This is a genomic window from Pseudomonas sp. ML2-2023-3 (assembly GCF_037055275.1).
GTDB lineage: Bacteria > Pseudomonadota > Gammaproteobacteria > Pseudomonadales > Pseudomonadaceae > Aquipseudomonas.
Genome location: NZ_CP146343.1, coordinates 3461239 through 3576267, shown reverse-complemented (window position 1 = coordinate 3576267; position 115029 = coordinate 3461239). Strand labels below are relative to the sequence as shown.

Annotated in this window: 107 protein-coding genes, 1 tRNA gene and 3 pseudogenes (2 of these 111 cut by a window edge); 52 read left to right on the top strand and 59 right to left on the bottom strand. The window is 57.7% G+C overall.

The genetic code is table 11. From position 1 onward, the window contains the following. A protein-coding gene (locus V6P94_RS16405; protein ID WP_326426950.1) for a glyoxalase superfamily protein crosses the window boundary here: on the bottom strand, window positions 1–461 show its 5' portion. It extends 70 nt beyond the left edge of the window; only the first 461 of its 531 coding nucleotides appear in the window; the start codon lies at window positions 459–461; its stop codon lies off the left edge, out of view. A gap of 172 nt (window positions 462–633) precedes the next feature. After that, window positions 634–1695 carry an SDR family oxidoreductase gene (locus V6P94_RS16400; protein ID WP_326397852.1) on the bottom strand — a complete coding sequence of 354 codons (1062 nt, stop codon included), beginning with the start codon at window positions 1693–1695 and terminating at the stop codon, window positions 634–636. Window positions 1696–1811: 116 nt separating this feature from the next. Here V6P94_RS16400 and V6P94_RS16395 point away from each other — a divergent pair, with 116 nt between their 5' ends. The 5 genes from V6P94_RS16395 to V6P94_RS16375 all read left to right on the top strand — a co-directional run bounded on the left by V6P94_RS16395 (window position 1812) and on the right by V6P94_RS16375 (window position 6554). After that, window positions 1812–2735 carry a LysR family transcriptional regulator gene (locus tag V6P94_RS16395; protein ID WP_219261802.1) on the top strand — a complete coding sequence of 308 codons (924 nt, stop codon included), beginning with the start codon at window positions 1812–1814 and terminating at the stop codon, window positions 2733–2735. Between the two features lie 173 nt (window positions 2736–2908). Next, a complete protein-coding gene (locus V6P94_RS16390; RefSeq protein ID WP_326399066.1) occupies window positions 2909–4411 on the top strand; it encodes a diguanylate cyclase in 1503 nt (500 codons plus the stop codon). Window positions 4412–4523: 112 nt separating this feature from the next. Next, window positions 4524–4952, top strand: a complete 429-nt coding sequence (locus V6P94_RS16385; RefSeq protein ID WP_326397853.1) for a S24 family peptidase — start codon at window positions 4524–4526, stop codon at window positions 4950–4952. A 126-nt stretch (window positions 4953–5078) separates the two neighbouring features. Beyond that, entirely contained in the window at window positions 5079–5612 is a 534-nt protein-coding gene (locus tag V6P94_RS16380; RefSeq protein ID WP_326397854.1) for an AAA family ATPase, read from the top strand. A 120-nt stretch (window positions 5613–5732) separates the two neighbouring features. Next, on the top strand, window positions 5733–6554 hold the full coding sequence (locus tag V6P94_RS16375; RefSeq protein ID WP_219261805.1) for a MinD/ParA family protein: 822 nt from the start codon (window positions 5733–5735) through the stop codon (window positions 6552–6554). A gap of 218 nt (window positions 6555–6772) precedes the next feature. On the opposite strand, the gene V6P94_RS16370 is transcribed toward V6P94_RS16375, so the two are convergent. Continuing rightward, the gene (locus V6P94_RS16370) at window positions 6773–7129 is read right to left on the bottom strand and encodes a hypothetical protein (RefSeq protein ID WP_326397856.1); all 357 of its coding nucleotides are present in this window, start codon (window positions 7127–7129) and stop codon (window positions 6773–6775) included. An 18-nt stretch (window positions 7130–7147) separates the two neighbouring features. After that, complete coding sequence (locus tag V6P94_RS16365; RefSeq protein ID WP_326426948.1) at window positions 7148–7912, bottom strand: hypothetical protein; 765 nt, start codon at window positions 7910–7912, stop codon at window positions 7148–7150. Window positions 7913–8760: 848 nt separating this feature from the next. Between V6P94_RS16365 and V6P94_RS16360 the strand changes: the two genes are divergently transcribed. Together V6P94_RS16360 and V6P94_RS16355 are read left to right on the top strand one after the other, a co-directional pair. Then, window positions 8761–8961 carry a hypothetical protein gene (locus V6P94_RS16360; RefSeq protein WP_326397857.1) on the top strand — a complete coding sequence of 67 codons (201 nt, stop codon included), beginning with the start codon at window positions 8761–8763 and terminating at the stop codon, window positions 8959–8961. 54 nt (window positions 8962–9015) lie between these two features. Beyond that, window positions 9016–9816 carry an NYN domain-containing protein gene (locus V6P94_RS16355; RefSeq protein ID WP_219261808.1) on the top strand — a complete coding sequence of 267 codons (801 nt, stop codon included), beginning with the start codon at window positions 9016–9018 and terminating at the stop codon, window positions 9814–9816. A 248-nt stretch (window positions 9817–10064) separates the two neighbouring features. Here the strand turns inward: V6P94_RS16355 and V6P94_RS16350 are convergent, their stop codons facing one another. From V6P94_RS16350 to V6P94_RS16340, 3 genes are all read right to left on the bottom strand, one after another. Continuing rightward, window positions 10065–11252, bottom strand: coding sequence for a DUF4236 domain-containing protein (locus V6P94_RS16350; RefSeq protein WP_326397858.1), 1188 nt, complete (start codon window positions 11250–11252; stop codon window positions 10065–10067). A 57-nt stretch (window positions 11253–11309) separates the two neighbouring features. After that, a complete protein-coding gene (locus tag V6P94_RS16345) occupies window positions 11310–12293 on the bottom strand; it encodes a lysozyme inhibitor LprI family protein (RefSeq protein ID WP_326397859.1) in 984 nt (327 codons plus the stop codon). Window positions 12294–12659: 366 nt separating this feature from the next. After that, window positions 12660–12746: transfer RNA gene (locus V6P94_RS16340), tRNA-Leu, on the bottom strand. A 269-nt stretch (window positions 12747–13015) separates the two neighbouring features. On the opposite strand from V6P94_RS16340, the gene V6P94_RS16335 reads away from it, so the two are divergent. Continuing rightward, the gene (locus tag V6P94_RS16335) at window positions 13016–14062 is read left to right on the top strand and encodes a DMT family transporter (protein ID WP_219261823.1); all 1047 of its coding nucleotides are present in this window, start codon (window positions 13016–13018) and stop codon (window positions 14060–14062) included. Between the two features lie 71 nt (window positions 14063–14133). Beyond that, on the top strand, window positions 14134–14718 hold the full coding sequence (locus V6P94_RS16330; protein WP_219261824.1) for a DedA family protein: 585 nt from the start codon (window positions 14134–14136) through the stop codon (window positions 14716–14718). Here V6P94_RS16330 and V6P94_RS16325 read toward each other — a convergent pair. The 3 genes from V6P94_RS16325 to V6P94_RS16315 form a co-directional block, all read right to left on the bottom strand. Next, entirely contained in the window at window positions 14705–15427 is a 723-nt protein-coding gene (locus V6P94_RS16325) for an anti-sigma factor domain-containing protein (RefSeq protein WP_338647707.1), read from the bottom strand. The two genes, V6P94_RS16330 and V6P94_RS16325, sit on opposite strands and share 14 nt — an antisense overlap. Beyond that, a complete protein-coding gene (locus V6P94_RS16320) occupies window positions 15424–15987 on the bottom strand; it encodes a sigma-70 family RNA polymerase sigma factor (RefSeq protein ID WP_219261826.1) in 564 nt (187 codons plus the stop codon). The genes V6P94_RS16325 and V6P94_RS16320 overlap by 4 nt, the downstream gene beginning before the upstream one ends. 92 nt (window positions 15988–16079) lie before the next feature. Then, entirely contained in the window at window positions 16080–16619 is a 540-nt protein-coding gene (locus V6P94_RS16315) for a DUF3455 domain-containing protein (protein ID WP_219261827.1), read from the bottom strand. Between the two features lie 226 nt (window positions 16620–16845). Here V6P94_RS16315 and V6P94_RS16310 point away from each other — a divergent pair, with 226 nt between their 5' ends. Continuing rightward, window positions 16846–17373 carry a DUF4174 domain-containing protein gene (locus V6P94_RS16310; RefSeq protein ID WP_219261828.1) on the top strand — a complete coding sequence of 176 codons (528 nt, stop codon included), beginning with the start codon at window positions 16846–16848 and terminating at the stop codon, window positions 17371–17373. Between the two features lie 238 nt (window positions 17374–17611). Next, window positions 17612–18223, top strand: a complete 612-nt coding sequence (locus tag V6P94_RS16305; RefSeq protein WP_133078010.1) for a LysE family translocator — start codon at window positions 17612–17614, stop codon at window positions 18221–18223. Here V6P94_RS16305 and punR read toward each other — a convergent pair. After that, window positions 18159–19118, bottom strand: coding sequence for a DNA-binding transcriptional activator PunR (punR, locus tag V6P94_RS16300; RefSeq protein WP_219261829.1), 960 nt, complete (start codon window positions 19116–19118; stop codon window positions 18159–18161). The genes V6P94_RS16305 and punR overlap by 65 nt on opposite strands. Before the next feature lie 119 nt (window positions 19119–19237). On the opposite strand from punR, the gene punC reads away from it, so the two are divergent. After that, window positions 19238–20419 (top strand): purine nucleoside transporter PunC, encoded by a 1182-nt coding sequence (punC, locus tag V6P94_RS16295; RefSeq protein WP_326397863.1) that lies wholly within the window; start codon window positions 19238–19240, stop codon window positions 20417–20419. A 324-nt stretch (window positions 20420–20743) separates the two neighbouring features. Here punC and V6P94_RS16290 read toward each other — a convergent pair whose 3' ends face one another. Then, the gene (locus V6P94_RS16290; RefSeq protein ID WP_326397864.1) at window positions 20744–21439 is read right to left on the bottom strand and encodes a pirin family protein; all 696 of its coding nucleotides are present in this window, start codon (window positions 21437–21439) and stop codon (window positions 20744–20746) included. Between the two features lie 266 nt (window positions 21440–21705). Between V6P94_RS16290 and V6P94_RS16285 the strand changes: the two genes are divergently transcribed. From V6P94_RS16285 to otnI, 6 genes are all read left to right on the top strand, one after another. Continuing rightward, on the top strand, window positions 21706–24165 hold the full coding sequence (locus V6P94_RS16285) for a UvrD-helicase domain-containing protein (protein ID WP_326397865.1): 2460 nt from the start codon (window positions 21706–21708) through the stop codon (window positions 24163–24165). Window positions 24166–24642: 477 nt separating this feature from the next. Then, window positions 24643–25560, top strand: coding sequence for an L-threonate dehydrogenase (gene ltnD, locus V6P94_RS16280; protein WP_326399070.1), 918 nt, complete (start codon window positions 24643–24645; stop codon window positions 25558–25560). Between the two features lie 10 nt (window positions 25561–25570). Then, window positions 25571–26863 (top strand): 3-oxo-tetronate kinase, encoded by a 1293-nt coding sequence (gene otnK / locus V6P94_RS16275; protein ID WP_338647700.1) that lies wholly within the window; start codon window positions 25571–25573, stop codon window positions 26861–26863. Beyond that, the gene (locus tag V6P94_RS16270; protein WP_219261833.1) at window positions 26860–27498 is read left to right on the top strand and encodes an aldolase; all 639 of its coding nucleotides are present in this window, start codon (window positions 26860–26862) and stop codon (window positions 27496–27498) included. The genes otnK and V6P94_RS16270 overlap by 4 nt, the downstream gene beginning before the upstream one ends. A gap of 174 nt (window positions 27499–27672) precedes the next feature. Further along, window positions 27673–29133 carry an SLC13 family permease gene (locus tag V6P94_RS16265; RefSeq protein ID WP_219261834.1) on the top strand — a complete coding sequence of 487 codons (1461 nt, stop codon included), beginning with the start codon at window positions 27673–27675 and terminating at the stop codon, window positions 29131–29133. 21 nt (window positions 29134–29154) lie between these two features. Further along, window positions 29155–29937 carry a 2-oxo-tetronate isomerase gene (gene otnI, locus V6P94_RS16260; protein WP_326397867.1) on the top strand — a complete coding sequence of 261 codons (783 nt, stop codon included), beginning with the start codon at window positions 29155–29157 and terminating at the stop codon, window positions 29935–29937. 162 nt (window positions 29938–30099) lie between these two features. On the opposite strand, the gene V6P94_RS16255 is transcribed toward otnI, so the two are convergent. Then, complete coding sequence (locus V6P94_RS16255) at window positions 30100–30921, bottom strand: DeoR/GlpR family DNA-binding transcription regulator (protein WP_133078020.1); 822 nt, start codon at window positions 30919–30921, stop codon at window positions 30100–30102. Between the two features lie 330 nt (window positions 30922–31251). On the opposite strand from V6P94_RS16255, the gene ggt reads away from it, so the two are divergent. Then, window positions 31252–33084 (top strand): gamma-glutamyltransferase, encoded by a 1833-nt coding sequence (gene ggt / locus V6P94_RS16250; RefSeq protein ID WP_405046690.1) that lies wholly within the window; start codon window positions 31252–31254, stop codon window positions 33082–33084. 85 nt (window positions 33085–33169) lie between these two features. Here the strand turns inward: ggt and V6P94_RS16245 are convergent, their stop codons facing one another. After that, on the bottom strand, window positions 33170–33448 hold the full coding sequence (locus tag V6P94_RS16245; RefSeq protein WP_219261837.1) for a DUF1652 domain-containing protein: 279 nt from the start codon (window positions 33446–33448) through the stop codon (window positions 33170–33172). Between the two features lie 242 nt (window positions 33449–33690). Here V6P94_RS16245 and V6P94_RS16240 point away from each other — a divergent pair, with 242 nt between their 5' ends. Genes V6P94_RS16240 through V6P94_RS16225 form a run of 4 tightly spaced genes read left to right on the top strand, consistent with a single transcriptional unit; the run spans window position 33691 to window position 37469 of the window. Further along, entirely contained in the window at window positions 33691–34521 is an 831-nt protein-coding gene (locus V6P94_RS16240; protein ID WP_326397868.1) for a helix-turn-helix domain-containing protein, read from the top strand. Between the two features lie 35 nt (window positions 34522–34556). Further along, window positions 34557–35963 (top strand): FAD-dependent oxidoreductase, encoded by a 1407-nt coding sequence (locus tag V6P94_RS16235; protein WP_326397869.1) that lies wholly within the window; start codon window positions 34557–34559, stop codon window positions 35961–35963. A 30-nt stretch (window positions 35964–35993) separates the two neighbouring features. Continuing rightward, the gene (locus tag V6P94_RS16230; protein WP_133078025.1) at window positions 35994–36335 is read left to right on the top strand and encodes a cupin domain-containing protein; all 342 of its coding nucleotides are present in this window, start codon (window positions 35994–35996) and stop codon (window positions 36333–36335) included. 54 nt (window positions 36336–36389) lie between these two features. Next, the gene (locus tag V6P94_RS16225) at window positions 36390–37469 is read left to right on the top strand and encodes a polyamine ABC transporter substrate-binding protein (protein ID WP_133078026.1); all 1080 of its coding nucleotides are present in this window, start codon (window positions 36390–36392) and stop codon (window positions 37467–37469) included. Here the strand turns inward: V6P94_RS16225 and V6P94_RS16220 are convergent, their stop codons facing one another. The 7 genes and pseudogenes from V6P94_RS16220 to V6P94_RS25080 form a co-directional block, all read right to left on the bottom strand. Beyond that, complete coding sequence (locus tag V6P94_RS16220; RefSeq protein WP_133078027.1) at window positions 37470–38444, bottom strand: NAD(P)-dependent oxidoreductase; 975 nt, start codon at window positions 38442–38444, stop codon at window positions 37470–37472. It lies immediately after the preceding gene. A gap of 20 nt (window positions 38445–38464) precedes the next feature. Further along, complete coding sequence (locus tag V6P94_RS16215) at window positions 38465–39760, bottom strand: MFS transporter (protein ID WP_219261840.1); 1296 nt, start codon at window positions 39758–39760, stop codon at window positions 38465–38467. Between the two features lie 66 nt (window positions 39761–39826). Then, window positions 39827–40780 (bottom strand): sugar kinase, encoded by a 954-nt coding sequence (locus V6P94_RS16210; protein ID WP_338647694.1) that lies wholly within the window; start codon window positions 40778–40780, stop codon window positions 39827–39829. Continuing rightward, window positions 40773–41555: a sugar phosphate isomerase/epimerase gene (locus V6P94_RS16205; RefSeq protein WP_219261841.1), complete on the bottom strand. Its 783-nt coding sequence runs from the start codon at window positions 41553–41555 to the stop codon at window positions 40773–40775. Before V6P94_RS16205 ends, V6P94_RS16210 begins: the two co-directional genes overlap by 8 nt. Window positions 41556–41639: 84 nt before the next feature. After that, window positions 41640–42665, bottom strand: coding sequence for a LacI family DNA-binding transcriptional regulator (locus V6P94_RS16200; RefSeq protein WP_133078031.1), 1026 nt, complete (start codon window positions 42663–42665; stop codon window positions 41640–41642). Between the two features lie 129 nt (window positions 42666–42794). Beyond that, window positions 42795–43529: a methyl-accepting chemotaxis protein gene (locus V6P94_RS25085; RefSeq protein WP_374105703.1), complete on the bottom strand. Its 735-nt coding sequence runs from the start codon at window positions 43527–43529 to the stop codon at window positions 42795–42797. Window positions 43530–43652: 123 nt separating this feature from the next. Further along, a pseudogene (locus V6P94_RS25080) lies at window positions 43653–44339 on the bottom strand (cache domain-containing protein); the annotation flags it as partial. A 372-nt stretch (window positions 44340–44711) separates the two neighbouring features. Here V6P94_RS25080 and V6P94_RS16190 point away from each other — a divergent pair. Together V6P94_RS16190 and V6P94_RS16185 are read left to right on the top strand one after the other, a co-directional pair. Further along, window positions 44712–45542 (top strand): undecaprenyl-diphosphate phosphatase, encoded by an 831-nt coding sequence (locus V6P94_RS16190; RefSeq protein WP_133078033.1) that lies wholly within the window; start codon window positions 44712–44714, stop codon window positions 45540–45542. A 35-nt stretch (window positions 45543–45577) separates the two neighbouring features. Continuing rightward, window positions 45578–45976: a DUF1294 domain-containing protein gene (locus V6P94_RS16185; RefSeq protein WP_219261946.1), complete on the top strand. Its 399-nt coding sequence runs from the start codon at window positions 45578–45580 to the stop codon at window positions 45974–45976. Window positions 45977–45979: 3 nt separating this feature from the next. Here V6P94_RS16185 and V6P94_RS16180 read toward each other — a convergent pair whose 3' ends face one another. Together V6P94_RS16180 and V6P94_RS16175 are read right to left on the bottom strand one after the other, a co-directional pair. Beyond that, a complete protein-coding gene (locus tag V6P94_RS16180) occupies window positions 45980–46324 on the bottom strand; it encodes an MmcQ/YjbR family DNA-binding protein (protein WP_338649453.1) in 345 nt (114 codons plus the stop codon). A 5-nt stretch (window positions 46325–46329) separates the two neighbouring features. Then, window positions 46330–47238, bottom strand: coding sequence for a LysR substrate-binding domain-containing protein (locus V6P94_RS16175; RefSeq protein ID WP_133078034.1), 909 nt, complete (start codon window positions 47236–47238; stop codon window positions 46330–46332). Between the two features lie 126 nt (window positions 47239–47364). Between V6P94_RS16175 and V6P94_RS16170 the strand changes: the two genes are divergently transcribed. Both V6P94_RS16170 and V6P94_RS16165 read left to right on the top strand, forming a co-directional pair. Then, on the top strand, window positions 47365–47976 hold the full coding sequence (locus V6P94_RS16170) for an FMN-dependent NADH-azoreductase (protein ID WP_326397872.1): 612 nt from the start codon (window positions 47365–47367) through the stop codon (window positions 47974–47976). Between the two features lie 158 nt (window positions 47977–48134). After that, window positions 48135–49166 carry a dienelactone hydrolase family protein gene (locus V6P94_RS16165; protein WP_219261844.1) on the top strand — a complete coding sequence of 344 codons (1032 nt, stop codon included), beginning with the start codon at window positions 48135–48137 and terminating at the stop codon, window positions 49164–49166. 8 nt (window positions 49167–49174) lie between these two features. Here V6P94_RS16165 and V6P94_RS16160 read toward each other — a convergent pair whose 3' ends face one another. From V6P94_RS16160 to V6P94_RS16150, 3 genes are all read right to left on the bottom strand, one after another. Further along, complete coding sequence (locus V6P94_RS16160; protein ID WP_219261947.1) at window positions 49175–50362, bottom strand: MFS transporter; 1188 nt, start codon at window positions 50360–50362, stop codon at window positions 49175–49177. A gap of 160 nt (window positions 50363–50522) precedes the next feature. Next, window positions 50523–51758, bottom strand: coding sequence for a saccharopine dehydrogenase family protein (locus tag V6P94_RS16155; protein WP_133078037.1), 1236 nt, complete (start codon window positions 51756–51758; stop codon window positions 50523–50525). Window positions 51759–51784: 26 nt separating this feature from the next. Then, the gene (locus V6P94_RS16150) at window positions 51785–52882 is read right to left on the bottom strand and encodes a carboxynorspermidine decarboxylase (RefSeq protein ID WP_133078038.1); all 1098 of its coding nucleotides are present in this window, start codon (window positions 52880–52882) and stop codon (window positions 51785–51787) included. Between the two features lie 545 nt (window positions 52883–53427). On the opposite strand from V6P94_RS16150, the gene nirB reads away from it, so the two are divergent. Next, entirely contained in the window at window positions 53428–55989 is a 2562-nt protein-coding gene (nirB, locus tag V6P94_RS16145; protein WP_326397873.1) for a nitrite reductase large subunit NirB, read from the top strand. Beyond that, window positions 55989–56351 carry a nitrite reductase small subunit NirD gene (gene nirD, locus V6P94_RS16140; RefSeq protein WP_133078040.1) on the top strand — a complete coding sequence of 121 codons (363 nt, stop codon included), beginning with the start codon at window positions 55989–55991 and terminating at the stop codon, window positions 56349–56351. The genes nirB and nirD overlap by 1 nt, the downstream gene beginning before the upstream one ends. A gap of 163 nt (window positions 56352–56514) precedes the next feature. On the opposite strand, the gene V6P94_RS16135 is transcribed toward nirD, so the two are convergent. The 5 genes and pseudogenes from V6P94_RS16135 to V6P94_RS16115 form a co-directional block, all read right to left on the bottom strand. Further along, a complete protein-coding gene (locus V6P94_RS16135; protein ID WP_133078041.1) occupies window positions 56515–58101 on the bottom strand; it encodes an ABC-F family ATPase in 1587 nt (528 codons plus the stop codon). A 12-nt stretch (window positions 58102–58113) separates the two neighbouring features. Next, window positions 58114–58362: pseudogene (locus V6P94_RS16130) on the bottom strand (site-specific integrase); the annotation flags it as partial. 203 nt (window positions 58363–58565) lie between these two features. Next, window positions 58566–58889: a helix-turn-helix domain-containing protein gene (locus V6P94_RS16125; protein ID WP_219261846.1), complete on the bottom strand. Its 324-nt coding sequence runs from the start codon at window positions 58887–58889 to the stop codon at window positions 58566–58568. After that, window positions 58873–59128 (bottom strand): annotated as a pseudogene (locus V6P94_RS16120) (type II toxin-antitoxin system RelE/ParE family toxin). The gene V6P94_RS16125 and the pseudogene V6P94_RS16120 overlap by 17 nt, the downstream one beginning before the upstream one ends. Window positions 59129–59676: 548 nt before the next feature. Next, window positions 59677–60306 (bottom strand): flagellar biosynthesis protein, encoded by a 630-nt coding sequence (locus V6P94_RS16115; protein WP_326397874.1) that lies wholly within the window; start codon window positions 60304–60306, stop codon window positions 59677–59679. A gap of 190 nt (window positions 60307–60496) precedes the next feature. Between V6P94_RS16115 and V6P94_RS16110 the strand changes: the two genes are divergently transcribed. Beyond that, on the top strand, window positions 60497–60796 hold the full coding sequence (locus V6P94_RS16110; protein WP_133078044.1) for a hypothetical protein: 300 nt from the start codon (window positions 60497–60499) through the stop codon (window positions 60794–60796). Between the two features lie 108 nt (window positions 60797–60904). Here V6P94_RS16110 and dapA read toward each other — a convergent pair whose 3' ends face one another. Then, on the bottom strand, window positions 60905–61780 hold the full coding sequence (gene dapA / locus V6P94_RS16105; RefSeq protein WP_326397875.1) for a 4-hydroxy-tetrahydrodipicolinate synthase: 876 nt from the start codon (window positions 61778–61780) through the stop codon (window positions 60905–60907). Window positions 61781–62216: 436 nt separating this feature from the next. Here dapA and V6P94_RS16100 point away from each other — a divergent pair, with 436 nt between their 5' ends. The 5 genes from V6P94_RS16100 to msrA all read left to right on the top strand — a co-directional run bounded on the left by V6P94_RS16100 (window position 62217) and on the right by msrA (window position 67586). Further along, on the top strand, window positions 62217–62801 hold the full coding sequence (locus V6P94_RS16100; RefSeq protein WP_326397876.1) for a hypothetical protein: 585 nt from the start codon (window positions 62217–62219) through the stop codon (window positions 62799–62801). A 242-nt stretch (window positions 62802–63043) separates the two neighbouring features. Then, window positions 63044–65140 (top strand): ATP-binding cassette domain-containing protein, encoded by a 2097-nt coding sequence (locus V6P94_RS16095; protein ID WP_338647683.1) that lies wholly within the window; start codon window positions 63044–63046, stop codon window positions 65138–65140. 15 nt (window positions 65141–65155) lie between these two features. Then, a complete protein-coding gene (locus V6P94_RS16090; protein WP_326397878.1) occupies window positions 65156–66205 on the top strand; it encodes a glycine betaine ABC transporter substrate-binding protein in 1050 nt (349 codons plus the stop codon). Beyond that, the gene (locus tag V6P94_RS16085; RefSeq protein ID WP_326397879.1) at window positions 66202–67122 is read left to right on the top strand and encodes a homocysteine S-methyltransferase family protein; all 921 of its coding nucleotides are present in this window, start codon (window positions 66202–66204) and stop codon (window positions 67120–67122) included. Before V6P94_RS16090 ends, V6P94_RS16085 begins: the two co-directional genes overlap by 4 nt. Continuing rightward, window positions 67119–67586: a peptide-methionine (S)-S-oxide reductase MsrA gene (msrA, locus tag V6P94_RS16080; protein WP_219261852.1), complete on the top strand. Its 468-nt coding sequence runs from the start codon at window positions 67119–67121 to the stop codon at window positions 67584–67586. The genes V6P94_RS16085 and msrA overlap by 4 nt, the downstream gene beginning before the upstream one ends. Before the next feature lie 17 nt (window positions 67587–67603). On the opposite strand, the gene V6P94_RS16075 is transcribed toward msrA, so the two are convergent. Next, the gene (locus V6P94_RS16075; RefSeq protein ID WP_133078050.1) at window positions 67604–67816 is read right to left on the bottom strand and encodes a hypothetical protein; all 213 of its coding nucleotides are present in this window, start codon (window positions 67814–67816) and stop codon (window positions 67604–67606) included. Window positions 67817–68433: 617 nt separating this feature from the next. Then, window positions 68434–69372, bottom strand: coding sequence for a LysR family transcriptional regulator (locus V6P94_RS16070; protein WP_326399076.1), 939 nt, complete (start codon window positions 69370–69372; stop codon window positions 68434–68436). A 130-nt stretch (window positions 69373–69502) separates the two neighbouring features. Between V6P94_RS16070 and V6P94_RS16065 the strand changes: the two genes are divergently transcribed. From V6P94_RS16065 to V6P94_RS16045, 5 genes are all read left to right on the top strand, one after another. Next, entirely contained in the window at window positions 69503–69778 is a 276-nt protein-coding gene (locus tag V6P94_RS16065) for a DUF2798 domain-containing protein (protein ID WP_133078052.1), read from the top strand. A 143-nt stretch (window positions 69779–69921) separates the two neighbouring features. Then, window positions 69922–70959, top strand: a complete 1038-nt coding sequence (locus V6P94_RS16060; protein WP_338647678.1) for a zinc-dependent alcohol dehydrogenase family protein — start codon at window positions 69922–69924, stop codon at window positions 70957–70959. A 251-nt stretch (window positions 70960–71210) separates the two neighbouring features. After that, window positions 71211–71525, top strand: a complete 315-nt coding sequence (hdeA, locus tag V6P94_RS16055) for an acid-activated periplasmic chaperone HdeA (RefSeq protein WP_133078054.1) — start codon at window positions 71211–71213, stop codon at window positions 71523–71525. A gap of 246 nt (window positions 71526–71771) precedes the next feature. Then, window positions 71772–72230 carry a hypothetical protein gene (locus tag V6P94_RS16050; protein ID WP_257622878.1) on the top strand — a complete coding sequence of 153 codons (459 nt, stop codon included), beginning with the start codon at window positions 71772–71774 and terminating at the stop codon, window positions 72228–72230. Window positions 72231–72699: 469 nt separating this feature from the next. Beyond that, window positions 72700–73848, top strand: coding sequence for a PQQ-dependent sugar dehydrogenase (locus tag V6P94_RS16045; protein ID WP_326397915.1), 1149 nt, complete (start codon window positions 72700–72702; stop codon window positions 73846–73848). A gap of 46 nt (window positions 73849–73894) precedes the next feature. Here V6P94_RS16045 and eco read toward each other — a convergent pair whose 3' ends face one another. After that, complete coding sequence (eco, locus tag V6P94_RS16040) at window positions 73895–74377, bottom strand: serine protease inhibitor ecotin (RefSeq protein ID WP_133078057.1); 483 nt, start codon at window positions 74375–74377, stop codon at window positions 73895–73897. Between the two features lie 195 nt (window positions 74378–74572). Here eco and pgm point away from each other — a divergent pair, with 195 nt between their 5' ends. Beyond that, complete coding sequence (gene pgm, locus V6P94_RS16035; RefSeq protein WP_219261855.1) at window positions 74573–76213, top strand: phosphoglucomutase (alpha-D-glucose-1,6-bisphosphate-dependent); 1641 nt, start codon at window positions 74573–74575, stop codon at window positions 76211–76213. A 66-nt stretch (window positions 76214–76279) separates the two neighbouring features. Here the strand turns inward: pgm and V6P94_RS16030 are convergent, their stop codons facing one another. From V6P94_RS16030 to V6P94_RS16015, 4 genes are all read right to left on the bottom strand, one after another. Next, window positions 76280–78151 (bottom strand): DUF3857 domain-containing transglutaminase family protein, encoded by a 1872-nt coding sequence (locus tag V6P94_RS16030; protein ID WP_326397914.1) that lies wholly within the window; start codon window positions 78149–78151, stop codon window positions 76280–76282. 174 nt (window positions 78152–78325) lie between these two features. Further along, entirely contained in the window at window positions 78326–78799 is a 474-nt protein-coding gene (locus tag V6P94_RS16025; RefSeq protein ID WP_219261857.1) for a YbaK/EbsC family protein, read from the bottom strand. A gap of 80 nt (window positions 78800–78879) precedes the next feature. After that, complete coding sequence (locus tag V6P94_RS16020) at window positions 78880–79890, bottom strand: NAD(P)-dependent alcohol dehydrogenase (protein WP_219261858.1); 1011 nt, start codon at window positions 79888–79890, stop codon at window positions 78880–78882. A gap of 54 nt (window positions 79891–79944) precedes the next feature. Then, the gene (locus tag V6P94_RS16015) at window positions 79945–80241 is read right to left on the bottom strand and encodes a helix-turn-helix transcriptional regulator (protein WP_133078106.1); all 297 of its coding nucleotides are present in this window, start codon (window positions 80239–80241) and stop codon (window positions 79945–79947) included. Between the two features lie 307 nt (window positions 80242–80548). Here V6P94_RS16015 and hemB point away from each other — a divergent pair, with 307 nt between their 5' ends. Both hemB and surE read left to right on the top strand, forming a co-directional pair. Continuing rightward, complete coding sequence (gene hemB / locus V6P94_RS16010; RefSeq protein ID WP_133078062.1) at window positions 80549–81523, top strand: porphobilinogen synthase; 975 nt, start codon at window positions 80549–80551, stop codon at window positions 81521–81523. Between the two features lie 71 nt (window positions 81524–81594). Further along, window positions 81595–82371 (top strand): 5'/3'-nucleotidase SurE, encoded by a 777-nt coding sequence (gene surE / locus V6P94_RS16005; protein ID WP_133078063.1) that lies wholly within the window; start codon window positions 81595–81597, stop codon window positions 82369–82371. On the opposite strand, the gene V6P94_RS16000 is transcribed toward surE, so the two are convergent. After that, complete coding sequence (locus tag V6P94_RS16000) at window positions 82368–83303, bottom strand: LysR family transcriptional regulator (protein WP_133078064.1); 936 nt, start codon at window positions 83301–83303, stop codon at window positions 82368–82370. The genes surE and V6P94_RS16000 overlap by 4 nt on opposite strands. 347 nt (window positions 83304–83650) lie before the next feature. Here V6P94_RS16000 and V6P94_RS15995 point away from each other — a divergent pair, with 347 nt between their 5' ends. After that, window positions 83651–84928: a GNVR domain-containing protein gene (locus tag V6P94_RS15995; protein ID WP_338647671.1), complete on the top strand. Its 1278-nt coding sequence runs from the start codon at window positions 83651–83653 to the stop codon at window positions 84926–84928. On the opposite strand, the gene modC is transcribed toward V6P94_RS15995, so the two are convergent. From modC to V6P94_RS15965, 6 genes are all read right to left on the bottom strand, one after another. Beyond that, complete coding sequence (gene modC, locus V6P94_RS15990; protein WP_326397912.1) at window positions 84925–86010, bottom strand: molybdenum ABC transporter ATP-binding protein; 1086 nt, start codon at window positions 86008–86010, stop codon at window positions 84925–84927. The two genes, V6P94_RS15995 and modC, sit on opposite strands and share 4 nt — an antisense overlap. Window positions 86011–86012: 2 nt before the next feature. Then, entirely contained in the window at window positions 86013–86693 is a 681-nt protein-coding gene (gene modB, locus V6P94_RS15985; RefSeq protein WP_019822781.1) for a molybdate ABC transporter permease subunit, read from the bottom strand. Then, window positions 86694–87461: a molybdate ABC transporter substrate-binding protein gene (gene modA, locus V6P94_RS15980; protein ID WP_326397911.1), complete on the bottom strand. Its 768-nt coding sequence runs from the start codon at window positions 87459–87461 to the stop codon at window positions 86694–86696. 144 nt (window positions 87462–87605) lie between these two features. Next, window positions 87606–88256 (bottom strand): DNA oxidative demethylase AlkB, encoded by a 651-nt coding sequence (gene alkB / locus V6P94_RS15975; protein ID WP_338647667.1) that lies wholly within the window; start codon window positions 88254–88256, stop codon window positions 87606–87608. 5 nt (window positions 88257–88261) lie between these two features. Further along, window positions 88262–88429 carry a hypothetical protein gene (locus V6P94_RS15970; RefSeq protein WP_219261862.1) on the bottom strand — a complete coding sequence of 56 codons (168 nt, stop codon included), beginning with the start codon at window positions 88427–88429 and terminating at the stop codon, window positions 88262–88264. Between the two features lie 18 nt (window positions 88430–88447). Next, entirely contained in the window at window positions 88448–88750 is a 303-nt protein-coding gene (locus tag V6P94_RS15965) for a DUF1883 domain-containing protein (protein WP_003445729.1), read from the bottom strand. 208 nt (window positions 88751–88958) lie between these two features. On the opposite strand from V6P94_RS15965, the gene V6P94_RS15960 reads away from it, so the two are divergent. From V6P94_RS15960 to V6P94_RS15950, 3 genes are all read left to right on the top strand, one after another. After that, window positions 88959–89312 (top strand): hypothetical protein, encoded by a 354-nt coding sequence (locus V6P94_RS15960; RefSeq protein WP_133078068.1) that lies wholly within the window; start codon window positions 88959–88961, stop codon window positions 89310–89312. A 184-nt stretch (window positions 89313–89496) separates the two neighbouring features. Then, entirely contained in the window at window positions 89497–90150 is a 654-nt protein-coding gene (locus V6P94_RS15955; protein ID WP_338647660.1) for a c-type cytochrome, read from the top strand. After that, complete coding sequence (locus V6P94_RS15950; protein ID WP_326397908.1) at window positions 90147–91073, top strand: c-type cytochrome; 927 nt, start codon at window positions 90147–90149, stop codon at window positions 91071–91073. Before V6P94_RS15955 ends, V6P94_RS15950 begins: the two co-directional genes overlap by 4 nt. A 59-nt stretch (window positions 91074–91132) precedes the next feature. Here the strand turns inward: V6P94_RS15950 and V6P94_RS15945 are convergent, their stop codons facing one another. Next, a complete protein-coding gene (locus tag V6P94_RS15945) occupies window positions 91133–91414 on the bottom strand; it encodes a hypothetical protein (protein WP_133078071.1) in 282 nt (93 codons plus the stop codon). 27 nt (window positions 91415–91441) lie between these two features. Beyond that, window positions 91442–91630: a hypothetical protein gene (locus V6P94_RS15940; RefSeq protein WP_133078072.1), complete on the bottom strand. Its 189-nt coding sequence runs from the start codon at window positions 91628–91630 to the stop codon at window positions 91442–91444. Between the two features lie 226 nt (window positions 91631–91856). Here V6P94_RS15940 and galU point away from each other — a divergent pair, with 226 nt between their 5' ends. Further along, complete coding sequence (gene galU, locus V6P94_RS15935; protein WP_095029362.1) at window positions 91857–92696, top strand: UTP--glucose-1-phosphate uridylyltransferase GalU; 840 nt, start codon at window positions 91857–91859, stop codon at window positions 92694–92696. Between the two features lie 135 nt (window positions 92697–92831). Continuing rightward, entirely contained in the window at window positions 92832–94190 is a 1359-nt protein-coding gene (gorA, locus tag V6P94_RS15930; RefSeq protein WP_326397907.1) for a glutathione-disulfide reductase, read from the top strand. Window positions 94191–94668: 478 nt separating this feature from the next. On the opposite strand, the gene bcsC is transcribed toward gorA, so the two are convergent. Genes bcsC through bcsE form a run of 9 tightly spaced genes read right to left on the bottom strand, consistent with a single transcriptional unit; the run spans window position 94669 to window position 108530 of the window. Beyond that, window positions 94669–98199, bottom strand: a complete 3531-nt coding sequence (gene bcsC, locus V6P94_RS15925) for a cellulose synthase complex outer membrane protein BcsC (RefSeq protein ID WP_326397906.1) — start codon at window positions 98197–98199, stop codon at window positions 94669–94671. Further along, complete coding sequence (gene bcsZ, locus V6P94_RS15920; RefSeq protein ID WP_326397905.1) at window positions 98187–99299, bottom strand: cellulose synthase complex periplasmic endoglucanase BcsZ; 1113 nt, start codon at window positions 99297–99299, stop codon at window positions 98187–98189. Before bcsZ ends, bcsC begins: the two co-directional genes overlap by 13 nt. Window positions 99300–99303: 4 nt before the next feature. Then, window positions 99304–101631 (bottom strand): cellulose biosynthesis cyclic di-GMP-binding regulatory protein BcsB, encoded by a 2328-nt coding sequence (gene bcsB, locus V6P94_RS15915; protein WP_326397904.1) that lies wholly within the window; start codon window positions 101629–101631, stop codon window positions 99304–99306. Further along, window positions 101628–104231, bottom strand: coding sequence for a UDP-forming cellulose synthase catalytic subunit (gene bcsA / locus V6P94_RS15910; RefSeq protein ID WP_326397903.1), 2604 nt, complete (start codon window positions 104229–104231; stop codon window positions 101628–101630). Before bcsA ends, bcsB begins: the two co-directional genes overlap by 4 nt. After that, a complete protein-coding gene (gene bcsQ, locus V6P94_RS15905) occupies window positions 104228–104950 on the bottom strand; it encodes a cellulose biosynthesis protein BcsQ (RefSeq protein WP_326397902.1) in 723 nt (240 codons plus the stop codon). Before bcsQ ends, bcsA begins: the two co-directional genes overlap by 4 nt. Further along, window positions 104947–105183 (bottom strand): cellulose biosynthesis protein BcsR, encoded by a 237-nt coding sequence (gene bcsR / locus V6P94_RS15900; RefSeq protein WP_133078079.1) that lies wholly within the window; start codon window positions 105181–105183, stop codon window positions 104947–104949. Before bcsR ends, bcsQ begins: the two co-directional genes overlap by 4 nt. Continuing rightward, complete coding sequence (bcsG, locus tag V6P94_RS15895) at window positions 105153–106799, bottom strand: cellulose biosynthesis protein BcsG (protein ID WP_338647650.1); 1647 nt, start codon at window positions 106797–106799, stop codon at window positions 105153–105155. Before bcsG ends, bcsR begins: the two co-directional genes overlap by 31 nt. After that, window positions 106786–106986 (bottom strand): cellulose biosynthesis protein BcsF, encoded by a 201-nt coding sequence (gene bcsF, locus V6P94_RS15890; protein ID WP_133078081.1) that lies wholly within the window; start codon window positions 106984–106986, stop codon window positions 106786–106788. The genes bcsG and bcsF overlap by 14 nt, the downstream gene beginning before the upstream one ends. Continuing rightward, a complete protein-coding gene (gene bcsE / locus V6P94_RS15885; protein WP_338647647.1) occupies window positions 106983–108530 on the bottom strand; it encodes a cellulose biosynthesis protein BcsE in 1548 nt (515 codons plus the stop codon). The genes bcsF and bcsE overlap by 4 nt, the downstream gene beginning before the upstream one ends. A gap of 541 nt (window positions 108531–109071) precedes the next feature. Here bcsE and V6P94_RS15880 point away from each other — a divergent pair. After that, window positions 109072–109308 (top strand): DUF465 domain-containing protein, encoded by a 237-nt coding sequence (locus V6P94_RS15880; protein ID WP_133078083.1) that lies wholly within the window; start codon window positions 109072–109074, stop codon window positions 109306–109308. A gap of 26 nt (window positions 109309–109334) precedes the next feature. Beyond that, window positions 109335–109631 carry an antibiotic biosynthesis monooxygenase gene (locus tag V6P94_RS15875; RefSeq protein WP_133078084.1) on the top strand — a complete coding sequence of 99 codons (297 nt, stop codon included), beginning with the start codon at window positions 109335–109337 and terminating at the stop codon, window positions 109629–109631. A gap of 65 nt (window positions 109632–109696) precedes the next feature. Here V6P94_RS15875 and V6P94_RS15870 read toward each other — a convergent pair whose 3' ends face one another. Both V6P94_RS15870 and V6P94_RS15865 read right to left on the bottom strand, forming a co-directional pair. Next, window positions 109697–111469 (bottom strand): acyl-CoA dehydrogenase C-terminal domain-containing protein, encoded by a 1773-nt coding sequence (locus V6P94_RS15870; protein WP_326397899.1) that lies wholly within the window; start codon window positions 111467–111469, stop codon window positions 109697–109699. A gap of 78 nt (window positions 111470–111547) precedes the next feature. Then, on the bottom strand, window positions 111548–113170 hold the full coding sequence (locus V6P94_RS15865; protein ID WP_338647642.1) for an acyl-CoA synthetase: 1623 nt from the start codon (window positions 113168–113170) through the stop codon (window positions 111548–111550). 180 nt (window positions 113171–113350) lie between these two features. Between V6P94_RS15865 and V6P94_RS15860 the strand changes: the two genes are divergently transcribed. Further along, window positions 113351–115029, top strand: the 5' portion of a protein-coding gene (locus tag V6P94_RS15860; RefSeq protein ID WP_133078087.1) for a PAS domain S-box protein. It continues 133 nt past the right edge of the window; only the first 1679 of its 1812 coding nucleotides appear in the window; the start codon lies at window positions 113351–113353; its stop codon lies off the right edge, out of view.

Below are 115029 nucleotides of genomic sequence, written 5' to 3'. Positions count from 1 at the left end.
TGGACAATTTCGGGACGGCCGTACCCGTATTGCCTGGACAGTAATTCATCGCGAAGCAGCTCGATATTATGCATGGGCACAAATACCGTGGTCCCGGGGCTCGCATCACCGTGATGTTCAGAAAGGTGGATGCGCAAGCCGTTGCGAATGATCCCCAGATAGAGAGGCAGGCCAGCCTCGAAGCGGTGCTCGAACTCGACGTGAAAGCCCAGGAAACCAAGGTAAAACTCACGTGCCTTGGCTTCGTCGAACATGCGCAACAGGGGGATGGGGCTTTCGAACGTTATCGCTGGCGAGGCAGTTTGCGGGTGCAGCAGCGCTGACGCTGTGTTCCAGTTCTGATAGCCCAGTTGCTGGGCTATCAACTCCAGCGCGGTCGAGTGGGTGATCTCTTGCCCGCGGGTTTTCAGCACTGCCCGCAGTCGTTTGGCCATCTGCTTGGCGTGTTCAATGGAAATCATCGTTCCTCCTGGAGTCGAGTCAGTCAGGTGCTCGCGTTGCCAAACCTCGACTGCAAGAAAATCGACAGGGTTCGGGTGTTGCCTGAATACTTTCACCAGTCCCTGGAGGGCGCGAGCGGCAGGCAGTATCAGCCGGCGCCCAGCATACCCAGTTTGATGAGCCCTAAACAGATCAAGCCCCCTGGCTTTCAAACCAGCCGTGGTCACGGTACCACGCCACGGTGTCCATGATTGTCAGGTCCGGTGACCGGAAACTCAGGCCCAGTTCTTGTTCACTCTTGTGGTGATTGAAGTGGGTGCGATGTTCTTCTCGTATCAACAGGCGCAGGGTGGCCATGCTCAACTGAACGGGTTTGCCGGTCAGGCGCCCATAGATCTCCTGCACCGCCGCCAGGGCATACAGAACAGGCGTCGGCACTTGACGCGCAGGTGTCTTGACCCCCGCGATGCGTCCCAGAGCCGGTACCAGCTGACGCATCGTCATGTGCCGCCCCGCCGCCAGATAGCGCTCACCTCGTCGTCCATACCTGGCGGCAGCAATCAGGGCGGCTGCCACATCACGGGCATCGACAACGGAGAAACTGCCGGGGATCAGCCCGGGCATCTTGCCGTTGACCACATCATTGACCAGTTGCCCCGAGGACGTGGGGCCCATGTCGGCAGGCCCCCACATCCAGCCGGGCAACACCATGCAGGCATGCATCTGTGGATGGGTTTCCAGGAACGACAACACCACCCGGTCGCTGAGGATTTTGCTGCGGTAATAGTCATCGGCATCCGCCTCGGCCCGCAGGCATGTCTCATCGATGGAGGTGCCCGGTGCGCCATTAAGCACGGCAATGGAAGAGGTGTGGATGAATCGCCGGATTCCGGCACGGTAGGCCTCTTGAAGCAGATCCCGCGTACCGGTGACATTGATCTTTTCGAGCGCCTTCCAGTGGCTGCCGCCCTTGTAGTTGTCGCGAAAAAAAGCCGCCGTGTGAAACACCGTATCGCAGCCTTGCAGTGATGCGGCGAATGAGTCGACCCGGGCCATGTCGCCGATGACCAGTTGCACATTGGCCAGGCCTTTGAACTGCTGTTCACCTTTGGCCATCGAGCGCACCAGTGCTTTGACGGTATAGCCGCGAGCGAGCAGCTCTCGCACCAGGTTGTTGCCCAGCAAGCCGGTTGCGCCGGTCACGAATACGTTGCGCGGGGCGTGTTGTGCAGAGTCCTTTGGCGCGCTAGTCATACATTCCAGTCCAGTGGTTTCGAAGGGCTGTAGATATACCGTCCAGAGCGCTTCTGAAAAACAGCGACTGCTGCATAATGGCTTTGCACAGATGCACATCAGGGAGGACATGACGCATGGCGTTGCAAGCAAATTGGGACGATCTTCGACTGCTGCTGGCGGTTTCTCGGCATGGCAGCTTTCTGCGGGCGGGCCAGTTGCTGGGGATTGCGGCGTCTACGGTGTCCCGGCGCCTGACCCAGTTGGAGGCTGCCCTGGGCGAGCCCCTTGTCGAACGGGGCGTTGAGGGATGCCGGCTGACCTCGCGAGGCCAATCCCTGGTGGACGTTGCCATCGCGGCTGAAGCGGGGTTGAGGCGTCAAGTTGTTGCTGACATCCCGGGATCAGGCGCAGAGCTGTCCGGCAATGTGCTGGTCAGTGCAGGGGAGGGGTTCTCTTCCGGGGTGCTGGAGGCGGTGGGTCGCTTTACCTCCCTGCACCCGCGTTGCTCGGTGGAGTTGCAAGTAACCGCCGACTTTCACAAGATCGCCCGCGGCGTGGCCGACATTGCGATACGCACGATCCATCTCGGTGAGCCTTCGTTGATTTATCGACCCATTGGCCGGTTCGCCTACGGTGTGTTCGCGGCTCCCGAATACCTCAAGCGATGTCCAGGGGTCACGGTGGCCACCGCAGTCAATGTAGCGCTGCTTCCTCCGCTCGACATGCTGGCGCAAATGCGTGCAGCAAAAGCAGCCGGTCTTGACCGGGCCCACATCAGCGTGAACTCGTTTACCGTGCAACTCGAGTCGGTGAGGCGAGGCCTGGGGGTTGGTGTACTGCCCCGTATTCTGGCGAAGGATCTGATCGAGTTGTTCGAGGGTATTGAGCTTCCAGATCTGGACGTCTATCTGGTGACCCGGCCTCAGGCACTGAAGCAGGCCCACATAAAGTGTTTTTTTGCCATTCTGGAGCAGGTGCTGCTCGAAGCCCTGTGCACAGAAGCGGTCGAACGTAGCCATGATTCTGGTCGCTTGCCGCCGGTGCAGCCTTTTGAGTGATCGTTGCTCTGTTCAAGAGCTCAAGGGCATCTGCCCGCTGACGGGATAATCTGTTGCTGCAGCAACATGTAACTGCTTGTATCCTTGCCCCAGGTGAAGGCACACGGCTGCCGTTATTGCCTTTCTCCCACAGTGGCTGGAACGGAAAAATGGATTTTCCATCAGGTAATGACGTGAAGCGTGATACCCATCTGGTTGTTCTTTTGCTGTTTGTTATCGGCTGCTCCCTGGCCTCGCTGACTGTCTGGAAAGTGCTGGCCTCACGTGAGCGGGCGCTGGCGGATGTGAACGTCCACGGGTTGAACCTTACCCAGGCGCTCGCGACTTACTCCGAAGGCATTGTCCGGCAAAGTTCGCTGCTGTTGCTCGGGCTCGTCGAGCGCCTGGAGACTGAAGGCAGCGGCCCCATCCAGATCCAGCGGCTGGGTGCGCTGGTCGACCGCCAGCAGCCCCTGATGCCACAGCTCAGCGGGATCACGATCTACGACAACCAGGGGCGCTGGTTGATGTCCTCCAACCGGATCCCGGCCGGGGCCAACAGCAGTGATCGTACCTATTTCATTCATCACCGCGACGATCCATCCCGCGAGACCTTTATCGGCCCGCCAATCCAGAGCCGTGCCAATCATGAGTGGGTGGTGACCGTCAGCCGGCGCTTCGATGATGCTCGCGGAGCGTTTGCCGGGGTGGTGGCGGTAACTCTGGGGGTTGAGAACTTCCTGCGGCTGTTTGGCAAGATCGATGTGGGGCAGGAGGGTGCAATCGGGTTGTCCTATACCGATGGTACGTTGCTGGTTCGCTATCCTTTTCGCGAGCAGGACATGGGCCGCAACTTTTCGAAGTCGCCGATCTATGCCAAATACCTGGTAGATCGATCCGTCGGTACCGCCTCGTTCACCTCCAGCCTGGATGGTGTGGAGCGGCTCTACGCCTTCCGAAAAAGCAGCCAGTTGCCGCTGATCACGACCGTAGCCCTTGGAAAACGCGAAGCCCTTGCCGCGTGGCGCATGGAGGCATTGCTGTCAGCCGTGGTGGTGACTGCGCTGCTGGGGCTTACCGGCCTGATCGGCTGGTTTTTGATCCTGGATATCCGCCGTCGAACCCAGATAGAAGATCAGTTGCGAGGGGCTCAGCAGCAATTGCTTTCGTCGAACCGCCAGCTTGAGTTGCTGGCGATGAAGGACGCCCTGACCGGCCTGGCCAACCGGCGCTGCTTTGATGTGACATTAGACATAGAGGCGCGACGGGCAAAGCGGGAAGGGACGTCTTTGGCCCTGCTGATGATCGATCTCGATCATTTCAAGCTGTACAACGATTCCCTTGGGCATGTGGCCGGAGACGCCTGTCTGCAGGCGGTTGGCAAAATTATCGAGGAGTGCGTGCGTCGACCGTCGGATGTGGTCGCCCGTTATGGCGGAGAAGAGATGAGTGTCATCATGCCCAACACCGACATTGAGGGGGCGGCGGCGGTGGCGCAACTTATCCTCGATCGCCTGAAGCAAGCCAGCATCCCCCACACCGCCAGCCCGTTGGGACGAGTCAGTGTGAGCATCGGGATGAGTTGTGCCGCAGGTGCACAGCTGGATCACGTGCAGGGTTTGATCGAAGCGGCAGACCAGGCGCTGTACAGCGCCAAGATACTGGGTCGAAACCAGTTCGTGAAGCACTGCGGATGAAGCCCGGGGGGGGGGGTGTGTTCCTCTCGTCGAAATCCCTGACAGAAATATTGACCAGAATCGTCCTACGGCGTTAACTGTATATTTATACAGTCAAATAAAGGCGCGGGTCATGAGCTTCACATTTTTGGGACCTCTTGCGCAGGGCGGGATTGGTTTGCCGCTGTGTTCGTTCAAGATTCCGGCGGGATTCCCATCACCCGCTGCAGACCACATCGAGAAAGTCATCTCCCTTGATCAGGTACTCAATGTGCGTGCGCCCCATGTCTATCTGGCGTCGATTGATGGCGACAGCATGCAGGGGGTCGGGATTTTCTCAGGGGATCTGGCGGTCATCGATCGTTCCATTGAGCCTGCCCACGGCCATATTGTGGTGGCGCTGCTGAACAATGATCCCATCTGCAAGCGCCTGTGCTTGCGCGGCAAGGAAGTGATCCTCCGGTCTGAAAACCCTGGATACCCGGACCGGTACGTCATGGAAGGTGACGATCTGTCGATCTGGGGGGTGATCACCCACAGCGTGCGCAGTCATGGTCATTAACGTTGCTCATTGGCGGTGAGAGGGCCAATGAGCTTCAGGAAATGAGCATCAAGTCACTGTCTTTCAGCTTTTAACGGACCATACCAATCGGTAGAATTTTCTGTTTTTTTTCAACAGGAAGTCGGCATGCAACGGATTGTGATACTGGGTAATGGCGGCAGCGGAAAATCGACCCTCGGCCGAGCCATCGGCAAGCGCCTGAACCTGCCCGTGGTGCATCTGGACCCTTTGTTCTGGGAGCCCGGCTGGATCGAACCGGACGCTGAACAGTTCCGCCAGCGGGTCAGCCAGGCAATCGCCCCGGATGCCTGGGTGTGTGAAGGCAATTATGCCCGGCGTACCTTCGACCTTCGCCTGCCCCGTGCCGACGTGATCATTTGGCTGGATACGCCGCGTCTCACGTGTTTCACCCGGGTGATCATGCGCAGCCTCACAAACCGCTCCCGCTCTGACCTTGCAGCAGGTTGCAGGGAGAAGTTCGACTGGGTGTTCCTGAAGTTCGTATGGAATTTCGACCAAGGCACACGCCCGGGTATCGAGACGGTGCGCAAAAAAGTGGGGCCGCAGGTGCCTGTCATCCGCTTGAGGACGACCCGCCAGATTGCCGATTTTCTCGATGCCTTGCCCGTAACTGCCTTGGCGCGCAAGTCGCCTACCTGAAAGTCCTCGTTCTCTATCCAGGATATGCAGTCATTTACTAATGCTATGTGAGTATTGTCTGCGCTAACTATTAATGGGGTAATCAATGATTTAAGACATGACATCTGCGGGATAACTGACATGGGACTTGCGCACTCTGTACAAGTTGTCGCTGTGACGAGTGGTAAGGGGGGCGTCGGAAAGACGACTGTGGCAGTGAACCTTTCTTTGGCGTTGGCGAGTCGCGGAAGGCGAGTCGTCTTGCTCGATGGTGATCTTGGATTGGCGGGTGTTGATGTTGCAGTGGGCGTTATCCCCCGATACACGATTGCTGACTTGATGGAAGGTCGTTGTGCGTTATCGGATGTACTGGTGCAGGGGCCGGGAGGTGTGCGTATCGTCCCGGCTTCTGCCGGTGTCGAGAGCATGGTGAACCTGTCATCCACTCAGCACGCAGGCCTGATCCAGGCCTTCAACGACATCGCCGACAGTCTGGATGTGCTGGTGATTGATACTGCGACAGGTATCGGTAAATCGGTGATCAGTTTCGCTCGGGCCTCTCAAGAGGTCTTGCTGGTGGTCTGTGACGAGCCAGCGTCTATCGCCGATGCCTACGCACTGATCAGGCTGCTAAATCGTGACTACGGGATAAACCGCTTTAGAGTTTTGGCAAACATGGTGCCTGAGTACCAGGGTGGACGCAGCGTGTTCGCCAAGTTGGCGAAGATTACCGATCAATTCCTGGATGTCTCTTTGCAGTACGTGGGAGCGATTCCGTATGACGAATGCGTGCGTAAATCCGTGCAGACTCAACGCGCCGTTTATCAAAGTTTTCCGCGCTCTCAGATCGCCAAGGCATTTCAGAACGTTGCCCTGAGGGTCGACGCCTGGCCATTGCCGGGCAGCCCCAGAGGGGGGCTGGAGTTTTTCATTGAGCAGCTCATTTCTAACTCGAGAGGGTGAGAAGACGCTGTAAGCAGGAGGCTGGAGAAGAGAGTGAATTTTTCACGCACCTGAAAAATCAAGGGCCTGCACGAAGAATCTCATACAAGCCCTTGATTTGTCTGGTGCCTGGACCCGGAGTCGAACACTAAGCCTAACTCAATGATTTCGCTCAGTTGATGGAACGCTTATATATAATATAGGCCTTCGCCCAACGACCAGATAATCACGCCAACATCTTAATACTCATTAGTCAAAGTAACTCCGTTGAAGTCATCGCAACGAGTACCTTTATCATCAGCGAGTGCAACCTTTTGCCCCGTTAACTTTGACAGCGCCAAAAGGTTAAGCATCGCATACCCTGACGAATCGTTCAGGTTGCGAGCATTATTGGCGATCCACCACCGTCCCCCCGTGGTGGATAATTGAACTTCTATGATATTGCCGGCATCCTTATCATCTTTGCCCACCGAGAGTTGAGTGACGGTTCCTTTTGCACACGTATAGGCGCGTGACTGCCTGCTTGACTGATCCCATTCAGCAGAAAAAACAGGAGCGCTTGTACACAGAATTAACAAGCCAGAGACTAAACGCATAGCTATATTCCTCAGCAGTCATAGTTCATCATGATTGAGTTCATTCAAACGGTTACTCACAATAGATTCCAGCGTGAGTGTCATCGGAGAAGACACTTGGAGCTCATCGAGCTTCAAATCCGATCGTGGTAAAGCCAGGCAGGCTCCAACAATAGGTATCATGCCCACCCATGTCGACCGGCCTGTTTGTCCTGCGACGCCATTTACAAATGGTGTTGCTGCGGCATTTGTATTGCCTGTCATGTAAGCGGGGTTTGCACGGGCAGTTGAAACCTGCAACTGCCCGTCAACAACAACATAGGACTCGACATCCCTGATATTTCGAGGAGGTATAGCGCCCGGTGTTATATATTCATTCGCTGTAACGGAAGGTTGATAGTTCAAGGGGGAAACCGGCGTTTGCGGGTTATTGCCGTGCAACGCCCGAAGAGAAGCTTCGGCATTGTAAAAATTGCCGTCAGCTCTGATCCGATAAAGAAATATGTGCTGCCCGGGCCTAGCGAAGGCTCTGGCTGCTGCAACAGTGCGGATATACTGAAAGTCGGCGGCTGTTGACACGAACCCGGAGTTTCTTTGCGACCCTGGCCTGTTCACGCAGGACTCGCCTGAGACATGCGCATGAACATTCACGTTATTCCCCCAGGCCTGAAAACCCGATGAAAATATTTCTTGCTCACCCCGTGTGTCCATTCGCCACACAGTGCTTGGCGGAATAGCAAATGAAAGAGATATATCCAGAAGCATAACGACGCTACTTAAAAACAACAGGCAAATCTTCTTCATGGCTTATTTGTCCTGGCAGCTTAATGTCTACAGCAAAACAATTCGCTGTGGTCTTGATCGGACTTAATATCGCCCTGCAAGAGAAAAAACTGCAAGTATAAAATAATACCTCGATCGTATAAAGCGTCTCAAGATATTGCTCGCCACTCGATCCGTTTGCCTTTGTAATCAAGTTATTGTGCGCACCATATAAAAGCTAAATACAAATTGTAGTAACTTGACGCGACAATCGCACTGGTGTCCAAAGATATAGGGGGTGGCTGCTGGCGATAAAGAATGTATTGGTTGCAGATTTCTATTGCTGTGGCTCCATAATTTTGGAACTCAAAATCTTTAATAAGCCACTTACTTCTTTCGGTTTAGGCTAAAGCAATTCGTCGTCACTTCTATATCTTTACTTACGGCAGCCATCGGGAAAATGCAGGCCTTCATCCCAGCACTGAGTGTGCCACTGACTGACAGAAGTGATCGCGGCACTGGTATTTACCCCCATACCTTCGGTTATCGGAAGTCTGATTAATAGCGAGGCTATCTATAAGGCTATTGAATGGGGCTTGTTCACGGTCATTGAGCAAGGCGTTGATTCGCTCCACAGGCTGCATGGCATTGACCTTCGTCGCGTCGAGTGAACATTCCATTACGCAATGACGCCAGGGCCATTGATGCGGTGGCGTTTGCCAATGTACTGTTGCTGAATGCGGGAGACAGGCCGGTGCCGCTGAATGTGTTGAGCCCGTTCATGAACGTGGGGGAGCGTGGGCGACGTATCACTGAAGGGCTAACAATGATGCCGGAGGGGCTCTTGGCTGGGAATGCAGTAGTGTCTACCTAGTCGGGATGCAGCAGAAATGGTGGCTTCGGGTGGCTGTGAGGTCGGCGCCAACGTGACCAGGTACACCACGCTGTTGGTGGTCGGAGATCAGGACATCAGCAAGTTGGCGGGTAAGGACAAGAGTTCGAAACACTTGAAAGCAGAAGAGTTGATCGCCATAGGCCAGAAAATTCGAGTTTTAGGTAAGAGTGATTTCCAGTCGCTATTGGTTCCGTGACCCACGCATCATCCAGATACGTTCACGACATATAAAAAAGCAAGGAGCTGATGTATGCCACAAATTGCCAATAACGGGGATGCGCGCGTAGCGGTGCTGGTCGATTGCGACAATGTGTCACCAGAGGTGCTGGAGCACGCATTGAAAGTTGTGGCGCAGTTTGGACGAATTGTCTTGCGCCGTGGATATGGAAATCACGGCACGCTCGCAAACAAGTGGCAGGAGGCGTTGGTCAGGCTTGCCTTTACACCTTGTCTTCAGTACCAGTATGCCTCTGGGAAAAACACGTCAGATATCGCACTTGCACTGGATGCACTGGAAGCATTGTTCGATCATCGAGCGGACATGTTCTGCCTGGTTACCAGCGACTCGGATTTCGCCTATCTGTGTCGAAAGCTTCGGGAGCGGGGTGCAGCCGTTTGCATCGTGGGTGAAGCCAAAACCCCGGACGCCCTGCGCAATGCCAGTGATCAGTTCTTCGAATGGCGCAAAGTACATGATCCTGCACTGGCTGATGCTCTGATCCCCAAGGATATTCCAGATCTGCCCAATCCCAAGAAAGAACCGGATCAGGCTGCCAAACCCAAACTCCGTCGTCCTCGTTTTATAGTGGAAGCGGTGTCATTGCTGGCTGGAAGTACCAATGAAGGCAGGGTCACGGTCAGTGGTTTAGGCTCCTATTTGAAGCGGACAGACCCCGCGTTCTCTCCCACTGAGTATGGGCACTCAGGGTTGTTGGACATGCTCAAGACATACGATTTGCTGGAAACACATAAAGAATCTGGCGGTCATTGGACGGTCGGCCTGGCAACGAGGCCTCTCACTGCAGATGAAGCGGGGGGGAGTGGAAAATGAATATTCATTTGAGGCGCTGTTTAGACTTGCGAAACGTACTTGGCTTGATCCGGAGTAAAGATCACTAACAGGTTGGTTTTCGTGCACATCAGCACTTGTTCGGTTTCAGGGTCGACATTCAGGTCTTCTCCCCGTAGACCCTGCCACTGCGCCAGATATTCAAACGATCCAAATTTCTCAAGTCTTGACCCGGCGAGGGGATGTGGTGGCGAAAAAAACAGCCCGAATATCGAATGCGACTCAATGATCTAACCCAGATCGCTCATCTCGTAGGGAGCAATTTCTTTAAACCGTGAGGAACGATCCAGGCTAACTCGTGCACCAATCGCGTTTAGCATTGATGCAGGATCAATGGACTCAAGATTATCGAAGTCCAAAGACGACCACTCTTCCCGAGTGACCAATGCTGAAATTATATAGGGTTCTTCGTCTCGGCCGGTTGCTGGGTCGTGACGTTGAACATAACCCGACACCAGGCAGTTCTCGATTGCTGGCAGTAAAGCAAAGACCTCGCCAACCACCCGAAACAATGAACCATGGCACAGCCTGACAAAATCGCGACGAACTTGAGCGTCTGATCGATTTTTGAAGGTTAGCTTGCCATTGCCTTTTGCTTCGGCCGTGCGACGTGGAATATCGCTCTCGTCAGGCAGGTCGACGTCAAGGGCAACACCAGTGACATCGTGGGAAAACTCATAGGACACTAGCGTCTGCTTTGGCCAGGCAATACCGCTGAGTACGTAGTCGAGCGCCTTCTCCATCGGCGCACTAAACCCTTTTGCCGCCAGACGAAATGCCTTCTCTATTTCAGTGCGGTCAAACTCATGAGTATCGCGAGCAACAGCCCAGTCGAGCATGTCTTGCTGGTGCTGTACCTCGGCCAGCTGACGTTCGCGCTCCAGCTTGCGGGCGCGAAACATCTTGTCAACGAGGCTCGCGGGTGGGGGAGATGGCATGCTGGGAGCATCAATTGCGAACGGGGATGGAATTATCGGTAGCGACCCCGGTCGAGGTGTTGCCATGTGCACATCGAGACAGGCATAAAGTTCTTTGTTGACAGTCTCGGCGGCCTTGACCAGTAAGGCCTGGATAGCTTCGGCTTGCTCCAGCTTTGCTCGTTTTACCAGTGATGCCGGGATTTCCGTGTCATCGGTGTCTGTGATGAGTAACGTACCATTGTCTTGCACCTTGATCTTGATTGAGCCGCTGTACTCATCCGGGTCAAAAGCAGGTGCCTTGACCGCACGGCGCGGGCTATCCAGTCGTTGCCGATACGACAAACCGGTACCCGGCAAGCCAGTGTTCAGGAAAGTGCCGTTGCGGCCCATGGTCATGCTAAGTCCGCGTGGCCCCACAGAAGCGCTGACACCCTTGGTGCTGATGTTCAAACGAACACCGGGGATGAGAGTAATGCGTTTGCTGAATCTAAAAGCCATTTGCGCCTCTTGATATCCAGGTTTCGAATCAAGGTCCTGGTTGAAACCACGATCCCATTACGAGCGTCCAGCGATGTAATCGTCGATATGTGAGAAGTTGCGCGTGCGCGTCATCCATCCCGTCAGCAAGGCAAAGAGCACACTTGTGCCCAGGGCGAGGTTACGTTGTCGGCGTTTTTGGGCCGGAGTACGTGCTCCGCTAAAGATCAGTACGACCATGCACAAGAAGTAGACGGTGAACAGGAGGAGCTTTGCATAAAGCGCCAACAGGAAAAAAATCGAGAAGCCATTGTGGCGCACAGTTTGAATCACGACCTGGAGTAGCATCAGGCCCAATATCGCTGCTGCGGCTATCTGAGCTGTCTGAGTAGGCAACTCAAGCCAGGCTGACGCGATGAAGTATGTGGCGGCAGCCATAAAGGGCGTCAACGTCGTCCATAAAGCGTCGGTATAGCAGCTGTAAATGGTCATTGAGCCTCGTGAATGAAGCCAGATACACACAACCAGCAACAGGCTCATGATCAACACAGCAATTTTTACCGTCCGCCAATCCGTCGAGTCATCCGTTGCGTTGTTGGAGGTCGTTGCTGACGGCTGTTGGTCTGACACTGCACTGGATTGTTGCCCTTGGCTCACAGTCGCTGCTGGTATGGCGGCGAGTTGAGACTGCTTTTGTATCGTTTTTGTGGCTTCTGTCGCAGCCTGAGCGACCGCTCCAGGGGCGGGTGTTGTATCCAGGACTTTTAGACGGGTTGTCATCGTCTCGTTAACGCATGCCTGAGTCACGCAGGCGTCACGATGTTTCAGCCACTTACGCTGATCGGCACGGTACTGGGTTTTGTTCTTGCTAGACGCCAAACCAGCAACGTAGGCAGAGTTAAGTTGCTCGTCTAAACGCTCAAGATGAGGGTTGCTGCATATCTGGCTTTCAGCAAAGGTGCTGGCTTTTGTGCAATCGAAACTGGTCGCGTGGGTTGAGGCGGTTATCAGGCAAATTACAAAAAACGAAATGCTCAGTAGTCCCGTACTCAGACGAGTCATGGATAATCCCTTAAATTCAAACTGAAAAAGCCGGCCGCAGGGACCGCAATCAGGTAGTCCTTGAAGCCATTGCCATCATTGAGCCATCAAAGTATGAAGCGAGCGAAGGGTAAATTGCGAGATTTAAAACATGGAAGGGAGCTCTGAGACGCTCTTGTTCGAACGTGATCGACCAAGCGCAAGAGCTACCAAGTCGGACTGACTCAAGCTTGCGTTGCGAAGCTCTCCCGTAAATCGAACTCAGGATGTACTGAAAAGGTTGGGCTGGAGTGAATATGAGAGAGAAATTCGGACAACAAAAAACCTGCACAAGGCAGGTTCTATGCGGGTTTCAGAGACCTCTTGGGAAGTCTTGAAACAGAGAAGTGGTGCCCGAACCCGGAATCGAACCGGGACGCCCTTACGAGCGGGGGATTTTAAGTCCCATGCGTCTACCAGTTTCGCCATTCGGGCGGTAGCGCTGTGAAGCGGGTCAGGAAGGAAGGTGCTTTAGAAGTCAAAGTACTCAAGAGCCTGCGTGACAGGTGGACGAATATATAGAGCCTGCGCCGATGAGGCAAGTTCGATAGCGTTCATTCTGGTACATTTTTTTGCCTGCCAGCTGAGTAAAACCTTCGGAAAATCATAGATATACCGAGCGGCTCAAGGTTTGTGCCGCTAAGACGGTCGTTTCTTGGGGGCTGGTCTAGGCTGCATGCACGACGATTAAAGAAGTGGATGTGATGAATACGAGTGTGGTTTACGCATTGGCTGCAGCGGCGCTGTTTGGGGCCAGTACGCCTCTGGCCAAGGTACTGGGGGCCGAGGTTCCACCGGTGATGCTGGCGGGTTTGCTGTATCTGGGCAGCGGGGTGGGGCTGCTGCTGGTGCGCTGTATTCGCGATCGAGGCTGGAAGGCGTCTGGCTTGAGTGCAGGCGAGTGGCCCTGGCTGGGCGGGGCGATTGTGTTTGGCGGGATTTTGGGGCCTGTGGCCTTGATGTTCGGTCTGACCCTGACCAGTGGCGCCACCGCGTCGCTGATGTTGAATCTTGAACCCGTACTGACGGCACTGTTGGCGTGGGTGGTGTTCAAGGAAAACGCCGATCGGCGGATTGTGCTGGGCATGCTGGCGATTATCGCCGGGGGTGTTGTGTTGTCCTGGCCTTCAGGCATGGCGTCAAGTGTGTCGCTCTCCTTGCTCGGGCCGCTGGCCGTCGCGTTTGCCTGTTTGTGCTGGGCGATTGACAACAATCTGACGCGCAAGGTGTCTGCCTCGGACGCGCTGTTTATTGCAGGGGCCAAAGGGTTGTTCGCAGGGCTGGTGAACTGCGCGATCGCGCTGATGATGGGCGCAAAGATTGCGCCACTTGCGGTGCTAAGCCCGACATTGCTGATCGGCTTTTTGGGCTACGGTGTCAGTTTGGTGCTTTTTGTACTGGCATTGCGTGGCCTGGGGGCTGCGCGGACCGGAGCGTATTTCTCGACAGCACCTTTCCTGGGCGCGGCGATCTCCATCCTGGTTCTGGGTGAGTCGGTGTCGGTGCTGTTCTGGGTCGCGGCGGCGTTCATGATGTTTGGCGTCTGGCTGCACCTGACCGAGCGCCATGAGCATGTCCATTTGCATCAGCCGTTGGAGCACACCCATCGGCATGCCCACGACGAACATCATCAGCATGAACATGATGAAGAAGTCACCGGGAACGCCCCCCATAGTCATGCCCATCAACATCACGTGATCAGTCATAGCCATCCGCATTTTCCGGATATTCACCATCGACATCGGCACTGAGTGGCTGCGTGATAGATTGAGTCGCAGGGACGCCGTAACACCCAGACCTTCAATGGAGCTATAAAGCACCCATGTTCGAACACATCGACTTCAATTACTTGCTGGCAACCTATGGTTATCTGGCCATTTTCATCGGGTGTCTGCTGGAGGGTGAAACCATCCTGCTGCTGGGCGGGATGGCCGCGCACCAGCATGTGCTCAAGCTCTTGCCAGTGATTGGTTACGCCAGTCTGGCGGGGATGCTGGGTGATCAGTTGCTGTTCTGGATCGGCCGGTATTTCGGCGCTCGCCTGCTGCCGCGCCTGCACAAGCAGCAGGCTGTCATCGACCGGGTCACTCAAATGATCAATCAGCATCCTGCGGTATCGATTTTTTCGGTGCGGTTTCTATATGGCATGCGGCTGGTCGGGCCGATGGTGATTGGGGCCTGCAAGGTTTCGCCTTTGAAATTCACCTGCATCAACGCGTTGGGCGCTGCCATATGGGCAACGCTGTTTGCCAGCGCCGGGTATTGGGCCGGGGAGTTTCTGGAAGGGATGCTGGGCGACCTCAAACCGTATCGTTTGCCGATTGCGCTAGGGGTCATTGCGCTGATGGTTGCCGTGGCCGTGGCACGTCATTACCGGGCGAGAAGCAAGGCCGTCAAATCACTTTGACGGCACGGCCGATGAATTGAATCGGGCCAGTAGGCTTTCCAGTCGTCGAGCCGTTGGGACCTTCAAGGGTCAGCTCAAAGAGTTGATTGGGCTCCAGCGGTGGCAAGCGATCCAGTGGCAATGACAAGGTTTGTCCAGGCTTGACCAGCCCCAGGGACACGGGGCCATCCCAGCCATCGCCCTTGGTCCAGAACTCCAGCGCCTTGTCGTTGGGCACCTGTGCGGTGCCCAACGGAATAAGCTGGATTTGTTGGCGGTTACTGGCCTGGATCACCCAGCCTGGTGCCTGATTTTGCGGTGCGACCAGTACCACCATGTAAGCAGGCGGTGAAGCTGTCGGGGCTGCGGTCAATAACACCGTGCCCAGCACCAGGGTGGCCGCCAGGCCCGCAGCTGACAGGCCGCGCCACAATGGCAGCAGGTTCCACCAGGATGTGCTGGCCTGAGTCCGGGGTACAGGGACATTCAACGCGTTGAGACTGCGTTCGATTCGAGGCCACAGCTGCCTGGATGGCGTCTGTGCGGGCACCAGGTCGTTGAGTGGCAACAGGCGCGCTTCCCAGCGCTGCACCGCTGCTTGCAGGTCGGCTTCATGGGCCAGGCGCTGCTCGACTGAACGCCGCTGTTGCGCGTCCAGGGTTCCCAGCACGTATTCGCCCGCCAAAGCATCAAGGTCGGCCGGGTCGTTGTCTTCAGGTTTGAAAGTCATCCCATGCACTCGCGCAAGGCGCTCAAGCTGCGTTTGATCCAGGCTTTGACCGTGCCCAGGGGCGTGGCCAGTTTTTCGGCAATTTCGGCGTGGGTATAACCGTCGACGTAGGCATGCACGATGCACGTACGCCTGGCGGGTTCGAGTTGTTCGAGGCAGCCGTAAATCCGCTCGGAGCCCGTTCGCCATTCAAGGGCATCCTGCGCCTGACTGCCATCGAGGTCGGCCAGGGGCTGTAGTGCCAGTTCGCTGTCTTCGCTGACTTGAAGCTCAAGGCGATTGTCGCGCATGAAGTTCAGAGCCAGATGCCGTGTCACGCTGAAAATCCAGCCCCGTGCCGACCCGCGCTGAGGGTCAAAACTGGGAGCGCGCGTCCAGATCTTGATAAAGGCGTCATGCACGATGTCCTCGGCCAGAGCGTTGTCGCGGGCAATGCGCCTGGCAACACCGAGCAGTCGTGCGCTTTCCTGGGCATACAGGGCAACCAGCGCCTGCCGTTCACCGCGGGCGCAGGCGAACAGGCAGGCTTCATAGTCAAACAATGGCTCAGGTAGCGTCACTGTATTCAGCCGTTAAAGGTGGGACATCCCCGGGGCATTACCCCAGGCTCCATCGGAGCAGCGTAGACGAGAAACGCTACAAGCCACGGATCTTAACGGCTGGCCCAGAAAATGTAGTCAGCCTGATAAGGAACCACCTGGCGCTGGCCCTTGTTGACGGCCGTGCATTCGCTGCTGGGAGCCACGCCGCCTTTGAGGGCGACACGCTGGATATAGCTCACGCCGCTCATGGCGCCTTTGCCTTCAGCCGGATTGGCCTTGACCAGTTGGTACGGCAGATTGCCTGCGCCGGCGGGAGCTACCGCGAGCTGGGTGCCCGTCACTTTGGAACCGTCCAGGGCTTGCCAGGTGGCTGGCGGGCCAAAATAGGTGCCGACTTGTTTACCATTTGTGTCGTTGAGTTGGGCTTTTGGACCGACAAAAAACCATTCCATCTGACCGGGCGCATTGGCTTTTTCTTTGCACTCGTAAGTGATTTCGCCTACGCCAACTGTCGTCATCGCCATCTTGTGTCCGTCGGGAACCCTAATGTTTTCGGGCAAATCAGCCTGGGCATAGGCGACGGGCACCCCGACAAACATCACGGCGGCAAGTGTAACGCTGGCATGGCTGATCAAGCGTTTTACGTTCATGTACCTATCTCCTGATGGGTTAACAGCGTAGTGGCTGTTACAGGTACTACCCGTAGGCGAGGGGTTTGGATGCAGTTGCAAAAAATAAACATGAAAGGCAAAGTCCGGGACCCGGTTGCGTGACTGAGCCCTTGGCCTAAGCTTTGAGTTACAGGCTCAACGCCACGGGTTTCAAGGCATTGGCAACACGCTCGCGAAGCCGGTCCGATAATAAAAGGAGATCTGGATGTTTATCCGTTTATTGATCCTTGCCAGTGTGCTGGTGAGTGGCACGGTGCAAGCTGTTGAAGTTCCAAGTCCCCTTGAACAGGATCGCGGCAAAGCTCGTCCATTGGTGATTGTTGCCCGTGCCGAGGCTGATCCAACCCTGGTAGCCCTCAAGAAAGCACTCGAAGACCCGGCCACCAAACAGGCTTTCAACGAACGCAACATGGTGCTTTATACAATTGTCGGGATCACTGGCAAACGTGATGGCAAGGACCTTGAGCCCCAGAGCACGATGTCGATGATTCGCGGACTCAAGCCGGGGATGATCATTGACAAGGCCAAAGTGATCCTGATCGGCAAGGATGGCGAAAAGAAAGTCGAGACAGTCGGCGACGTTGATCTTGGCGAGCTGTTCAAAACCATCGATGCCTTGCCTTCGACTGAAAAGGAAACCCAGGCGCCGGTTGCGGTCGAGACTCCAGTCAAGGGCGCTGCTGCGGGCAAGTCGGCCAAACCGGCAAAGCAGGTCAAGGCCCTGGAAGACTGAGAGGTCATTGAAAGACAGGCAAAAAAAGGCCCGCTGGGGGAAGCGGGCCAAATGGGATTCACTAAGGAGTGGATCCAATCTAGGCCCGGCGATGTGAAAGTGGTGTGAAAATCCCGTCGTCAAAACGAAAGTACACATTCAAATGTGTGTGGTAAAAATAGAGCCCAGCTGTAGCGCAATGCCAGCACTGTAATCCGATAGGGTGAGTCAACCGCTCCTCTGACTGCCGGATACCCTCATGCCGTTCTCCCTTGAACTGATTACTGCCTTCGCACTGTTTGCGTTTGTCTCATCCATCACGCCCGGGCCCAACAACACCATGCTGCTGGCATCGGGCGTCAACTTCGGGTTCAGGCGCACCATTCCCCACGCGCTGGGCATCAGCTTCGGCTTCATGTTTCTGGTACTGGCGGTAGGGCTGGGGCTGGGCGGTGTGTTCAAGGCCGTGCCTGTGGCCTATACCGTGTTGCGTTACCTGGGCGCGGCCTACCTGCTGTACCTGGCCTGGAAAGTCGCCACGTCAGGGCCGGTTTCGGATTCGGATTCTGCCCAGGGCAAACCTTTGGGGTTCTGGGGTGCAGCGGCGTTCCAGTGGGTCAATCCCAAGGCCTGGGTGATGGCCGTCGGTGCAATCACTACCTACACGCCGTCCCAGGGGTACATCGCCAATGTGTTCATCATCGCCCTGGTCTTTGCCGTCATCAACTTGCCCAGCGTGTGTGTCTGGGCAGGCTGTGGCAGCGCGTTACGCAGTGTTCTGACCAAGCCAAAATGGTTGTTGGCGTTCAATCTGACGATGGCAACTCTACTGGTGGTGTCGCTGTATCCGATTCTGTTTGATGTTCATTGAGCCACTCCTGACTCAGGGTTGGCGTGTCGCCCAAATACTCCAGTAACCAGCTCATGGCCGGGGAGTGATTTTTTTGCGACCAGGCAATGCATGAAGGGCTGGCCGGGAAGGGCCGTTGCAAGTGCAGCGCCACCAGCTTGCCCTGTTCAATCAAGGGCTGGGCCAGGTGGGCAGGGACCATGCCGACGCAGAGCCCGTCGCTGAGGCAGGCCAGCCCCGTTGCCCAGTCGGGCACCATCATTCTGCGCTGGTTGTCCAGCGTCCAGGTGTCCCGTTTGGGCAGGCTGCGGGAGGTGTCATCCATGCACAGTGAAGGGAAGGGGCGCAGGTGATCATCGCCCAGCAACCCCACAACCGAAGCCAGGGGGTGCTGTGGGCTGACCACGCACAGCCAGTGCAGAAAGCCCATGTCGCGAAAAGCAAAGCTGCCCGCCACCGGCACTGCTCGCGTGGCGCCGATAACAATGTCGGTGCGACCGTCCACCAGCGCGTCCCACACACCGTTGTACACCTCGTACTGGACAATCAGCTCCACGTCGGGAAAGTGCCGATAGAAATCGATCACCATTTGCCGGCAGCGCGGATGCTTGATGATGGAGTCCACGGCCACCCGCAATTGACCGCTCCAGCCATTGGCAACCTGCTGGCACAGGCGACGGGTGCCCAGCATTTTTTTCATCACGTCGCGGGCTTCTTTGACAAACATCTGCCCGGCGGGCGTCAGCTCCACATCCCTGTGGCGACGAACAAACAACGGAACGGCCAGCCACTGTTCCAACTGGCGAACGGTGTAGCTGACGGCTGAGGGGACGCGGTGCAGCTCCTGGGCCGCACCACTGAAACTGCCGTGGCGGGCTACCGCATCAATGACATCCAACGAGTATTCGGACCACATGGGTTTGCCTTCAAAAAATTCGATGCCAGTTGGCAATTATTATCGCTTCACAAGCTGATCCTCGGCTGGATAATGGGCGGCAGTCAACAAATTGTTTGATGGCAAGTTTTTGGGTGCACATGAAGAATTCTTTTGGTTTTACCTGTTATCTGGCCGGGCTCAGCATGCTCGGCTACCTGGCGATGGATATGTACCTGCCTGCATTCGGCGCTTTGCGCAGTGAATTAGGGTTGTCTGCCGGCGCTGTGGGCGCGAGTCTGAGTATCTTTTTGGCCGGTTTTGCAGTGGGACAGTTGCTCTGGGGGCCGTTGTCGGATCGCCTGGGTCGCAAGCCGGTGCTGCTGGCGGGGCTGTCGCTGTTTGCGCTGGGGTGTGGGGGCATGTTCTGGGTTGAGAACAGCGTGTTGCTCTTGAGCTTGCGGTTCATCCAGGCCATCGGTATCTGTGCGGCGGCCGTTACCTGGCAAGCACTGGTGATTGATCGCTACCCGGCCGACAAGGCCAGCCGTGTATTTGCCGGGATCATGCCGCTGATGGGGCTCTCACCGGCGTTGGCCCCTTTGCTGGGCGCCGTGGTCTTGAGTCACTTGGGCTGGCAAGCGATCTTCGCAGTGTTGCTGGGCCTGGCGGTACTGCTGATCATTCCCACGCTGATGCTCAAGGAAAAAGCGCGCACAACACCCCGGACGGTAGCGTCAGGCGTGAGCTATTGGCAGCTTCTGCGCTCGGCACCGTTTAGTGGCAACGTGATGATCTTCGCCGCTTGCTCGGCCAGCTTCTTTGCCTGGTTGACGGCATCACCTTTTATCCTGGGCGACATGGGCTACAGCCCGAGCGATATAGGCTTGAGTTACGCGCTGCCCACCCTGGCGTTTCTGGTCGGTGGCTACAGCTGTCGCAGTGCACTGCTGCGGGTCAGTGGCAGTACGCTGTTGCCCTGGTTGCTGGTCGCTTACTGCGCGAGCATGGTGGGGCTGTATCTGGTGGCCACGCAAACCGAGCCAACGCTGACCACCTTGCTGATTCCGTTTTGTTTGATGGCACTGGTTAACGGTGCGAGTTATCCCATTGTGGTTGCCAATGCCTTGATGCCGTTTTCGGAAAATTCCGGCAAAGCGGCTGCATTGCAAAACACCATGCAGCTTGGCCTGTGTTTTCTGGGCAGCCTGCTGGTTTCGGCGTTTATCAGTCAGCCACTGCAAATCACCGTTGAAGTGATGCTGGCAACTGCACCCTTGGCGGTGCTGGGTTACTTGATTCAGCGGCGCAAGGCAAATGCCAAGGCATTCGTGACTTCCTGAAGGTAGCGGCAGGTGGAAAATCTGTAGCCGCTGAGGAGTAGAACGAGGCTGCGATCGGCTGCGGAGCAGCCGTAAAACCATGGTTCGCGATTCTTCAGGTGGCACGCGATTGCCGGGTTTTGCGAGGAGTGCCTCCTCGATCGCAGCCTCGCACGGCTCGTCAGCGACTACAGGTTTCGCTACCCATCCCGTGCGTAGTCGCTGACGAGCCGTGCGAGGCTGCGATCGGTTTGGTGCGCCACTGCGACGAAGCAGTCGTAAAAACGGAGTTCATGATTTATCAGGCATACCGGGTGTTCCGGGTTTAGTGAGGTCAAAGACGGATCAGGCCACATCCACCAGCACGATTTCGCTGTCTTCAATGGCTGTCACGCGCAGTACCGACTCATTGACCACCGCCACGCCATCACGGGCGCTGGCACGCAGGCCGTTGACTTTGATCACCCCGGTGGCAGGTACCAGATAGGCGCGGCGGCCACTGTCCAGCCGATACTCGGCTGTTTCTCCGGCCTTGAGGTTGGCGGCGACCAGGCGTGCATCAGCGCGAATACCCAGGCTTTCGTGGTCCCCATCCTTGCCGCTGGCCAGTGTCACAAAGCCTTCGCGCTGGCCCTTGGGGAAGGGCCGGGCGCCCCAGGACGGTGCCTCGCCTTCCTTGTTCGGGATGATCCAGATCTGGAAGATCCTGGTCGGTGTCGACTCCATGTTGTATTCGCTGTGAGCAATGCCGGTGCCCGCACTCATGACCTGGACATCGCCCGCTTCAGTGCGGCCCTTGTTGCCCAGGTTGTCCTCGTGGGTGATTGCACCTTCACGGACATAGGTGATGATTTCCATGTCGCGGTGAGGGTGCTTCGGGAAACCGGTGCCAGGGGCGATAACGTCGTCGTTCCACACCCGCAGGTTGCCCCAGTTCATACGCTGTGGGTCGTAGTATTCGGCGAATGAAAAGTGGTGATGGGCGTCCAGCCAGCCGTGGTTGGCACCGCCCAGGGTAGTGAAGGGTCTGAGTTCAAGCATGATACGTCTCCTGTTCAGGTTGCCCGTGGGTGTGAACGGCTACCCGGTTGATAATGGTGTGATTCTCTGTCAGGAACATATCGATAAAAAGCTTAAAAAATGCGTGTAACCAATCTAATAAATAGATGTCTAGTGTTGTCTCTAAATAGGCTTTACCTTCACTGCCTGCCCTAAACGGCTGATGCTCAAGCAATTAGCTAGATCTCTGTGCGCAATGGGGCGACCATAGCCCATCCGCCCGGACAGCCTCACACCCTGGAGTCAGCGTGCCGCAACACACCCCCGAACTGCCTGAAGAACTTGCCCCCATTACCCAATTGCCATTGTTCAAGCGCCTGGCTGCGCGATTATTTGGCAGTGGTTTGAACCGTTTGCGGGCACAACATGCTGCGTCCTGGTTGCAAGGCCAGGCGGACGGGTTTCGCAGCGGGCACAGTGCCGGGGTCGATTACGGCTTTTCAGAGGGTCATGCCGAAGGCCTGGAAGAGGGCCGTCAGGTGCTGTTTATCAGTGACACGCGCCCGCAGGAGCTGCGGGCGCCCGGTATCGATGACAACCTGTTCGATGACTGGCGGCTGCCGCTGGGGCCAGAACTGAAAAAGCAGATCAAGGCGGATGTTGCCGCCATCCTGCCCGAGCACGCTCAGCCCAGTGCCGCACAGTGGAAGATGATCTTCAGCGATACACCATCCACCTCCGTGGTCGCGGGTGCCGGGGCAGGGAAGTCGACGTCGCTGGTGTTGCGGATCCTGCTGCTGACCCACTACCTGGGTTTTGAGCTCGATTCGATGACCGTCGTGACCTTTACCCGCGAATCGCGCAAGGATTTCATCAAGAAGCTGCAAGAGATTTTTGCCTTGTGGGGCCGCACCCTGTCGCTCAAGGAAGCCCGGGATGTAGTGCGCACCTTTCACTCGCGGATTTTGCCCATGGTGCGCAGCTTGCCCGGCTATTCCCGCTTGCAGGCCTTCGAGACCCTGAACACCCGTAGCCTGCTCAGCGATGAAGATGCCGACAGCAACCCGTTTGACCTGCGCATCAACGATGCCCAGCGTCAGCAGCTCAATGCCTGCTACCACGGGCTGTACACCCGCGATGAGCGCTTTCGCCAGACCCTGGCACCTCTGCGCATGCATGCCTTGCAGCTCAAGGAGCTGGAGCGCGACCATCCTGAAGTGCAAAAGCGCATGGCCGTGACCGAGCTGGCCGCCAAGCGCGATGAAGAACTCTGCGACACCCTGGAAGACTTGTGGTTTGCCGCCGGTGCGTGGCCGATCAAAGGTATCGAGCCCAATCGCGAAACCGTCGAGATCAATGGCTCGCAGTTCCATTGCCACGGTTACATTGCCGAGCTGGATGCCTGGGTAGTGCTGGGCTTCGATCCTCGGGAGAATCCGCAGATTTGCCGTCCAGGTGCCCGGCTCAGTGTGCGTGCCGAGTGGGCAGTAAAGCGCACTCTGTTTCGAGCTTTCTGCGGTAAGCCATTGATTTGGCTAGATAGCTATGACTCTGCCAAGCGTGTTATCAGTTCAATGGCGGGTGATGCCAGCGCAGGCCCGGGCTTTGATTACAAGCTCAAGGGTGAGTTGGGTTCAGCGCCGCTGCTCGACAGTTTTGTCGCGGCGGCAAGCTTTATCGAGAACCTGGGGCTCGACGTGGCGGCGGCGGTGGGCGATATGCGCTTTGCCAAGGAAGACCCGGACCGTTTCTTCTTTGAGGCCTTGAGCCTGTACTGGCGGGCGCTGGAGGATCATCTGCTGGCCCAGACGCCCCCGGTCATGACTTACAACCGCATGTTCTCCCTGTTTGGCGAAAATACCCCGCAGAATTTCAAGCTGCTGAGCCATGAGCAACTGCGCCCGCTGTCCCATCTGATGATCGATGAGTTTCAGGACGTCTCGCCGCAGATCGTGTCCTGGTTGCGCGCCAGCTTGCGCGAAATCCGCAGTCGTGGACCGGCGATGCATGTGGGGCGCGGGGCCCAGCGCTCATCGCTGCTGTGTGTCGGGGATGACTGGCAATCGATCTACGGCTGGCGAGGCAGCTCGCCCAAATACTTCATGGAGTTCAACAAGGAATTCCCGTCGCCCGCGACCACGCGGGTGATGCTCAGCGACAACTTCCGCAGTCATCAGCACATCATCGATGCGGCCGAGCATATTGTGCGCGCGGCGCCCTCCATTGCCGGCAAAAAGGCCAAGGCCAGTGGCGAGCCCAAGACGCCAGTTCCGGTCAATGTGCTGCATCGCGACGATCAGGGGTTGGCTGCGCGCCTGATCGAGCATTACAACGCCGGTGACAGCATCTTGATGTTGTATCGAAAAAGTAGCGATAAGCTATTGATAGAAAAGAATATTCAGTCTGTAGTTAATGTTGATTCAAGGTTGGCGCCTGAGGATCGCAGGCTTAAGCAACTGACCTATCACAGCTCCAAGGGATTGCAGGCGGACGCCGTTTTCTTGCTGGGTGACTGCCAGCACCTGACGTCTTCGCCCTACAAGAATCAGGTGTATCGCATGGCTGGCCTGGGCAAGGACGCAGACCCTGAGCCTTATGACAGCGCCCAGAAAGACGAAATTCTGCGGCTGGCCTATGTAGGCATCACCCGGGCGGTCAAGCACTGCTATTGGTATCTGGAAAATCAGGATGCCCAGGGACCGAATGTCCCCAAGGCCTCTGATCGTGTGCCTCAAGGCAAGGCGTTTTTTGAGGATTTGCGGGCGTAATCTTCAGCAAACGTCGAAACGGCAAGGCCGTCCATCTGCCATCCGCCCTGGATGGCATCACCGCACCCGAATGACCGCACTCGAATGAGTAGGGCTCAGCAACATCGAGCCCACGTTTCTGCGTGTCCGCCATTCCGTGTCCTTCGACCGTTGTCTTGTGTGCGATGCCATCCGAAAACATCAAGTGACTGAGTGTGCCTGGTGTGGGGCTGTGTTATTCGGCAATGTTAAAAAATGTTAGATGAAAAAATAACTTCACATAATCTGATCATTGGTGGATTATCTGCTCAATCCGCATGACAACCTGAAAACAACATAAAACAGGATTGCGACGATGTTCGAGACTACGCCCAGCCGCCTTGTCGCCACTTCTTCTGTGGCTGGCACCGCCATCACCATCGATCCAGTCTTTCCCCTCTCTGCACACGTGGACAATGCCCTGCACCTTTGCGGTCAGGCCGTGCCCGCAGCTTTTCTCTGGAGTACCCCATGAATAACAAGAATGTCGGCGTTATCGGTCTGGGCGCGATGGGACTGGGCATAGCCCGTTCGCTGTTGCGCAGCGGCTTCAACGTGCATGCCTGTGACGTGCGCGAAGCCGTCACCACGCAATTTGCCAGCGAAGGCGGTGTGGCCTGCACTTCACCGGCTCACATGGCCGGTGAGTGTGATGTGATCATCACCGTTGTGGTGAATGCCGAGCAGACCGAAACCGTGTTGTTCGGTGAAGGTGGCGCCGTGGCTGCATTGCGCCCGGGGAGTCTGGTGATTGGCTGTGCCACTGTCGCGCCGACCTACGCTGTGGAACTGGGGCAACGCCTGGATGAGAAAGGCTTGCTGTATCTGGATGCGCCGATCTCCGGTGGCGCCGCCAAGGCTGCGGCGGGCGAGATGACCATGATGACGTCCGGCCCGGCTCCGGCCTACGCCAGGGCCGATGGGATCCTGGCAGGCATGGCCGGTAAGGTCTATCGCCTGGGTGATGTTCATGGCCTGGGTTCCAAGGTCAAAATCATCAATCAATTGCTGGCCGGCGTGCACATCGCCGCTTCCGCAGAGGCGATGGCCCTGGGGTTGCGCGAAGGGGTGGATGCCGATGCGCTGTATGAAGTGATCACCCACAGCGCCGGTAATTCGTGGATGTTCGAAAACCGCGTGCCGCACATTCTCAAGGCGGACTACACGCCTTTGTCCGCCGTCGATATTTTCGTCAAGGATCTGGGCCTGGTTCTCGATACCGCGCGGGCCAGCAAGTTTCCGCTGCCGTTATCGGCAACGGCACATCAGATGTTCATGCAAGCTTCCAGCGCGGGTTTTGGCCGCGAGGATGACTCGGCCGTGATCAAGATCTTCCCGGGCATTGAGCTTCCGAAAGCCAAACCTGAATCCGTTTGAGGGCCGCGTCATGACTACTTCCATCGCCCGCCCGTTGCTGGGGTGCATCGCCGATGACTTCACTGGCGCCACGGATCTGGCCAATATGCTGGTACGCGGTGGCATGCGCACGGTGCAAAGCATTGGCATTCCCGGTAGCGAAGTCGCCGCCGGGTTCGACGCCGATGCCATTGTGATCGCACTGAAATCCCGCACCATGCCGACCCAAGACGCTGTCGCAGAATCCCTGGCGGCGTTGAACTGGTTGCGAGAGCAAGGTTGCGAGCAGATTTTCTTCAAGTATTGCTCCACGTTCGACTCCACAGCCGCCGGGAACATCGGCCAGGTCAGCGAAGCATTGCTCGAGGCGCTGGGCAGTGATTTCACCCTGGCCTGTCCGGCATTCCCGGAGAACGGGCGAACCATCTTTCGTGGCCACTTGTTTGTGCAGGATCAACTGCTCAGTGAGTCGGGGATGCAGCACCATCCGCTGACGCCCATGACCGATGCCAATCTGGTACGTGTCCTGCAATCCCAGACCACCCTGAAGGTCGGGTTGCTGCGCTACGACAGCATTGCACTGGGCGCTGAACACGTACGCGGAAAAATCGCCGAATTGCGGGCGCAAGGTATTGGCATGGCCATCGCCGATGCATTGAGCGATGAGGACCTTTACACCCTGGGCACGGCCTGTGCCGACCTGCCTCTGCTGACCGGTGGTTCGGGTCTGGCGCTGGGGCTGCCGGAAAACTTCCGTCGCGCAGGCAAGCTGAGGCAGCTGGATGCGTCGTCCTTGCCCACGGTTTCGGGAGGGGAAGTGGTCCTGGCGGGGAGTGCCTCTGTCGCGACCAATGGGCAAGTTGCTGCGTGGCTTGAGTCTGGCCGACCGGCCTTGCGCATTGACCCGTTGGCCCTGGCAGCCGGAGAGCCGGTTGTTGCCCAGGCGCTGGCTTTCGCCAGGGAACACGGGCAGACCGTATTGATCTATGCCACCAGCTCGCCGGACGAGGTCAAGTCGGTGCAACAGCAACTGGGTGTCGAGCAGGCTGGCAGCCTGGTAGAGCGCGCCTTTGGCGACATTGCCAAAGGTCTGCTGAGTACTGGCGTGCGTCGCTTCGTGATCGCAGGCGGTGAAACCTCGGGCGCGGTGGTGCAGGCGTTGGGGGTGCAACTGTTGCAGATCGGGGCGCAGATCGATCCGGGCGTGCCTGCCACGGTCAGCAGCACCGATGAGCCTTTGGCGCTTGCGCTCAAGTCAGGCAATTTTGGTTGCCGGGAATTTTTCGACAAGGCTTTGAAGCAACTGGCCGGAGGTGCGCAATGAGTCGCGAAGCCGCATTGCGCGAGGAAATTTGCGACGTGGGTCGCAGCCTGTATCAGCGCGGCTACACCGTGGGCAGCGCTGGCAATATCAGCGCCCGTCTTGACGATGGGTGGCTGATTACCCCCACCGATGCCTGCCTGGGTCGTCTTGATCCAGCGGCCATCGCCAAGGTCAACCTCGCGGGAGAGTGGGTGTCCGGTGACAAGCCGTCGAAAACCCTGGCCCTGCATCGTCAGGTCTATGACCGCAATCCAGGCGTCGGTGGTGTGGTGCATACCCATTCCACCCATCTGGTGGCATTAACCCTGGCCGGGGTATGGCAACCGGATGACATTCTGCCGCCGTTGACGCCTTACCAGGTGATGAAGGTCGGGCACATCCCATTGATCGGTTATCAACGGCCGGGCTCCCCAAAGGTGGCCGAGCAAGTCGCGCAACTCGCCAACAGCGTGCGGGGCGTGATGCTCGAACGGCTCGGCCCGGTGGTCTGGGAGAGCTCCGTATCCAAGGCCAGTTATGCCCTGGAGGAGCTCGAGGAAACGGCACGACTGTGGCTGATGAGCGACCCGCGTCCGCAGCCGCTGGATCAACTCGCCCTGGATGAATTGCGAGAAGCGTTCAACGTTCACTGGTAGGGCCGATACACCGCTAATGCAGGCTATGCCCGGGAGCAGCAGTGCTACTCCTGTGGGGAGCGGCTTGCCTGAAAACAATAACAACAGGACTGACCTCATGGCATACGATCACCGTATCACTCATGTTTTAAGTGGCATTCGCCCACCCTTCGTTCAACCTGGAGCGCGGCAGTCATGAGCCCGTTCATTCTGATGTTGACTGCCGGAGCCGGGATCGCGCTGTTGCTGTTCCTGGTGCTCAAGTACAAGTTTCAACCTTTCGTGGCCCTGATGCTGGTCAGCATTCTGGTGGCATTGGTGGCCGGGGTGAAACCGGCGGATCTGGTGGCAACCATCGAAGGCGGCATGGGCAAGACCCTTGGTCACATTGCGATCATCATCGCGCTGGGCGCAATGATCGGACGGATCATCGAGCTTTCCGGCGGTGCCGAGGCACTGGCCAAGACGTTGATGGAGCGCTTCGGCAACCGTCGCACGCCGTTGGCGCTGACGGTTGCCGGTTTTATCATTGGTGTACCGGTGTTCTTCGAGGTCGGGGTGATCATTCTGATGCCGCTGGCTTACGGAGTGGCGCGCAGAGCTCGTAAACCGCTGTTGGTGTTTGCGTTGCCGATGTGCGCGGCGCTGCTCACCGTGCATGCTTTTTTGCCACCCCATCCGGGCGCTGTCGCGGCGGCAAGCCAGCTGGGGGCTGACCTCGGTCGTGTGCTGATGTTCGGTCTGCCGATCACGGCCTTCCTGTGCTACGTCGGCTACCGGGTGGCCGGGCGCATGACGCGCCGCTTCTACCCGATGAGCGATGACATTCGCGCTGAAGTCTATGGCCCGCATGTGACCAACGAAGACTTGGCGGCATGGACCAATGGCCAGTCAACCGACACGGTAAAAGCGGCTGTCGCCGAGACCCACATGGGGCTGGAGGAATCCACCAGCAGTATCGTTTCCAGGCTGCCGCCGGCACCGCCGCCCGGCTTTGCACTGATTTCAGGCCTGATCCTGTTTCCCATCGTGCTGATCCTGCTGGGCACTCTGGCTAACTCGTTGCTGCCCCCGGAATCGACCTTGCGCGGGATCATGACCGTGCTCGGCGCACCGCTGGTGGCGCTGTTGCTGGACACCTTGCTGTGTGCCTGGCTGCTCGGCTCGCGCCGTGGCTGGAGCCGCACCCAGGTTTCTGATGTCATCGGTTCGGCCCTGCCTGGCGTGGCCATGGTCATCCTGATTGCCGGTGCAGGGGGTGTATTCGGCAAGGTGCTGGTCGACACCGGGATCGGCGCGGTGGTCTCCGACATGTTGCGTACCACAGGGTTGCCCGTGCTGGCCCTGGGGTTCCTGCTGACCATGTTGCTGCGTGCGGTACAAGGTTCGACCACTGTGGCGCTGGTGACTACCGCAGGTATCATCAGCCCGCTGATCGTCACCCTTGACCTGACGCCCAACCACATGGCGCTGCTGTGCCTGGCCATGGGCGGTGGCGGGTTGGCCATGTCGCACATCAACGACGCGGGCTACTGGATTTTCACGAAACTGGCCGGGCTCAACGTCGCGGACGGTTTGCGCACCTGGACCGTGATCACCACGTTGCTGGGCACGCTCGGCTTCTTGATCACGCTGGTGATCTGGCCATTTGTCTGACCCATTTCCCAAGGAGTTAACATGCCTCGTTTTGCTGCCAACCTCAGCATGCTGTACCCGGAGCACGCTTTTCTGGATCGTTTCGCCGCGGCGGCGGCTGATGGTTTTGAAGCGGTGGAGTATCTGTTTCCTTACGACTACAGCGCCCAGGAGCTCAAGCAGCGCCTGAGCGACAACGGCCTGGTCCAGGCCATGTTCAACGCGCCGCCCGGAGACTGGGCGGCGGGAGAGCGGGGCATTGCAACCTTGCCGGGCCGCGAACATGAGTTTCGCTCGGGCTTCGACCGCGCGCTGGAGTACGCCGCAGTCCTGGGCAACAGCCGTATCCATGTGATGGCGGGGTTGCTGCCTTCGCCAGCCGAGCGTGCACGCCACCATGGCGTGTACCTGGAAAACCTCTCGTACGCGACGGCTCAAGCGAGCCAGGCGGGCATCACCGTGTTGCTGGAGCCGATCAATACGCGAGACATGCCCGGGTTTTTCCTCAACCGCCAGGATCAGGCCCACGCCATTTGCAAGGAGGTGGGCGCGGCCAATCTCAAGGTTCAGTTCGACTGCTATCACTGCCAGATAGTGGAAGGGGACCTGGCCACCAAGCTTCGTCGCGACTTTGACGGGATCGGTCACATTCAGATTGCAGGTGTGCCTGATCGTCATGAGCCCGATTTGGGGGAGCTCAATTACCCGTTCCTGTTCGACCTGATGGACGAGTTGGGCTATGACGGCTGGGTCGGCTGCGAGTACCGCCCCAAGGGAGACACTTCGGCGGGGCTGCAGTGGTTACGGGAGTGGAGGGCACGCTGATCAGGCGTTCACTCAAGTGATTTCTGCCGCTGTGGGAGCGGGCTTGCTCGCGATGATCGTTAACGATGACGCGTATTGACTGAGTCAATGCGCCCCTCTGAAGACCATCGCGAGCAAGCCCGCGCCCACAATTACAATTGCAGCCAGTACCGGCGCTGTTTGTCAGGCCGGCTTTTGATCGCCCGGTAACAAGAGTTCGATACCCTGCTTGCGAATCCCGTCGGCTGCCGCGGCCGCAAGGGCATCATCGCTGATGATGATGTCGAACTGCTCAAGCCCCGCGATCTTGTACATGCTGAACGTGCCGTACTTGGAGCTGCTGGCGATCAGCACCACTTGCGAGGCTGAATGCATCGCCACCTGCTTGACCTCCACCTTCAACGCCGAAGGGGTGGTGATGCCGCGGCGCAAATCCCAGGAACTGGTGGAAATAAAGGCGACGTCCGTGACTATCTGGCGCAAGGTCGCGACGGCCAGGTTGCCGACACAGGAATGGTTGGAGTGATCAAGCTGCCCGCCGGTATGAATGACCGTCACCTGGGGGGCGTCCAGCAAGGCTTGAACCACGCCAAAATCGTTGGTCACTACGGTCATGCCCGTCAGTGCCTTCACATAGGGCACAATTTCCAGCGTGCTGGTACCGGCATCCAGGTACACCGTCATGTCGGCATGCAGAAGTCGGGACGCGAGCCTGGCCATGGCTTGCTTTTGCGGCAACTCGACCACTGCCTTGAGCTGATGACTGGGCTCGCTGTGCAGTTGGCTGGCAATCCGTACACCACCCGTTACCGAATAGGCGCGCCCCTCTTGCTCCAGCAAGGCGATATCGCGGCGTACGGTCATGTGCGAGCAGTCGAACATCTCCATCAACTGATGGACACTCAGTATCTGGTGCTTGCGCAATTGTCGCAGGATCAGCTCGCGGCGCTGGTCAGGAATCACCGGTGCGGTGCTTGGGGCTGCGGTGTCCTTTTGGCTGGGCATTCGGTGCTCCAAGGGGGTAGGGCTGCGTGTTTCGCATGTGCGTGCATAGTAGCGAATCCGCTGCCTGATCAGTAGTGCCAGGGCTCAATGAAGGTGTGGATTTACAGGGAGATAATGACGAATCAAGGACATGGTTTTTATCCTCCAGGCCGGGAAAATTGCTCTGGATGGCTCGACGGTCAAGAATGCCTGTCAGTGATTGTTGCAACGTTTCAGGCAAAAGTGGCCACTACGTTTCAGTACGTATAGATACACTGCGCGGGTCACCAATTCGCGACAGGCCTGTTTAATGAGTGATGTCCGTAAAACAAAAAAGTGAAGGAACTTCTTTTGATCAATACCCTGCTTGCCAAAAACAACCACGCCCGTGCTATTGGTTTATCGGCCCTTGCCCTCTTGATCGGGGGCTGCAGCAGCGGATACCAGCCACCTGATAAAGCCTCCGAATTGCCCCCTGCACCCGAGATTTCCTCGGGCTTTCGGGCTGGCATGGCCCCCGTGCATGCAACCCGTCACATGGCCGCGGCAGCCAATCCATTGGCAACCGCTGCAGGGCAGCAGATGCTGCGCAAGGGTGGATCGGCAATTGATGCGGCCATCGCCATGCAAGCCGTGCTCGCACTGGTAGAGCCCCAGGCAAGCGGCATCGGCGGCGGTGCGTTCATCGTGTACTGGGACGGCAAGCGGGTTCAGGCCTTTGATGGCCGGGAAACGGCCCCGGCAGGTGCCACCAGCCATATGTTCATGGGTAAAGACGGCCAGCCGATCCCTTTTACGCAGGCCCAGATCGGCGGGCGTTCGGTGGGCGTGCCGGGGGTGCTCAGAGCGCTGGAAATGGCCCATCAGCAACATGGCAAACTGCCTTGGCGTGACCTGTTCCAGCCTGCCATTGAACTGGCGCGCGAAGGGTTTCCTGTCTCCAAACGCCTGCATACCCAAATCACCGCCGACCCCTTCATCGCCGCTTCACCGCAAATGTCCAAGTACTTCCTGACGGACCAGGGGCAGCCATTGCCGGTCGGCACACTGCTTAAAAACCCTGAGCTGGCCCAGACCCTGGATGCCATCGCTACACGCGGGGCAGACGCCTTCTACCAGGGCGCCGTGGCGCAGGGGATGGTGAATCAGGTCAGGTCCCACACCAACCCCGGCACCCTGTCCCTGTCCGACATCAGCAGTTACCGGGCCATAGAGCGTCAGCCAGTGTGCGGTGACTATAAACAGTGGCAAGTCTGCGGCATGCCGCCGCCGTCTTCAGGTGGCGTTGCCGTGCTGCAGACCCTGGGGATTCTCGAAGCCCTGCAAAAAAAATCGCCAGCGCTGGATCTGGCCACCCTGCAACCCGTTCCGAGCAAGACCCGGGCAGGCCTGGAACCTGCGGTTAGCGCCGTGCACCTGATCTCGGAGGCCGAGCGTCTTGCTTACGCCGACCGGGCGCTGTATCTGGCAGATAGCGACTACGTGCCGGTCAATGTGAAAGGGCTGACCGATAAAGCGTATTTGCAGGCCAGGGCATCTCTTGTTGGCGAGCGAAGCATGGGGCGCGCCCAGGCGGGGACTCCCGCAGGGATGAACCTCGCGTTGGCACCGGATCGATCACCACTGCGTATTTCCACCTCGCAAATTGCAGCCGTTGACGATCAGGGCGGCGCCATATCGATGACCACCTCGGTTGAAGCTGCATTTGGCTCACATGTGATGACCAACGGCTTTATCTTGAACAACCAACTGACTGATTTCTCCTTTGTCCCTGAGGAAAACGGCAAGCCGGTGGCCAACCGTATCGAGCCGGGCAAGCGACCTCGTTCTTCAATGGCCCCGACACTGGTATTCGATCGAAAAAGTGGCGAGCTGGTTGCCACCATTGGTTCTCCGGGTGGCTCCCAGATCATCGAGTATGTGAACAAGGCGGTGATTGGCCTGGTGGACTGGAAACTCGATCCTCAGCAGGCGATCAATCTTCCCAACTTTGGTAGCCGCAACGTGGGCACAGAAGTCGAGGCCGGCCTTGTCAGTCCGGCACTGGTGCAGCAGTTGAAGGATCGAGGGCACGATGTGTCCGTCATCGAGATGACCAGTGGCACCCAGGTTATCGTTCGCGATAAGCAAGGCTGGGCCGCCGGTGCCGATCCTCGCCGTGAAGGCACTGCATTGGGGGACTGAGCCAGCGCCCACAGGTCTGGTGATGCCCTTGATGGCAGAGTCAATGTGGGAGCGGGCTTGCTCGCGATGCGGGCGCAGGCGCTGATCAGGCCTGCGCCTGCCAGGCCTGTGGCGGTACGAAGCTTTCGAGTTCGTCCTCCACGACCTGGATGATGTGCCCCAACTGGCCCAGGCTCATGACCGTGGCGCAGGGGATGCCGGCAATCGCAATCACGGTCTCGCCACTGGCGCGGTCAAACAGTCGGGCGATCATGCTGCTCGGCGCGTCCATGGTCGCCTCGAAGCCCATCGGATGGAAATGCCAGCGCATCAGTTGGCAGGCGTTCGGGAAGGTGACTTTATTGATGTTTCCCTGCGAGTACATAGAGCAATTCCTTTAGCTCAAGTTGTGGCTGCGGCACGATTCTGGCCGCGTGTGTTTGCACGTATTTCGAGCTCAAAGCTAGCATCCAACACTGATAGCGATAAGCCTTATTTTGCCCGTTAGCCGATTGAGTGCTCAGGTTTTGATATGAATCATGCACTTAGGCTTTTTATCTCCTGCCGAAGGCCATTGAAGCCGGCGCACAAACTCGGCACTCTCTGTTTTTTGCCTTCGAGCACTCTATGTCAGCCTTAGACGACGGCCCCGAGCACACCCGCGCCACTGGCGAAACCGTGATGCGTTATCACCTGTGCTGGAAGCATCGGGACCTTGATGGAGTCATGGCGCTTTATCATCCCGAGGTGATCTACAACGATTTTTTCCAGAATCGGGTCATGGCCCTCGATGAACTGCGCGAGTATGTGCAGTCGTCCATGCCCAGAGAACCGGATGAAGCACTCGAACACAGCGATCGTATCCGCCTGGATGGCAATACCGCCTTTATCCAGTACCGCATGACCCTGCGCGGCAGCCAGGGCCTGGTGTCCTTCCGGGCCAGCGAAGCCATTACCGTGCGTGACGGGCTGATCTGGAGGGTCAATGAGTACGCCTCTCTGGTTCACGAAGCCGCCGCTCATTGCACACGTCCGGGATCGTTGCGGCCTGCGGTCAGCCGCCTTGGGCTTTCGGCCCGGCAATTGAGCTTCATGGCCCAGGACCTGCAAACCTATTTCGAACGCCAGCAACCCTGGCTCGATCCCGACCTGGACCTGCAACAAGTGGCCAAAGCGTGCGGCTACACCCGCAATCAGATGTCCTATCTGCTCAATCAGGTGCTGGGGCTCAGCTTTTATCGCTATGTGAACCAGGCACGGCTGCGCCATGTACTGGCGGCGATGGATGGGGCCGCAACCCCTGTCAAAGTCGATGAGCTGGCTTTTTCGGCGGGGTTCAACTCGATATCAGCGTTTTACAGCTGTTTTCGCCAGCACACCGGGCAATCGCCCAAGGCCTACGCCAAACAAATTTCTTTGCGGGCACGCACGCAAGACGCGCCAGAGGCCAACGACTAGGATCGAGCCATTCTTGGATCGGTGTGGAGTCGGTAATGCCAGCATGGCGCTCAATCAGTTTGTGGATGGACCAGCTTGGGGAGGAACTCGTACCTCGCCCGTCCCTTGAGCACGACCTGGATGTCGATGTGGTCATTATCGGCGCCGGTTACACCGGACTCTGGACGGCGTACTACCTCAAACGCCATGCGCCTGAACTGAGTATCGCCATCGTTGAGGCGCAAACAGCAGGCTTTGGCGCTTCCGGACGCAACGGTGGCTGGTTGATGGGCAACTTGCTGGGTGAAGACCGCTTGCTCGCAGGCCTGTCTGTGGAGCAGCGGCGCCAATCCTTCGATTTGCTGCACGGCATTCCCGATGAAGTAAAGAGCGTCATTGATCGTGAAGGGATCGACTGTGATTACCGCAAAGGGGGCGGGCTGTATTGCGCGGCCCGCTATCCGGAGCAGGAAGCCAGCTTGCGCAGCTATCTGGCGAGTCTTTATGCCGAAGGCCTGGACGAGTCCGACTACCGTTGGTTAAGCCCCGCCGAACTGGAACAGCAGATCCGCGTCGCCAAACCCTATGGCGGGATTTTCACACCCCATATTGCAACCATTCACCCTGCCAAACTGGTACGCGGCCTGGCCCGTGCCGTTGAGCGCATGGGGGTGAAGATTTATGAACAAAGCCCGGTAACCGAATGGCGCGCAGGTTTTGCCCGCACTGCCAGGGCCCAGGTCCGCAGCCGGTGGGTGGTGCCAGCCGTGGAAGGCTACGCCAACACCCTGGCCCCTCTTGGGCGTTATCAATTGCCTGTGCAGAGCCTGCTGGTGGCTACCGAACCCTTGTCGCAAGCCACTTGGGACGGCATCGGCCTGTCCCGAGGCCAGGCCTTCAGCGAAAGCAGCCGTCAAGTCACCTACGGCCAGCGCACTGCGGACAACCGCCTGGTGTTCGGGGCCCGGGGTGGCTATCAGTTTGGCGGGCGCTTGCGCGAGAACTTTGATCTGAGCAAGGACGAAGTCCAACTGCGTCGCTATCTGTTTGGCGAACTGTTCCCGCAGCTTAAAGATGTGGAGATCACTCACGCCTGGGGCGGCAATCTGGGGATGTCGCGACGGTTTCAGCCGCACATGCTCTGTGATCGCCAGCAGGGCATTGCGTTGGCCGGTGGGTACGGCGGAGAGGGGGTAGGCGCCAGTCATTTGGGCGGGCGCACCCTGGCAGACCTGATTTTGCAGCGCGACACTCTTGAGGTCAGGCAACCGTGGGTGTTGACCGAAGGCGGTCTCGGCGCACTCAAGGCCTGGGAGCCCGAGCCGTGCCGCTGGCTGGGCTATAACGCGATCATTCGCAGCTTTGTGTACGAAGACAAAACCCTGGCCAATCCGGACAGCCCGCCCTGGCGTCGGCAATTTGCCAGCCGCATGGCCGGGTTTATGGAAGGTTTCATGCATTAACCCACACTTGCGCTTAACAGGAAGCATCCCATGAGCATCACTCAATTCAAAAATACTGCCCACGTGGCCTTGCACGAGTCTTTCCCCGTCGCCGTACCGCTCGGTACGCCGGTGGCGGTGACGTCAGTCACCTGTGTCGAACGTAGCGACGGCGTCGAAACCGGCATCTGGGAATGCACCCCGGGCCGCTGGCGTCGCCAGATCGTGGCGCAAGAGTTCTGTCACTTTATCCAGGGCCGCTGCACCTTCACCCCGGATAACGGTGAACCCCTGACAATCGAAGCGGGCGATGCACTGATGTTGCCTGCCAACAGCACCGGAATCTGGGACATCCAGGAAACCGTGCGCAAGACCTATGTATTGATCCTTTGATCGCCGAAACCTGCCAATAAAAACAGCTGCCCAAAATATGCAAGGAATCGAATCATGATCCGTATGACCCTGTTGCCCCTGATGCTGGCCGGTACGCTGTGTCAGGCCGCCGAAACTGTGAAGGTCTATAACTGGTCGGACTACATTGCTCCCGACACGATGAAGAACTTCCAGCGCGATACCGGTATTGCGTTCAGCTATGACGTGTTCGACAGCAACGAGACGCTGGATGGCAAGTTGATGACGGGCTCATCGGGTTATGACGTGGTGTTTCCCTCCAACCACTTCATGGCGCGGCAGATCCAGGGCAAGGCCCTGAAGAAACTCGACAAGAGCCAGTTGCCGAACTGGAAGAACCTCAACCCGGTGCTGCTCAAGGCGCTGCAGGTCAATGATCCGGGCAACGAGCACGGGTTTCCCTATCTGTGGGGCAGTACCGGGATTGGCTACAACATCGCCAAGGTCAAGGCCGTGTTGGGTGACGATGCGCCGGTGGATTCCTGGGACTTGATCTTCAAGCCCGAAAACATGGAAAAGCTCAAATCCTGTGGCGTAGCGATTCTCGACAATGGTCCGGAAATCCTGCCCGCGGCGCTCAACTACCTGGGCTTGCCCCATCACAGCAAGAACCCGGCCGACTACAAGAAGGCTGAAGAGTTGCTGCTCAAAGTCCGGCCCTATATCAGCTACTTCCATTCATCGAAGTACACCAGTGACTTGGCCAACGGCAATATCTGCGTGGCAGTCGGCTTTTCGGGAGACATTCTGCAGGCCGAAACCCGGGCCAAAGAAGCCAATAACGGCGTCGAAATCGGCTACAGGATTCCCAAGGAAGGTGCCGCCATCTGGTTTGACATGGTTGCCATGCCCAGCGACGCACCGGACGAAAAAGCTGCCTATAGCTTTATGAACTACCTGCTGCGCCCGGACGTGATGGCCGGTATCACCAACCATGTGCATTACGCCAATGGTAACGAGCAGGCAGATGCCTTGGTCAGCCCTGAAATCAAGGCTGACACCAAGGTCTATCCAACCCCTGCAATGATGGACACGTTGTTTGCGCTGGAGGCCATGCCGCTGAATATCGACCGGGTACGCACCCGTATCTGGACCAATATCAAAAGCGGCAAGTGATTAGCGCAGTGCTTGCGGGTTAACCAGGTTGGCCGGGCGGTCACCGGCCAATGCCGCCAGCAGATTATCGACCGCACAGCGCGCCATTGCTTCGCGGGTCTCGAACGTGGCCGAGCCGATATGCGGGGTGGCCACCACGTTATCCAGTTTCAGCAAGGGCGAGGTCAGCTCCAGCGGTTCGCGCTCGAATACGTCAAGCCCGGCAGCCCGTATCTGGCCGTTTTGCAAGGCATGAATCAGCGCCGCTTCGTCCACCACCTTGCCCCGCGAGATATTGATAAAGATGCTCTCGGGACGCATCAGGGCAAATTGCCCGGCACCGATCAGGCCTTCGGTCTGAGCGGTCAGGGGCAGGGTCAGGCAGATAAAGTCGGCTTGCTGCAACAACTCATCCAGGCTACGGTATTGCGCGTTAAAACGTGCTTCAACAGCGGGCTTGGGCGAGTTGCTGTGGTAAATCACCGGCATCCCGAAGCCAAAGTGGCCGCGTTGGGCCAGGGCTTCACCAATGCGGCCCATGCCGATAATGCCCAGGGTCTTGCCATGCACGTCGGTACCGAAATGCTCGGGGCCGACGTTTTTTTGCCATTGGCCATTACGCACCATATTGGCCAGTTCCACCACGCGGCGGGCGCTGGCCAGTACCAGGGCGAAGCCGGTGTCTGCGGTGGTCTCGGTGAGCACGTCAGGTGTATTGGTGAGCTGGATTTTACGTTCGGTCAGGTAATCGATGTCGTAATTGTCGACACCCACCGAGACGCTGGACACCACTTCAAGATCTGGCGCCAGATCCAGCAACTGCGCGTCCAGCTTCAGGCTTGCCCCCAGTATTCCCTGGGCCTGGGGCAGGGCGGCACGCAATGTGTTCATGCCGTCGGCGTCCAGGCGCTCGATCAGCGTGACATTGGCGTGGGCTTCAAGGCGCTGCATCAGCGCCTGGGACAGTTCTTTGTAGAGCACGACATTCTTTTTCAAGGGAATCACCAACGTTGAATTCAAGAGTGGGCCAGGCGTTGCGAAGTACTGTGGTGCGGCGCAGCAGGGTCTTTGGCAGCGGGTTTGAGCATCAGTGTCAGGAGCACCGAAATCATCAGGGCACCGCTCATCAACAAGAAGGATGCGCCGGTGGAGCCGGTGGAGCTGTTCAGATAGCCAACCAGGTACGAGCCTGCAAATGAGCCCAGCGCGCCCATGCTGTTAATCAGGGCCATAGCGCCACCGGCCACGTTGGAGGGCAGGATTTCCGGGATGATGGCGAAAAACGGGCCATAGGGTGCGTACATGCAACCACCGGCGATCACCAGCAATGCGTAGGACCACCAGAAGTGTTCGGCGCCCAGCATGTAGGATCCGTAGAACGCGATAGACGCGATCAGCAGCGGCGGCCAGACAAAGCGTTTGCGCTTTTGCAGTTTGTCCGAGCCCCAGGACACCACCAGCATGGCGATGACCGCTGCCAGATACGGCAGGGCAGAAAGCCAGCCCGCTTCGATCATGTCCATCTGCGCGCCCTGCTTGAGGATCGACGGCAGCCACAGCACAAAGCCATACACGCCGATACTCCAGCAAAAGAACTGCAAGGCCAGCAGGATAACGGCCGGTGTACGGAACGCAGCTGCGTAGTTTTTCACCGGCTTCATGCCGACTTGCTCGGCATCCAGCGCGCTTTGCAGGTCCACTTTCTCCTGGTTGCTCAGCCATTTGGCTTCGCTTGGACGGTCATCGGCCAGGCGCCACCAGATAAACGCCCAGAACACTGCAGGCAGGCCTTCAACGATAAACATCCAGCGCCAGCTGTAATGCTGTACCAGATAGCCAGAGACCACCGACATCCAGAGCATGGTCACCGGGTTACCCAGGATCAGGAAGGTGTTGGCGCGTGAGCGTTCGGCACGGGTGAACCAATGACACAGGTACACAAGCATCGCCGGCATCACGGCGGCTTCAACCACCCCGAGCATAAAGCGGATAGCGATCAGCCAGTAGGCGTTGGAGACCACGCCGGTCAGCGTGGCGAGGCTGCCCCAAAGGATCAGGCTGACAAAAATCAGCTTTTTGACGCTGTTTCTCTGGGCGTAGATGGCACCGGGTACCTGGAAGAAGAAATACCCCAGGAAGAACAGCGCGCCCAGCAATGACGACAGGCCTGGGGTGATATTGAGGTCTTCGGCCATCCCGGAGGCAGCGGCGAAGCCGTAGTTGGCTCGGTCAAGGTACGCCAGGCTGTAGGTGATAAACACGATCGGCATGATGTACCACCAGCGACGGGCGGCGAGTTTTAGCGATTGCATGTGGGGTGCTCCTGAGCTTGTTTTTGTTTTTTCGCAGCAGGTTACAAATGAAGCCAATGACGGTGTTTAAAGGGACGCGGGCAGCGCGCTGTAGGTGTTCAGTTCGGCACGGGTCGGCAAACCCTCCATGTCGCCACGGCTCTGTACGGCACGGCTGCCGATCCAGTTGCCCCGTTGTACGGCCTGGGCAAATCCGAGGTTTTCCAGCAAGGCACTGACCACCCCGACGGCAAAGCCATCACCGGCACCGACGGTGTCGATGACGTTGGCCACGGGTACGGCCGGGATAAATTGTTCATCCTGGGCCGTGCGATAGAACGCGCCTTTGGCACCCAGTTTGATGATCACTGCTTCCGCACCCTGGTCGAGGTAGAACGCGGCAATATCAGCCGGATCGTCGTAGCCGGTCAGTATCCGGCCTTCGCTCAGGCCCGGCAGTACCCAGTCGGCACAGGCGGCGAGGGCGTTGATGTCGCGGATCATCTGTTGCTCGCTGGCCCATAGCGAAGGTCGCAGATTGGGGTCGAACGACACGCTGCTGCCTGCGGCGCGCATCGACTTCATCAAATCGAAGGACAACGCATTGCAGCTCGTCGAGAGTGCAGGGGGGATGCCGGTGGCGTGCAAATGCCTGGCACTGAGCAACTGCGCATTGAGCGCAGAACTGTTCAGGTGACTGGCGGCCGAGCCGCGACGGAAGTATTCGACCTGTGGGTCGCTGCCATCATCGACGCGAGACTTGAGCTGAAAGCCGGTGGGGTTCAGCGGATCGATTTCAACATGCTGGCAGTCCAGGCCTTCGGCTTGCAGCGTGTCGAGTACAAAACGCCCCAGGGAGTCGGCGCCTACGCGGCTCAGCCAGGTGACATTGAAACCCAGCCGGGCAAGGCCGATGGCTACGTTGCTGTCAGCCCCGGCGATGCGCTTGTGGAACTGCCCGACTTGCGCCAGATCACCGGTGTGCTCGGCGACCAGCATGGCCATGGTTTCGCCAAACGACAACACATCAACCTTAGACATGGCTCAGCTCCTGTTGCTTCTGGCTCAAGCGGGCCAGCACGGCAACATGGGCCTGGGTCAGACCGTCGAGATCCGCGCCCTGCAGCGGGTATTCGATGGCACGGGTCAGGCCGTGGGGCATGTGGGTCATCAGGTGTTGCCACTGTTGCAAGTCGATGGCAGTCGGTGGCGTTGCGACCAACTTGCCGTCCGGGCGACGGACCACGCCTTTGCAGTGCAGGTAAGTGACGTAGCGGCCCAGCAGGCGGGCAGCGGTGCTGGCCGACTGGTCCTGCCACTGCCAGTTGCCGATATCGAACGTCATGCTGATGGGCGCTTGCTGCTGCTCAACCTGATCGAAAAAGCGCTGCATGGGTTCAATGCGCCCGCCGTAGGAGGTCTGGTCGTTTTCCACCAGCAGACGCACCGGTTGCTGGTTCAGGCAGGCTGCGAGGTTCTGCATGTCACAGTGTTCAGTGAAATAGCCCAGCGACACCTTCAGCCATTGAGCGCCGAACGCGTGGGCCCGCTTCAGGGTGGCGAGCAGTTGGGTATTGGGACGTGATTGCCCGGCTTCCCACAGTTCCAATGGCGAGGAGAATACGCACTCCAGCCCCAGTTGTTGTACGGACTGGCTAAAGGCGATCGGGTCTTCTGTGGTCAACAGTTCTTCGCGCAGCTCGATGCGGGACACGCCAGCATTGGCCAGCAACTCAATGAAACTGTGTTGTCCGCGCTGGCGAACCAGATCGGCGCCGTAGCTCGACAGGCTGATGGAAACGGGAAATGTCGTCATTGTTATTAATCTCTGAAACCGGTTTCATTTTATTGTGCGTTAAACGGCTGGTCACCGGTTCATGGGTAACCAGCCGCTGAAGTGTCAGGCCGTCAGGGGGTGTGTTGAGCCGCGAATAATCAATTGCGCAGGAAAATCCAGCGCCCGTGGCGGTGACGTGTCACCGCTCAGGCGCTTAAGCAGGCAGTCAAAGGCACTGGCGCCGATCTGTTGCGTGGGCTGGGCCAGTGCGGTGATGCCGCTGCCCACCAACGGGAACCATTCCAGGTCATCGAGGGCAATCAACCCTACGTCTTCGAACAACCGGCAGTTCAACTCGCGCAACACCTGGGTGCACGCCAGTGCAGCGAGGCCGTTGGCGCAAAAGATCGCCTTGGGGCCGTGGCCGGTTGTTTGCAGGAAGGTCTGGATGTCGGCGCGAAGGCCCGGGCCGGTCTTGATCACGGCACCGCGAAGGGCAGGGCGTGCGGCCAGTTGCCCGGTAAAACTGCTGATACGCTCGATCCGGGAACTGGTACCGTCAACCGGCTCACTGACCATCAGCACATCGCGATAACCCTGCTGATCAAGATGCTCCAGCGCCATGCGCACCGCCTCGGGGTTATCGAGGCCCACCAGGTCGGTGTGCAACTGCTCCACTTTGCGGTCGATCAGCACGATGGGCATTTCTTGATGCAACGCTTGCAGCGCGTCAGGGTCATGGCCAAGGGTATTAAGGATCAGGCCTTCGATATTGTAGGCACGCAGAGCTGCCAGGTGCTGGCGCTCCTGCTCGTCATTACGGTCTGTGTTACAGACGACAAGGTTGTAGCCATGCAGGCGGCAGGCGGTTTCGACGCCGTGCATGACTGCAATGGAATAGGGGTTGCGAATATCGGCCACCAGCATCCCGATCAGTCGGGTGCGACCGCGTTTCAGGCCACGGGCCATTTGATTGGGCCGATAGCCCAGATCATTGATTGCTCGCTCGATACGCTCGGCGATGGCTTCGGACAGCAAGGCGCGGTCTTCGCCAATAAAGCGCGACACGCTGGCCTTGGACACTCCGGCCCGCTGGGCAACATCGAGCATGGTCACGCGGGTGCGCTGGGCTGCTGAAAAACTGTTCACGGCCTGAAACCTTTTATTTGAGTTATCGCAGGCGGTTTCGCGGCAAAGCGCTGAAACCGGTTTCATGGAAACTCAAAAGATGGAGAGATGTCAAGGTTTCAGCGGCAAGCTGAAACCTTGCACCTGCTTCTAGACCCTGAACTGACGCAATAACCCATTGAGCTGCACGCTCAATTCCTTGAGGTGGGCACTGGCGGCGCTCGACTGTTCTGCCGCCTGGGCAGTGCCCTGGGACAGTTGGGCGGCCTGGGTCACGTTCTGGTTGATGTCTTCCACCACGTGGGCCTGTTGCAACGTGGCGCTGGCAATGGATGCATTGAGATCGTTGAGATTGTTCAGTGCATGGCCAATGCTGGTCAGGCTTTGCCCGGCCTGGGTGGCTTGTTCGATGGTCAGTTGAGAGGCCCGGCTACTCGTGCCGATGACATTGACCGCGGCTTCGGAGTGCTTCTGCAAGCCTTCGATCATGGTCTGGATTTCGGCCGTGGATTTTTGCGTGCGCTGGGCCAGCAGCCGGACCTCGTCGGCCACAACGGCAAAGCCACGCCCTTGCTCGCCTGCGCGGGCCGCTTCGATGGCGGCGTTGAGCGCCAGCAGGTTGGTTTGTTCGGCAATCGAGCGGATCACCTCAAGCACGCTGCCGATTTCGCTGCTTTGCGTGGCCAGGGTCCGGATGACGTCGACTGCCTGATTGATGGTGCCGGACAGTTGGTCGATCTGTTGCAGGCTGCTGTCGATGTTTTGCTGGCCAAGCTCGGCTTGGGACTGGGCGCCGCGCATTTCGCCGGCAGCATGCTCGGCGTTCTTGGCCACCTCTTGCACTGCGTACGTCACTTCGTTGATTGCCGTGGCGACCTGATCCATTTGCAGGGCCTGCTGCTGGCTGCGCTGCTGGGCGTCGGTCGCGTCATTGCCCAGCTCAGTGGAAGACTGCTCAAGTGCCGTGGCGGTGGACTGCAGATGGCTGATCACATTGCGCAGCTTGGCGGTAAAAGCATTGAAATGCTGTGCCAGAAGGGTGACTTCATCCCGGCCGTGGGTATCGAGGCTACGGGTCAGGTCGCTTTCACCGCTGGCAATATTGGCCATGGCCTGCACCGCCTCTTGCAGCGGTCGCACAATGCTGCGGGCAATGAGGGTGACCAGCAGCGCCATGACCAGCGCTATGCCCAGGCCTGCCCAACTGGCTTTCCAGGCCTGGGCGCGGAATTCGGCCTGCATGTCGTCGATGTAGACGCCAGAGCCGATGACCCAGCCCCAAGGCTCGAACAATTGCACATAGGAGGTTTTTTGCACCGGATCTTGCGCGCCGGGTTTTGGCCAGCGGTAGTCAACCATGCCCGCGCCCCTGGTTTTGGCCAGGTGTGCCATTTCGTTAAAAATCCCGAACCCGTCCGGGTCTTTGATGGCGGACAGGTCCTTGCCATCGAGCTTGGGGTTGGTGGGGTGCATGACCATGTACGGGCGCAGGTCGTTGATCCAGAAATAGTCGTCATTGTCGTAGCGCAGTGTGCTGATCACGCTCAGAGCCTGCTGCTGTGCCGCTTCACGGCTCAAGCTGCCGGCCGTCTCCAGGCCGTGGTAGTAGCTGAGCACGCCACTGGCGGCCTGCACCACATGTTGGGTCTTCTGGGCTTTGCCTTCATACAAATCGTCATGTATCTGCTTTAGCATCAATAAGCCCAACGCCAGCAGCATCGCCATTGCAACGATCAGAATCAGCCATAAACGACGGCTGATGGACAACCCGCGCAGGGTATTCATAAATGTTCACTCCTGTTTTTCTTCTTGTGGTGTTTCGCAGAACAACTTTTTTCAGACTTGCCTGTCAGACGAAACCGAAGTCATGTCATAGCAGCGAAAGTAGAACGTGTCTGATAGGATCTCGGCCGAAATTGGCAAAGCTTCATCTTTATTGATTTCTGACAGTTTTTTCACACCGTTCTGGGGAACATGTCGCACCTGTAACCCACTTCAGGGCAGCGGTGGCAAACACTTAATCAAGACTAATCAGCTCTGCATGAGGCAGGGCTTTATGGGGGAATAATGGATCTTTGGACTGCCGCTCAGGCGTTGATACTTGGCGTCGTTGAGGGCTTGACGGAGTTTTTGCCGATCTCAAGCACCGGTCACCAGATTATCGTGGCCGACTTGCTGAACTTCGGCGGCGAGCGGGCGATGGCGTTCAACATCATCATCCAGCTGGGCGCCATTTTGGCTGTTGTCTGGGAATTTCGTCGCAAGATCATCGACGTTGTCATCGGTTTGCCCACTAAACCAGAGGCGCGCCGTTTTACCACCAACCTGATCATCGCGGTGATGCCTGCTGTGGTGCTGGGAGTGATTTTTGCCGATGTGATTCACGAGTACCTGTTCAACCCGATTACCGTTGCCACGGCACTGGTGGTGGGTGGTGTCATCATGTTGTGGGCTGAGCGTCGCCAACACGTGATTCGTGCCGAAACAGTGGACGACATGACCTGGAAAGACGCGGTGAAAATCGGCTTTGCGCAATGTCTGGCCATGATTCCAGGCACTTCGCGCTCGGGCTCGACCATTATCGGCGGCCTGCTGTTTGGCTTGTCCCGCAAGGCGGCGACCGAGTTTTCATTCTTCCTGGCCATGCCAACCATGGTCGGTGCGGCGGTGTACTCGGGCTACAAGTACCGTCATCTGTTCCAGCCTGACGACTTGCCAGTGTTCGCGATTGGTTTTGTGACCTCGTTTATCTTCGCCATGATCGCGGTACGGGCATTGCTGAAGTTCATTTCGAACCACAGTTATGCCGTGTTCGCCTGGTATCGCATCGGGTTTGGCTTGCTGATTCTGGCCACCTGGCAGTTCGGCTGGATCGACTGGTCTGCGGCTTCGGCGTGAAAACCAAGGTCAAGGACCGGCGCGAGCATGCCGGTATGCGTGAGCGCCAGGGGGCGCCGATTCGCGGCTTGAAACTCAAGCTGGCGATATTGGCGCTGCTCTGTGCATTGCCACTGGGCGGTTCGGTGAATGTACTGCTCACCGGGGGCAGCCGGTTGCCCTTGCTGGCCTATGCAGTTGCCAGCGTTCTTGCGTTTGGCCTGTATTGGTACGACAAGCAGCAGGCCAGGACTGGCCAGTGGCGCACCCCGGAAAATGTGCTGCACGGGGTTGAGCTACTGGGCGGATGGCCGGGAGCCTTGGTGGCGCAACAGGTGTTTCGCCACAAAACCCGCAAGGTGTCTTACCAGGTGTTTTTCTGGCTGATCGTGGCTTTGCACCAGGTGATCTGGATTGACATTCTGTTCGTGAAAATGACCTTTGCGAACCTGTAGCGATTAAAGCAATAAGCCGATCTGACGTTTTTTTGCCAGCTTGGCGACCACCAGTTGATGGGATCGTCGCAACAGGTCTTGCAGTTCTGCAGCGCCCATCGGGTAGGGCGCTTGCATGTTGATCCAGAACGCCCGCGCCAGATACGGCGACGGGTGTATGCCCGGACGATCGACATAGCCCAGAAACAATTCTTTCTCGACCTTGAACGAGAGCCCGTCGCGGTTGAGGTTGAGCAGGGCGAACATTTTCCTCTGGTCGACATAAAACACCTGAACGCCTCCCCATTGCACCACTTCCTTGACGTCCGGCAGGCTGCGACAGAATTGGGCTACGTCATGCTGGGTCATCTGGCTCATAGCAGTTTGTCTCCACACCTTTCGAATGATTCAACCAAATGGTCGATCCAGGCCCTGACGGCAGGCATCACCCCGCGTCTGTGGGGGTAAACCGCATGCAGCCAGCCCCCTGGCAGGGTCCATGAGGGCAGGATTTGAACCAGCTGCCCGTCCAGCAGTTCCTGTTCGCAATACATCATGGGCAGTACGGTAAAGCCCAGGCCGGCCAGGGTGCAGGCTTTGCGCACGACAAAATCATCAATGCCCAGGCGCGCTTCCAGTACCAGGTTGCTGGCCTTGCCCTGTTCGTCGAGCATGCGCAGATGAACCATGCGATCAGGTTCAAGGGCACCCAGCAGCGGCACGTTTTTCAAGTCTTCCGGGGTATTGACCGGCCACTGGCGGGCAAATCCGGGGCTGGCCACCATCACGGTGCGGGCCTGGCGCAAACGCCGCGTGACCAGTAACGGATCTTCATCGCCTTCTTCACGCACGCGCAAGGCGACATCAATGCCTTCAGTGACCAGATCGACGCGACGGTTGAGCAGGCTGACTTCCAGCTGCACAAGCGGGTAGGCCTGCAGAAACGAACTGATCACGCCGGGCATGAACTCGTGAGCCAGGCCCACAGGGCACGATACGCGCAGGCGGCCTCGCGGCTCGCTGGACATGCTGGCCACTGCCTCGTCGGCCATTTCGGCCTCAAGCAACATGGCCTGGCAGTGACGCAGGTAGCGCTCACCCACGGCCGTGAGCTTGAGTTGGCGGGTAGTACGCTGCAGCAGGCGGGCGCCAAGGCGCTCTTCAAGCTCGGCCACCCGGCGCGACAGGCGCGACTTCGGAATCCCCAGCAATCGACCCGCAGCGGCAAAGCCACCGGCTTCGACCACCTTGGCGAAGTAATACAAGTCATTGAGGTCTTGCATGACGGGCTCACTGTCCTATGGGTGGGACGAACTATCGCACGATGGCTAACTTATCGTCGATTACTTTCATCGGTAGCATCTACTTCATCAGATCGCCCAGTAGCGGTCCTCATTTGGAGATCACACATGAAACTGTTGCATATCGATTCGAGCATTCTGGGCGACAACTCGGCTTCGCGTCAGTTGAGCCGTGAAGTGGTCAAGGCCTGGCAGGCTGCCGACCCTGACGTAGAGGTGAGCTATCGCGATCTGGCTGCAGAGGCCATTGAACATTTCTCGGCCGCAACCCTGGTGGCGGCGGGCACACCGGCTGAGCTGCGTGATGCGGCACAGAAACATGAAGCCCAATTGAGTGCCGATACCCTTGCGCAGTTCCTGGCCGCTGACGCGGTAGTGATTGCGGCGCCGATGTACAACTTCACCATTCCTACCCAGCTCAAGGCCTGGATCGACCGCATTGCCGTTGCCGGTCAGACCTTCCGTTACACCGAAGCTGGCCCGGAAGGCCTGTGCGGCAATAAAAAGGTGATCGTGGTGTCGACCTCGGGCGGTCTGCATGTTGGGCAGGCCACGGGCGTTGCCCATGAAGACTATTTGAAAGTGATGCTGGGCTTCATGGGCATCACCGATGTCGAGTTTGTTCGCGCCCACGGCCTGGCCTATGGCGACGAAGTTCGCACCAAGGCCTTGAACGATGCCCAGGCGCACATTAACCAGGATCTGTTCAGCGCAGCGTAAGTAATCTGGACGGTTTCACCGACTAAACTCTGTACTCTGGATGTCTTCAAAGACCGGAGTACGGAGTTTTTTTGCGTTTGGCTTGGGTTATGCAGAGTGTGTGGATAGACGTCCTGCATGTCCGGTTTCAAGCTACGCGCCATTAAAGGTGAGCCTCCATGATACGTCTCAATGCGGCACTGGTTTTACTCCTGGCATGTTGCCCCGTCCTGGTGCAGGCCGAACCTGCCATGCAATGGGGCGTGGGCTTTCATCGCTTGAGTTTTCTCGACCCTCTGGACGATCAGCCCATGCGCGCTATCGCCTTTTATCCGTCCAATGAAGCCCGGGGGCTGACCAGAATGGGCGGTTATGAAGTCGAGGCGACTGAAGAAGCCAAAATTGCCATGGGCCATTACCCGCTGTTGATGTTGTCCCATGGCAACACCGGAACCCCGCTGGCCCTGCACGATCTGGCCACGTCATTGGCGCGCAAGGGGTTTGTGGTGGTGGCGGTGTTGCACCCGGGAGACAACTACAAAGACCACAGTCGCCTGGGTACCCTGAGCAACCTCTACGGACGGCCGATGCAGATATCGGCCGCCATCACTGCCACGCTGGCGGATCGCGAGCTGTCACCGTACGTGCATGACGATCAGGTGGGGGTCATCGGTTATTCGGCAGGCGGCGAAACGGCGTTGATTCTTTCCGGAGCCCAGCCTGATCTGGATCGCTTGCGCCGCTATTGCCAGGAGCGACCTGAGGACCGTGATGCCTGTACGACAAAAGGCGAGCTGATCGCCGATCGTGATGACCTTGTTCCCGTTGCCGATCCTCGGGTTCATGCACTGCTGCTGATGGCCCCCTTGAGCCTGATGTTTGGCCGGCAAACCCTGGCCGATGTGCATGTGCCGGTCCTGCTGTACAGCGGCGACAACGACAAGCTGGTGTTCCCGGACAAAAATGCCGACGCCCTTGCGCGCAAGCTGCCAGTGGAGCCTGAGTTCAAGGTGATTCCTGGTGCCGGGCATTTCGTGTTCATGGCGCCTTGCACCGACGAGCAAATGGGCGCAATGCCCGGTCTATGCACCGACGCGCAGGGGGTCGACCGCGAGGATGTGCACCGTGATCTGATTTATGAGGCGGGACGGTTTTTCAGCAAGACCCTGCAAGTCCGCCAGCGCACGGGGTTTCGCACTGCCGACCACTGATCTAGGATCTAGCCGTTTGCGCGACGCGACAGGGTCACGCTCAGCAGCAAACCCACGCAGCACATGACTGCGGCGCTGAAGAAAATCCACGGGTACCCCATGTTCAATGCGATGGCGCCCATGATCGGGCCCGCGATGGCGAGGGCCAGATCGAAAAACACTGCATAGGCACTCAACCCCGCGCCCCGGCTGGAGACCGGCACCCGCTTGACCGCCTCCACACCCAGCGCCGGGTACACCAGCGACAGGCCAAAACCGGTCAGGCCAGCGCCTGTCAGGGCATATGCCTCGGAAGGTGCCAGCCACAATAATGTCAGACCGACCGTTTCGATCGTCATGCAGACGATCGCCACGGTGTAGCCGCCAAAGCGGCTGATGCTGTTGGTGAAAATCAGGCGCGCAAGGATAAAGCACACGCCGAACACCGACAGGCAATAAGCGGCTCCGACCCAGCCGCGGTCGATGTAAAACAAGGTAATGAAGGTGGTCAGGGTGCCATAGCCAATGGATGCCAGGGTCAGGCTGATGCCGTACGGTGCGATCAGGCCGAACACCGACCAAAAGGGCAGGCGCACGCCGCTGATCACCGGAATCGAAGGTTTTTTACGAATAAGCAGCAAGGCAAACAGTGCCAGCAGTAACAGCGTCACCCCCAGGCTGAAAAACCCCAGCTGGCCGATCATCACGACACCCAGCGGGGCACCGATGGCGATTGCACCATAGGACGCAATGCCGTTCCAGCCAATCGCCCGGGCGGTGTGTTGCGACCCGACCTGAGCGATCCCCCAACTGATCGTGCCGACGCCGATCAAGCCTTGGGCAATGCCCAGGAAAATCCGTCCGGCGATCAAAATGCACAGGCTAAGCAGTGGCCAGCCTTGCAGTGCGACGGCCAGGGAGGTGAGTACGCCGCTGATGGCAATCCCGATCAGGCCATACACGATGGCGGGCTTGGTGCCGAGGCTGTCCACCAGGCGTCCGGCGAAAGGACGGCTGAGCAAGGTTGCCAGGTATTGCGAAGCAATGGTCAGGCCTGCGATTACGGCACTGAAACCCAGTTGGTCGTGGACATAGCCGGGCAATACGGCTATCGGCAAGCCGATACAAATAAACGCGATGAAGGTGTAGAACACGATCGAAAGGATTTGCAGCGTGACCGACAGGGAACTCTCGACGTGGGGTTGTTGCGCAGGCATAGACGGTGAATCCGGCTGACGGTCATAGACCCGCATCATGGCTCGGCTTCAGAAGAAATGAAAGCAGGCTAACGATAATCTCAGAAAGCAAAAAGCCAATGCCCCGACACCTCGGGGCATTGGCTAAAGCGTAAAACACACACTACCTGTCAATCAGGCATCAGTTCCAGGGACGATCGCCGTTCTCATCCTTGATACGAGTCGGCAGGCCCATCACGTCCAGCGCCTTGAGGAACGGCTCTGCTGGCAGTTCTTCGACGTTGACCATGCGTTTTACGTCCCACTCGCCGCGAGCGACCAGCAAGGCTGCTGCCACCGGAGGTACACCGGCGGTATAGGAAATGCCCTGGCTGTCAGTCTCGGCAAAGGCGTCCTCGTGGTCGGCGACGTTGTAGATGAACACTTCGCGCGGCTGACCATCCTTGGTGCCCTTGACCAGATCACCGATGCAGGTCTTGCCCGTGTAGCCGGGAGCAAGCGAGCTCGGATCAGGCAGCACGGCCTTGACCAGTTTGAGTGGCACGACTTCCAGGCCTTCAGCGGTCTTGACCGGCTGTTCGGAGAGAAGGCCCAAGTTCTTGAGCACCGTGAACACATTGATGTAGTGCTCGCCGAAACTCATCCAGAAACGCACGTTTGGCACGTCGAGGTTCTTCGACAGGGAATGAACCTCGTCATGACCGGTCAGGTACAGGTTCTGCTCGCCCACGACCGGCAGATCGTCGGTACGCTTGACTTCGAACATGCTATTGCTGGTCCACTGGCTGTTCTGCCAGCTCCAGACCTGCCCGGTGAACTCGCGGAAGTTGATTTCCGGGTCGAAGTTGGTGGCGAAATACTTGCCGTGGGAACCGGCATTGACGTCGAGAATATCGATCGAATCAATGCGGTCGAAATACTGTTGCTGCGCCAGAGCTGCATAAGCGTTGACCACACCCGGGTCGAAGCCTACGCCGAGGATGGCGGTGATGTTTTTCGCTTTGCACTCCTCGATGTGGTTCCACTCGTAGTTGCCATACCAGGGCGGCGTTTCGCAGACCTTGCCCGGCTCTTCGTGAATGGCGGTGTCGAGATAGGCCACGCCGGTATCGATGCAGGCACGCAGCACCGACATGTTGAGGAAGGCAGAGCCGACGTTGATGACGATCTGCGATTCGGTTTCCAGAATCAGCGCCTTGGTCGCTTCGACATCCAGAGCGTTCAGCGAGAAGGCTTTGATGTCGGCGGGCTGCTTGAGGCTACCCTTGGCGATGACGCTGTCGATGATGGCCTGGCATTTGGAGATGTTGCGCGACGCGATAGCGATACGACCAAGTTCATCGTTGTGCTGCGCGCACTTGTGGGCCACCACCTTGGCGACACCTCCTGCACCAATGATAAGAACGTTTTTCTTCAATTTGTTTAAATCTCCCTTCTGCCAGATTACGAGAGGCTGGACAGGTAGTCGTTGAAATCAAACTCGCGAACCACTTCGACTGTACCGTCGAGTTGTTTCACTACGATGGACGGCATTTTCAGACCGTTGAACCAGTTTTTCTTGACCATGGTGTAACCCGCTGCGTCGATAAACGACAGCCGATCGCCGATGGCCAGCGGACGATCAAATGGATACTCGCCGAAAATGTCTCCGGCCAGGCATGACTTGCCGCACACCATATAGGTGTGCTCACCCTCGCTTGGGGCCAGCTTGGCGTTCAGGCGATAGATCAGCAGATCGAGCATGTGGGCTTCGATGGAGCTGTCTACGACCGCCAGGTGCTTGCCGTTGTAGAGCGTGTCGAGCACGGTCACTTCCAGCGAGGCGCTCTGGGTGATGGCAGCTTCACCAGGTTCCAGATAGACCTGCACGCCGTACTTTTGCGAGAAGGCCTTGAGGCGCGCGCAGAAAGCATCCAGTGCATAGTCGTCACCGGTGAAGTGGATACCGCCACCCAGGCTGACCCATTCAACCTTGTGCAGCAGATCGCCGAAGCGTTCTTCGATGGTGCACAGCATCTTGTCGAACAGGCCGAAGTCACCGTTCTCGCAGTTGTTGTGGAACATGAAGCCCGAGATCTGGTCGATGACCTGCTCGATCTTCACCGGGTCCCATTCGCCCAGGCGGCTGAACGGACGAGCGGGGTCGGCCAACAGGTAGTCGGAGCTGCTCACCTGCGGGTTGACCCGCAGACCGCGCACTTTGCCGGCAGAGGCCTGGGCATAGCGCTGCAACTGGCCGATGGAGTTGAAGATGATCTTGTCGCTGTTCTCGAGCATCTCTTCGATTTCGTCGTCGGCCCAGGCCACGCTGTAGGCGTGGGTCTCGCCGGCGAACTTCTGTCGACCGAGCTTGAGTTCATACAGCGACGACGACGTGGTGCCGTCCATGTACTGCTGCATAAGGTCGAACACCGACCAGGTGGCGAAGCACTTGAGTGCCAGCAGGGCCTTGGCCCCGGACTGCTCGCGTACGTAGGCGATCTTCTGCATGTTCGCCAGCAGCTTTTGTTTATCAATCAGGTAATACGGTGTTTTGATCATTTCGAGGCGCCTGCGGCATGGCCAGCCAAAAAAGGATGCGCATTGTGCCTTCACTGACCGCAGATCGAAAGAGCAGAACGCCAAGTTTGATCGGCGCGAGGAGCGCAGCGCCCGGCCCGCAGCGAAGATAATGCAATAAACATCGTACTCATGGCGCATGTGCTGGCTCGATTGGCGCCCGTTCATCGCCATGAAAAACTGCACGTTTCCATCGCGCTCGAACGCTGGAGCGCACCAGTTAGAGGCAAAACTGTCGCTGCTCAGTGATCGTTGTGCCTTAAAACTGTGTTGTTACAAGGCCCATCCCGGTCTGGCACAAAGACTGCAAGTCCTGATTCAGGTCCACCGGCGAGGCATTAGAGTGGACAGCCCCCTCGGTCAACGACGATCGACAGGCCGCACAGGTCATGGGCAACAGCGGTGGGTCAGGCGAAGCAGCCCGATTTAACCCCGCATAAGAACAGGCAAAGACGCCTGGAGCCGTAAGGTTTCAGGCGTTTTTTTTGCTTTTTAATAACTGTGATGGGCTTTGGCGGGTGCTTTATATGAACTCCAATGTTGCCGTGTTGAACAACGTGAAAACCCTGGTCGTAGTGGGCAATGGCATGGTCGGACATCATTGTGTCGAGCAGTTGATCGCGCGTGGCGCGCTGGATCACTACCGACTGCATGTGTTCAGCGAGGAGCCCATGCGGGCCTATGACCGGGTGCACCTTTCTGAATACTTCACCGGTCGCGATGCCGAGTCGCTGGCACTGTCAGAGGCGTCGCTCTACCAGACGCCCGGTGTCACGTTGCACTTGGGTGTCCCCGTACTGGAAATCGATCGCGCCCGGTGTGAGGTGATCACTGCGCAAGGCAGCGTGCCGTACGACAAATTGGTGCTGGCCACCGGGTCTTATCCCTTTGTGCCGCCGATTGAAGGGGCGGAGGGGGATTCACGCCTGGTGTATCGAACCCTTGAAGACCTCGACGCCATACGGGCTGCGGCAATCAATGCCCGACGTGGCGTGGTGGTGGGCGGTGGTTTGCTGGGCCTTGAGGCGGCCAACGCGCTCAAAAGCCTGGGCCTGGAAGCCCATGTTGTCGAATTCGCACCGCGCCTGATGCCGGTGCAACTGGATGACTTCGGTGGCCTGGCACTCAAGATGCAAATCGAACGGCTGGGGGTCGGCGTCCACCTGTCGCGCGCCACCCAGTCGATCAGCGCTGGCGAGCAGTATCGCTATCGCATGAACTTCGCCAATGACGAGTTCCTTGAAACCGACCTGATTGTCTTCTCGGCCGGTATCCGCGCCCAGGATGGCCTGGCCCGTCAGGCAGCTTTGGAGATAGGCCCGCGCGGCGGTGTGGTGATCAACGACGAATGCTTGAGCAGTGATCCGAACATCTATGCCATCGGCGAGTGCGCTTCCTGGAACGGCAGCGTGTTCGGCCTGGTCGCGCCGGGTTACCAGATGGCCCGGGGGGTGGCGGCCGTGTTGTGTGATCAGGCCGCTGAGCCGTTTATCGGCGCGGACATGTCGACCAAACTCAAACTGCTGGGCGTAGACGTCGGTTCCATTGGCGACGCCCACGGCCATATGCCGGGTTCGCGCAGCTATCAGTTTATCGACGAGGCCACGGCCAGTTATCGGCGCCTGGTGGTCGACGCCACGGGCAAGCATGTGATCGGTGCCGTACTGGTCGGCGACAACAGCTACTACGACACCTTGCTGCAATACATGCAAAACAGCATTGCCTTGCCAGCGGAACCTGCCAGCCTGATCTTGCCGTCGTCCACCGGTGCACCCACCCTGGGGCCGGGTTCACTGCCGGAATCGGCGACGGTCTGTTCTTGCCACAACGTCACCAAAGGCGCCATCTGTTCTGCCATTGACGGCGGCTGCGGCGACCTCGGCATGCTCAAGGCGCAGACCAAGGCCTGTACTGGCTGCGGTGGTTGCGCCGGTTTACTCAAGCAAGTATTCGAGCACGAGCTGATTGCCCGGGGTGTGGCTGTCGACAAGAGCCTGTGCGAACACTTCGCCTATACCCGTCAGGAACTTTACGCTCTGGTTCGCGTAGAAGGCGTGACCACCTTTGAAGAGTTGCTGGCCAGCCATGGCCGTGGCCACACCGGTTGCGATGTCTGCAAGCCGGCCGTGGGGTCGATACTCGCGTCGTGCTGGAACCAGCCGATCATGGATGCCTCGCTGGTGCCGCTGCAGGACACCAATGACACATTCATGGCCAATATGCAGAAAAACGGCACTTACTCCGTAGTACCGCGCATCCCCGGTGGCGAGATCACGGCCGACAAGCTGATCGCAATTGGCGTGGTGGCGAAGAAGTACGACCTGTACACCAAAATCACCGGTGGCCAGCGTATCGATCTGTTTGGCGCCCAGTTGCATGAGTTGCCGGACATCTGGAGTGAGCTGATCGAGGCCGGTTTTGAAACAGGACACGCCTACGGCAAATCGACCCGTACGGTTAAATCCTGTGTCGGCAGTACCTGGTGCCGCTACGGTGTACAAGATAGCGTGAAAATGGCCCTGTTGATCGAAGATCGCTACAAGGGACTGCGCTCGCCGCACAAGCTCAAGTTCGCCGTCTCCGGATGCACCCGCGAGTGCGCCGAAGCGCAAAGCAAAGATGTTGGCGTGATCGCTACCGAAAAAGGCTGGAACCTGTATATCGCCGGTAACGGCGGCATGCGTCCTCGTCACGCCGAACTGTTCGCCACCGATCTGGATGACGACACGCTGATTCGCTACATCGACCGCTTCCTGATGTTCTACATCCGCACGGCTGACAAGCTGCAACGCACTTCGGTGTGGCGCGAAAGCCTGGAGGGTGGCCTGGACTACCTCAAAGCCGTGATCCTCGACGACAGTCTGGGCCTGGGTGCCGAACTTGAGTCCCAGATGCAGCTGGTGGTCGATCGCTATGAATGCGAATGGGCCAACACCCTCAAAGACCCTGAAAAGCTCAAGCGCTTTCGCACCTTCGTCAACGACAAGCGTGCAGACCCCGATATCCATTTTGTCCAGGAGCGCGGCCAGCGTCGTCCGATCATGGCTGCCGAACTTAACCTTATTCCTGTTATCGAGGAGATTGCGTGATGAGCCAGTCCAATACCCGGCAAAACCTGGCCACCTGGAAAACGGTGTGCAATGAGCAAGACCTGGTGACCAACTCCGGGGTGGTGGTCTGGTTTGAAGGGGCGCAGGTGGCGCTTTTTTACCTGCCTCAACACGAGGGCAAATCCCTCTACGCCATTGACAACCATGACCCGCAATCCGGGGCTAATGTCATCGGCCGCGGCCTGATTGGCACGATCAAGGGTGAGCTGGTGGTGGCGTCGCCGATCTACAAACAGCATTACCGACTGGAGGACGGCCATTGCCTGGAGTCGCCGCAACAGCGCTTGCGTGTGTGGCCCGCACGCTTGAGCGATGGCCAGGTGGAGCTTTGCGTGGGTTGATAGTGCGGGGGGGCAGGCCTGGCGTGTCACAGGGTCCACCAGGTGCGGTATTTTCAGGTGCCAGAAACGCCAATGCCCCGACGAGTCGGGGCATTGGTCTTGGGGCCTGCTCAGGTTGCGCTGTTACACAACCAGGGCAGGGGGCCGTTCGCGGTGTCTCAAATCAGAACACAACGCCCTGGCTACGCAGGTAGTCATCGTATGTACCGCTGAAGTCGATCACGCCGCTTGGGCTCAACTCGATGATACGAGTGGCCAGGGAGGATACGAACTCACGGTCATGGCTGACGAATACCAGGGTGCCCGGGTAGTTCTCGAGTGCCAGGTTCAGCGCCTCGATGGATTCCATGTCCAAGTGGTTGGTCGGTTCGTCCATGATCAGCACGTTGGCTTTTTGCAGGATCAGCTTGCCGAACAGCATGCGACCTTGCTCACCACCGGAAATCACCTTGACCGACTTGAGGATGTCATCGTTGGAGAACAGCATGCGGCCCAAGGTGCCACGTACCATTTGCTCGCCTTGAGTCCACTGGCCCATCCAGTCGAACAGGGTCATGTCGTCTTCGAAGTCGTGGGCATGGTCCTGGGCGTAGTAGCCCAGCTCAGCGGCATCCGTCCACTTCACAGTACCGGCATCCGGGGTCAGTTCGTTGACCAGGGTGCGCAGCAGGGTGGTTTTACCGATACCGTTCGGACCAATGATCGCGACGCGCTCGCCGGCTTCAACGGTGAAGCTGAAGTCCTTGAACAGGATCTTGCCATCAAAGCCTTTGGCCATTTGCTCGACAATGACTGCCTGACGGTGCAGCTTTTTGTTCTGTTCAAAGCGAATGAACGGGCTGACACGGCTCGAAGGCTTGACCTCGGCCAGGGTGATCTTGTCGATCGCCTTGGCGCGGGAGCTGGCCTGCTTGGATTTCGAGGCGTTGGCCGAGAAGCGGCTGACGAACGCTTGCAGTTCGTTGATCTGGGCCTTTTTCTTGGCGTTTTCAGACAGCAGCTGTTCGCGCGACTGGGTAGCGACGGTCATGTACTCGTCATAGTTGCCCGGGAACAGACGCAGTTCGCCGTAGTCCAGGTCAGCCATGTGGGTGCAGACACTGTTCAGGAAGTGCCTGTCGTGAGAGATGATGATCATCAGGCTGTTACGCTGGGTCAGAATGTTTTCCAGCCAGCGGATGGTGTTGATATCCAGGTGGTTGGTCGGTTCGTCGAGCAGCAGGACTTCAGGGTCCGAGAACAGCGCCTGAGCCAGCAGAACACGCAGCTTCCAGCCCGGCGATACTTCGCTCATCGGACCGTTGTGCTGTTCGATGCCAATACCCAGGCCCAGCAGCAACTCGCCAGCACGGGATTCGGCGGTATAACCGTCCATTTCTGCGAACTCGGTTTCGAGTTCGGCAACGGCCATGCCGTCATCTTCAGTCATTTCTGGCAGCGAGTAGATGCGGTCGCGCTCTGCCTTGACCTTCCACAGCTCTTCGTGACCCATGATCACGGTATCGATGACGGTGAATTCTTCGTAAGCGAACTGGTCCTGGCGCAATTTACCCAGACGCACGTTCGGCTCCAGCATGACCTGGCCGCCAGACGGCTCAAGATCATCACCGAGGATTTTCATGAAGGTGGACTTGCCGCAACCGTTGGCGCCGATCAGGCCATAACGGTTACCTGCACCAAATTTTACTGAAACGTTCTCGAATAGCGGCTTTGCGCCGAACTGCATCGTGATATTTGCTGTGGAGATCAAAGGGGTTACCTATCAAGGGGTTACGCGGTGTGCTTTTGTCGCTTGGGCCAATCCTGGGCCATTCAAGAGCTTTTCCATCTCATCCCAATCACCGCTAGAGTTCAGCCAGCGCGCATAAGTAGAGAGCAACATTTGGACGCTATGGCCAAGTTGCTGAGCAATAAAGGCGGGATTCATGCCGGACATTAAGCATATTGTCGCATAGGTGTGACGACAGTTATATGGCGGGCAGTATCGTATCCCCAGCTTTTCTAGGGGCGGGCGCCTTCGGCAATGGCCCTGTAAATATGGTTTTTGCGTTTTTCCAGATCAACGGCATTCTGGTGCAGGGCAATCGACTCTTGTAAACGCAGCCCTGATTTAGCACTTTGTGTACCTTGCCCTGAAGGAGCGCAGCATCAAAAAATCGACCATTGAGGCGGTTTATTGTTCTTGATCATTGGCATCTGCGCCAGATCGCGAGCTTACAACTCCAACTGATCCGCATTGATCCCAAAAGCCGCCGCGATTTTCTCGCGGGTCGCCTTACGTGGTTTCGAGACGGTTTCTTGCTGGGCGTAAGCCGGTTGGGAAATTCCCAAACGCTTGGCCACTTCCTCCTGGGTCAGGTCCAGGTATTCACGCCATGCGCGAATAGGGGTGGCACCCTCCACGATGCGGCTGACAACGTCATGTGGGATGACATCGCTGTCAGGGTGCTGCGCAACGTATTGCGCGTAAGGGATGACGACGAACGCGGGCTTGCCGTCAGGTCCGTTGATGATTTGTATGTCAGTAGGTGCGTTCATCGCGTTTCTTTACCTCTTGAATGCTGACCACTTTAATCGTGCCGTCCCAGTCGAACAGGACTCGGTAGTTGCCCCACCCGCAGGCGGTATCCGAAGTCGTGGTCAGTCAGTGACTTGATATTTACCACGTCGGGGATGTCCTTGAGTCCGGACACCGCATCACGAATTTGAACCTGATGCCGGGAGTGCAGTTTCAGGAGCTGCTTAACAGCTTTCCGAGTCCAGTTGATCGTGTTCATAAAGATAAATATAAGTCTTTTATAAGTATTCAGGCAGTGCTTGCCTATATTTTACGTAGCTTCAACCCTCAAGCTTTTCTCAATATTGCGGCGCGGGGAGTTTAACTGCTTTCCCGTCAGGAGAACGGAAGCGCGCAAGGGGCTGTAAGGGCATAGGGGATATGAAGAAGGGGTCTTGGACGCGAGCGAAGGCCCTTGGTAAAAAGAGCGTGTTCGTAGAGCGTATTTCAGGAGTTTACTTTGAGAACGTGTAGCGAGCAGGAGTCCCGGATTGCTTGTTGGGACCCGCCCTTGGTAATGGGCAGTGATCAATGGGCTTCAGCATTGAGCTTCGAGTTAATCTACTCCCTGCCAATCTAGGCCAATGACTCAAGGTTTTGGTTCATTGATCACATCTATTCAGGCTGCCCGACGGCTCAAAGCGCGGGCAGTTCGAGCGCCGGGAGGAGCCGCACCCATGCTGCGGTCATCCCTGTATCCATCAGACTGGAGGCCGTCCATTTCAAGCGAAGTGGACGGCCTCTGACGTGTTGTGCTCGACACATCGCTCAAAGCTGCTTGAGGGTCTCCTGGGTTATGGCTTCAAGGCCGGCTTCGGTAATGTGCTTCCAGTCGTTATCCGTGGCCACTTTCACCTTCTCTCTGACCAGGGTTTTCAGGGACAGCTCAGGTGCGCCTGCGGTTTTTATCTGCAACAACGACTTGTTGCGCAGCACCTTATCGAGCACGCCTTCAGCCGTATACCATGACCAGAACTCAATGATGTTGACCTTCACTTCACTGACATCCGGGGCTGTGCGAGTGCCGACCACTTCATAGCCTGCCTGCCGGTAAGCGCTGGCAACAGCATCGCCCACCAGTTCTGAAACCGTATGCCCTTCAGGCAGTAGCACGTCGCCAATGGCCATGTTGTAGTTATTGCGTTTGCGCGCAATCGCCCGCGCAGTAATCGACGTGTCGTCGACCTCGTCATATTTCAGTGAAGGTATGTCGAAGCTGGAAGGCTTGATCTGAAAAACGCGACTGTCCACGGCGCTGATGTATACCTTCTTGCCATTGCTGGGGGCAGGGGTCTGTGTATTGCCAGGTGGCAAGACATTCACGCTCACTTCTGCCCTGTTAGTGGCGCATCCTGCCAGCAGCACCAATGCCATAACCGCCAAAACTCTGCGAACCATCTTTATTACTCCCTTTCCATAGTGCGCCTTCACAGGCTTGACCCAAAAATGGCCAAAAAAGAGTGTAGAAGACAAATCGCAGCTCAATTGCGCGTGTACGGACATTGAAGACACCGTGTGCAGTGGCGTGTTTTATTCAAGTAAGGTATCGCTTTGGTTTGGGCGCTTGGTCTGTCAGGGAGTTACTTGAATGAAACACATACTGTTGGGGGTTGTTCTGGCATCTGTTGCCGCCGTTGCGCAGGCCGGGATTCCTTTGGTTAACGCAACCTGTCCTGGAGGCATTGAGGTCCATGCGGATCGTGGCGGCCCCATTTATATCAACGGCAAAGAGGCCAGGCTGAAGAAGTTCAGTGAAACCTATTTCGAGGCCAAGGGCAGCGGTATCACGATCTCATTGATGATCAATCCAGACGGCTCGGCGAGTGTTTCGTATACAGGCAAGGCCAGAGCCAATGGGATATGCCAGGTAAAAGGGCAGGACACCTGACAAGTACCCCTCTTCAGGTTTTGGTGGAGCGCAGTGGGATAAATCAAATGAACCCCTGAAGACCGCCCATGTGCCGGGCGGCCATAACTGGGTCTGGGTCGTTGGCAATCAACAGTCGATGTTTTTCAGCCCGTTCACTACGCCCTGCAAACGCAGCTTCATGGCTTCACTGCTGCGTTGCATCGGCGCTCGCAATTCGTCATGGATCAGGTCTGCAAGCGCCAGGGCGGCTTTCACCGGAGCAGGATTGGGTTCGATGAACAGGCTGTGAATCAACGGTACCAATCGCAGGAACGTTGCACGACCCTCGGCCAGCTGGTTGTCGCGAATTTGCTGATACAGCGCCACGAACAGCTCGGGATGAATGTGTGCCGAGGCGGCAATTGCGCCGGATGCCCCGAGGCACAATGCACTGAATATCTGGTTGTCTTCGCCGCACAACACATCCACTTTTTGACTGGCCAGCAACGCCAGTGTGTTGGCCTGATTGCCGCCGCAATCCTTGATAGCGACAATCCGCTCATGCTCGACAATGTTGAGCAAGGTCGCTTGTTCGAAGGTCACGCCGGTGCGATACGGGATGTCATAGAGAATGATCGGAACGCTTGAGGCATCGGCGACGGTGTTGAAAAACCCTTCGAGCCCGGCTTGGGACGGGCGGATGTAGTACGGCGGCGGAACCAGCAAGCCTGCCACCGGGCGCTTGAGGATTTCACTCTGAAAGTGCAGCAGTTCGGTCAGATTATTACCGGCCAGCCCCATGACCACCTGCGGTCCTGGTACCTGTTCCAGCACCGCATCCAGCACATCCAACTGCTCACGTTTGCTCAGCGCCGCTGCTTCGCCGGTGGTGCCGCAGACCACAATACCGTCGATGCGAGTTTCCAGCAGATGGCTGACCAGCCGCCGAAGTGCGACAAAGTCGATCGCACCGTTATGGAAAGGTGTAACGAGTGGAACCCAGATCCCTTGAAACGATGACATGTACTGACTCCTGAAGGTTGACCGATTGAGTCACCGCCAGAAGTGCAGAAGGGAAGAAAGCAAGGGAGGAAGTCCGTAGCGCTCATGTCCTGTCAGCCCATCTGACGGGACAGCGCGCCCCGGTCAAATGAGCGACTGTTTCTTGGATTTGGAGGCGATGCAGGCACGACCCGACGCATCGGCATGTAAACCGATATCGCGCAGCATAAGGTCGGTGATTAGCAACATCAGAGGGATCGCCTTCAATCAATGACCCCTTTTTTAGAAGTTTGCCGCGCAGATGTCAACTGGCCATTGGGCCTTGGACTGAAAAGGGCGGGAAGCTCGCAGCAAGGCAGTTGATCGACATTCATCACGTAGCGCCCGTAAGCTAAGACGGGATCTGGGGCCCGGACTTGAACGGGATAGTTATCCTCAACGTGAAACAGGGAGTGACATGGGCTTTTTAGATCGGCTGTTTGGTGGACGCTTCACCATGCCTCCACCCGAAGAAACCAACCTCAGCGCTTCAAAAATCATGAAAGAACTTCGACCGGAGGGGCACGATCCTGCCCGGAAAAAAGCACTTGAGGCTTTTGCCAATGAGCTGGTAGCCCTCGTTCCACAAAAGGAAGGGGCCAGGCTTGTGCGGCGTGTGATGCGTCGATACGCGATGGGAGATGACGCACCCGGCGCCCTCACAGAGGGGCTGTTGAATGACGTCAAAGGACAAAAACTTGAAGCCCTCGTTCTGCTTAGCGTGGACTGGAAGGGTTATGACGTGTTCGAGTATCAAGCGCCCTTTCTGGTAAGCGCCAGTGGCTTGAAAGAACCCTACGTCTATGTCCATGAAGGCGCCTCATCCATGCCCGAGGTTCTCGGCAACCTTGACCAGTGGTTGGCCCGGTTGGGTAAACGTTATCTTCACCTGGACTCGGGAGGGGACAATTACGACGGTTTCATTGTTGATGCTGATCGGGTACCCGGGATTATCGAGTTGGCGGGGCGTGCGGGGATAAAAGTCAGCCTTGAGAATTTTTAGAGGCTTCGCATCTTGATGATGGGACAGGGGCTGATATTGGCCTAAGCTAATTCCAAAATAGTATTTATTTCTAGTTTTTAAGATCGTTTAGCTTTATGCCTCTGCAAGGCGCCGCCCTCAACTGCGGCGCTTTTTTTTGCATCAGGCTTACCGTATTCGGAGCATGGCCTGGGGCGCAGCCCTTATTCCCACTCTGGAGCGAGCAGCACGCCGCCTCCAGGGAGTGCTTGCTCGGAGCTACTGTGACACTGACTCAAACCGCTTCATCAGCAGCCCGGATCGAGCCTTCTCAATGGCTCGCCCATCCCGCCAGCCATCCCGAAAGTGAGGGTGACGTCGTCCTCGAATTGCGAAACGTCACCAAAACCTATCAGCGCAAGAATGCCTCGACGTTGCCTGCCGTCAGCGATGTGAGCCTGAAGGTGCGTCGTGGTGAGGTGCTGTGCCTGATGGGAACATCCGGCAGTGGCAAATCAACGCTGCTGCGCCACATCAATCGCCTGATCGAGCCCTCGAGTGGCGAAGTCCTGATCGAAGGCCAGGCCATCAGCGGCTTGAGTCCCGAGGCTTTGCGCGAGTTGAGGGGCCAGCGCATCGGGATGGTGTTTCAGCATTTTGGCCTGCTGCCCCATCGCACGGTGCTGGACAATGTCGCGTTGCCCCTTGAGTTGCGCGGCGAACCCGAGTCGATTCGCTATGCGGCGGCCACGCTGCAGTTGCAGGCGGTTGGGCTGCAAGGGTGGGGCGATCATTACCCCCATGAGCTTTCCGGTGGCATGCAGCAACGGGTCGGGCTGGCACGGGCATTGGTGACTGACCCCGACATCTTGCTGATGGACGAGCCATTCAGCGCACTTGATCCGACCATCCGCCGGGATCTGCAAACTCATTTTCTGGCCCTGGTGCGTGAACGCGGTATCAGCACATTGCTGGTCACCCACGACCCGGCGGAAGCCATACGTCTTGCCGACCGGATTGCCGTGCTGCGCCGCGGTCGCCTGGTGCAGCTGGGCACACCCCAGGAGTTGCTGGAGCATCCGGTTGACGCTGAAGTGGCGGATTTTTTCCGGGACTGCACCCCAACCCCGTCAGTGCTGCGAAGCGTTGAAAACGTTCCCGTCCCGGCTCCTGAAGGTGCTCCCCGCGAGCAAACGTCCAACCCTGGGTTGAGTGGCTGGCAATCCGTATTGCTGGGCCCCGCTGCCCTGGCCGCACAGGGCAAGGGAGGTGCCTTCTGGCTTACGTTCGTTGCAGAGCTCGCCGCCTTGGCTTTGGTGGGGCAAAACATTGCCAGCGGTTCGTGGCTGGCGATTCTGGTGGCCGTGGCGCTGTTTGGCGTCAGTCGCTATGCAGCGTTCTCGTTGTGCCGCCATCCTGTGCGCAGCAACGCATCGGGTTGGGCGCTGCCTTTGGTGGTATTGCTGGTCAGTCAGGCATTGGTGATCTGGCGTGTCATCACGCCAGACACGACTAATGTGCTGCTGCAGTTCCCGAGCAATCGCCAGGCGCTGTTGCTGACAGCGCAGAGCATCGATGACTTCATTGGCTGGTCCCAGGTGACGTTCGAGAGCGCATTCGTGGGTGTGATCGTTGCGGTCAGGACCGTCATCGAAGGCATCGAAAGCCTGCTGGGCTGGTTGCCGTGGCCGGTTTCGGCGCTGGCGCTGGTGTTTCTGGCGTGGCGCTCGGCGGGCTTGGCGTTGGCACTGACCAGTGGTGCTGCGTTGCTGTACATCGGCCTGTTCGGCTTTTGGGAGCGCACCATCGCCACTCTGGCGCTGGTGGGGTCTTCCGTGTTGATTGCCCTGGTCATTGGTGTACCCACCGGCATTCTGCTTGCCAAACGACCGCTGATACGCAAGGTGATCACGCCCTTGCTGGATGTGATGCAAACCCTGCCAACGTTTGTGTATTTGATCCCTGCCGTGGCGTTCTTTTCGGTCGGCAAGACGCCGGCGGTAATCGCAACGGTGATTTTTGCGCTGGCGCCGATGATTCGCCTGACCTCCCTGGGGATTCAGCAAGTTCCCAAGGATGCCGTCGAGGCTGCGGTCGCCCACGGGGCCAGTCCCTGGCAAACCCTGACCAAGGTGCAACTGCCTCTGGCTCGACGGTCGCTGCTGCTTGGGGTCAATCAAACCATCGTCATGAGTTTGTCGATGGTCGTCGTGGCGGCACTGATCGGCGCTGGCGGCCTGGGCTATGACGTCATGACGGCGTTGCGCAATATCAAGGGTGGCGAGGGCGTGCTGGCGGGCGTGGCGATCGTTCTGTGCGCGCTGATCCCTGATCGAATCATTCAATCGAGCTTGCGCAAGCAAGATCATCTGCACACCTGAACAGTGAGACTTAATGTGAAGACACACGTATTGCGCAACTGGGGCGCTGCTGCACTGTTGGCCTCCCTGATTCTTCCCGCCACAGCCCAGGCCAAGGACAAAATAGTCATTGGCGAGCAAAACTGGACGGGCGCTATCGCCATTCAGTACATCCTGGGGGAAGTGATCAAAACCCGTCTTGATGGCGATGTTTCGTACCTGGCAGGGGATGTCCCGGTGCTGTTCAGTGCCGCGTCCAAAGGCGATGGCTCGGTGGACGTGCTGACGGATATCTGGCTGCCCAACCAGTCGGCAGCCTGGGCGAAATACGTCACAGGCGGCACCCGGTCCCTGGTACCGAACACTCAACCCTACGCGGCCGTGCAGGGCTTTTATATTCCCGGCTATGTGCAGGACAAGTACGGGGTCAAATCCGTCTACGACCTGAAAAAACCGGAAGTGGCCAAGCTCTTCGAGCCTCTGGGCGGCGGCAAGGCCGAGTTGCTGGTGGGGCCTGCCGGATGGGAGTCGACTTACATCGGCCAGATCAAGGCCAAGGATTACGGGTTCGCCGACAAATTCGAGTCGGTGTCCACGGAGGCATCGGTGACCTACGCCAAGTTGGCGTCGGCTTACAAGGCGCAGCGTGGCGTGGTGTTCTATGCCTATACACCGGACTGGATCTTTTCGGCGTTTGACCTGCGTCGTCTGGATGAACCCGCGTTTGACGGCTATGCCCAGGACAACAAAAAAGATGACCCGCTGTACAAGGCCGATGGCTGCTGGAAATTCATCAGCCCGACCGTTGATCCGGACTGGCTGAACAAGAGTCAGATCACCTGCGCCTTCCCGGATGCCAGGGTTCACGTTCTGGCGTCCTCATCCTTGCAGAAACGCGCACCTGAAATTGCCGAGTTCCTGCGCAATGTGGCGATCGAGCCTGCGCAACTCAATGACCTGATTCTGAAGATCGAAAAGGAAAAACTGCCTGCAGACGTCGCCGCCAAGGCGTGGGTCCAGGCCAACGGTGCCATCGTCGACCAGTGGCTCGCCACATCGGCGCCGAAAGTGAGTGCGATCCAATGAGCCACCCATCCTTGCGTTTACTCGATGGCGGCATGGGGCGTGAGCTGCAGCGGATCGGGGCGCCGTTTCGCCAGCCTGAATGGTCAGCGCTCGCGCTGATCGAGGCCCCCGAGTTCGTGCTCCAGGCCCATCAAGCGTTCATTGAGGCCGGTGCACGAATCATCACCACCAACAGCTACGCGGTGGTGCCTTTTCATATCGGGGATGAGCGCTTTGCCAGGGACGGACGCGCCCTGGCCGAGCGGGCTGCAGGCCTGGCCCGTGAGGCGGCATCCGGCAGTAGCGAGCCGGTCACGGTGGCCGGTTCTTTACCGCCAGCCCTGGGGTCGTATCGACCGGATTTGTTTGATCATCAACGTTCGGTCGCTATTCATCGCGAGCTGATCGCCGGTCTGCGGGCTCATGTCGATGTCTGGTTGGCGGAAACCCAAAGCTCCATCGCTGAAGTACGGGCTGTCGTGGAGGCGCTCGGCGCAGAAACCAAGCCACTCTGGGTCGCGTTTACCCTCCTGGATGAGGCCGACGAGCCACCGCGACTGCGCTCATCGGAGACGGTCGCCGATGCCGTGCGTGCAGCGCTCGAGCTGGGGGCGAGGGCAGTGCTGTTCAATTGCAGCCAGCCAGAAGTGATGGCTGCGGCACTCGCCAGCGCACGGGAAGTCATTGGCAGCGTGGATCAAGCCGTTGAGCTTGGGGTTTACGCCAATGCATTTCCTCCTGTCAGTACGCAGGCAAAAGCAAACAGCACCTTGCTGGAGATTCGCAGTGATCTGGGGCCTGAGTCATACCTGCACTGGTCCAGGTCGTGGGTGGCGGCAGGCGCCAGTATTGTTGGAGGGTGCTGTGGTATCGGGCCTGAACATATCGCGCAGTTGCACTCGCATCTGCTGCCGCAAAAAGAGGAGGTCAGCCCATGACTGATGTTCAAGAAGACGTGAATGTTGAGCAGGCTACTTTCGGTGCGGGCTGTTTTTGGGGGGCTGAAGCCGCGTTTCGTTTATTGCCGGGCGTGATCGACAGCCGGGTCGGTTTTGCCCGTTCGCCCATAGATGGGGCAGCGTGGATTGAAGTGGTGCAAGTTGACTTCGATCCGGGGGTGATTGCTTACAGTGGCCTGATCGAACAGTTCTGGACATTGCATGATCCGACTTCGTTCGATCGTCAGGGAGCGGATGTCGGGGTGAAGTACCGTTCGGCCTTGTTTTCCAACTCCGATCAACAAGCCCGGTCAGCACTGGTCGCCATACAGCAACTGGATGCCAGCGGGCGGCTGGGAAAACCGGTGGCCACGGTGATTCTTGCTCTGGGCGAGTTTCAAAAGGCAGATGAAGATCAGCAGCGTTATCTTGAAAAACACGGTGCCAGCGCCTGCGCTATCTGAACGGCTTGCGGGTGTGCTCAGTGAAGAGTGACCGCCCGGCGACTTTCGCCAATCCTGATCCTGTCCAGCGCACGGTTCAAAGCATCCAGTGCATCGATCAGGGCTTTGGCCTCGGCTACCCGATCCTCTCCCCACAGGCGCTCAGCCATTTTGTTCAGGGCCTGAATTGAGCGTTCTATGTCTGCTGCGGTTACGGCCGGGGTCTCTGCGGGTTGCTTCTTCTTTGGCATTATCTGGACTTCTTGGGCACGGGCTCGATGAGCCTTGCATTCAGGCATGGCTCATCAACCGGACAGCCAACAGGTGACTTCAACCCCCCTCCGTAGGCAAGGGGGGGAATGGATGCAGGCAATTGTACTGGCTTGCTCGCGTAACAACAGGATGGGAGCTTCCCCATTGCGCTTGCGAGACCTCTGGGTTTCAACAGGCATATAAAATGCCTGCGATTTATGTGCAGGCGAGCCGCGCAACGAGACTGAAAGCCGTTAGCGGCTAATGCGGATTTTTTTGTGTGTCACTTCACAAACAAATGTACCCGTGTTCCCGCGGAGAACGTACAGGGTGGCCCTGTAAAAGGCAGAAGGGCGCGTGCAGTGCAGATCACGCAGCTTGCGGTAAGCCCACTTCCACCCTCGTTTAGTTGTGGCGCTCATATGCTTCTTCCTTGAATGGCATTTTTAACTAAGTCTAACAGTACATTAAAAAATAGAATGCTCCCTTACTTTGGTATTTTCATCTGCTGAACACGAATGTGTGAAAGAGTTAACTGTTATAGGTTTTTTTGGATGTATTAAATTATCATGTTAATCCAAAGAGATACTGCGCTATTTTGGTGCGTACAATAAATTCATACAGTAATAAAACTGTCTTTAGTCCAGCGTTGTTCAATGTGTGCCGTCAAATAGTCCAGGAACGCTTTGACTTTTGGCGTCATGGCGGCGCGATCCTGGACACACGCATAAATATCCAGGGGTTCTGCGCAGGACTCGGTTGATTCATGGCTACTTTCAAGCAGTGTCACCAGTCGACCTGACTCGATAAAGGGGGCCGCCAGGAACTCGGCAAGGCGCGCAATCCCTGCGCCGTGAATCGCCATTTGAGTCAGCGCATCGATATCATCACTGATCGCGGTGACGTTGAGCGCTGCGTAGTAGTGCTGGCCTTCGCGGATAAACCCCCAGCGCAGGAAGCGCCCGTCCAGCGGGTAGCGGAAGGCCAGGCAGGCATGCTGCTGGAGTTCCTCGGGGGTACGGGGGGCACCGGCTCGGGCCAGATAGGCCGGGGAGGCGCAGATGATGAAAGGAACGGAAGCGATCTTGCGCGCAACGATGCCTTCTTCCAGTTGCGGCTTGATCCGCAGGCTCAGATCAATGCCGTCCTGGATATGATTGATCTTGCCATCGGTGGTACACAGCTCGAGGGTCAAACGCGGGTAACGGTTAGCAAAGCCCGCAACCAGAGGGGCCAGCACATGCCGTCCGAATGCGGATGTCGACGCAATGCAAAGCCGCCCTTGAAGTTCAGTTTCTCCAGCGCTGATGGCCCTGTGTGCTGACTCCAGGTCGGACGCGATATGTCGCACCCTTTCATAGTAAGTCGCTCCCTGCTCGGTGAGCGCCATGCTGCGTGTGGTGCGTTGCAGCAGGCGTGTGCCGAGATGTTCTTCCAGCCGATTGATGGTCTGGCTGACGGCCGCTGCACTAAGACCAAGATTTTTGGCTGCGCCTGCGATGGAGCCGGTTTCGACCACTTTGATAAAGCTGGTAATTGCCGCTAGCAGATTCACTGTGGGGGGGCTCATAAAGGCTATTCGTAAGTTTTTATTTATAAAGTAACTGTCGATAGGCGTCTAGTTGCCGGTTTTTGATCTTGTTAAGGTGCATGACTCCTGAAAATGAAGCTGGATAAGGTCCCATATGACATCAAAAGTAACTGCTGAAACCCCGATTTCGAAACGTCTGAAACTCTCTGTACGGGCTACGCCCTACGTTTTCGCGTTTTACATGTCGACGATCATGGCCTTCCTGATGTCGTTGGTGATTACGGCGGCAAACGCCGGTATTGAGCACGATTATCTAAGCAATGTGCTGCATGCCTATCAACTGGCAATGCCTGTCGCGTTCCTGTGCATTCTGGTGGTGCGGCCGATTGTGGTGAGGCTGGTGTCTTTTACGGTTCATCCGCACCGTTAGTCCAAAAAGGCTTTTTATGACCTGCGGCAAGGGCGCTGTCGAAAAAGGCTGCTTAACTGCATCAATGATTTTAGGGGCTGCCACTCGGGGTGCACCTGAGTGGCAGTGCTGATTATTTTTTGATCAGGTAAAGGATGGCCATCATGAAAGCGCTCACTTATCTGGGGCCTGGCAAAAAAGCCTGGGCCGATATCCCCCAACCGGTCATCGACAAACCGACCGACGCCATTGTTCGAATCCTGCACACCACCATCTGCGGCACAGACCTGCACATTCTCAAGGGCGATGTGCCTGAAGTTACCCAGGGGACAGTCCTGGGTCATGAAGGGGTGGGAGTGGTCGAAGCGGTCGGCTCTGCCATCCGCAACTTCAAGCCCGGTGATCATGTGCTGATTTCCTGCATCACCTCCTGTGGCAGCTGTGCAAACTGTCGGCGTCAGATGTACTCCCATTGCGCCGATGGTGGCTGGATCCTGGGGCACACCATTGACGGGACGCAGGCCGAATATGTGCGCATCCCCCATGCCGACAACAGTCTCTATCCGGTGCCGGCAGGTGTGGATGAGGAGGCGTTGGTGATGCTGAGTGACATCTTGCCAACCGGGTTCGAAATTGGCGTGCTTGCCGGCAAGGTCAAGCCGGGTGACAGCGTGGTCATCGTCGGTGCAGGACCGGTGGGCATGGCGGCGCTGCTGACGGCGCAGTTCTATTCTCCGGCCCAGTTGATCATGGTGGATGGCGACACCAATCGACTTGAAGTCGCACAGCGCTTTGGCGCGACGGATGTGATCGATATCACGACCCAAAACGCAGTTGAACGCATTTTCGAGCTGACCCACGGGGTCGGTGTGGATGTCGCGATCGAAGCAGTGGGTATTCCTGCCTCCTTCGATACCTGCCAATCGGTTATCGCACCGGGGGGTAGCATTGCGAACGTGGGTGTCCATGGAAAAAGCGTTGAACTGCACCTGGAAAAGCTATGGATCCAGAACGTCACCATCTCGACCGGGCTGGTTAATACCAATACCACCCCCATGCTGATGAAAACCGTGCAGTCCGGGAAAATCGATGCCGGGAAGTTGATTACTCACCGCTTTGCGCTGTCTGACATTCTCCAGGCGTATGAGGTGTTCGGGAACGCGGCAAAAGAGAAGGCAATGAAGGTCATTCTTTCTCAATAATGCACGTTAAAACAGCGTCGATTATATCGGGGCTGTTTTAACGGTTCGGTACATGAATGGCGGATTTATAGACTGGCCGCTGCTCGCGTTAGTGTGCCTCTTGTTTGTTCGGTTAACTTGAGCTCAAGGGGTAAAGTGATGTTTTAAAGAGGATGATTTTTCTGTTATTTTTGACAGAAACATCATTCGATACTATGTTTTTTGCGGCACAACACATGTTATTGAATCTTTGACAATAGGGATATTTGCATATGAAGAAGCACATTCTGTTAATGGGCGCTGTGGGTCTGGCTGCACTGTCAACACTGGCTCAGGCTGAAACCAAACAGCCCGTCGCAAAATGGACGTGCGCGGATTTCCTGGCAGTGGATGAAAGCTTCCAGCCGACCGCTGTCGGCCTGGGTGAAGCCATCAACAAGAAGGGCAAAGTTGAAGATGCGGTGCTGGACGTGGACGGTATCGCAAAAATCACACCTCTGGTCGTGACTGCCTGCAAGGAAACCCCAAAAGAATCCTTCGTCTCCAAGCTCAAGGCTGAGTGGGACAAAGTCAAAAAAGACGTGTAACCCGCGCCTGGCCTGTACTTCGCAAGAGTACAGGCTACTTCTCTGTACGATGGCCCCGTCAGTGGCTAAAAACATCCCCGCCTTTGTGAATTTCCTTCGCTGTTACCCCTCTACATGAAGACAGGCCTGCCTTGCTGGTCAGAAGGGCGTAGTAGACTACGCTGGTTTTATTTTTATCTGTCGGGGGATCCTATGTTAATCAGGTCATTAGCCGAGCTCGATCGTATACGTGACGAGTGCCGGTCCATGGTCACCAAGCGCTCGGCAGTTTCTGCAGGTGCGGCTGCAATCCCGATACCCGGGCTCGATATCGGTACCGATGTCGCATTGCTGGTTGAAATGCTGCCGGCTATCAACAGCAAATTCGGCTTGACCCCCCACCAGATCGAGCAGATGGACTCACGGTCCAAGCGCCTGATTGTGGTAGCGGTCACCGGGATTGGCAGTGAGGTGATCGGCAAATTCATCAGCCGAACGCTGGTCATGTCTCTGGTGCGCAAGATGGGCGCAAAAGTGGCAACCAAGTCAGTGATTCGCTTTGTCCCGTTTGTAGGGCAGGCGGTGGCGGCAACCATCAGTTTTGGCGTGATGAAACTGGTCGGCAATGGCCATATCGAGGATTGCTATCAAGTGTGCCGCGAAGCCCTCCTGGCGCAGGCGAGGGAGTCAACGGTGATCGAGATTGGCCCTGAAACCGATGCCTGACACGTTTTGTTATCTTTGAAACCGAACCTGTGACGTGCTTGACCCTCAAAGCTACACGGTCGTGCAAAAAGCGGAGGACGTGATGAACGGTGTCAGATCCAGTCTGTTGTTTCTATTGATAGGCGGCGTACTTGCCTTCCAGGCACAGGCACAAACGTTTTCGAACCCTGGGGCCCGCCCAACACTTGCGGGCCATGCTGGGCTAATGGCGCAAAACACCTTGCCAGCCAACACGCCGCCTGCCAACAACGTCATCCGCCGCATCAATCCAAACAGCCGGCAAGGCACGGGGGCTTCCGTGCCAGGCGCAACAGGTCCCTCTACAGCTCCCACGCTGCGAACCCCTTCAATCGAGAACGGCAAGATCGGTAATGGTTATCCACGTAGCCAGACACCGCCAGCGACCGTCAAGCCCACCGCGCCGTCGTTACAGCCCAGAGACAAACCTCAATAGAACAAGGAATAGCTAATGTTGAGAAAAACCTTGCTGGCCACTGTGTGCGCCGCTTCGCTACTCAATATTGCGTTCACGGCCCATGCCGATGCGCAGAAGACGTTTATTTCCGAGTCTGGAACTGTCACCGCAACCCCGGTCGTCGAGGGGCTTGATCATCCTTGGGCATTGGCGTTTCTGCCCGATAAACAGGGCATGCTGGTCACCGAGCGGCCGGGAAATCTTCGCGTTGTGAGCCCTGATGGAAAGCTGTCTGCACCGGTATCCGGTGTCCCGCAGGTGTGGGCCAAAGGGCAGGGCGGCTTGCTCGATGTAGTGCTGTCGCCCAGTTTTGCAGAAGATCGCCTGGTGTATTTGTCTTACGCAGAAGGCGGTGAAGACGGTAAAGCAGGAACCACCGTCGGCCGCGGGCGCTTATCGGAGGATTTGACCCGCTTGAGCAACTTTGAAGTGATCTTCCGTCAGGAGCCAAAACTCTCTACCGGTAATCACTTTGGCTCGCGCCTGGTGTTCGACCGGGACGGCTATCTGTTTATCGCCCTCGGGGAAAACAACCAGCGTCCGACATCCCAGGACCTGGACAAACTGCAGGGCAAAATTGCGCGTATTTTTCCTGACGGGCGCATTCCCAACGACAACCCTTTTGTCGGCAACAAGGACGTGAGGCCAGAAATCTGGTCGTACGGCCATCGTAACCAGCAAGGCGCCGCCCTCAATCCCTGGACCGGCACCCTGTGGACTCACGAGCACGGCCCAAAAGGGGGAGACGAAATCAACCTGATCGAGCGTGGTAAAAACTATGGCTGGCCGCTGGCTACCCACGGGATTGACTACTCGTCGGAACCTATCTCCGAAGCACAGGGCAAAACCGTCGAAGGTACTGTGGGGCCCCATCATGTCTGGGAGAAATCCCCCGGCATTAGCGGTATGGCCTTCTACGATTCGGACCGCTTCAAGCCATGGCAGCACAACCTGTTTATTGGCGCACTTGCAGACAAAGACCTCATCCGGCTGCAGCTGAGAGATGGCAAGGTGGTGCATGAAGAGCGGTTGCTGGGAGATCTGAAGGCACGTATCCGCGACGTTCGCCAAGGTCCGGACGGCTATGTGTATGTACTGACCGACGAGGATGATGGCGTGCTGTATCGGGTAGGGTTGCAATAACCGTCAATCAAGGCGGGAGCGGGCAAGCCCGCTCCCGCAATGACACTTATTCGCTCACGGCCTGCTTGATCTGCTTGGACGCAGACCAGATCCGGTAACGCACTTCGATGTCCTTGGGGACGTAGACCACGATAGGCAGTTTGCTGTTGTAGCGCAGCATGAAGCCATCACCGACTACCGGAACAAACTCGGGATGTGCCTTGCCTTCGGGGCAGGCCATCATCGTGCTCATGGGGCCTGTGACCTTGTTCAGGCGATACATCGGATAGCCCCAGCCCTTGAGGGTTTTTTCTTCCAGCTTGCCGCCCAGGCGCTGCTGGTTGCAGTCGACCTGTAATGTCTTGCCCGCAATGATCTGAACCTTGTAGTCGTCTTCATTTTTCTGTTTTGGCAGATTAATGACCTGGCGGCTAAAACCCGGTTCGGCTTTAGGGTAGGGGGCGACGTCTTCCAGTTTGGCTGCGTTGGCCACACTGCACAGCGTACTCAGGGAGAGTAATACGGCTGCGCTGATCACCAGTGGTTTCATGGTGCTTTCCTTAATTCAGAGCTGAAATGTACATCCAGAAGAGTTAAACAAGGTGTCTGGATCAAGCTCAGACAACCAATAGTGCATTAAAGTGCAAAACAGACCCCTTGGTGTGGATAGATTACTTCGCGCCAATGTCGAACTGCCAGTAAACTGCCTTTTTTCCTCCGAATCATTAATTTCCCGAGGTTTTGCATGACACTCAGTCCTCTTGCGGGCAAACCGGCCCCGGCTCAATTGCTGGTCGACATACCGCGACTGGTGACCGCTTATTACACCGGTCAACCCGATGCATCGATCGCCACCCAGCGTGTCGCCTTTGGTACATCCGGACACCGTGGCAGTTCGTTCGAGCTGAGCTTCAATGAGTGGCATGTATTGGCCATTAGCCAGGCCATATGCCTCTACCGTCAGATGAAGGGCATCAATGGTCCGTTGTTTGTCGGTATCGACACTCACGCGCTGTCGACTCCAGCGGGCGCCAGTGCCCTGGAAGTGTTTGCGGCCAATGGCGTCGAAACCATGATCGCCGCTGACGATGAGTACACGCCGACTCCGGCCATTTCTCACGCAATTATCTGCTACAACCGTGGCCGCACCACCGGCCTGGCAGATGGCGTAGTGATTACCCCGTCGCACAACCCGCCAGAAAGCGGTGGTTTCAAGTACAACCCGCCTAACGGTGGCCCGGCCGATACCGATGTCACCAAATGGATTGAAGCCAAGGCCAACGAACTGCTCGCGGCCAGATTGGCCGGGGTCAAGCGCATCAGTTACGAGCAGGCGCTCAAAGCCAGCACGACGCATCGCCATGACTACCTGAACACCTATGTTGCCGATCTGAAAAACGTGATCGACATGGACATCCTTCGCGGCGCCAACTTGCGCCTGGGCGTTGATCCCCTGGGTGGCGCAGGTGTGCATTACTGGTCCGCGATCGGCGAACACTACGGCTTGAATCTGGAAGTGGTGAACACCACGGTCGATCCGACTTTCCGTTTCATGTGCGTGGACTGGGATGGCCGGATCCGCATGGACCCGTCCTCCAGCTATGCCATGCAAGGTCTGATCGGGCTTAAAGAGCGTTTCGACGTGGCCTTCGCCTGTGACCCTGATCACGACCGCCACGGCATTGTCACGCCATCAGGCGGCCTGTTGGCGCCGAACAACTACCTGGCGGTGTCCATCGACTACCTGTTCCAGAATCGCCCGCAATGGCGCGCTGATGCTGCGGTGGGCAAGACCGTGGTCAGCAGTGGCCTGATTGACCGCGTAGCTGCACGCCTGGATCGCCGCTTGTATGAAGTGCCGGTGGGCTTCAAGTGGTTTGCCGATGGCCTGTTCGAAGGTTCGCTGGGCTTTGGCGGCGAAGAAAGTGCCGGTGCCTCGTTCTTGCGCCTGGACGGCAGCGTCTGGTCCACTGACAAGGATGGCCTGATTCCGTCGCTATTGGCCGCAGAGATGACGGCTCGTACAGGTCGCGATCCGTCCCAGTTGTACCAGAAAATGACCGAAGACCTCGGTCTTCCGTTCTCGACCCGGGTCGATGCCAAGGCAACCCCGCAGCAAAAAGCGCTGCTGGGCAAATTGTCACCTGATCAAGTCAAATCCACGCGCCTTGCCGGTGAAGACATTACCCGGATTCTCAGCCATGCCCCTGGCAACAATCAGGCAATCGGCGGGCTCAAGGTCATGACCGAAAACGGCTGGTTCGCTGCACGTCCTTCGGGCACTGAAGACATCTACAAAATCTACGCCGAGAGCTTTATCGGCGACGAGCACCTGAACCGACTGGTTGAGGAAGCTCAAGTGCTGGTAGACACCGCCATCGCGTAACACCCGCAAAAAAAAGCCTGGCCCCGCAATGGGGCCAGGCTGCTTGAAGGACCAGGCTGGCAGGTATCAGCCTCTGGTACTGAGTTGCACCACTTGTTGCATGTTTTCGTTGCAGGCACGGGCCTGCTGGAGCATGGCTTCGAACGGCGCGCTCATGATCTCGTCATGACTCAACCAGCTGTGTTTTTGCGTGATGGAGTACTGGTAGCGGTATTTATCCTTGCTGCGTTTGCTGCTCAGTTCCATATCAAACCACGGTGAGTTCACCTTGCAGGACTTGATTTCCTTGCCGACCTTGGCGCCCGAAAGTGTGATGTCGTAGGTCAGTTTCTCTGGATCGGCCATGTACAGGTCAGCCAGTTGCCCGGTGCGGCGATAGTTCATCAAGCTGTCCCAGCGCTCGCTCATGAATGCCGGCTTGTAGATCTGCTGCCCGGACAGGTTCTCCAGTGCACGAAGGTTGGTCAGGGTGGCGTGTACCGTGTAACGCTCGGGCACCACAAAGCCGGTTTTATCCCGACTGATCTTGCAGTCAGTGATCTCTTTGCCAAAGTGGTTGCACAGGTTCAGGTCGGTAGCACTGACCCCCGAATCAGTGTCGGCGTAGCTGAGTTGCATCAGCGTCATCTGCCCCATTTCGACTTCAGCGGTGGTGCGAGCCTGGCCATCGCGATTGAAGTGCTCAAACTTCTTCACGTCCATGCTCAGGCTCGGTTGCTCTTCAGGGATGTAATCCTGGCGCACCTTGCCATCGGCATCGATGACCAGCGCCCAGCGATTCTGGATGTCAGGCATGCTGCGGCCCGGCAAGAACACGGGGTTGGTCGGATCAAGCCACCAGACCTGGCCATTGACTTCAGCCCGCACGATGGCGTGATTGGCTGAACTGGTACCAGGCAACAACAGGCCCAGCGGGTTGGTGCCCCGGCTGACCCAGGCTGTTTGGGCGGTGATGCCGCTGGCTTTCAACATGGCGGTCAGCAGTACCGAAAGGTCCTTGCAGTCGCCGTAGCCACGGTCTTCGATCTCGCCCAGGGTGAACGGCACGTAACCGCGATCAGTGGCGCGCCAGTCGCCCATGTAGCGGTATTGATCATGGATGTATTGCATCAGCCCGGATACTTGTTGGGCGGGCGGTAGCCCCTTGAGCCCTGAAACGGTCTTGGCGGCGCTCGCAGGCAGCCCGGCAGTCACGATTTCGTTGTAGCGTTTGGCGAGGTTGCCAAAGTGATCCTGTACCTGGCTGGAGCTGCCGATTTCAACCCGGGGCATCTGGCGGATGTAGGCGTTGCCGGCCTCATTGATGTAATTCACGAAGCGCGGTTTTTTCTGCTCGATCACGAGGGTCTTGTTGTCGGCAGACGGGGTGAACGTGAAGTCTTCCATCATCTCGCTGCGCCACACAATCGGCTGCTCGGCGGTAAACGTGCTTTTAAAGCCATCCGAGCGGGCAGGGGACGGGCCAAACGTCATGAGGTAATGGAAGTGGTCCATCAGCGGCTTGCCCACCGTATGCTCGCGTACGGTGTAGGAGAGCTCGGTACCAATGCGCAGGTTCGGGAAAGCAATCGAGGTCTGGCTGGCCCGCAGGAAACCTTTGTCCGGGTTAGGCGCCATGCGCGTGTCGATTTGGGATTGAGCCAGGGCCACCGGCTTGGCCCCGGGTTGTGTGGATTGAGCGTTGATGATTTCCAGTTGATCCGTTTCAGGGAAACTGAAGTCGATACGTGACAGCATCTCTCGGCCATTGTTGGTGAGGATGGTGTAACGGTAGGTCGTGGTGCAATCGGTGCTGGTGTCTTTGTTGAAATGGCAGGTTCTTTGCGTTTCGCCCGCCAGGGCAGCCTCTGACTCTGGTTGCAATGCCGCGAAAGCCGGCAGGCTGACGATCCCCAATGTTGCGCAAATCAATGATTTGCTGAAAGTAAAGCGGTGCATGAGCGCCTCAGGTTATTCCCTTAAAACAGCACCCTGCGACGTTTTAATGTTTTTGAAATAGCGTTAGAGGGTGCTGCGCGAGTAGCGGATGATAATCGATCGCAACTGTATTTTCTACATTGTCGAACAATTAACACCGCTGAAAGGCCCGCGCTAGAGCATTTCACCTGTGTTTTAAGCGGCAGGGAGAGGCTGGCAGACGTCAACCCACTGCGCGTTGACCAGGTCGGCCATGCGCGACGGGCAAATCTTTACGGCAGTGTGAGTGGCCCCGGCCGCGGGCATGACTTCAGTGAAGCTTTGCAGGGAAATGTCGCAGTAAACGGGCAATTCAGTCGCCAGCCCGAAAGGGCAGACGCCCCCCACAGGGTGGCTGGTGAGTGCGACGACCGTTTCGGCGTCCAGCATTTTGGCTTTGCTGCCCAGGGCGTCTTTCATTTTCTTGTTGTCGATGCGTGCATCACCCCGTGCCACCAGCAAAACATTGCGTTCGCCGACTCGAAAGGCCAGGGTTTTAGCAATTTGACCGGGCTCAACGCCATGGGCTTCGGCAGCCAGTGCGACCGTCGCCGTGCTCGTGGTCAATTCGATGATGTGCAGGTCGGGGGCGTTGGCGTGAAAAAAGGCGCGTACGGATTCAAGGCTCATCGGGCTAGGCTCTTTGGGCAAAAGCCTGAATCTAGAGAAGCCGATGGCGCACTGTCAATGCGCCACCGGTCAAGGGGCGGTTAAATATCCAGAATGATCTTGCCGAAATGCTGGTTGGTTTCCTGGTACTTGAACGCCTCGACCATGTCGGTCAGAGGGAAGTGACGATCAATCACCGGGTGCATGCCGTTGGCATTGATCGCACGAACCATGTCTTGCTGCTGGCTGCGGCTGCCGACGAGTACCCCTTGCAGGCGAACTTGCTTGATCAGCATCGGTACAAAGTTCATCGCGCCGCTGACACCGCTGAGGATGCCAATGATCGAGATATGCCCGCCAACCCGAATGGCGATCATCGACTGCTCAAGGGTCGCAGGGCCGCCAACTTCAATGATGTGGTCGACACCGCGGCCACCGGTCAGGGCCAGGGCTGTCTCGCCCCAGAGCGGGTCTTTGCGGTAGTTGATGACATGGTCTGCGCCCATGGCTTTCAGGCGCTCCAGTTTCTCGTCGCTGGAGGAGGTGGCGATCACCGTGGCACCGGCCATTTTGGCGAATTGCAGGGCGAAAATCGAAACGCCACCCGTGCCTTGAATCAGCACCGTGTCACCCGGCTTGAGGGAGTCATCGGCCATCAACGCGCGCCACGCAGTCAGGCCTGCGGTGGTCAGGGTCGACGCCTCGGCGTGGCTCCAGCCGGTGGGTGCCAGGGTGAACGATGTAGCTTTGGCGGTCACTTGCTCGCGGGCATAACCGTCGATGCCATCGCCGGGTACGGTAACGAAACCTTCAACCAGCGGGGTGCCGGCGATCCATTCCGGGAAAAAGGTGCTGACCACCGAATCGCCGACCTTGAACTCGCTGACATCCGCGCCCACTGCAATCACTTCACCTGCACCATCGGCCATGGGAATGCGCTTTTCGCTGGGTCCCCACATACCGCTTACTACTGCAAAATCGTGATAGTTCAATGAGTTGGCGCGCAAACCTACAGTGATTTCACCACGGGCCGGCGCACTGACTTCGCTGCTGCCAACGACTACATTGTGATAACCGCCGCCAGGTTGGACGAAGATGGTTTTAGTGCTCATGGGATTCCCTCATGTTTTTACATTGCGCGAAATAACGAAATGTATAGGTAAAAATTACAACTCGATTTTCAGCCTAGCTGCAAAGTCATCGATTGCCTGTTCATTGCGTCGATAGTACGTCCACTTGCCAATGCGCGTAGTCAGGACAAAACCTGCACGTTGCAAAATGGCCAGGTGCGCTGACGCCGTAGAAGGGGACAGCCCGGCCTTGTGCTGCAAATGGGTCACGCACACGCCAATCGCGGGATCACCGTGATCCTGAGGCGGGAAATTGCGGAGCGGGTCTTTGAGCCACTCCATCATTTGCATGCGAGTGTCATTACCCAAGGCTTTGAGTTGTTCAAGAATCATGAGGCTGATACTACGCTTTTTTCCGAAATGTTCAACCGGCGGTGATGCCATCGCGGGCAAGCCCGGTTCCCACGGGTCCGTGTTGTTATCTGACAGGGCAACTGTGGGAGCGGGCTTGCTCGCGATGCAGGCAATGGGTTTTACCTGAAGCACCGCTGTAATTAGGCTCCGTTCCCCAGTAAACACACCCCGCGACAACCGGCCGCACGTAGGGCGGATGTTTTGCAATTGCGGGATCAATCCTGTATTTGTTCCGCCATTGAGCCAAGGCTCGTCTGTTTTTTGAATCTGCCCATCAGGAACCATGATGCCTAACCAGTTCCCCGCCGTTCGTCCGCGCCGCCTGCGCCGCTCCCAGACCCTTCGCGACATGTTCCAGGAAACCGAATTCAGCCTGAACGACCTAGTGCTGCCGATTTTCGTCGAAGAAGAGATCGACGACTTCGTGCCCATCACCAGCATGCCTGGCGTAATGCGTATTCCTGAGTCGAAACTGGCCGGTGAAATCGAGCGTTATGCCCGTGCGGGCATCAAGTCGGTGATGCTGTTTGGTGTGTCTCACCATCTGGATGCCACCGGCAGCGATGCAATGCGTGAAGACGGGCTGGTGTCGCGCATGGTGCGCATCAGCAAGGATGCTGCGCCGGACATGATCGTCATGAGTGACACCTGCTTCTGCGAGTACACCTCCCATGGTCATTGCGGCGTGATGCACGACCACGGTGTCGACAATGACGCGACCCTGATCAACCTCGGTAAACAAGCTGTAGCGGCTGCCGCTGCCGGCGCGGACTTTATCTCGCCATCGGCCGCAATGGACGGTCAGGTGCAGGCTATCCGCAGCGCTCTGGATGGTGCCGGTTTTATCGATACCTCGATCATGGCGTACTCCACCAAGTTCGCCTCGGCACTCTACGGCCCGTTCCGTGAGGCGGGCGGCAGCGCCCTTACCGGCGATCGCAAGTCGTACCAGATGAACCCGATGAACCGCCGTGAAGCGATTCGCGAGTCCCTGCTGGACGAGCAAGAGGGCGCAGACGTGCTGATGGTCAAGCCTGCCGGTGCTTACCTCGACATCATTCGCGATATCCGCCAGGCCTCGCATCTGCCTTTGGCGGCGTACCAGGTCAGCGGTGAGTACGCGATGATCAAGTTCGGCGCTCAGGCGGGTGCCATCGACGAAGCACGTGTGGTGCGCGAAAGCCTGGGTTCGATCAAGCGCGCCGGTGCTGACATGATCCTGACTTACTTTGCAATGGATCTGGCCTTGCAGGGGATCTAAGCTGCAGGCGGCAAGTCGGGAGTCGATCGCGTTGCCCGGGCTTGCCGCCAACCCACAAAAGGAATTTACCCATGCCAGACGCTCGACTCGAACGAATCCTGATCACCAACGATGACGGCATCGACGCTCCGGGCCTTGCAGTGCTGGAGGAAGTGGCCCGCGAGTTGGCGGACGAAGTCTGGGTGGTCGCACCGGATCATGACCAAAGCGGTATTTCCACGGCCATCAGCATTCATCACCCGTTGCGCGTGACAAAACGCGGTGAACGGCGCTTTTCGGTATCCGGGACACCTGCGGACTGTGTCGCAATGGCCTTGCAGCAGTTGATGGACAAACCACCGAAGCTGTTGCTCTCAGGTATCAACAAAGGCGCCAATCTGGGGGTTGAAACGCTGTTTTCCGGCACCGTTGGGGCTGCGATGACCGGTTTGCTGATGGGTGTTCCGTCCATAGCCTTGAGCCAGTACTTCACCCGTCGCAGTTTTGTACGCTGGGACACCGCTCGCGCCTTGGCCCCTGGTGTGATCCGGCAGTTGCTGGGCAAGGGCTGGGAGCAATCGGCGTGCCTGAACATCAATTTCCCGGACGTTCCGGCGGATGAAGCCGGGCCGATACAAATCACTCGCCAGGGTGCCGGCCGCATGGATGGGGTGGACGCGATAGAGCGAACCGATTTTCGTGAGGCCAGGTATTACTGGCTCAGTATCACTCGCCATCAGCACCCTGAAGCGGTTGACACTGAGACCCAGGTCGTGACGCAGGGCGGGGTTTCGGTCACGCCGCTGGAGTTTGATCGCACCGCCATTTCCCTGCGTGAGCAACTGCGTACAGCGCTTCAATCGATTTAAGCCCAATGCTCCGGGTCATCGACGATGGCCTGGTGCCCTTCAAGCACTTTCGGTATTTCCTGCTTGAGAAACTCGACCCAGGTTTTGACCTTGGCATCCAGAAACCGCCGGGAAGGGTAGAGCGCGTAGATGCTTTTTTCGTGCAGCCGATACTGCGGCAGCAGGCGTACCAAAGAACCGCGCTGATAAGAACTGACGGCCACGTAGTCGGGCAGCAGGCACACGCCAAGCCCGGCCTCGGCCGCTTGGGCCATTGCCTCGGCGACGTTCACCTGAAAGATGTTGCCGGGGCGGATGACTTGCTCGCCCTCAGCATCGCGAAAGGTCCAGCTGTCGGTAAACAGGGGGTCAACCAGGTGCAGGCAGCGGTGCTCGTGCAGATCGTCCGGGGTTTTCGGAACTTCCCGTCCCTTCAGGTAGGAGGGCGCGGCACTGATGACACTGAAGATACTGCCCAGGGGTTGGCCGATCAGCTCCGAGTCCGGCAAGTTGGCAGACAGCGTAATCACAACGTCATGGCCTTCTTCGAGCAAGTCCGGCTGGCGTTGAGAAAGCGTCAGGTCGACATTGACCTGCGGATAGAGCTCTGTGTAGCGGGCCACCAGAGGTGCCAGCAACTGGATGCCAAGCCCTGTGGTGGATTGCACCCGTAAATGCCCGCGGGGTATCAGGTGCGCCCCAGCCGCTTCGGCATTGGCGTCTTCGATTTCCCCCAGGATCATTCGGCAGCGCTCCAGGTAGCGTGCCCCTACCTCGGTCAGTGCCAGGCGTCGCGTGCTGCGCTGCAACAGCCGGGCTTGCAGCGAAGACTCCAGTTCAGACAGCAAGCGCGAGGTTTGCGCAGTGGAATATCCCAATACCTGCGCCGCAGCGGTGAAGCTGCCCGTTTCGACGACGCGCACGAACACGCGCATTGCCTGAAAAATATCCATCCTGATTATTACCCCACACGTAAGCGTGCTTTTTTGTGGTGGCAATAATTACACAGACCACGCGGGTATGCCTTCGTGAAATGGGTATTTTGCGAAGGCATCGTAAGACAATCCAACTGTTTTTTATAAAATATGTAAGATCATTCTTATAAAAGATTAAGAACAATCTTAAATTTAACATGAATCTCGGATATTGCTTTGTGGTCTGTCATTTTTGTCGTTCTATAAGCACTCATTTGCAATGAGTGCGAATTTCTCCTTGAGACAACCTGTAAAGCACGGACTTTTTCTGTGTGCGTGCACACCCGGCAGCCAGTTGACAACGCTAAGAAACAAGGTGGATTTACTTGAACCTCCGTCAGGATCTGCAACTTAAAAACATTAACGCCGAGATAGATTTCTTTGATTTGCTTCACTCGTTTTGGCAGCAAAAAAAGTTAATTGGTTTAACCATGGCAATAGTTGGGGCTCTAGCCTTTGGCTATGTTTCATTAACGCAACACGTCTATCGAACCAGTAGTGTGTTGCGTCCTGCAGCCGTTAATGAACTTGATGCCCTCAACCGTTCCGGGATCTACACACTGCCAGCTGCAGACGCCTTGCTTAAAGTTGGCGCGGCGCTCGAGTCCTATGAAAACCGGCTGAATTACTTCAAATCCCATCAGGACTTTTTCAAGCCGCTGGAAAAGCAAGGGAGCACCCTTGAACAGAGTTTTGAAGCATTCAGCCGTGACGCAATGACGGTGAGCCGGCCTGATCCGAACAAGGCAAGCGAATTGAGTCCGTTTATAAAAATGGAGCTTATTTACCCGGAAACTCTCAATGGCGTTGAGATTCTTAACGGCTTTGTTGAGTACGCAATTAATATTCAGCGACAGCAAATCAGTGCTGATCTCAAGATTATTATTAGTAATCGGCTTGGGGAGCTGGAAACAAAAATCAATTCTGCCCGTTCAAGCTATCACGTTCAAAAAGAAGGAAAAATCGCTGCGTTAGTCGAGTCGGACAAACTGAAGCGGGCAACCTTGGGTGATGAATTGAGCGCCTTGCGCATGCAGCTCAAAATTCAGCGAGATGCGCGCATCAATCAGCTGAATGAAGCGATTTCCATCGCAAAGACACTGGGCATCAAACATCCGACCACGCCCGCGGCAATGGCTGATGCAGCACAGGGGGCGTCTTCCAGGCTGGTACGTACTGAAATCACGTCCCAGGGTATTCCGCAGTACTTCATGGGCTCCGATGCCCTGGAGGCAGAGCGTGCCGTGTTACTCAAGCGAACAACGGACGATTTTACGGACTTGCGCGTTTCGCAGGTTCGTAAAGATATGCAACTGCTTGAAGTTAATCGCGAGGTCGAGTTGCTCGGTAAACGCTCAAATGAAGATGTGTTTCTCAAGGATATCGAACCTTTACGGGCCGAAGTCTACCGCCTTGAGAATCTGCACACTGACATGAGCAACCTGGGTCTGGTGAGTGTTGATCGCAAGGCCCAGGCTCCGCTTGATCCGATCAAGCCCAAAAAGGCACTGATAGTGGTACTGGGAGTGATAATGGGCCTGATGCTTGGCCTTATGATTGCGACCACTCGCTGCCTCATGAATCGCCGCCGGCAAATGATCTAGGCCAATACAGCTACCGATTTGATCTGTGCCCAAAGCGACTGCCCGACACTCAGCCCGAGCTGGTCCCGCGAGTAACGGGTTATCCGTGCCAGCAAGGCTGTACCGCCGGCATCAAGGCGTACCAGGACATGGGCCTGATTGTCAGCTGGGGTTTCGCCCACGACAGTCACACGCAGGCTATTGAGGATGCTGCTGTGCTCGCCAGGGCTCAGGCTAAGGCTGATGTCCCGTGCCTGGACCTTGACGCGTAACGTCTGGCCGATGGCCATTGAGGCATGGGCGACTCTCAACAGCTCGGTGCTGCCGGGCAATTGCAGGGTCAGCAGTTGATAGGGGTGGTTGTAATCACGGACCTTGCCTTCAATCACTACTCCGGCGTCATCCCCCCGTGCGAGGGGCAGATCCAGCCTGGCCAGGGTTTCGCCAGTCGGGCCGCTGGCAAGTACCTTGCCCTCACTGAGCAGCACAATGTGGTCCGCCAGGCGCGCAACTTCATCCTGGGAGTGGCTGACGTACAGCACCGGGATATCCAGTTCGGCGTGCAAACGCTCCAGATAGGGCATGATTTCACCCTTGCGCTGGCTGTCCAGCGCGGCCAGGGGCTCGTCCATCAGCAGCAGCCTTGGACTTGTCAGCAGCGCCCGGGCGATGCCCACCCGTTGACGTTCACCTCCTGACAGATTGTTCGGTGCGCGCTCCAGCAGGTGGCTGATTCCCAGCAACTGTGTGGCGTGAGCCATATCAACCCGTTGTTCCTTGAGCGCAATGCGGCGCAGCCCGAACTCCAGGTTGGCCCGCACAGAGAGATGGGGAAACAGGCTTGCTTCTTGAAAGATATATCCCAGCGCCCGCTTGTGCACCGGGGCAAAGAAACCTGTCTGGCTGTCTTGCCAGACTTCATCGTTGATCTGCACATAGGCGTTGCTGGCACGCTCAAGCCCGGCAATACAGCGCAGGCAGGTGGTTTTGCCCGAGCCGGAATGACCATAGAGCGCGGTCACACCCTTGCCTGGCAGTTGCAGATCCAGGTCCAGGGCAAAACCGGGATAACTGTGCTGCAGCCGAAGGTTGATAGAGGACATTTTCAGCTCCAGCCGGTTTGAGATTTGCGGCTTGAATACAGCGCCAGTAGCACCAGGAAAGAAAACACCACCATTGCGCCCGCCAGCCAGTGTGCCTGTGCGTATTCCAGCGCCTCGACGTGGTCGTAGATCTGCACCGAGACCACCCGGGTTTTTTCCGGGATGTTGCCGCCAATCATCAGCACCACACCAAACTCACCGACGGTATGGGCAAAGCCCAAAATCGCGGCGGTGATAAAGCCGGGCCTGGCCAGGGGCAAGATAACGGTGAAAAAGGTATCCCACCGATTTGCCCGCAGGGTGGCAGCCACTTCAAGCGGCCTTGGGCCAATGGCCGTGAATGCGTTCTGCAAAGGCTGTACGACAAAAGGCATGGAGTAAATCACCGAGCCAATCACCAGTCCGGCAAAACTGAAGGTCAGGGTGCCGAGCCCCAGGAATTGGGTGAATTGCCCGATGTAGCCGTGGGGCCCCATCGTCAGCAGCAGGTAAAAGCCAATGACGGTGGGCGGCAACACCAGAGGCAGTGCCACGATCGCCCCGATGGGGCCACGCAACCGTGACCGGGTATGCGCCAGCCACAGTGCGATGGGAGTGCCGACAATCAGCAAGATAACAGTGGTCAATGACGCCAGTTGCAGGGTCAGCCAGATCGCAGCAAAGTCAGCACTCGTGAGCGGCATTTAGAGATGGTAACCGTAGGATTGGATGATGGCAGTGGCTTTGGGGCTTTTCAGGTAGTCAGCCAGGGCCTTGGCGGCAGGGTTGTTCTCGCCTTTTTTGAGGATAACGGCATCCTGCCGGATCGGGTCATGCATCACCTCGGGGACTATCCAGGCAGAGCCGCTGCTGACTTTGCCGTCTTTGTAGATCTGCGACAAGGCTACAAAACCCAGTTCGGCATTACCCGTGGAAACAAACTGATAAGTCTGGGTGATGTTCTGGCCTTCAACGATCTTGGTCTTGACTTTATCCGTCAGCCGTAACTTGGCCAGTACCTGAGTGGCCGCCAGCCCGTAGGGCGCAGCCTTCGGGTTGGCGATGGACAAGTGTTTGAACTGATTGGCCAACAATGTTTTGTCAGTGCCATCAATGTAACCCTCTTTGGCCGACCACAGTGCCAGGGTGCCAATCGCATAGGTAAAGCGCGAGCCGGGGACGATATCTCCTTCTTTTTCAAGCTTCTCTGGCGTGGTGTCATCGGCTGCTAAAAACACCTCGAATGGCGCACCATTTTTGATCTGGGTATAGAACTGTCCGGTGGCGCCGTAAGCTGCAATCAATGTGTGCCCGGTGTCTTTCTCAAAATCCCTGGCAATGGCCTGGATCGGCGCCGTGAAATTGGCGGCCACTGCAACCTGCACCTCATCCGCCTGGACAGAGGTGTATGCAAGGCACCCGATCAATGCTGCCAGCGCTGTGGGAATAAAGGGGCGGGCACGAACATTCATGACAAAACTCCATTAGAGACGGGGGGGCAGCCCATGGCTATCAAATTGTTTTGGGCGCTGGAAAGATATCCGCTATATAAAAATATATACAGCGCTTTATAAGGTCCTGCGGCAAGGGGAGGACTGCGGGGTCTGAAAAGCGGCTTAGCCAGCCTGGCGCAGGGTGATATTGATCCGCTGTTCACCCAATAACGAATGGTGTCCGGGTTTGATGGGCATCACGCCGTGAAAGCGCAATCGATCGACACCTCCCCACACCATGATGTCGCCGTGGAACAGAGAAATACGCTGGCTCGGGTCGCTTCGCTCAAACCCGCCGAACTGAAAAATTGCTGGCAGCCCCAAGGAAATCGACACGATGGGCGCACTGAACGAGCGCTCGTTCTTGTCCTGATGCAGCGACATCCTGGCGCCCGGGTCATAGGCGTTGATAAGGCAGGCATCGGGTACGAAACCCTTGAAACCTGCAGTGTTGGCTGCAGCCTCGGCCAGTGCCAGGAAGACACCCGGCATGTCCGGCCAAGGACAGGCGTTCAGGGGGTCGACAGGGCTGTAGCGGTAACCATCGCGATCAGTCGTCCATCCCAAATCACCGCAACTGCTCAAACGGGCGGACATGGTAAAACCGCCAGGTGTCTGCATCTGGCGCAAGGGTGATTGGAGCAAGACTGAATCGATGGCCGTCAGCAGCTCTTTGATTGCGGGCAGGGCAAACCCGCGGAGCACAAACGCCTGGTCGCTGATGCGCTCGACACGGGCGGGCTGTTGCAGGTCCTGCTCGGCAAACAAGTCCATGGACTTTAGAGCGCCTTGCTTGCCTTGATATCGGTGATGACATCGTCGGCATCGCTGTGGATCTTCTCAAGTGCTTCGCGGGCTTCAGTTTCCGAGCCAGTCTGAAGCTGGGCAAACTCGAAGCGGCGTTCGCCATTGAGTTTGTACTTGATGACGTACTTGGTGGTTTGCACGGTAATTCCTGCCTTGGTTTAGCGAAGTTTGGAGCTGGAGCGACGCACGATTTTAATGGTCGGCTGGAAGCTCGGCTTGCGGGTTACGCTGATTGCCCGGCTGGTGACGGTGTCAATGGTGATGTTCCAGAAACCGGTGCTCGGTGCAGTGATTCTGGCCGGAAAATCTTTGAACGCGCCGCCGTGGTAGGAGTGGCGCCCACCGTTCTTGAAACTGCGAAAGTGCGCATCGCTCATCAGGCGGATGTTGCAAGGTTGGGAGCACTCGATGACTACAATGTCATCCTCGTTGAGGTGCTCACGCTGGTGAATAAATTTCATTTGGGCTCCAGAATGGGAATCTGCTTAAAAATCAGCACGATAGCATGTGCTTTAGTCCAGTCAGGGGGCTAAAGCCGAGTATTATGCCGTGATGCAGGTGAGTTTGACGTAAAACGTGGATAATCCGCCACTATTGAGTATTTATTCACTATGCCCAGGGAGAAATCCTGAATTTCTGCTGTCGTAGGGTCTTTAACGGAGAACGTATATGAAGTGGGGCGTACTAGCGGTGGTGCTGGCTTTGGGTGGTTGTGCATCCGTCACGGATATTGAGCAGACTCTTCCCACCATGAGTGTGATTTCTGGCAAGAAGCCTGATGCTTACGCTCAATGCCTGGTGCAGCAACTGTCCAACACGCGCAGGGCACCACAGATAGAACCGCACAAGGAAGGATTTCGAATCATCGTCCCGCAAAAGCTGACGTCTAATCCTACTGCGGTCATTGATATAGAAGAACGCTCCGGTGGTAGCAGCATCAAGGTCTACGAAAGCATGTCGAATGTGCCGGTTCGACCGGGCGACATCCGCAAGGCCGCTACACACTGTATTTCAGGCGAGTGAGCGGGCGTTTCAGTCAGCGCTCCACAGCCCCCCGAACCTGACAACTGTCTTGCGCGGTGTCAGGTTTTTTTTCGCCTCGCGTTCGGATCAGGCTCAATTCAATGTTGTGAGGGGCAGGGAAGTCTCCTAGGCTCTATGTGCTTATATTTTGTAGGCCTAAGCTTATAACAATAATGGAGTGGCCATGATTCCACTTAAACCAACGCTTCTTGGCAGCCTGATGTTGCTCGTCTTCACCCACGTTCAGGCGGCGCAGCCGTCCCCAAACATCTACCTGCAAGGTGGAGCCCTGCCGGGCGCTACCGCCTGCGTGGCATGCCACGGGGCAGATGGCATGGGGCTTGCGCCAGCCGGTTTTCCGCGACTAGCCGGTATTTCTGCCGACTACCTGAGCAAGCAGTTGCACGATTTTCAAAGCGGCAAACGGGTCAGTCCCGTGATGCAACCGCTGGCCAAGGCGCTGACCGACCAGGAAATAACGGCTGTCACCACTGCCATCGCGGCGATGCCAGCACCTGAAGTGCCTGCCATCAATCGTAGCAGCATGCCCACGTCCCTGGGCGAAAAACTGGCCCTGCGCGGCGCCTGGGATCGGCAGATCCCTGAGTGTGTCAGTTGTCATGGGCCTGGCGGGGTGGGGGTGGGGAGTGCTTTCCCGCCATTGGCCAATCAACCTGCGTTGTACCTGACGGCGCAGTTGAATGCGTGGCGAGAGGGCACCCGGCACAATGATCCCAATGACTTGATGGGCCATATCGCCAAGGCCATGACCGAGGATGAAATCAAGGCGGTGTCCGAGTATTTCGCCAATGTGGGTCACAAGGAGGTTTCCCCATGAAAATGCTGACGCCAGTGTGTGCCATTTCGATCTTCCTGAGCTCCGGGGCTTATGCCGCGACCATTGCGATGGAAGACCAGTCCCAGATTCAGACACCCGCCACAGCCGATCAGGCTACGGTCTATTTTCAACCGCCACTGCAAAGTGAATTGCCGGACAACGCCTACGGCAAAATGGTCCTGGACGGCTACGCCCTGTTTGTCGACACGAAACGCCAGGCACCGCAATTTGTGGGCAACGGGCTTAACTGCACCAATTGCCACCTGGACCAGGGCCGCATGGCCAATTCGGCACCACTCTGGGGCGCTTACCCTATGTACCCGGCGTACCGAAAGAAGAACGACAAGGTCAACACCTTTGCCGAGCGCTTGCAGGGGTGTTTTCAATTCAGCATGAACGGTGGCACGCCTCCAGCGGCCGACAGTAGAGAGATCACTGCGCTGTCGACCTATGCCTACTGGCTTTCGACCAAGGCTCCTACGGGGGTTGAGTTGCCTGGCCGCGGATACCCGGACGTACCCGAGCCTGAAGGGGGTTACAACCTGACGCGCGGTGCGGCGGTGTACAAGGATCAATGCGCCATTTGCCACGGTGACAGCGGACAAGGGCAGAAGTCGGGAGGGGACTACGTAATGCCGCCGCTGTGGGGCAAAGATTCATACAACTGGGGGGCGGGCATGCACCGGATCAATACCGCTGCCTCGTTCATCAAACACAATATGCCGCTGGGCAAGGCCAACAGCTTGAGTGACCAACAAGCCTGGGATGTGGCGGCGTATGTAAACACCCACGAACGGCCGCAGGATCCGCGGTTGGTTGAAGGATCAGTGGAAAGAACCCGGGTCAAGTTTCACGCCAATGACGGCGTCAATGCTTATGGCCAAACCATTAATGGGGTGTTGATCGGTCAAGGCGTCAAGTAATCCCTGAATGCCGCTAAAGCCACGGGCTTTAGCGGCATCAGCCGAGTCTTGTCGGCAAGCTATTTGCAAGCCACCACGATATTTCGGCTGTTGAAATTACCGACGTCGACGCCCAGTGTCTTGTCGCGCTCTTTGACTGCAGGCGAGCCATCAGTGCCAATGATGGTATAGCCGGTGCCGGCACAAGAGGCTTCCGCTTTCTCGTAGCACTTGGCCCACGACATGGCTTCGCCAGAGCAGTCTATGCTCAATCCTTGCTTGCCGTCGGCCAGGTAGGTATTGGACGCTGTGGCACAACCGCCCAATGTAACCAGTACGAGTAATGTCAGAATGTTTTTCATCGAGGTAGTGTTATCACGTCAGTAGGATTAGTTTGATTTGTTGCGTCGGCGAGCAGGTGGGGCAGGCTGGTCCTGGAAAACCGAGGCAACTTCAGAGGCAACCTGTTGCGAGTCAAATGGACCTGCAACGTTTTCACCGGATGCATTAAACACGCACCACTCGCCCTTTTCGTTGGGCTTGATTTCATAACCATTGACGCTGATTGTTGCGGACATCGAAGAACTGCCTGATTGCCTGGATTAATGGCCTGATGATAGCGCAAGCGCAACACGGGTGTTGCTAAACACGACCGACCAACACTCAAAATCAAAGGCAAAGGAACTAACGCTCAAAATATTTATCTAGGTTGGCATCAGTTTGCTATCGAGAGGCATTGTAACGTCGATGCCGCCTGATTAGACTGCGCCAAAATTGGAACGTACAGCCCTTTAAAGGACTCATATGATCAAGAAATGCTTGTTCCCAGCAGCCGGTTACGGCACTCGCTTTTTGCCAGCGACAAAGGCCATGCCTAAAGAAATGCTGCCGGTGGTGAACAAGCCACTGATCCAGTACGGGGTTGAAGAAGCACTGGACGCTGGCTTGACTGAAATTTCCATCGTAACGGGCCGTGGCAAGCGCGCTCTGGAAGACCACTTTGACATCAGCTACGAGCTGGAAAACCAGATCAAGGGCACTGACAAAGAAAAGTACCTGGTGGGTATCCGTCGTCTGCTGAGCGAGTGTTCGTTCTCTTACACTCGTCAAACCGAAATGAAAGGCCTGGGTCATGCGATTCTGACCGGTCGCCCACTGATCGGCGACGAACCCTTTGCCGTAGTACTGGCGGACGACTTGTGCGTCAACCTGGAAGGCGACGGCGTCCTGACGCAGATGGTCAAGCTGTACAACCAGTACCGCTGCACCATCATCGCCATCCAGGAAGTTGATCCTGCAGAGACCAACAAGTACGGCGTGATCGCTGGCGACCTGATTGGTGATGACCTGTACCGCGTGCGCAACATGGTTGAAAAACCGGCACCTGAAGATGCACCGTCGAACCTGGCGATCATCGGTCGTTACATCCTGACCCCGGACATCTTCGATCTGATCAAACAGACCGAGCCAGGCAAAGGCGGTGAAATCCAGATCACCGACGCCCTGATGAAACAGGCGCAAAACGGTTGCGTGATCGCGTACAAATTCAAAGGCCAACGCTTTGACTGCGGCGGCGCTGAAGGCTACATCGAAGCAACCAACTTCTGCTTCGAAAACTTCTACAAAACCGGCAAGGCTTACTAATTAGCGCCGAGTTGTAGAGAGCTTCAAGAGAAAGCCACCCTCGGGTGGCTTTTTCGTTTTTTTGCCTTCGGCAAGCTGCGGCGCTGGTCAATCGCGCCGAAGTGATTATGCTGATGGCCTGCCTGGGAGATAGAAATGGCCTACGAATTTGATCTGTTTGTGATTGGTGCGGGTTCTGGCGGTGTACGCGCGGCCCGTTTTGCTGCAGGTTTCGGCGCGAAAGTAGCCGTAGCCGAAAGCCGCTATTTGGGCGGGACATGCGTCAACGTGGGGTGCGTACCTAAAAAGCTGCTGGTTTACGGTGCGCATTTTGCTGAAGATTTTGATCAGGCTTCAGGTTTTGGCTGGAGCCTGGGAGAGGCGAACTTTGATTGGGCGACCCTGATTGCTAACAAGGACCGCGAAATCCATCGCCTGAACGGCATTTACCGCAACTTGCTGGTGAACAGCGGCGTCACCTTGATGGAAGGTCACGCCAAACTGACCGGGCCCAACGAAGTTGAAGTCAATGGTCAGCGCCACACCGCCAAACATATTCTGATCGCCACCGGTGGCTGGCCGCAGATCCCCGAGATCCCGGGCCATGAGCACGCGATCAGCTCCAACGAAGCGTTCTTTCTCAAAGAGTTGCCCAAGCGTGTACTGGTCGTGGGCGGGGGGTATATCGCCGTTGAGTTCGCGGGGATTTTCCACGGCCTGGGGGCCAAAACCTCCTTGCTGTATCGCGGTGACATGTTCCTGCGCGGTTTTGACGGTGCGGTGCGCAAGCATTTGCACGAAGAGCTGACCAAGCGCGGCATGGATGTTCAGTTCAACGCCGATATTGAGCGCATCGACAAGCAGCCTGACGGCAGCCTCAAGGCCACGCTCAAAGACGGTCGTGAGCTGGTCGCCGATTGTGTGTTCTACGCCACGGGTCGTCGTCCGATGCTCGATAACCTGGGCCTGGAGAACACCGGGGTCAAATTCGACAAGCGCGGTTTTGTTGAAGTGGACGATCTGTACCAGAGTGGCGAACCGTCGATTCTGGCTATCGGTGATGTGATCGGTCGCGTGCAGCTGACCCCGGTGGCACTCGCTGAAGGCATGGCCGTGGCACGCCGCCTGTTCAAGCCTGAGCAATATCGCCCGGTGGATTACCAAATGATCCCGACAGCGGTGTTCAGCCTGCCCAACATCGGCACAGTGGGCTTGAGCGAAGAGCAGGCGGTTGAAACCGGGCACAAGGTGCAGATTTTCGAGAGCAGCTTCCGGCCCATGAAACTGACCCTGACCGAATGCCAGGAACGTACGCTGATGAAGCTGGTGGTCGATGCCGACACCGACAAGGTGCTGGGTTGCCACATGGTTGGCCCGGAAGCGGGAGAGATCGTGCAGGGACTGGCGATTGCCTTGAAGGCGGGGGCGACCAAACAGCACTTTGACGAAACCATCGGGGTACACCCGACGGCCGCCGAAGAGTTTGTGACCATGCGTACACCGGTTAAACGCTAAAACCTGTAGATACTCTGTTGCCAGCCGACCTGTTCAGAGCAATGTGCACCGCTAAAAAGGTCGGCCTGTAGGCCGCCTCGGCGGGCAGTTGATCTTGTTTTTGCACTGGTTTTTGATCTGCCTGCCCTTCGGGAGGCCGAGAGGAGGTTCTGCGTAGTGGGTCGACCGGGATGGATGCCGGGAGAGCCGTGTTGGGCCATCCATGGCCCATCGCGGCTGGCGCGGCGTCCTGCCGCGCCACCCCCATAACAGCACCTGCGTTCGGCCTTCTGTGATGGGCATTCGCGTCGTCTGGACATACGTGTGGCTCCAGCAAAAGCAAAAGCAAAATACATCGCAGAAGCCACAGAACCTTGCACAAAACGTTTTAGCGCCAACATACAAGCAGCTGCCGAAGGAACGAAGGCTGCGTCGCAGTGGCGCACCAACCGAACGCAGCCTCGCTTCGCTCCTCAGCGGCTACAGGTGCTGTGCGTGATTACCTGAAGTCGGCATACGGAATCAACGGCTGTACCGGCAATGGCAAGTTGCCCTGCCAGACGTCGAAGGTATAACGCAGATAGAGCATCGCCCGGCTGGGTGCGTAGCTGTCACTGTGCTGATAGAGCAAACCGCCTCCCAACACCAGATGGTCCGACAGCCTGCGCTCCACCAGTCCTTGCAGGCGGTAGCCGATACCCGTACTGCTGCCGCCTGACGTCTGGCCCAGGCCGTCGGCCAGCTGGAAGCCTCGCTCGTCCAGTCCCTGGATCAGCTTGTCGTTCAGCCCGCTGAGTGGGTAAAGGTCATTGGCGTCAGTCTTGGCATACGACCAGCTCACCGAGCTCTCCAGGGCCACCGACCAGTTGGCGGTACGGAACGCATAGTTCAGCGGCACGCCAATCGAATAGTACTTCTGCGGGCTGTAGTAGCCGCCCTGGCCCAGGGTGTACTCACTCAAGTCCTTGTCATACCCCCAGTACATCAGCGTCAGACCGGTGCGCATACGTTCGTCGGCGCGTTCGACCAAACGATAGTAGTAACCGGCCATGGCCGTGCTCTTGTGGTTGTCTTCCACGTTCTTGCCGCGCAACCAGTGCTGGCCGAAGCTGGCCCATACGCCGTCCACGCCACCCTCGTCGTGGCTCAGGCTCAAGGTCAGGCCGTTGGAGGTGACACCGCCCCAGGTAATCCCTGTAATGGGGTCTGTGGCACCGGCATAGGACAGGATCGAGTTGCTCAAGGGGCGACGCGAGCCGGTCAGGGTCCAGCCCACGGACTCGAACTTGCTGCTGTAGGCCACGCCGCCCAGCCAGTTGGGCACTTTGAAGTTGTCCGGCGTGCGACCGATGTCGACATTCCAGACTTCGTTCTTCCAGCCAGCGGCCATCATGGTGCCGTTGACCGACTGGGAACTGTCTTCGCAACCTGACAAGTCGGGGCTGGTAGTGCCCTTGACGTTGTATTTCACGGCGCAGGTACCGTAATTTTCGCGAACCAACCCGTCGGGATCGGCACTGAATTTACCCGCATCCATATTCAGCTGTTCTGCACGTAAAAAGCCGGTGCCATCCGCCACTGGCAGGTCCAGTTGCAGGATGGTGGTGCGGGTATCCGTATCTGATGTACCGGCAGAGGCGTTGTCCGAGCGCCACCCGTAATCGGTGTACAGGTGGACCGTAGGATTTTGCCGCTGGTACAGCTCATCCACGTCGCTGCGCAGGCTACGGGCCAGCCACTGATCATCGTCCTTCTCGCGACTGGCCATGGTCATTGCGCGGTTGTCGCGAGGGTTGGCCTGCTCAGGAGTAATCAGGCCCGCGGCAGCCATACTCTTGGAGTAGTAATCCAGTGCCTGTTGCGGCTCCTTGACCGACATCAGCCGCGCCGCATCGCGGTACACCAGCGGATCGGCCTGGGGTGACTTGAGCAGTTGCGCGTAGATGGCCCGGGCTTTGTCAGGCTCGCCCACGGCGACCCAGGCATTGGCCACCCGTCGTTGTTCGGAAGAGGTCAATACGGTGCCGGGGGCCGGATTGAACTGTGCCAGTTGTTGCCGGGCTGCAGGCAGTTGCCGGTTGGCAATCAGGGTTTCGATTTGCCCCAGTCGTGCCCCGGTATTGGCGGGATCCTTCTTCAGCACCTGGCCATACAGGCTTTGCGCTTGCTCGAAGTCGCCGCGCTCCTGGGCCCAGCCAGCGACGGTCATCAGGTCGTCGCTGTCGCTGGTTTGCATCAACAGGGCAATGGCTTGCGGTTCATGACCTTCTGCGCGCAGGCGTTCGGCGCGGGCAACCAGTACGTTGCGCTGCAGGCGTGAGTCCAGCTCACGCATGGAGTCGGTCCATTGCGCCGTGGGCAATTTCTCCAGCGCGCTCAGGGCGCTGGCATCGCGATCGGTGTTCGACAAATAAAGCGCGTAGGCGTAGATGGCTTCCGGGTTTCGCCCCTGGCGGTTCATCAATTGCTTGAAGCTGTCATCGGCTGCGCCAGGCTGGTTGATCTCGCGCTGGGCGTTGGCCAGGCGGTAAGTCACCCAGGGTTCATCAGGGCTCAGGTTGCGGATCTTGCTCAGCAATGCGGCCACTTGCGGCCAGTCCTTGCGCTCGGTAGCCGCATCGGCCTGCTGGTTCAGTTCGTCCAGCTCCATGCTCTGGCGCAGCCCGGAGAATTCCTTCTGGCTGGAGGCGGGCAGGCCATTGAGAAATGCCTTGGCCTTTTGCGGGTCCTGGGCGCTGTATAAGCGAACCAGCCCCCTGACGGCGCTGCCATTACCCGGTTCCAGGCGACGGGCCTGCAACAGCAAGGCTTCCGCCTGGATATCGTCATGCTCGGCCTGTGCAACGCTGGCCAGGCCAATGAGTGGGTCGGCATCGGCGGGCTTGGTCTTGCGGGCCTGAGAAAATGCGTTACGTGCCGCTGGTAGGTTCTTTTGCTCAAGGGCCATGTCACCCTGGCTGAGCAACATGCGGTAGCGGCTGGCGTCCATCAGGTCCTGCCACTTGCTGATGTTGGAGGTGTCTTGTTCCTTGGTTCGCGCCGTGGAGAAGCTGGTGTTGGCTTCGGCATAGCGGCCCTGACGAAACAGCGCCATGCCCAGGGCACCGTAGAGGGTCGGATCGTCCGGATATTGTTTGAGGGCGCTGCGCAATTGCCCTTCAGCGGCCACCGGATTGCGCGACTGATCAATCATCTGTTTGCCTTGAGCCCCCGCGTTCCACGCCGGATCGCCAAGCAAACGCTGCTGTTGTTGCAGGTTCTTGTTGGCCTCACCGATCAGTGGAGAGTTGGGGTAGCGGGCGATAAACCCCTGCCAGGCCTGGGCCGTAGTGCGATCGATGGGTAATGTGCCGAGGTAGGTGTACTCACGCTCTGCGGCGGCGTTACTGGCAATCGGGTCGCTGGACAGTTCTTGCAGGACCACCAGGGCTTCTGGCGCCCTTTTTTCCCGAAACAGCAAGTCGGCCAGGGTTTGGCGCAGCCCGGCGTTGCCCGGGTATTGCTTATCCAGAGCCCGCAGTTGATCGATGACTTGAGGATGCTGGCCCGGGATATTGCTGCGGATACGCAGGTACTCCAGCGCCGTGGCGAAATCGGGTGGTGCATTGCCAAACAGTCGCTCGAAAATTGCAGCGGCCTCTTCAGGTCGGCCAGCGGCTGCAAACAGGCGCGCCTGCTGCAGGTCTTTGAGGCTTTGCGGGTCTTGCAACTTCATCAGGCTCTGGGCCTGGCGCAGCGCCGCTGAGTCGGGGGCAACGCTTTGCAATTGCGCCAGACGCTGGCGGGCCAGATCCGGATTCTTGTCCAGCAATGCCTGGCGTATAGACGCGACCAGCGCCTGCGGGTCGTTGGGGGCGATCAATTGCAGCCGTGCCAGTGAGGCGCGTACCAGATCTTCCCGGTACATGGCTTCACCGATACGTACCTGCTCCAGTAGCCACTGTTGCTGTTCCTGCACCGTGGTCGGTTGTGCAATGGCTGCAGTGGACAATCCACCGAGCAGGAACGCCCACGTTGTTATTTTTGGCATGTCTTGATCCACGAAGGTAAAAGCTGCCCATCCTTGTCAAAGCGATAGCGTTCTTCATCCCAGCCCTGGCCAAACAGCAGCAGCGACTGGTTGTAATAAGCATCCGCCGCAGGCGGTTGTTGCTGGATCCGTGCCTGTTGTACGGCCAGTGCAGGGGAGTCCAGACTTGCCAGTAACGGCAGCATGGCGGCGGAAAAACCCACCGGGCCCGTTCCGGTGTATTTACCGGTCACTGCATTCACGCTTTCCGGTGGATAGCCCAGGGTTTGAGTCAGGTTGGCCATCGGCGCAAAGTGCTGTTGCAGGACCTGACGGTTGGCTGCGTCTGGAGCCAGCATGCCGACCCACAGGTAGACGCGAATGGCATCGTAGTCGCCTTGGGAGCCGTCCTTGGTGTCGGGAGCCCAGCCACCACCGGCTTTCCATAACAGCCAGTCTGGGGCAAAACCTTTGGGTGAAGTCTCTATCAACATGCGCTGCTGATTGCTCGCCAGCTCAGCCCATATCGGTGAAATCCGGGCAAAGCGTGCCAACAGTTGCGGTGGCAGATAGCTGGGGTTCATGCGCCAGCCTTTGGGGCTGTCGAACCCCACATCGCCGGGCAACAGCATCAGGCCCAGGCGGGGCAATTTGCGCAGGCTTTGGGCCGCACTGCGCCAGAGGATGTTTTGCCCCAGCGCGACGTACTCGGGCCACTGCCACAGGCGTCCGGCTTCAAGCAGGCTGTAGGCGATCCACAGATCGGCATCGCTGGCATTGTTGCTGTCCAGGATGTGCCACTGGCCGCTTTTGTCGCGCCCCCATTGCCAGGCAGGCAGATGACCTTCAAGGCTGCCATCTGCCAGGTTATTGCGGGTCCATTCGAGAATCGAGGTGAAGCTTTTCCTGTCGTTGGCCAGCAAGGCAAAAAACAGCCCGTAACTCTGGCCTTCCGACGTCGTGATCAACTGCGTCGACGAGGCATCGATGATGCGCCCGTCGCTGCTCATCATGGTTTTCTTGTAACTGTCCCAGGCGGGCCAGTCACAGGATGCCGCACTCGCCACCAGGGGAAGACAACCCAAGGTCGAAGTCAGGGCGAGTGCCGCCAGTCGTTTCATGGCCTTAGTCATCCTTGTGCAGACGACGGTTGGCCGCCCAGCTCAGGGCACGCCACAGCAGGAAGGCGCTGAGCAGAACGCTGATCACTGCCAGTATGGCCAGCAATACCGGGTGCTCTGACAGCTGGTACCACAACAGCAGGTACCACGGCAGGTTGCCGACAAAGTATTGATCACCGACCAGTTGACTGTAGACGCCGCTGCTGCGAACCAGTGCCACAGAGCCTGCCACCGCGTCCAGCTTGCCGCTGTCGCCCAAGGCCTCGCGCAGCAGGTTGTAGTCGGCATCCTCATTGCCCAGCAATGCGACAATGCTGCGCTGGTTGTGGGTAGGTGACTGCATGCCCAACATGGCCGCAATCGGTGCCTGGGCCGTAACTTCGGTTTTGTTGGCCGGTGTGTTGCGACCGTCGGTTGACGGCCCGCGGCGGTTGTTGGCATCAATGCCAGTAGTGCCATAAGGCTGCACCAGCATGTCGTGCTGACGTTGCAACAGCACGCTCATGTCCGGGTTGTCGCGCAACTCCGGGGCCATCTCGCCCAGTAACAGCAAGTCGACATCCTCCTTGGACGCCGACGCCCAGTCATCGCTCAGGCGCACACCAAAGGCCGGGTAGCCGGAGCGGGCAGAAATGCCGGATACCGTTTCAAGCAGGGTGCTGATCTGTGTCGGTGAAGCGTTGCTTGGAACCACCACGATGGATTCGGACATGTCGGCCATGCGGCTGAACGGGAAGCCGCTGCGCACAAATGCCTTGAGGTCCGGCATGCTGATGTAGTGGTGATAACCGGACATGTCGATGGTGGAGTCTTCATCGATGATGGCCTGGGTGTTGGCCGGCAGGATGGTCTGGCAGCGATCACGCTGGGAACTGCCCACGGTGCTGGCAAAGTTGAAATCGAAACGCAGGCGGTTGCGGTCGCCAATTTTCAGCGAGGGTACGATCAGCTTTTCATTGACGTTTGCGGTGTCATTGGACAGCACCGCCAAGCGCAGCTCTTCCAGGTTGCTGGTGTCTTTGCGCAGCAACGGGAGGCTGGTGATGAACTGGTCGTTGAGGCTGATATTGAGGCGTGAATCATCATTGGCCGACGGTGCGGTGTAGCGGTATTGAGTGCGCAGCGGGATACCCTGGTTACGCCACACGAAAAGATCGGGTGGCAGGTTTACATCCAGGGTGATGGGACGCGGCTGCAACCCGCTGACCTGCAATTGTTGCGGGTAGGTAATAAGCTCGGCAAAACGCACTGGCCGGTCGGTCCGCATCCAGGCCGGAGCATCGTAGGGTTTGCGCGGGTGCAGCTCCTGAACCTTGTCGATGGTAACGCGCGAACCGCGCAGCAAATTACCGCCCAGGGCCAGAGCCTTGGCAGCAGTGGTCAGGTCTTCTTCGTTGCGGCCCATGATCAGCAGGACTTTGCTGTAGGGCGCATCCGGGTGATCGATCATTTCGACCACAGGCGCCGTCACGGCCGGGAATTTTTCCAGGTCGCTCATGAAGGCCGGACGGTGATCGTTCGTGGCGAAGACTACGGTCGGTTGCACTGCATCCTTGTTCTGTACCCCTGGCAGCGTATCGAACGACACCGGGAAACTTGCGCCACGCCAGTTGGACTGACTGCCAAAGTAAGAGGCCAGGATCGTGGCCGCTTTCTGTTCACCCAGCGTCGGGTTGGCGGCGAACACAAATGGCAGTTCCAGCTTGCTGTTGTTGCGTGGATCAAAGAACGGCAGCGGGAAGAACGCCAGGTCGTTTTGCAGGCTCAGGGCCTGTTCTTGCAAGGTAATAGCGCTACCGCGGCTGATATTGACCCACAACGTGTTGTTGGCCGGGTCTTCACAGATATCGGTGTAATGACCGACAAACTCCAGCCGCAGGCGGTTGAAGTCCGAAATCAGCCGTGGATCAAGGGCTATTTTCTGCGTGGTTTTGCGCCCCAGCTGGTCTTTCTCAATCGGCAGAACGCCCATCAGCACATCGTTGAGGTACACCCGGATATGTGAAAGCGTCGGGATCAATGCAGGTGAGGGCGTGTAGTCCAGCTGCAGGCTGGCATCGCTGGCAATCCGGTCGCGACGCAGGCTGAACTCCACCATGTCTGAGCTGTTGATCCCTAGCAGCAGGGAGTCTGTGGCTCGCCCCAACTGTTCGAATGAGTAGGTGACTGGCCAGCTTGGCAGCACCTGATCCGTCTGGGCGACCGCCGGCTTGGGCAGTGGAGCGGGCACAGGTGAATTGCCAGGTAAAGGCAAGGGGGCCGACATAAGCTGCGAGGCGAAGGTCATCAGCGCGAGGCTGGCGAAGATAGCTTTTTTAGATAGACGACTCATGATCTGCTCACTGGCCGGGAGATAAGGGGGGTAGGTGCTTCGGGCATGCGCGGCAAAAAGCTGCCCAGCCACTGAAAAATGAGCAAAAACGGTTTCGCGATGACGCGTATCCACTTGGGCAGGTATTCATAAAGGCGGTAATAGCCTTTGACGCCCAGGGCCAGAATCTCCTTGAGACTCTGGATCGGCTTGTCAGCCTCAAACCCGCTGTTGTGGTCAAGCCAGGCATCGGCGCGGCCAAAGGTGCACTGCACGAACTCGATCTTTTGTTCGGGCGGCAACTGGGCAAAGCTCAAGCCGATAAACCGGTCGCTGGAGCGGGTCAGAGTACCGGTGAACACAAACTCGCGGTTGCCCCGCTGAAGGATCAGCGATACCTGTGTGCCGACGGGCAGTTGCAGGGCCTGGCTCACTTGCAGGCCGACGCCACCGTCCGAGTAGTCCACCAGTTCACAAGGGTAGCTGTGCCCGTCGGACAATCTGATGGCCCCTGGCAAACGGGCAAGTACACGGTGCGTGGTGCGCACCTGGCGCACCTCGGCCGCAACGGCAACCGCAGCACCAATGATCAGCAGGTTGTAAATCACCCACAGCACACTGACGAGGATGGTGAAGATCTCATCCTTTGGCCCGGTAAAGAGGCGCCAGACGGCAAATCCCAGGCCGACCACGTTGAGCACCGACAGCACCAGATACGGTTTGGCGGTCTGCCAGTCGAACTGGTTTTCTTCCATCATGCCGCCCTTGGCGGTCACGTTGAACTTGCCCCGCGACGGGCTGAACAATGCCACGGTGGTGGGTCGTGCGATGTACCAGGCCAGCACGGTCTCGTACACCTCGCCCCAGAATGTCTGGCGGTAGGCGCCTTGCATCCGTGAGTTGGTGAGGCTGGCGTGGATCATGTGCGGCAACACGTACAGCAGGATCATCACCGCCGGGGCGTAGATGATGTAGGCGTGCAGCAACAGGAAGGCCAGGGGCGCAGTGAGGAACACCAGCCGTGGCAACCCCACCAGGAAGTGCATCATGGCGTTGGTGTAGCAGATGCGCTGGAAGATGGTCAGGCCCTTGCCCAGCAGCGGGTTGTCGGTGCGGAAAATCTGCACCATGCCCCGTGCCCAGCGGATGCGCTGGCCGATATGCGCCGACAGGCTCTCGGTTGCCAGGCCTGCTGCCTGCGGGATGCGCAGATAGGCCGAGGTCCAGCCGTTGCGGTGCAGGCGCAGGGCGGTGTGGGCATCTTCGGTCACGGTTTCGACCGCGAACCCGCCAATGGAGTCAATCGCAGTACGGCGCACGATGGCGCAGGAGCCGCAGAAAAACGCAGCGTTCCACATGTCGTTACCGTCCTGGATCAAACCGTAAAACAGCTCGCCTTCGTTGGGGCGGTTACGGAAGGTACCCAGGTTGCGCTCGAACGGATCAGGTGACAGGAAGTGGTGCGGGGTCTGTACCAGCGCCAGGGTCGGGTCACGCAGGAACCAGCCAACCGTCAACTGCAGGAAGGAGCGGGCAGGCATGTGGTCGCAGTCAAAAATCGCCACCAGATCGCCGTCGATCAAGGTCAGTGCATGATTGAGGTTACCGGCCTTGGCGTGGCGGTTGTCGGTCCGGGCGATGTAGTTGATGCCCACCTCTTCGGCGAATGCCTTGAAGCTTGGACGGTTGCCGTCATCAAGCAGGTGAATGCGCAGCTTGTCTTTCGGCCAGTCGATGCCAAGCGCGGCGTACACCGTGCCACGGGTTACGGACAGCTCTTCGTTGTACGTCGGAATCAACAGGTCGACGACCGGCCATTGCTCCATGTCTGCGGGCAATTGCGCCGGTTGGCGATTGAGCGGCCATGAGGTCTGCACATAGCCCAGCAACAGGATCAGCCAGGAGTAGGTCTCGGCGATCAGCAGAATCAGGCCGCAGATCAGATCCAGATTGTCGTTCCAGTTCAGGGTCGAGGTGTACCGCCACCACAGGTAGCGGCACGAAACGATGATCGACAATACGATCAGCAACAAGGTCGGAAAGCGTCCCGGCATGCGGCGCACCAGCATTGCCAGTACCCACAACAGGATCACGAACACCAGTTGCGCCAGATAACCGAAAGGCTCGGTGATACACAGCACAATCAAGGCCAGTGCGATGATGCCAATGCCGATGTAGAGCACCTTGCGCAGAGGCCACTGCATGGTGTTCCACCAGTGGGAGCCTTTACTGACCTGCGGGCTGATCGCCGTGGGTAAATGGGCAAAGGAATTGGACAGCAGGTTCCACGGACGCTGGACAATATTGAGCACCAACGACACCCAGGAGCCCAGGCGCTGACGGAAACGCTGGCGCCCGATCTGGTTCAGGTTCGGCGTACGCACCAGCAGCAGCCACACGGTTTGCACGACATAACGCAACGGGTCGCCAATGGTGGATCGCTTCTGGGCCAGGTGCGGATACAGGCGTCTGTGCTGATCACGCAAGGCTTTCCAGTTGCGCGACTCAAGGCGCAGAAAGATCCAGCCCAGGGCCTGGATCAGCGCCAGAATAAAGGCCGTGAACCGGGTGCAGTTCTGCTCACGCCACAAGCGTGTGTAGGGGAACCAGTGCGCAATCATTCAGCCCTCCTGCCGCGAAGCAGGCACCAACTGGCCAGGCTGATGACATCCAGTGCAATCAGGCTGGTGGGTGCATAGCGTCCTGCGGGCTCGCTTCTGGCCAGGGCTTCACCCATGGCTTCGTCTGCGTGCAGGTTCACAGGCACCAGTGCCTGGGCATAGCGGTGCTGCCAGATCAGCAGCAGATCCCGTTGCAGCTGGCTGGCGGCATCGAAACGGTTGACCAGAAACAGCGGCGTTTGCGCCAGTTGCGGTTGCAACAATACGTGGCAGGCGGCGTCGGCGTTGAGCACCATGATTGAAATACTGCAGTGCGGGTTGGCCATGTGGCCTGGCAAGCGCTGCGGCAGATCGAACAGTATCCAGTCAAAGGCGTCTGCCATCGCGGCCTGGCGCTGACTCCAGAGTTGTGGCTGCTCAAGTAGCAGGCCGTCGAGCTGGATGAATTCGACCGGTTGCAGTTGCCCGTAGGGCAGCACGCACAGGCCGGGCTCTACACACCATGCATGCTCATGCCAGGGTTGCTGATCCAGAGTCGCCCGGGCCCAGCCCTCGCAGGGTGCCAGGTCCATGTTGAAATGCAGGCCGAGGGAGTTCTCCGGGCACATGTCCACCAGCAGGACCCTCTGTCCCAGCTCATGCAGCGCATGGCCCAGCGCCGCCAGGGTTGAGCTGGTACCCACGCCACCGCGCACGCCACGCAAACTCATGGCAATCATGGGGTGTGCTCCGTGTCTTTATCCAGATCAAGGGGCGGCGTGTGCTGCGCCTCCAGATACGCCAGCAACGGCCAGCGCTCAAAAGCCTGCAACAGCTCCATATGCGCCGACACGTCGATGTATTCCAGGGCGTGCAATTCCATCATCGACTTGAGCCGGGCGATATCATCGGCACGCTCTTTGCGCGAAAGGATATCGGCGCTTATTTGAACCGCTGTGGGTAAGGCAGCCATCCGCCGTTCTCCTTGATTCGCACATAGGGCTTGCCGTTGTAATCAAGCACGACGGTCCCTGAGTTTTCAGATACTTTCGGGGTTTGTGGAAGATTGGTCAGCAGTCTGGACCAGTCCACGGTCTGGCCATTGCTCAGTGCCGGGTCGGCATACAGGCGCGCTATGATTTCGGCGACCGCCAGGTAGCTGCTTGGCTCGCTGATATGGACGGGCGAGGATTGGCCGTTATCGCCCATGTTGATCAGCTTGATGCCAACCGGTACGTGGGTGATCGAGTCGCTCGGGATTTCGCGCATCCCGGCAATCTGCATGCGGTCACCATGCAGCGCGGCACCATGTTCGGGAACGATGGCCACCACCACGCGGCGTCCACTCTTTTGCAGTTCCTTGAGGAACGCATTGAGGTCGTCGAGCAGGACCTGTGCGCGGCTGCTGTAGTCAGCTGGCTGGGTGCCGCCATCAGACTGCACTTGCCGGTTGCCGTCATGCAGGCTGGTGGTGTTGTAGAACAGCGCCATGTTGGGCGTGTCCTCGGCCATGCGGTGTTGCCACCACTTGCCCAATACATCGCGGTCGCGCCAGATAGGTGAGCCATCAAAACCTACGTACGTCCTTGGCAGGCCTGCAGGGACTACGCCCAGTGCCGGAGGCGGCAACTGGCCCTGCTCGCGGACTTCCTGGAGGAAGCCGTCGAATGCACCCGTGTGGTTGAGCATCAGCTCGTTGGAGAAACCCAGCTTGCGCAAGTCATCGAACAACAGGCATTGATCTGCCGGTTGCTTGTAGAGCTGTGCATGGGAGGTCTGGCCGCAACTGGCGCGCATCAAACGGATAGCTGCAGGGCCACTGTAGGCGGTGGCCGAGTTGAAGTTGTCGAAAATCACGTCCATCTGACTGAACAGCGTGTTATCGCGCAAGCCCACGGCTTCAAGGTCATCCCAGGCCATGGAGCAAATGTTGATCACCAACAGGTCAAAAGGCGGCGGCTTGACGACAGGCTCCTTGAAGTCGACTTTGCGGGTCGATTCAGTGAGGTAAAACTTGTCCAGATAACCATTGAGCGTCGCATCGTCAGGCTCGCCCACGCTGCTGGTTTGTCCACCGGTAACGGCTTGAGTGCCGGCCATTTGTGGCGCGACCGAAGGGGGCAGCAGCCATTGCAGGTTACCCATGCCCAGCCAGGCAAAACCCAGCAGGGTGAAGGTCGTCAGGCGCAGCCACTGATTGAGGAACAGGTAGCCCACGATCAACAGCAGCAACATGGCGCACACTTGCCAGTCGATGAATCGCCCCAGCAACTCGACCACGTAGTCAAAGGAGAAATCCAGTACCCCGGGCTGTGCCAGCAACCGGGAGAAGGGCGGGAACCAGGTGTCCTGATACAGCAGCGCCACGGCCACCAGGATCGCAATCAGGGTGCGCGCACGGCGCAGCACAGGGTTGGCGATCGGGATCAGCAACACCACCGCAAAAATCAGGTTGGGCAATATCTGGAGATTCAGGTGCCCTGTCCAGGCCAGCAGGAACTTGGCCAGGAAATACAGGTTCCAGGCTCCCAGGCCGCGCCAGGGTCCGGCAATTTTTTGCGCCGGTGCGTCAGACTTAAACAGACTCATCAGGCGTTCTCTGAGCAGGGCTGGCAGGCATGCGACGTCTGACGCCGCACGATTTCATATAGCGAGGTGACAGGTACTGCTCGAAATGCTTTTTCAGGAACATCCGGATGCGCTGCCAGAACAGCGTCAGCAGTATGGTGACCACACAGGTCAATGCAATGACATCGATCAGCTCAAGGAACGTCATGACTGTGGCTCACTGAGAGGAAGCGTGAATCGTTGAGGATTTAGCGGTGCACGCTCACTGACGCCCGGTGTCGGCATGATGGCCGGTGCCTCGACGGGGATATGCAAATGCGCCGGTACCGCCCGGGCCTTTGTGAAGGTCTGTGCAGGCAGGTCGGAAGGCCCGCTCAACATGCGGCGCTGGGTGAACATGTCACGCCAGGGCAGACGACAGATGTTGCCCAGTGCCGGCTCCAGTCCATCTGCACGGCAGGCAAACAGAAACAGGTACAGCTCACCGTCCAGCAGGCAGGCGAAGTCGCCAAAACGACGAAGGCACATCTGGTTCAAAAACAGTTCCTCGCCCAGTCCCGGTACAGGCTCGAACTTCATCAGCTGATGGGTCACTTCACCTGAGCTGTCCCTGTAGATCTGCGATACGGCCTCATAAAAGTCATTGGGGCTGACCAGCCCGCGAATCTGAGGCGGGCGCTGACGCTCAAGCAGCGTCTTGAAGTCGATGCTCTGGGTGTATTGCCAGCGTTGGCCCTGAATGCTTTCGATCATGCTCAGGAACCTGGAAAGCAGTGTGCCGTCGGGAACGATCATGTTGGCGCCACACGCCAGCAGCAGGCGCTCGTCGCGATAGCGCACCGACGGCTCCATTTCACGTACGACGATTTTCAGTTCGGGGCCGCAATGTTCCCGTAAGTCGTGCAGCTGCTGGGCCAGTTCGAGTAGCTGGTAACTATTGTCGATGCCCACGATAACGGTGGCCGCACGGGCAGACTCGGCGGCTTCAAGCAACGCCTCACGGCCTTCGAACAGGTACCAGTGTTTAGACATCGGCGGCGCACCTTCCAGTACGGTGCGCTCGGCGAGGTACACGTGCTGATCGTCGGCCACCCGTGGCTGGGTATCGACCACCGCTTGGGGAATCAGCGTCAGGGCATTGCCTTTATCGGTGAGTTTGAATTCCTGGCCAGCAGTTACACCCAGTTCGTTGTGCCAGAAGTGCAATTGGTAGCGCAGATCGCCGTTGAAGCGGTACAGGCGACTTAAACCGGACAGGGTCTGGTTAAGTTGCAGCAATTGGGCATGCAGCAGCGCAGCTTCGCCGTGGGTAATCACCAATAGCGTTGCGTTGCGCTCAAGCAGCCACCCGCGTATGCGCTCGATCCAGCGTTGCAACTGGATGGCCGTAGTCGATTCGGCCCAAGTGTTCGAGGGCAGCACCAGCAGGATCTGGCTTGAAGGGAGTATGCCGGCACGGCCAAGATCGCGGGTCAGCGTGGCCAGTCCAGGCTCTATGATTCTCTGGGCGATTTCAAACAGCTTGAGCTTGCCGGGACCGCGATCGGGTGCCATATCGCTGATGATCTGCTGGACCGAACCGGCACCTGCAATCAGCGTGGCTGGCACGCTTTCGGGTAATGCTTCAAGAAATTGCCTTGCCAGCAGTTTTGCGTCAGTCGAGTGATCGACCGTGACCCAATACAAGCCGCCTGCGCGCAACACAATCTGTTGATCCAGCAATCCGCTGATGGCCAAACTGATATGAACCAAGCGTAAAGTCCCCCCAGTGAAAAGCATTTATTGAGGCGTCTGGTACTGTCATTCATGCAAAACAATCACTTGCGCCTTTTGGGGCTAACCTTTTATGGCGCCAATTATATGACTGTCAACATGTTACCCAGTAATTCTGGCCGTTTATTGTTATGGGCGTGCTGCCTGCTTTGTCTGTCACAAGCGTAGTACTACAGCTCAGGTTGTGTCGGAAAGTCAGCAGCTTATCACCGGAAAATTATCAAACCCATGATTTGCCGCGTTAAAAAGTCAAAAAAATACCGCCTATGTGAATCAAGTCATTAAATTGGCACTTTGGTTGTGGGGGTTGACTGGCAAGGGCTGCAGGGCATGCAAGGCAGGTTTTGCTGTGTAAAGTGCCTGAGACGGCGGGGTAGAAGGGGGACTAAAGTGCTCTCCCGGCTTTCTGACGGGCCTTTTGCGTGCTATTGCTTAGGTGGTTCATCGCGAACTGAATACTTTCGATCAGGTTCTCCCTCAGAGCCTGACCCCGTAACCAAGATGTCCATGAGGTGTATCTATGCCAGTCAAGCACGACTTGTTACAGGACTTGGGGCTTACCAAAGAGGCCGTCAGCAAGTTTCGCAGCGAAAACCCTCATCTGAATCAGCTGTTTGTGCAGTACGGCGAAAAAGATGCCGAAGTGGTTGAGGCTGAAGCCAACGATGCAATAGGGGTTGCGGATGATGTGCTGCGCAAGCTCAAGGAGCAGCGCCTCCTTATCAAGGATAAAATCGCGCAAATCTTGAGCGCTTAAGTCATCGCACGTTGCAGGAAGTACACATGTCTCAAATCATCAAAATTGTGGCCACATTGCGCGCCAAACCTGGTCATGGCAGAACGGTAGAACAGGCCCTGCGCGCCTGTGTCGAAGGCTCCCGAGCCGAGCCTGGCTGTCGTTTCTATGACCTGCACGTGGATCGAACCGATCCTGAGTGCTTTGTATTCATTGAAGGCTGGGCGGACATGGAGGCTATTGAGCACCACAAAACCACCCCGCACTATCAGGCGATGACCCATGCGGTGGGTGATCTGCTGGCCCACCGTGAAGTGTTGCTGCTGGACGAACTGAGCATTTAAGGCTCAGGGGCAATGGTGCAGCACCCTGCGGCGGCCCTTAGAGGCCGCCGTTTTATTTTACGGGTTTAAAAGTGAGCGGCATCCAGCTCATACAAGGATTCGCTGCCTGCCCGGATGGTGTGCTCAAGGCTCAACGTGCGCGGCAGCAGGCGGCTGAAGTAGAACTGCGCAGTGGCCAGCTTGGCGCTATAGAACGCCGGATCGGCATCCATCGAACGCTGCGCCACATCGGCCATGCGCGCCCAGAGCCAGGCGTACGCCACATACCCGAGCAGGTTCAGGTACTCGACGCAGGCGGCGCCGGTTTCGTTGGGGTTGACCTTGGCCCGAGCCTGCAACCAGTCACTGACGTTTTCAAGACGCTGTACCGCGTCGAGCAACTCGCTGGCGTAAGGTTTGCCGGGGCTTTGGGCAAAGTCGCGGATCTGCGCGGTAAACATGCGCAGGCTTGCACCGCCGTTGGCGATCACTTTACGGTCCAGTAAATCCAGTGCCTGGATCCCGTTGGTGCCTTCATAAATCTGGGCGATGCGCACATCACGGACCAACTGCTCCTGACCCCACTCACGGATGTAGCCGTGGCCACCAAACACTTGCTGCCCCAGCACGCAACTGTCGAACCCGGTATCGGTGAAAAAGGCTTTGGCCACCGGCGTGAGCAAGGCCACCAGCGTGCTGGCGTCCTGTTGTTCCCGGGGGTCGGGTGAGAACTTGGCGAGGTCCAGTTGTTGACCCACGTAGCTGGCGAAAGCCCGACCGCCTTCGGTCATGGCCTTCATGCTCAGCAGCATGCGTCGCACATCCGGATGAGCGATGATCGGGTCGGCTATTTTTTCAGGTGCCACGGCTCCGGTCGGTGCTCGGCCTTGCAGGCGCTCGCAGGCATAGGCACGGGCATTCTGATAGGAGGCTTCGGCGCAACCAATGCCCTGAATGCCGATCGACAGCCGTTCGTAATTCATCATGGTGAACATGGCTGCCAGGCCTTTGTTGGCGTCGCCAATCAACCAGCCCTGTGCACCGTCAAAATTGATCACGCAGGTGGCGGATGCCTTGATCCCCATTTTGTGCTCGATGGAGCCACAGCTCACGGCATTGCCTTGACCCAGGGAACCATCGTCATTGAGCAGTACCTTGGGCACCAGGAACAGCGAAATGCCCCGTGGACCGGCTGGCGCGTCCGGCAGTTTGGCCAGCACCAGGTGAATGATGTTTTCGGTCAGGTCCTGGTCGCCGCCGGTGATGAATATCTTGCTGCCGCTGATGCTGAAACTGCCGTCCGGCAGTGGTTCGGCACGGGTACGGATAATGCCGAGGTCGGTACCGGAATGGGCCTCGGTCAAACACATTGAACCGGCCCAGCGACCTTCATACATCGGGGGCAGGAAGATGCGTTTGAGGGCTTCACTGGCGTGGGCATCAATGGCCAGGCAGGCGCCGCTGGTCAATGCCGAGTACAGGGCAAAGCTTGCGTTGGCGCCGTAGAGCATTTCTTCAAATTGCACGGCCAGCATCTTCGGCATGCCAAGCCCGCCGAATTCAGGGTTGCCCGACAAGCCGACCCAGCCGCCTTCGATGTAGGTGTCATAGGCCGACTTGAAGCCCTTGGGGGTCGTCACCTGGCCTGCGTACCACTGGGCACCTTGCTCATCGCCACTGCGGTTGAGTGGAGCAATCAACTGGCCGGTGACTTTTGCGGCTTCTTCGAGAATCGCATCGCTTGTATCGGCATCCACATGATCGGCCAGTGCGGGCAGTCGGGCCCAAAGCGCAGGGGCCTCGAACAGTTCGTGCAGGACAAAGCGCATGTCGCGAAGCGGGGCATTGAAATCAGGCATGTGAAGTCTCTTATTCTGGCAAAAGATTCCCTGCGGGAGCGATCAAGCCCGCTCCCACCGTTGATTCAGGTGGCGCGATTACAGCGCTTTGGCCATGTCGCGCAGTACGTATTTCTGGATTTTCCCCGTAGAGGTCTTGGGCAACAGGGTAAACACCACTGTACGTGGCACCTTGAAACCGGCCAGGTGATCGCGGCAAAAGGCGATGATTTCTATCTCGCGTACCTGCTGGTAATCAGCCTTCAGGGTGATAAAGGCGCAGGGGGTCTCGCCCCATTTTTCATCCGGGCGTGCAACCACGGCGGCCTCCATCACGGCGGGATGGCGATACAGCACGCCTTCGACCTCGATGGTTGAGATGTTCTCGCCACCGGAAATGATGATGTCCTTGAGGCGGTCACGAATTTCGACATAACCGTCCGCATGACATACCGCCAGGTCGCCGGTATGGAACCAGCCGCCCTCGAAGGCTTCGGCCGTGGCGCTGGGGTTCTTCAGGTATCCCTTCATCACCGTGTTGCCGCGCATGAAGATCTCGCCCATGGTTTCGCCGTCACGGGGCGTGGGGATCAGGGTCTTGGGGTCGGCCACCATCAGCCCTTCCAGCGTGGGGTAGCGTACGCCCTGACGGGACTTTATCTGTGCTCGTTCGGCCAATGGCTGCTCGTCCCACTTGTCATGCCAGGCACAAATGGTGACGGGCCCATACACTTCGGTCAGGCCATAAACATGGGTCACCTTGATGCCCATTTCTTCCACGGCGCCAATGACTTTGGCCGGTGGCGCCGCCCCTGCAACCATTGCATGTACCGGGTGGTCGATGGCGGCCTTGGCTGACTCGGGCATATTGACCAGTGCATTCAGCACAATCGGCGCACCGCACAAGTGAGTGACCTGATGCTCGCGAATCAGAGTGAGGATTTTTTGCGGATCAACCCGGCGCAGAAACACATGCACACCCGCCAATGCCGTAATGATCCACGGGTAGCACCAGCCGTTGCAGTGGAACATCGGCAGGGTCCACAGGTACACGGGATGGTTGCCGATGGCCCAGACCATCTGGTTGCCCAGGGAGTTGAGGTAGGCCCCGCGATGGTGATACACCACGCCCTTCGGGTTGCCGGTGGTGCCCGACGTATAGTTGAGCGCAATGGCCTGCCACTCGTCTGCGGGCCACTGCCAGTCATACTCGGGGTCGCCTTCAGCCAGCAGTGCTTCATAGTCCAGTGTGCTGACAGGCTGGCCTTCGCCATATTCAGGGTCATCGACATCGATGATCAGCGGCGGATGGTCGAGCATGGCGACAGCGGCATGGACCACGTCATGGAATTCGCGGTCGGCAATCAACACCTTGGCTTCGCCGTGGGCCAGCATGAAGGCAATGGCTTCAGCGTCCAGGCGTACGTTCAGGGCGTTGAGCACTGCGTCGATCATGGGCACCGCAAAATGCGCCTCGAGCATGGCCGGAATGTTGGGCAACATCACCGCCACCGTATCGCCCTGGCCAATCCCGCGCCCGGCAAGTGCGCAGGCCAGTCGGCGACACCGGCTGTACGTCTGCGCCCACGTGCGGCGAATGGAGCCGTGAATGACGGCAGGGTAGTCGGGGTAGACGTTGGCGGTGCGTTCGATGAAGCTCAGGGGGGTCAGGGCAATATGGTTTACGGCAGTCGGCTCAAGGCCGTGCTCAAAAATCGACATGAGGGTCATTCCGGTGGCTGATTGTTAGCTCTATGGCTGCCTGCTCTGCCAATGGCGAGCGGGTCAGTTTTATGTCCGGTCTGACTTATAGCCCACTCTGGGTTTGATATGGAAGTAATACCTAAGCACTATAGTAGTTGTACTATATGGCTAACCGCTGCCCAACCGTCAGGATGCCGAATGCCGCCAACCCTGCTGCCCCATGATCCCCAACCCACTGTAGTGCTTGACGCAGACGGCTTGCCGCTGACGGCGAACCGGGCGTTGACCGGCCTGCTGAAGGGCGCGTTGCTGAGCAGCGTGAGTAACCTGTTGCCTGGCAATCTGCCCGAACTGGTTCGGGCCTGCCTGCAACAGGACAGGGCCATAGAGCAGGTAGAAGCACAATGGGATCAACAGGTATGGCTCTGGACACTGATTCCCGATCCCGATAGCCAGTGTGTCGTGGCCCGAGGTCGCGAGGCGAGTACAGAATTGCTGGCGGGGCGTGAAGCGGCCAAGGCCAGGCGCCTTTACCGGCTGATTACCGAAAACACCACTGATCTGATCTCGCGTCACACCCCGGACGGGCGCTTCCTGGATGCCTCCCCGGCGTCCTGGACCCTGCTCGGTTACTGGCCCGAGACACTGCGCGGCACCCGGGCCCAGCGCCTGTTCCATGCTCACGATCTCAAGCTGGCGCTGCGTCAGGCCCGGGATGCCCTGCAACTCGATGGCTATCACACCATGACTTATCGCATTCGCCATCACGGGGGGCATTACCTGTGGTTTGAAACCGCAAGCCGGGCAATCCGTGAAACGTATACCGGGGCGGTGGTTGAGGTGGTCAGTGTGTCGCGGGATATCACTGCCCGTATCCAGGCTGAAGAGAACAAGCGGCGGCTGGCCGATGTGGTGGAGGCCAACCCTGACCCTGTGCTGTTTATCGACCCCGCGGGCGGAGTGTCTTATCTCAATCCGGCGGCCCGGCGCATCCTCGGCCTGTTGCCCGCACAGGGCATGCCTTCATTGGCCGCGTTTCTGACGGCTCACACCCTGGCGATGCTGGAGTCCAGTGGCTGGAGCAGTGCCGAGCAGCAGGGTCTATGGAGTACTGAAACCCGTCTGCAGCCTTTGAATGGCGAGCCTTCGGTGCCTGTGTCGCTATTGCTGCTGGCCCATCGATCGACCGCAGGCGAACGGTTTTTCTCTCTGGTTGCCCGGGATATGCGCGAGCGTGAGTTGCGCGAAGCCCAGCAGCGTCATCATCAGGACGAGATGGCCCACACGACACGGTTGATCACCCTCGGTGAGCTGGCGTCAGGCATCGCCCATGAAATCAACCAACCCCTGGCGGCCGTGGTCAATTACGCCAACGCCAGCCAGCGTTACCTGCAGACCCTGGGCAGCAATCCTGAGGCTGTAGCGCGTGTGGCCCAGGGGCTGGAGCGGATCAATCTGCATGCCAACCATGCCTCTGAAGTGATCAAGCGTCTGCGCAGTTTTCTGCGCAAGGGGCGACGTAACCTGCAAGCGCTGGATGTCAGCGAGGTGGCGCGTCAGGCCGTGAGTCTATGTGCCTGGGAGGCCCGGGAACGTAATGTGGACATCGAGCAGCAATTACCGGACAACCTCGGGCGGGTATACGTCGATCGTGTGCTTCTGGAGCAAGTGCTGCTCAACCTGTTGCGCAATGCCATAGACGCCAACAGCGAGCAGCATCCCGGCCAGGCTTCGCGCATTACCCTGCAGGCGCAGACCGTCGCGGGCGGGGTACTGCAGATCAGCGTGCAGGATCAGGGGCCGGGTGTCAGTGCCGGGCAGCTTGAACAACTGTTTACGCCGTTTTACACCAGCAAGGTAGATGGGCTGGGACTGGG

Coding starts and splice junctions, on each gene's coding strand:
- V6P94_RS16400 (WP_326397852.1), bottom strand. CDS start 1,695: ATGACTAGCGCGCCAAAGGACTCTGCACAACACGCCCCGCGCAACGTA.
- V6P94_RS16395 (WP_219261802.1), top strand. CDS start 1,812: ATGGCGTTGCAAGCAAATTGGGACGATCTTCGACTGCTGCTGGCGGTT.
- V6P94_RS16385 (WP_326397853.1), top strand. CDS start 4,524: ATGAGCTTCACATTTTTGGGACCTCTTGCGCAGGGCGGGATTGGTTTG.
- V6P94_RS16380 (WP_326397854.1), top strand. CDS start 5,079: ATGCAACGGATTGTGATACTGGGTAATGGCGGCAGCGGAAAATCGACC.
- V6P94_RS16375 (WP_219261805.1), top strand. CDS start 5,733: ATGGGACTTGCGCACTCTGTACAAGTTGTCGCTGTGACGAGTGGTAAG.
- V6P94_RS16370 (WP_326397856.1), bottom strand. CDS start 7,129: ATGCGTTTAGTCTCTGGCTTGTTAATTCTGTGTACAAGCGCTCCTGTT.
- V6P94_RS16365 (WP_326426948.1), bottom strand. CDS start 7,912: ATGAAGAAGATTTGCCTGTTGTTTTTAAGTAGCGTCGTTATGCTTCTG.
- V6P94_RS16360 (WP_326397857.1), top strand. CDS start 8,761: ATGGTGGCTTCGGGTGGCTGTGAGGTCGGCGCCAACGTGACCAGGTAC.
- V6P94_RS16355 (WP_219261808.1), top strand. CDS start 9,016: ATGCCACAAATTGCCAATAACGGGGATGCGCGCGTAGCGGTGCTGGTC.
- V6P94_RS16350 (WP_326397858.1), bottom strand. CDS start 11,252: ATGGCTTTTAGATTCAGCAAACGCATTACTCTCATCCCCGGTGTTCGT.
- V6P94_RS16345 (WP_326397859.1), bottom strand. CDS start 12,293: ATGACTCGTCTGAGTACGGGACTACTGAGCATTTCGTTTTTTGTAATT.
- V6P94_RS16335 (WP_219261823.1), top strand. CDS start 13,016: ATGAATACGAGTGTGGTTTACGCATTGGCTGCAGCGGCGCTGTTTGGG.
- V6P94_RS16330 (WP_219261824.1), top strand. CDS start 14,134: ATGTTCGAACACATCGACTTCAATTACTTGCTGGCAACCTATGGTTAT.
- V6P94_RS16325 (WP_338647707.1), bottom strand. CDS start 15,427: ATGACTTTCAAACCTGAAGACAACGACCCGGCCGACCTTGATGCTTTG.
- V6P94_RS16315 (WP_219261827.1), bottom strand. CDS start 16,619: ATGAACGTAAAACGCTTGATCAGCCATGCCAGCGTTACACTTGCCGCC.
- V6P94_RS16310 (WP_219261828.1), top strand. CDS start 16,846: ATGTTTATCCGTTTATTGATCCTTGCCAGTGTGCTGGTGAGTGGCACG.
- V6P94_RS16305 (WP_133078010.1), top strand. CDS start 17,612: ATGCCGTTCTCCCTTGAACTGATTACTGCCTTCGCACTGTTTGCGTTT.
- punR (WP_219261829.1), bottom strand. CDS start 19,118: ATGTGGTCCGAATACTCGTTGGATGTCATTGATGCGGTAGCCCGCCAC.
- punC (WP_326397863.1), top strand. CDS start 19,238: ATGAAGAATTCTTTTGGTTTTACCTGTTATCTGGCCGGGCTCAGCATG.
- V6P94_RS16290 (WP_326397864.1), bottom strand. CDS start 21,439: ATGCTTGAACTCAGACCCTTCACTACCCTGGGCGGTGCCAACCACGGC.
- otnK (WP_338647700.1), top strand. CDS start 25,571: ATGACTACTTCCATCGCCCGCCCGTTGCTGGGGTGCATCGCCGATGAC.
- V6P94_RS16270 (WP_219261833.1), top strand. CDS start 26,860: ATGAGTCGCGAAGCCGCATTGCGCGAGGAAATTTGCGACGTGGGTCGC.
- V6P94_RS16265 (WP_219261834.1), top strand. CDS start 27,673: ATGAGCCCGTTCATTCTGATGTTGACTGCCGGAGCCGGGATCGCGCTG.
- otnI (WP_326397867.1), top strand. CDS start 29,155: ATGCCTCGTTTTGCTGCCAACCTCAGCATGCTGTACCCGGAGCACGCT.
- V6P94_RS16255 (WP_133078020.1), bottom strand. CDS start 30,921: ATGCCCAGCCAAAAGGACACCGCAGCCCCAAGCACCGCACCGGTGATT.
- V6P94_RS16245 (WP_219261837.1), bottom strand. CDS start 33,448: ATGTACTCGCAGGGAAACATCAATAAAGTCACCTTCCCGAACGCCTGC.
- V6P94_RS16240 (WP_326397868.1), top strand. CDS start 33,691: ATGTCAGCCTTAGACGACGGCCCCGAGCACACCCGCGCCACTGGCGAA.
- V6P94_RS16235 (WP_326397869.1), top strand. CDS start 34,557: ATGCCAGCATGGCGCTCAATCAGTTTGTGGATGGACCAGCTTGGGGAG.
- V6P94_RS16230 (WP_133078025.1), top strand. CDS start 35,994: ATGAGCATCACTCAATTCAAAAATACTGCCCACGTGGCCTTGCACGAG.
- V6P94_RS16225 (WP_133078026.1), top strand. CDS start 36,390: ATGATCCGTATGACCCTGTTGCCCCTGATGCTGGCCGGTACGCTGTGT.
- V6P94_RS16215 (WP_219261840.1), bottom strand. CDS start 39,760: ATGCAATCGCTAAAACTCGCCGCCCGTCGCTGGTGGTACATCATGCCG.
- V6P94_RS16210 (WP_338647694.1), bottom strand. CDS start 40,780: ATGTCTAAGGTTGATGTGTTGTCGTTTGGCGAAACCATGGCCATGCTG.
- V6P94_RS16205 (WP_219261841.1), bottom strand. CDS start 41,555: ATGACGACATTTCCCGTTTCCATCAGCCTGTCGAGCTACGGCGCCGAT.
- V6P94_RS25085 (WP_374105703.1), bottom strand. CDS start 43,529: ATGGATCAGGTCGCCACGGCAATCAACGAAGTGACGTACGCAGTGCAA.
- V6P94_RS16190 (WP_133078033.1), top strand. CDS start 44,712: ATGGATCTTTGGACTGCCGCTCAGGCGTTGATACTTGGCGTCGTTGAG.
- V6P94_RS16185 (WP_219261946.1), top strand. CDS start 45,578: ATGCGTGAGCGCCAGGGGGCGCCGATTCGCGGCTTGAAACTCAAGCTG.
- V6P94_RS16180 (WP_338649453.1), bottom strand. CDS start 46,324: ATGACCCAGCATGACGTAGCCCAATTCTGTCGCAGCCTGCCGGACGTC.
- V6P94_RS16175 (WP_133078034.1), bottom strand. CDS start 47,238: ATGCAAGACCTCAATGACTTGTATTACTTCGCCAAGGTGGTCGAAGCC.
- V6P94_RS16170 (WP_326397872.1), top strand. CDS start 47,365: ATGAAACTGTTGCATATCGATTCGAGCATTCTGGGCGACAACTCGGCT.
- V6P94_RS16165 (WP_219261844.1), top strand. CDS start 48,135: ATGATACGTCTCAATGCGGCACTGGTTTTACTCCTGGCATGTTGCCCC.
- V6P94_RS16160 (WP_219261947.1), bottom strand. CDS start 50,362: ATGCCTGCGCAACAACCCCACGTCGAGAGTTCCCTGTCGGTCACGCTG.
- V6P94_RS16150 (WP_133078038.1), bottom strand. CDS start 52,882: ATGATCAAAACACCGTATTACCTGATTGATAAACAAAAGCTGCTGGCG.
- nirB (WP_326397873.1), top strand. CDS start 53,428: ATGAACTCCAATGTTGCCGTGTTGAACAACGTGAAAACCCTGGTCGTA.
- nirD (WP_133078040.1), top strand. CDS start 55,989: ATGAGCCAGTCCAATACCCGGCAAAACCTGGCCACCTGGAAAACGGTG.
- V6P94_RS16125 (WP_219261846.1), bottom strand. CDS start 58,889: ATGAACGCACCTACTGACATACAAATCATCAACGGACCTGACGGCAAG.
- V6P94_RS16115 (WP_326397874.1), bottom strand. CDS start 60,306: ATGGTTCGCAGAGTTTTGGCGGTTATGGCATTGGTGCTGCTGGCAGGA.
- V6P94_RS16110 (WP_133078044.1), top strand. CDS start 60,497: ATGAAACACATACTGTTGGGGGTTGTTCTGGCATCTGTTGCCGCCGTT.
- dapA (WP_326397875.1), bottom strand. CDS start 61,780: ATGTCATCGTTTCAAGGGATCTGGGTTCCACTCGTTACACCTTTCCAT.
- V6P94_RS16100 (WP_326397876.1), top strand. CDS start 62,217: ATGGGCTTTTTAGATCGGCTGTTTGGTGGACGCTTCACCATGCCTCCA.
- V6P94_RS16085 (WP_326397879.1), top strand. CDS start 66,202: ATGAGCCACCCATCCTTGCGTTTACTCGATGGCGGCATGGGGCGTGAG.
- msrA (WP_219261852.1), top strand. CDS start 67,119: ATGACTGATGTTCAAGAAGACGTGAATGTTGAGCAGGCTACTTTCGGT.
- V6P94_RS16075 (WP_133078050.1), bottom strand. CDS start 67,816: ATGCCAAAGAAGAAGCAACCCGCAGAGACCCCGGCCGTAACCGCAGCA.
- V6P94_RS16065 (WP_133078052.1), top strand. CDS start 69,503: ATGACATCAAAAGTAACTGCTGAAACCCCGATTTCGAAACGTCTGAAA.
- V6P94_RS16060 (WP_338647678.1), top strand. CDS start 69,922: ATGAAAGCGCTCACTTATCTGGGGCCTGGCAAAAAAGCCTGGGCCGAT.
- hdeA (WP_133078054.1), top strand. CDS start 71,211: ATGAAGAAGCACATTCTGTTAATGGGCGCTGTGGGTCTGGCTGCACTG.
- V6P94_RS16050 (WP_257622878.1), top strand. CDS start 71,772: ATGGTCACCAAGCGCTCGGCAGTTTCTGCAGGTGCGGCTGCAATCCCG.
- V6P94_RS16045 (WP_326397915.1), top strand. CDS start 72,700: ATGTTGAGAAAAACCTTGCTGGCCACTGTGTGCGCCGCTTCGCTACTC.
- eco (WP_133078057.1), bottom strand. CDS start 74,377: ATGAAACCACTGGTGATCAGCGCAGCCGTATTACTCTCCCTGAGTACG.
- pgm (WP_219261855.1), top strand. CDS start 74,573: ATGACACTCAGTCCTCTTGCGGGCAAACCGGCCCCGGCTCAATTGCTG.
- V6P94_RS16030 (WP_326397914.1), bottom strand. CDS start 78,151: ATGCACCGCTTTACTTTCAGCAAATCATTGATTTGCGCAACATTGGGG.
- V6P94_RS16025 (WP_219261857.1), bottom strand. CDS start 78,799: ATGAGCCTTGAATCCGTACGCGCCTTTTTTCACGCCAACGCCCCCGAC.
- V6P94_RS16020 (WP_219261858.1), bottom strand. CDS start 79,890: ATGAGCACTAAAACCATCTTCGTCCAACCTGGCGGCGGTTATCACAAT.
- V6P94_RS16015 (WP_133078106.1), bottom strand. CDS start 80,241: ATGATTCTTGAACAACTCAAAGCCTTGGGTAATGACACTCGCATGCAA.
- hemB (WP_133078062.1), top strand. CDS start 80,549: ATGCCTAACCAGTTCCCCGCCGTTCGTCCGCGCCGCCTGCGCCGCTCC.
- surE (WP_133078063.1), top strand. CDS start 81,595: ATGCCAGACGCTCGACTCGAACGAATCCTGATCACCAACGATGACGGC.
- V6P94_RS16000 (WP_133078064.1), bottom strand. CDS start 83,303: ATGGATATTTTTCAGGCAATGCGCGTGTTCGTGCGCGTCGTCGAAACG.
- modC (WP_326397912.1), bottom strand. CDS start 86,010: ATGTCCTCTATCAACCTTCGGCTGCAGCACAGTTATCCCGGTTTTGCC.
- modB (WP_019822781.1), bottom strand. CDS start 86,693: ATGCCGCTCACGAGTGCTGACTTTGCTGCGATCTGGCTGACCCTGCAA.
- modA (WP_326397911.1), bottom strand. CDS start 87,461: ATGAATGTTCGTGCCCGCCCCTTTATTCCCACAGCGCTGGCAGCATTG.
- alkB (WP_338647667.1), bottom strand. CDS start 88,256: ATGGACTTGTTTGCCGAGCAGGACCTGCAACAGCCCGCCCGTGTCGAG.
- V6P94_RS15965 (WP_003445729.1), bottom strand. CDS start 88,750: ATGAAATTTATTCACCAGCGTGAGCACCTCAACGAGGATGACATTGTA.
- V6P94_RS15960 (WP_133078068.1), top strand. CDS start 88,959: ATGAAGTGGGGCGTACTAGCGGTGGTGCTGGCTTTGGGTGGTTGTGCA.
- V6P94_RS15955 (WP_338647660.1), top strand. CDS start 89,497: ATGATTCCACTTAAACCAACGCTTCTTGGCAGCCTGATGTTGCTCGTC.
- V6P94_RS15950 (WP_326397908.1), top strand. CDS start 90,147: ATGAAAATGCTGACGCCAGTGTGTGCCATTTCGATCTTCCTGAGCTCC.
- V6P94_RS15945 (WP_133078071.1), bottom strand. CDS start 91,414: ATGAAAAACATTCTGACATTACTCGTACTGGTTACATTGGGCGGTTGT.
- V6P94_RS15940 (WP_133078072.1), bottom strand. CDS start 91,630: ATGTCCGCAACAATCAGCGTCAATGGTTATGAAATCAAGCCCAACGAA.
- galU (WP_095029362.1), top strand. CDS start 91,857: ATGATCAAGAAATGCTTGTTCCCAGCAGCCGGTTACGGCACTCGCTTT.
- gorA (WP_326397907.1), top strand. CDS start 92,832: ATGGCCTACGAATTTGATCTGTTTGTGATTGGTGCGGGTTCTGGCGGT.
- bcsC (WP_326397906.1), bottom strand. CDS start 98,199: ATGCCAAAAATAACAACGTGGGCGTTCCTGCTCGGTGGATTGTCCACT.
- bcsZ (WP_326397905.1), bottom strand. CDS start 99,299: ATGAAACGACTGGCGGCACTCGCCCTGACTTCGACCTTGGGTTGTCTT.
- bcsB (WP_326397904.1), bottom strand. CDS start 101,631: ATGAGTCGTCTATCTAAAAAAGCTATCTTCGCCAGCCTCGCGCTGATG.
- bcsA (WP_326397903.1), bottom strand. CDS start 104,231: ATGATTGCGCACTGGTTCCCCTACACACGCTTGTGGCGTGAGCAGAAC.
- bcsQ (WP_326397902.1), bottom strand. CDS start 104,950: ATGATTGCCATGAGTTTGCGTGGCGTGCGCGGTGGCGTGGGTACCAGC.
- bcsR (WP_133078079.1), bottom strand. CDS start 105,183: ATGGCTGCCTTACCCACAGCGGTTCAAATAAGCGCCGATATCCTTTCG.
- bcsG (WP_338647650.1), bottom strand. CDS start 106,799: ATGAGTCTGTTTAAGTCTGACGCACCGGCGCAAAAAATTGCCGGACCC.
- bcsF (WP_133078081.1), bottom strand. CDS start 106,986: ATGACGTTCCTTGAGCTGATCGATGTCATTGCATTGACCTGTGTGGTC.
- V6P94_RS15880 (WP_133078083.1), top strand. CDS start 109,072: ATGCCAGTCAAGCACGACTTGTTACAGGACTTGGGGCTTACCAAAGAG.
- V6P94_RS15875 (WP_133078084.1), top strand. CDS start 109,335: ATGTCTCAAATCATCAAAATTGTGGCCACATTGCGCGCCAAACCTGGT.
- V6P94_RS15870 (WP_326397899.1), bottom strand. CDS start 111,469: ATGCCTGATTTCAATGCCCCGCTTCGCGACATGCGCTTTGTCCTGCAC.
- V6P94_RS15865 (WP_338647642.1), bottom strand. CDS start 113,170: ATGTCGATTTTTGAGCACGGCCTTGAGCCGACTGCCGTAAACCATATT.